This is a genomic window from Zhongshania guokunii (assembly GCF_040892635.1).
GTDB classification, from domain to species: Bacteria; Pseudomonadota; Gammaproteobacteria; order Pseudomonadales; family Spongiibacteraceae; genus Spongiibacter; species Spongiibacter guokunii.
Genome location: NZ_JBFRYA010000005.1, coordinates 114,647 through 229,989, shown reverse-complemented (window position 1 = coordinate 229,989; position 115,343 = coordinate 114,647). Strand labels below are relative to the sequence as shown.

108 protein-coding genes, 1 other RNA gene, 1 pseudogene and 1 riboswitch (2 of these 111 running past the window's edge) are annotated in these 115,343 nt (G+C 52.1%); of the genes and pseudogenes, 31 read left to right on the top strand and 79 right to left on the bottom strand.

The window, feature by feature from the left end; genetic code table 11:
* Both fmdA and AB4876_RS07850 read right to left on the bottom strand, forming a co-directional pair.
* Positions 1-799, bottom strand: partial view of a formamidase gene (gene fmdA, locus AB4876_RS07855; protein ID WP_368381095.1) — the 5' portion only. It extends 434 nt beyond the left edge of the window; only the first 799 of its 1,233 coding nucleotides appear in the window; the start codon lies at positions 797-799; the stop codon falls past the left edge of the window.
* Between the two features lie 316 nt (positions 800-1,115).
* Complete coding sequence (locus AB4876_RS07850) at positions 1,116-2,144, bottom strand: zinc-binding alcohol dehydrogenase family protein (protein WP_368381094.1); 1,029 nt, start codon at positions 2,142-2,144, stop codon at positions 1,116-1,118.
* A gap of 103 nt (positions 2,145-2,247) precedes the next feature.
* Here AB4876_RS07850 and AB4876_RS07845 point away from each other — a divergent pair, with 103 nt between their 5' ends.
* Positions 2,248-3,183, top strand: coding sequence for a LysR family transcriptional regulator (locus AB4876_RS07845; protein WP_368381093.1), 936 nt, complete (start codon positions 2,248-2,250; stop codon positions 3,181-3,183).
* Between the two features lie 88 nt (positions 3,184-3,271).
* Here the strand turns inward: AB4876_RS07845 and AB4876_RS07840 are convergent, their stop codons facing one another.
* From AB4876_RS07840 to urtA, 9 genes are all read right to left on the bottom strand, one after another.
* Complete coding sequence (locus AB4876_RS07840) at positions 3,272-3,715, bottom strand: FAD synthase family protein (RefSeq protein WP_368381092.1); 444 nt, start codon at positions 3,713-3,715, stop codon at positions 3,272-3,274.
* Between the two features lie 70 nt (positions 3,716-3,785).
* Complete coding sequence (locus tag AB4876_RS07835) at positions 3,786-4,439, bottom strand: CDP-alcohol phosphatidyltransferase family protein (protein WP_368381091.1); 654 nt, start codon at positions 4,437-4,439, stop codon at positions 3,786-3,788.
* A 384-nt stretch (positions 4,440-4,823) separates the two neighbouring features.
* Positions 4,824-5,882 carry an AAA family ATPase gene (locus AB4876_RS07830; protein WP_368381090.1) on the bottom strand — a complete coding sequence of 353 codons (1,059 nt, stop codon included), beginning with the start codon at positions 5,880-5,882 and terminating at the stop codon, positions 4,824-4,826.
* Between the two features lie 62 nt (positions 5,883-5,944).
* Positions 5,945-6,991: an aliphatic amidase gene (locus AB4876_RS07825; protein ID WP_368381089.1), complete on the bottom strand. Its 1,047-nt coding sequence runs from the start codon at positions 6,989-6,991 to the stop codon at positions 5,945-5,947.
* A gap of 59 nt (positions 6,992-7,050) precedes the next feature.
* On the bottom strand, positions 7,051-7,740 hold the full coding sequence (gene urtE / locus AB4876_RS07820) for an urea ABC transporter ATP-binding subunit UrtE (RefSeq protein WP_301028280.1): 690 nt from the start codon (positions 7,738-7,740) through the stop codon (positions 7,051-7,053).
* 63 nt (positions 7,741-7,803) lie between these two features.
* Positions 7,804-8,550 (bottom strand): urea ABC transporter ATP-binding protein UrtD, encoded by a 747-nt coding sequence (gene urtD / locus AB4876_RS07815; protein WP_368381125.1) that lies wholly within the window; start codon positions 8,548-8,550, stop codon positions 7,804-7,806.
* A 2-nt stretch (positions 8,551-8,552) separates the two neighbouring features.
* Complete coding sequence (gene urtC, locus AB4876_RS07810; RefSeq protein ID WP_368381088.1) at positions 8,553-9,707, bottom strand: urea ABC transporter permease subunit UrtC; 1,155 nt, start codon at positions 9,705-9,707, stop codon at positions 8,553-8,555.
* A gap of 49 nt (positions 9,708-9,756) precedes the next feature.
* Positions 9,757-10,680 carry an urea ABC transporter permease subunit UrtB gene (gene urtB, locus AB4876_RS07805; protein ID WP_368381087.1) on the bottom strand — a complete coding sequence of 308 codons (924 nt, stop codon included), beginning with the start codon at positions 10,678-10,680 and terminating at the stop codon, positions 9,757-9,759.
* Between the two features lie 132 nt (positions 10,681-10,812).
* Complete coding sequence (gene urtA / locus AB4876_RS07800; protein ID WP_301028275.1) at positions 10,813-12,060, bottom strand: urea ABC transporter substrate-binding protein; 1,248 nt, start codon at positions 12,058-12,060, stop codon at positions 10,813-10,815.
* 309 nt (positions 12,061-12,369) lie between these two features.
* On the opposite strand from urtA, the gene AB4876_RS07795 reads away from it, so the two are divergent.
* Together AB4876_RS07795 and AB4876_RS07790 are read left to right on the top strand one after the other, a co-directional pair.
* On the top strand, positions 12,370-15,741 hold the full coding sequence (locus AB4876_RS07795; RefSeq protein ID WP_368381086.1) for a hybrid sensor histidine kinase/response regulator: 3,372 nt from the start codon (positions 12,370-12,372) through the stop codon (positions 15,739-15,741).
* Positions 15,738-16,646, top strand: a complete 909-nt coding sequence (locus AB4876_RS07790) for a response regulator transcription factor (protein ID WP_301028271.1) — start codon at positions 15,738-15,740, stop codon at positions 16,644-16,646. Before AB4876_RS07795 ends, AB4876_RS07790 begins: the two co-directional genes overlap by 4 nt.
* 31 nt (positions 16,647-16,677) lie before the next feature.
* Here the strand turns inward: AB4876_RS07790 and AB4876_RS07785 are convergent, their stop codons facing one another.
* The gene (locus AB4876_RS07785; RefSeq protein ID WP_368381085.1) at positions 16,678-17,766 is read right to left on the bottom strand and encodes an NADH:flavin oxidoreductase; all 1,089 of its coding nucleotides are present in this window, start codon (positions 17,764-17,766) and stop codon (positions 16,678-16,680) included.
* Between the two features lie 98 nt (positions 17,767-17,864).
* On the bottom strand, positions 17,865-18,710 hold the full coding sequence (locus AB4876_RS07780) for a LysR family transcriptional regulator (RefSeq protein WP_301028269.1): 846 nt from the start codon (positions 18,708-18,710) through the stop codon (positions 17,865-17,867).
* Positions 18,711-18,890: 180 nt separating this feature from the next.
* Between AB4876_RS07780 and AB4876_RS07775 the strand changes: the two genes are divergently transcribed.
* Positions 18,891-19,640: an HPP family protein gene (locus AB4876_RS07775; RefSeq protein ID WP_368381084.1), complete on the top strand. Its 750-nt coding sequence runs from the start codon at positions 18,891-18,893 to the stop codon at positions 19,638-19,640.
* 68 nt (positions 19,641-19,708) lie between these two features.
* Here AB4876_RS07775 and trmB read toward each other — a convergent pair whose 3' ends face one another.
* From trmB to ftsY, 7 genes are all read right to left on the bottom strand, one after another.
* Positions 19,709-20,404 carry a tRNA (guanosine(46)-N7)-methyltransferase TrmB gene (gene trmB, locus AB4876_RS07770; protein ID WP_368381083.1) on the bottom strand — a complete coding sequence of 232 codons (696 nt, stop codon included), beginning with the start codon at positions 20,402-20,404 and terminating at the stop codon, positions 19,709-19,711.
* The gene (locus AB4876_RS07765; protein ID WP_368381082.1) at positions 20,404-20,778 is read right to left on the bottom strand and encodes a DUF423 domain-containing protein; all 375 of its coding nucleotides are present in this window, start codon (positions 20,776-20,778) and stop codon (positions 20,404-20,406) included. Before AB4876_RS07765 ends, trmB begins: the two co-directional genes overlap by 1 nt.
* A 159-nt stretch (positions 20,779-20,937) precedes the next feature.
* Positions 20,938-21,786 (bottom strand): RNA polymerase sigma factor RpoH, encoded by an 849-nt coding sequence (gene rpoH, locus AB4876_RS07760; RefSeq protein ID WP_301028261.1) that lies wholly within the window; start codon positions 21,784-21,786, stop codon positions 20,938-20,940.
* 133 nt (positions 21,787-21,919) lie between these two features.
* Positions 21,920-22,534: a DcrB/PsbP domain-containing protein gene (locus tag AB4876_RS07755; protein ID WP_368381081.1), complete on the bottom strand. Its 615-nt coding sequence runs from the start codon at positions 22,532-22,534 to the stop codon at positions 21,920-21,922.
* A gap of 54 nt (positions 22,535-22,588) precedes the next feature.
* The gene (ftsX, locus tag AB4876_RS07750; RefSeq protein ID WP_368381080.1) at positions 22,589-23,611 is read right to left on the bottom strand and encodes a permease-like cell division protein FtsX; all 1,023 of its coding nucleotides are present in this window, start codon (positions 23,609-23,611) and stop codon (positions 22,589-22,591) included.
* Entirely contained in the window at positions 23,598-24,278 is a 681-nt protein-coding gene (gene ftsE / locus AB4876_RS07745) for a cell division ATP-binding protein FtsE (RefSeq protein ID WP_368381079.1), read from the bottom strand. Before ftsE ends, ftsX begins: the two co-directional genes overlap by 14 nt.
* Positions 24,275-25,393 (bottom strand): signal recognition particle-docking protein FtsY, encoded by a 1,119-nt coding sequence (gene ftsY, locus AB4876_RS07740; RefSeq protein ID WP_368381078.1) that lies wholly within the window; start codon positions 25,391-25,393, stop codon positions 24,275-24,277. Before ftsY ends, ftsE begins: the two co-directional genes overlap by 4 nt.
* Positions 25,394-25,479: 86 nt before the next feature.
* Here ftsY and rsmD point away from each other — a divergent pair, with 86 nt between their 5' ends.
* From rsmD to AB4876_RS07710, 6 genes are all read left to right on the top strand, one after another.
* Positions 25,480-26,109: a 16S rRNA (guanine(966)-N(2))-methyltransferase RsmD gene (gene rsmD, locus AB4876_RS07735; protein ID WP_368381077.1), complete on the top strand. Its 630-nt coding sequence runs from the start codon at positions 25,480-25,482 to the stop codon at positions 26,107-26,109.
* 77 nt (positions 26,110-26,186) lie between these two features.
* A complete protein-coding gene (locus AB4876_RS07730; protein ID WP_368381076.1) occupies positions 26,187-26,567 on the top strand; it encodes a hypothetical protein in 381 nt (126 codons plus the stop codon).
* A 117-nt stretch (positions 26,568-26,684) separates the two neighbouring features.
* On the top strand, positions 26,685-27,188 hold the full coding sequence (locus AB4876_RS07725) for a DUF411 domain-containing protein (RefSeq protein WP_368381075.1): 504 nt from the start codon (positions 26,685-26,687) through the stop codon (positions 27,186-27,188).
* Complete coding sequence (locus AB4876_RS07720; RefSeq protein WP_368381074.1) at positions 27,188-28,468, top strand: TolC family protein; 1,281 nt, start codon at positions 27,188-27,190, stop codon at positions 28,466-28,468. The genes AB4876_RS07725 and AB4876_RS07720 overlap by 1 nt, the downstream gene beginning before the upstream one ends.
* Positions 28,461-29,714 carry an efflux RND transporter periplasmic adaptor subunit gene (locus AB4876_RS07715; RefSeq protein WP_368381073.1) on the top strand — a complete coding sequence of 418 codons (1,254 nt, stop codon included), beginning with the start codon at positions 28,461-28,463 and terminating at the stop codon, positions 29,712-29,714. Before AB4876_RS07720 ends, AB4876_RS07715 begins: the two co-directional genes overlap by 8 nt.
* Positions 29,711-32,815, top strand: coding sequence for an efflux RND transporter permease subunit (locus AB4876_RS07710; protein ID WP_368381072.1), 3,105 nt, complete (start codon positions 29,711-29,713; stop codon positions 32,813-32,815). Before AB4876_RS07715 ends, AB4876_RS07710 begins: the two co-directional genes overlap by 4 nt.
* An 18-nt stretch (positions 32,816-32,833) precedes the next feature.
* On the opposite strand, the gene AB4876_RS07705 is transcribed toward AB4876_RS07710, so the two are convergent.
* The 13 genes from AB4876_RS07705 to AB4876_RS07645 all read right to left on the bottom strand — a co-directional run bounded on the left by AB4876_RS07705 (position 32,834) and on the right by AB4876_RS07645 (position 48,023).
* The gene (locus AB4876_RS07705; protein WP_368381071.1) at positions 32,834-34,423 is read right to left on the bottom strand and encodes a cellulase family glycosylhydrolase; all 1,590 of its coding nucleotides are present in this window, start codon (positions 34,421-34,423) and stop codon (positions 32,834-32,836) included.
* A 203-nt stretch (positions 34,424-34,626) separates the two neighbouring features.
* Positions 34,627-37,989, bottom strand: coding sequence for a transglutaminase family protein (locus tag AB4876_RS07700; RefSeq protein WP_368381070.1), 3,363 nt, complete (start codon positions 37,987-37,989; stop codon positions 34,627-34,629).
* A 368-nt stretch (positions 37,990-38,357) separates the two neighbouring features.
* On the bottom strand, positions 38,358-39,356 hold the full coding sequence (locus tag AB4876_RS07695) for a hypothetical protein (RefSeq protein WP_368381069.1): 999 nt from the start codon (positions 39,354-39,356) through the stop codon (positions 38,358-38,360).
* A gap of 228 nt (positions 39,357-39,584) precedes the next feature.
* The gene (locus tag AB4876_RS07690; protein WP_368381068.1) at positions 39,585-40,964 is read right to left on the bottom strand and encodes a tetratricopeptide repeat protein; all 1,380 of its coding nucleotides are present in this window, start codon (positions 40,962-40,964) and stop codon (positions 39,585-39,587) included.
* The gene (locus AB4876_RS07685) at positions 40,964-41,563 is read right to left on the bottom strand and encodes an energy transducer TonB (RefSeq protein WP_368381067.1); all 600 of its coding nucleotides are present in this window, start codon (positions 41,561-41,563) and stop codon (positions 40,964-40,966) included. Before AB4876_RS07685 ends, AB4876_RS07690 begins: the two co-directional genes overlap by 1 nt.
* Before the next feature lie 5 nt (positions 41,564-41,568).
* Positions 41,569-41,976, bottom strand: a complete 408-nt coding sequence (locus AB4876_RS07680) for an ExbD/TolR family protein (RefSeq protein WP_008252309.1) — start codon at positions 41,974-41,976, stop codon at positions 41,569-41,571.
* Positions 41,977-41,986: 10 nt separating this feature from the next.
* Positions 41,987-42,514, bottom strand: a complete 528-nt coding sequence (locus tag AB4876_RS07675; protein ID WP_368381066.1) for a MotA/TolQ/ExbB proton channel family protein — start codon at positions 42,512-42,514, stop codon at positions 41,987-41,989.
* A 3-nt stretch (positions 42,515-42,517) separates the two neighbouring features.
* Positions 42,518-43,903, bottom strand: coding sequence for a MotA/TolQ/ExbB proton channel family protein (locus tag AB4876_RS07670; RefSeq protein ID WP_368381065.1), 1,386 nt, complete (start codon positions 43,901-43,903; stop codon positions 42,518-42,520).
* Positions 43,903-44,745 carry a DUF3450 domain-containing protein gene (locus tag AB4876_RS07665; RefSeq protein WP_368381064.1) on the bottom strand — a complete coding sequence of 281 codons (843 nt, stop codon included), beginning with the start codon at positions 44,743-44,745 and terminating at the stop codon, positions 43,903-43,905. Before AB4876_RS07665 ends, AB4876_RS07670 begins: the two co-directional genes overlap by 1 nt.
* A gap of 303 nt (positions 44,746-45,048) precedes the next feature.
* A complete protein-coding gene (locus AB4876_RS07660) occupies positions 45,049-45,567 on the bottom strand; it encodes a dihydrofolate reductase (RefSeq protein ID WP_368381063.1) in 519 nt (172 codons plus the stop codon).
* A 13-nt stretch (positions 45,568-45,580) separates the two neighbouring features.
* A complete protein-coding gene (locus AB4876_RS07655; RefSeq protein WP_368381062.1) occupies positions 45,581-46,420 on the bottom strand; it encodes a thymidylate synthase in 840 nt (279 codons plus the stop codon).
* 1 nt (position 46,421) lies between these two features.
* On the bottom strand, positions 46,422-47,228 hold the full coding sequence (gene lgt, locus AB4876_RS07650) for a prolipoprotein diacylglyceryl transferase (RefSeq protein ID WP_368381061.1): 807 nt from the start codon (positions 47,226-47,228) through the stop codon (positions 46,422-46,424).
* A gap of 3 nt (positions 47,229-47,231) precedes the next feature.
* Positions 47,232-48,023 (bottom strand): sulfite exporter TauE/SafE family protein, encoded by a 792-nt coding sequence (locus AB4876_RS07645; RefSeq protein WP_368381060.1) that lies wholly within the window; start codon positions 48,021-48,023, stop codon positions 47,232-47,234.
* Between the two features lie 69 nt (positions 48,024-48,092).
* Here AB4876_RS07645 and AB4876_RS07640 point away from each other — a divergent pair, with 69 nt between their 5' ends.
* Positions 48,093-48,854 (top strand): NRDE family protein, encoded by a 762-nt coding sequence (locus tag AB4876_RS07640; RefSeq protein ID WP_368381059.1) that lies wholly within the window; start codon positions 48,093-48,095, stop codon positions 48,852-48,854.
* An 11-nt stretch (positions 48,855-48,865) separates the two neighbouring features.
* Here the strand turns inward: AB4876_RS07640 and ptsP are convergent, their stop codons facing one another.
* On the bottom strand, positions 48,866-51,136 hold the full coding sequence (gene ptsP / locus AB4876_RS07635) for a phosphoenolpyruvate--protein phosphotransferase (RefSeq protein ID WP_368381124.1): 2,271 nt from the start codon (positions 51,134-51,136) through the stop codon (positions 48,866-48,868).
* A complete protein-coding gene (gene rppH, locus AB4876_RS07630) occupies positions 51,136-51,648 on the bottom strand; it encodes an RNA pyrophosphohydrolase (protein WP_368381057.1) in 513 nt (170 codons plus the stop codon). Before rppH ends, ptsP begins: the two co-directional genes overlap by 1 nt.
* Positions 51,649-51,815: 167 nt before the next feature.
* Here rppH and AB4876_RS07625 point away from each other — a divergent pair, with 167 nt between their 5' ends.
* Entirely contained in the window at positions 51,816-52,469 is a 654-nt protein-coding gene (locus AB4876_RS07625; protein WP_368381056.1) for a histidinol-phosphatase, read from the top strand.
* An 85-nt stretch (positions 52,470-52,554) separates the two neighbouring features.
* On the opposite strand, the gene gcvH is transcribed toward AB4876_RS07625, so the two are convergent.
* The 7 genes from gcvH to AB4876_RS07590 form a co-directional block, all read right to left on the bottom strand.
* Positions 52,555-52,941 (bottom strand): glycine cleavage system protein GcvH, encoded by a 387-nt coding sequence (gene gcvH / locus AB4876_RS07620; protein ID WP_368381054.1) that lies wholly within the window; start codon positions 52,939-52,941, stop codon positions 52,555-52,557.
* Positions 52,942-53,013: 72 nt separating this feature from the next.
* A complete protein-coding gene (locus AB4876_RS07615) occupies positions 53,014-54,639 on the bottom strand; it encodes an ABC transporter permease (RefSeq protein ID WP_368381052.1) in 1,626 nt (541 codons plus the stop codon).
* Between the two features lie 21 nt (positions 54,640-54,660).
* The gene (locus AB4876_RS07610) at positions 54,661-55,707 is read right to left on the bottom strand and encodes an extracellular solute-binding protein (protein WP_368381051.1); all 1,047 of its coding nucleotides are present in this window, start codon (positions 55,705-55,707) and stop codon (positions 54,661-54,663) included.
* A gap of 177 nt (positions 55,708-55,884) precedes the next feature.
* Complete coding sequence (locus tag AB4876_RS07605) at positions 55,885-57,114, bottom strand: FAD-dependent monooxygenase (protein ID WP_368381050.1); 1,230 nt, start codon at positions 57,112-57,114, stop codon at positions 55,885-55,887.
* Positions 57,114-58,370 carry a 2-octaprenyl-6-methoxyphenyl hydroxylase gene (gene ubiH, locus AB4876_RS07600; protein ID WP_368381049.1) on the bottom strand — a complete coding sequence of 419 codons (1,257 nt, stop codon included), beginning with the start codon at positions 58,368-58,370 and terminating at the stop codon, positions 57,114-57,116. Before ubiH ends, AB4876_RS07605 begins: the two co-directional genes overlap by 1 nt.
* On the bottom strand, positions 58,357-59,688 hold the full coding sequence (gene pepP, locus AB4876_RS07595) for a Xaa-Pro aminopeptidase (RefSeq protein ID WP_368381048.1): 1,332 nt from the start codon (positions 59,686-59,688) through the stop codon (positions 58,357-58,359). The genes ubiH and pepP overlap by 14 nt, the downstream gene beginning before the upstream one ends.
* A gap of 92 nt (positions 59,689-59,780) precedes the next feature.
* Positions 59,781-60,362: a UPF0149 family protein gene (locus AB4876_RS07590; RefSeq protein WP_368381047.1), complete on the bottom strand. Its 582-nt coding sequence runs from the start codon at positions 60,360-60,362 to the stop codon at positions 59,781-59,783.
* Between the two features lie 233 nt (positions 60,363-60,595).
* Between AB4876_RS07590 and AB4876_RS07585 the strand changes: the two genes are divergently transcribed.
* From AB4876_RS07585 to AB4876_RS07570, 4 genes are all read left to right on the top strand, one after another.
* Positions 60,596-60,769 (top strand): TIGR02449 family protein, encoded by a 174-nt coding sequence (locus AB4876_RS07585; RefSeq protein WP_231856169.1) that lies wholly within the window; start codon positions 60,596-60,598, stop codon positions 60,767-60,769.
* Entirely contained in the window at positions 60,766-61,074 is a 309-nt protein-coding gene (locus AB4876_RS07580; protein ID WP_368381046.1) for a cell division protein ZapA, read from the top strand. Before AB4876_RS07585 ends, AB4876_RS07580 begins: the two co-directional genes overlap by 4 nt.
* Positions 61,075-61,126: 52 nt before the next feature.
* Positions 61,127-61,307, top strand: a non-coding RNA gene (gene ssrS / locus AB4876_RS07575) — 6S RNA.
* Positions 61,308-61,377: 70 nt separating this feature from the next.
* Entirely contained in the window at positions 61,378-61,995 is a 618-nt protein-coding gene (locus AB4876_RS07570; RefSeq protein ID WP_368381045.1) for a 5-formyltetrahydrofolate cyclo-ligase, read from the top strand.
* 9 nt (positions 61,996-62,004) lie between these two features.
* Here AB4876_RS07570 and ilvA read toward each other — a convergent pair whose 3' ends face one another.
* Complete coding sequence (gene ilvA, locus AB4876_RS07565; protein ID WP_368381044.1) at positions 62,005-63,522, bottom strand: threonine ammonia-lyase, biosynthetic; 1,518 nt, start codon at positions 63,520-63,522, stop codon at positions 62,005-62,007.
* Between the two features lie 93 nt (positions 63,523-63,615).
* A complete protein-coding gene (locus AB4876_RS07560; RefSeq protein WP_368381043.1) occupies positions 63,616-63,822 on the bottom strand; it encodes a hypothetical protein in 207 nt (68 codons plus the stop codon).
* 124 nt (positions 63,823-63,946) lie between these two features.
* Between AB4876_RS07560 and rpiA the strand changes: the two genes are divergently transcribed.
* Positions 63,947-64,618: a ribose-5-phosphate isomerase RpiA gene (gene rpiA / locus AB4876_RS07555; protein ID WP_368381042.1), complete on the top strand. Its 672-nt coding sequence runs from the start codon at positions 63,947-63,949 to the stop codon at positions 64,616-64,618.
* 80 nt (positions 64,619-64,698) lie between these two features.
* Here rpiA and AB4876_RS07550 read toward each other — a convergent pair whose 3' ends face one another.
* Both AB4876_RS07550 and AB4876_RS07545 read right to left on the bottom strand, forming a co-directional pair.
* Positions 64,699-65,364, bottom strand: a complete 666-nt coding sequence (locus tag AB4876_RS07550; RefSeq protein ID WP_368381041.1) for a fumarylacetoacetate hydrolase family protein — start codon at positions 65,362-65,364, stop codon at positions 64,699-64,701.
* A 15-nt stretch (positions 65,365-65,379) separates the two neighbouring features.
* A complete protein-coding gene (locus tag AB4876_RS07545; RefSeq protein WP_368381040.1) occupies positions 65,380-66,789 on the bottom strand; it encodes a D-2-hydroxyglutarate dehydrogenase in 1,410 nt (469 codons plus the stop codon).
* Between the two features lie 92 nt (positions 66,790-66,881).
* Here AB4876_RS07545 and serA point away from each other — a divergent pair, with 92 nt between their 5' ends.
* The gene (gene serA / locus AB4876_RS07540) at positions 66,882-68,108 is read left to right on the top strand and encodes a phosphoglycerate dehydrogenase (protein WP_301028209.1); all 1,227 of its coding nucleotides are present in this window, start codon (positions 66,882-66,884) and stop codon (positions 68,106-68,108) included.
* A 47-nt stretch (positions 68,109-68,155) separates the two neighbouring features.
* A complete protein-coding gene (locus tag AB4876_RS07535; protein ID WP_368381039.1) occupies positions 68,156-68,527 on the top strand; it encodes a hypothetical protein in 372 nt (123 codons plus the stop codon).
* A 148-nt stretch (positions 68,528-68,675) separates the two neighbouring features.
* On the opposite strand, the gene AB4876_RS07530 is transcribed toward AB4876_RS07535, so the two are convergent.
* The 3 genes from AB4876_RS07530 to AB4876_RS07520 all read right to left on the bottom strand — a co-directional run bounded on the left by AB4876_RS07530 (position 68,676) and on the right by AB4876_RS07520 (position 71,386).
* Positions 68,676-69,620: an alpha/beta hydrolase gene (locus tag AB4876_RS07530; RefSeq protein WP_368381038.1), complete on the bottom strand. Its 945-nt coding sequence runs from the start codon at positions 69,618-69,620 to the stop codon at positions 68,676-68,678.
* Positions 69,621-69,749: 129 nt separating this feature from the next.
* Positions 69,750-70,478, bottom strand: coding sequence for a hypothetical protein (locus AB4876_RS07525; protein WP_368381037.1), 729 nt, complete (start codon positions 70,476-70,478; stop codon positions 69,750-69,752).
* 137 nt (positions 70,479-70,615) lie between these two features.
* The gene (locus AB4876_RS07520; RefSeq protein WP_368381036.1) at positions 70,616-71,386 is read right to left on the bottom strand and encodes an SDR family NAD(P)-dependent oxidoreductase; all 771 of its coding nucleotides are present in this window, start codon (positions 71,384-71,386) and stop codon (positions 70,616-70,618) included.
* 246 nt (positions 71,387-71,632) lie between these two features.
* Between AB4876_RS07520 and AB4876_RS07515 the strand changes: the two genes are divergently transcribed.
* Complete coding sequence (locus AB4876_RS07515; RefSeq protein WP_368381035.1) at positions 71,633-72,022, top strand: hypothetical protein; 390 nt, start codon at positions 71,633-71,635, stop codon at positions 72,020-72,022.
* 49 nt (positions 72,023-72,071) lie between these two features.
* Here the strand turns inward: AB4876_RS07515 and AB4876_RS07510 are convergent, their stop codons facing one another.
* The gene (locus AB4876_RS07510; RefSeq protein WP_368381034.1) at positions 72,072-72,878 is read right to left on the bottom strand and encodes a hypothetical protein; all 807 of its coding nucleotides are present in this window, start codon (positions 72,876-72,878) and stop codon (positions 72,072-72,074) included.
* Positions 72,879-73,215: 337 nt separating this feature from the next.
* Between AB4876_RS07510 and mscL the strand changes: the two genes are divergently transcribed.
* Positions 73,216-73,668 carry a large-conductance mechanosensitive channel protein MscL gene (gene mscL / locus AB4876_RS07505; RefSeq protein WP_368381033.1) on the top strand — a complete coding sequence of 151 codons (453 nt, stop codon included), beginning with the start codon at positions 73,216-73,218 and terminating at the stop codon, positions 73,666-73,668.
* 133 nt (positions 73,669-73,801) lie between these two features.
* On the opposite strand, the gene AB4876_RS07500 is transcribed toward mscL, so the two are convergent.
* Together AB4876_RS07500 and AB4876_RS07495 are read right to left on the bottom strand one after the other, a co-directional pair.
* Positions 73,802-74,350, bottom strand: a complete 549-nt coding sequence (locus AB4876_RS07500) for a hypothetical protein (protein ID WP_368381032.1) — start codon at positions 74,348-74,350, stop codon at positions 73,802-73,804.
* Between the two features lie 42 nt (positions 74,351-74,392).
* The gene (locus tag AB4876_RS07495; RefSeq protein WP_368381031.1) at positions 74,393-74,932 is read right to left on the bottom strand and encodes a DUF924 family protein; all 540 of its coding nucleotides are present in this window, start codon (positions 74,930-74,932) and stop codon (positions 74,393-74,395) included.
* Between the two features lie 149 nt (positions 74,933-75,081).
* Here AB4876_RS07495 and AB4876_RS07490 point away from each other — a divergent pair, with 149 nt between their 5' ends.
* The 3 genes from AB4876_RS07490 (at position 75,082) to dxs (ending at position 78,238) form a co-directional block, all read left to right on the top strand.
* Positions 75,082-75,315: an exodeoxyribonuclease VII small subunit gene (locus AB4876_RS07490; protein WP_301028197.1), complete on the top strand. Its 234-nt coding sequence runs from the start codon at positions 75,082-75,084 to the stop codon at positions 75,313-75,315.
* A gap of 3 nt (positions 75,316-75,318) precedes the next feature.
* On the top strand, positions 75,319-76,236 hold the full coding sequence (locus tag AB4876_RS07485) for a polyprenyl synthetase family protein (RefSeq protein WP_368381030.1): 918 nt from the start codon (positions 75,319-75,321) through the stop codon (positions 76,234-76,236).
* 82 nt (positions 76,237-76,318) lie between these two features.
* Complete coding sequence (gene dxs, locus AB4876_RS07480; protein ID WP_368381029.1) at positions 76,319-78,238, top strand: 1-deoxy-D-xylulose-5-phosphate synthase; 1,920 nt, start codon at positions 76,319-76,321, stop codon at positions 78,236-78,238.
* Positions 78,239-78,271: 33 nt separating this feature from the next.
* Here the strand turns inward: dxs and AB4876_RS07475 are convergent, their stop codons facing one another.
* The 4 genes from AB4876_RS07475 to thiD form a co-directional block, all read right to left on the bottom strand.
* Positions 78,272-79,357, bottom strand: coding sequence for an ELM1/GtrOC1 family putative glycosyltransferase (locus AB4876_RS07475; RefSeq protein ID WP_368381028.1), 1,086 nt, complete (start codon positions 79,355-79,357; stop codon positions 78,272-78,274).
* Between the two features lie 147 nt (positions 79,358-79,504).
* Complete coding sequence (ribA, locus tag AB4876_RS07470) at positions 79,505-80,089, bottom strand: GTP cyclohydrolase II (RefSeq protein ID WP_368381027.1); 585 nt, start codon at positions 80,087-80,089, stop codon at positions 79,505-79,507.
* A gap of 73 nt (positions 80,090-80,162) precedes the next feature.
* Positions 80,163-80,810, bottom strand: coding sequence for a retropepsin-like aspartic protease family protein (locus tag AB4876_RS07465; RefSeq protein WP_368381025.1), 648 nt, complete (start codon positions 80,808-80,810; stop codon positions 80,163-80,165).
* Positions 80,807-82,291: a bifunctional hydroxymethylpyrimidine kinase/phosphomethylpyrimidine kinase gene (thiD, locus tag AB4876_RS07460; protein WP_368381023.1), complete on the bottom strand. Its 1,485-nt coding sequence runs from the start codon at positions 82,289-82,291 to the stop codon at positions 80,807-80,809. Before thiD ends, AB4876_RS07465 begins: the two co-directional genes overlap by 4 nt.
* Positions 82,292-82,490: 199 nt before the next feature.
* Here thiD and AB4876_RS07455 point away from each other — a divergent pair, with 199 nt between their 5' ends.
* Positions 82,491-82,901 carry a PaaI family thioesterase gene (locus AB4876_RS07455; RefSeq protein WP_368381022.1) on the top strand — a complete coding sequence of 137 codons (411 nt, stop codon included), beginning with the start codon at positions 82,491-82,493 and terminating at the stop codon, positions 82,899-82,901.
* Between the two features lie 11 nt (positions 82,902-82,912).
* Here AB4876_RS07455 and AB4876_RS07450 read toward each other — a convergent pair whose 3' ends face one another.
* From AB4876_RS07450 to AB4876_RS07440, 4 genes and pseudogenes are all read right to left on the bottom strand, one after another.
* The gene (locus AB4876_RS07450) at positions 82,913-83,668 is read right to left on the bottom strand and encodes a sulfite exporter TauE/SafE family protein (RefSeq protein WP_368381021.1); all 756 of its coding nucleotides are present in this window, start codon (positions 83,666-83,668) and stop codon (positions 82,913-82,915) included.
* Positions 83,665-84,348, bottom strand: coding sequence for an NAD-binding protein (locus tag AB4876_RS19075; protein WP_438273404.1), 684 nt, complete (start codon positions 84,346-84,348; stop codon positions 83,665-83,667). The genes AB4876_RS07450 and AB4876_RS19075 overlap by 4 nt, the downstream gene beginning before the upstream one ends.
* A pseudogene (locus AB4876_RS19070) lies at positions 84,349-85,464 on the bottom strand (monovalent cation:proton antiporter-2 (CPA2) family protein); the annotation flags it as partial. It lies immediately after the preceding gene.
* A gap of 92 nt (positions 85,465-85,556) precedes the next feature.
* The gene (locus AB4876_RS07440; protein WP_368381019.1) at positions 85,557-86,492 is read right to left on the bottom strand and encodes a pirin family protein; all 936 of its coding nucleotides are present in this window, start codon (positions 86,490-86,492) and stop codon (positions 85,557-85,559) included.
* A 300-nt stretch (positions 86,493-86,792) separates the two neighbouring features.
* Here AB4876_RS07440 and AB4876_RS07435 point away from each other — a divergent pair, with 300 nt between their 5' ends.
* The 4 genes from AB4876_RS07435 (at position 86,793) to AB4876_RS07420 (ending at position 92,526) form a co-directional block, all read left to right on the top strand.
* Positions 86,793-87,659, top strand: a complete 867-nt coding sequence (locus AB4876_RS07435) for a substrate-binding domain-containing protein (protein ID WP_368381018.1) — start codon at positions 86,793-86,795, stop codon at positions 87,657-87,659.
* On the top strand, positions 87,656-88,885 hold the full coding sequence (locus AB4876_RS07430) for a hypothetical protein (RefSeq protein WP_368381017.1): 1,230 nt from the start codon (positions 87,656-87,658) through the stop codon (positions 88,883-88,885). Before AB4876_RS07435 ends, AB4876_RS07430 begins: the two co-directional genes overlap by 4 nt.
* Before the next feature lie 197 nt (positions 88,886-89,082).
* Positions 89,083-91,548 carry a TonB-dependent receptor gene (locus AB4876_RS07425; protein WP_368381016.1) on the top strand — a complete coding sequence of 822 codons (2,466 nt, stop codon included), beginning with the start codon at positions 89,083-89,085 and terminating at the stop codon, positions 91,546-91,548.
* Positions 91,549-91,629: 81 nt separating this feature from the next.
* Entirely contained in the window at positions 91,630-92,526 is an 897-nt protein-coding gene (locus AB4876_RS07420; RefSeq protein WP_368381015.1) for a tyrosine-protein phosphatase, read from the top strand.
* A gap of 21 nt (positions 92,527-92,547) precedes the next feature.
* Here the strand turns inward: AB4876_RS07420 and AB4876_RS07415 are convergent, their stop codons facing one another.
* The 4 genes from AB4876_RS07415 to thiC form a co-directional block, all read right to left on the bottom strand.
* Positions 92,548-93,345 (bottom strand): thiazole synthase, encoded by a 798-nt coding sequence (locus AB4876_RS07415; protein WP_368381014.1) that lies wholly within the window; start codon positions 93,343-93,345, stop codon positions 92,548-92,550.
* A 111-nt stretch (positions 93,346-93,456) separates the two neighbouring features.
* Positions 93,457-93,660, bottom strand: coding sequence for a sulfur carrier protein ThiS (gene thiS / locus AB4876_RS07410; protein ID WP_008252401.1), 204 nt, complete (start codon positions 93,658-93,660; stop codon positions 93,457-93,459).
* A gap of 29 nt (positions 93,661-93,689) precedes the next feature.
* On the bottom strand, positions 93,690-94,754 hold the full coding sequence (gene thiO, locus AB4876_RS07405; RefSeq protein ID WP_368381013.1) for a glycine oxidase ThiO: 1,065 nt from the start codon (positions 94,752-94,754) through the stop codon (positions 93,690-93,692).
* Between the two features lie 241 nt (positions 94,755-94,995).
* The gene (gene thiC / locus AB4876_RS07400; RefSeq protein WP_368381012.1) at positions 94,996-96,891 is read right to left on the bottom strand and encodes a phosphomethylpyrimidine synthase ThiC; all 1,896 of its coding nucleotides are present in this window, start codon (positions 96,889-96,891) and stop codon (positions 94,996-94,998) included.
* A 113-nt stretch (positions 96,892-97,004) separates the two neighbouring features.
* A riboswitch (TPP riboswitch) is annotated at positions 97,005-97,115 on the bottom strand.
* A gap of 245 nt (positions 97,116-97,360) precedes the next feature.
* On the opposite strand from thiC, the gene AB4876_RS07395 reads away from it, so the two are divergent.
* A complete protein-coding gene (locus tag AB4876_RS07395; protein ID WP_368381011.1) occupies positions 97,361-100,753 on the top strand; it encodes a beta strand repeat-containing protein in 3,393 nt (1,130 codons plus the stop codon).
* 85 nt (positions 100,754-100,838) lie between these two features.
* Here AB4876_RS07395 and purT read toward each other — a convergent pair whose 3' ends face one another.
* From purT to glyA, 10 genes are all read right to left on the bottom strand, one after another.
* Positions 100,839-102,038, bottom strand: coding sequence for a formate-dependent phosphoribosylglycinamide formyltransferase (gene purT, locus AB4876_RS07390; RefSeq protein ID WP_368381010.1), 1,200 nt, complete (start codon positions 102,036-102,038; stop codon positions 100,839-100,841).
* A gap of 37 nt (positions 102,039-102,075) precedes the next feature.
* Positions 102,076-102,546: a phosphatidylglycerophosphatase A family protein gene (locus tag AB4876_RS07385; RefSeq protein WP_368381009.1), complete on the bottom strand. Its 471-nt coding sequence runs from the start codon at positions 102,544-102,546 to the stop codon at positions 102,076-102,078.
* A 12-nt stretch (positions 102,547-102,558) separates the two neighbouring features.
* Complete coding sequence (gene thiL / locus AB4876_RS07380) at positions 102,559-103,533, bottom strand: thiamine-phosphate kinase (protein WP_368381008.1); 975 nt, start codon at positions 103,531-103,533, stop codon at positions 102,559-102,561.
* A 20-nt stretch (positions 103,534-103,553) separates the two neighbouring features.
* A complete protein-coding gene (nusB, locus tag AB4876_RS07375) occupies positions 103,554-104,051 on the bottom strand; it encodes a transcription antitermination factor NusB (protein WP_368381007.1) in 498 nt (165 codons plus the stop codon).
* Between the two features lie 113 nt (positions 104,052-104,164).
* Entirely contained in the window at positions 104,165-104,626 is a 462-nt protein-coding gene (gene ribH, locus AB4876_RS07370) for a 6,7-dimethyl-8-ribityllumazine synthase (RefSeq protein ID WP_301028165.1), read from the bottom strand.
* A 25-nt stretch (positions 104,627-104,651) separates the two neighbouring features.
* A complete protein-coding gene (gene ribBA, locus AB4876_RS07365) occupies positions 104,652-105,782 on the bottom strand; it encodes a bifunctional 3,4-dihydroxy-2-butanone-4-phosphate synthase/GTP cyclohydrolase II (RefSeq protein WP_368381006.1) in 1,131 nt (376 codons plus the stop codon).
* 24 nt (positions 105,783-105,806) lie between these two features.
* A complete protein-coding gene (locus AB4876_RS07360; RefSeq protein WP_368381005.1) occupies positions 105,807-106,481 on the bottom strand; it encodes a riboflavin synthase in 675 nt (224 codons plus the stop codon).
* Positions 106,482-107,612 (bottom strand): bifunctional diaminohydroxyphosphoribosylaminopyrimidine deaminase/5-amino-6-(5-phosphoribosylamino)uracil reductase RibD, encoded by a 1,131-nt coding sequence (ribD, locus tag AB4876_RS07355; protein ID WP_368381004.1) that lies wholly within the window; start codon positions 107,610-107,612, stop codon positions 106,482-106,484.
* Positions 107,609-108,088, bottom strand: coding sequence for a transcriptional regulator NrdR (gene nrdR, locus AB4876_RS07350; protein WP_301028160.1), 480 nt, complete (start codon positions 108,086-108,088; stop codon positions 107,609-107,611). The genes ribD and nrdR overlap by 4 nt, the downstream gene beginning before the upstream one ends.
* A gap of 137 nt (positions 108,089-108,225) precedes the next feature.
* Positions 108,226-109,488, bottom strand: a complete 1,263-nt coding sequence (glyA, locus tag AB4876_RS07345; RefSeq protein ID WP_368381003.1) for a serine hydroxymethyltransferase — start codon at positions 109,486-109,488, stop codon at positions 108,226-108,228.
* 281 nt (positions 109,489-109,769) lie between these two features.
* Between glyA and ettA the strand changes: the two genes are divergently transcribed.
* Positions 109,770-111,431 carry an energy-dependent translational throttle protein EttA gene (gene ettA, locus AB4876_RS07340; protein WP_368381002.1) on the top strand — a complete coding sequence of 554 codons (1,662 nt, stop codon included), beginning with the start codon at positions 109,770-109,772 and terminating at the stop codon, positions 111,429-111,431.
* 157 nt (positions 111,432-111,588) lie between these two features.
* Here the strand turns inward: ettA and AB4876_RS07335 are convergent, their stop codons facing one another.
* The 5 genes in view from AB4876_RS07335 to AB4876_RS07315 are tightly spaced (at most 60 nt apart) and all read right to left on the bottom strand, a layout consistent with a single transcriptional unit that may run on beyond the window.
* Positions 111,589-112,335: an SDR family oxidoreductase gene (locus AB4876_RS07335; protein WP_368381001.1), complete on the bottom strand. Its 747-nt coding sequence runs from the start codon at positions 112,333-112,335 to the stop codon at positions 111,589-111,591.
* 14 nt (positions 112,336-112,349) lie between these two features.
* A complete protein-coding gene (locus AB4876_RS07330; protein WP_368381000.1) occupies positions 112,350-113,048 on the bottom strand; it encodes a histidine phosphatase family protein in 699 nt (232 codons plus the stop codon).
* The gene (locus AB4876_RS07325; RefSeq protein ID WP_368380999.1) at positions 113,048-114,121 is read right to left on the bottom strand and encodes a phosphotransferase family protein; all 1,074 of its coding nucleotides are present in this window, start codon (positions 114,119-114,121) and stop codon (positions 113,048-113,050) included. Before AB4876_RS07325 ends, AB4876_RS07330 begins: the two co-directional genes overlap by 1 nt.
* On the bottom strand, positions 114,108-114,926 hold the full coding sequence (locus tag AB4876_RS07320; RefSeq protein ID WP_301028823.1) for an SDR family oxidoreductase: 819 nt from the start codon (positions 114,924-114,926) through the stop codon (positions 114,108-114,110). Before AB4876_RS07320 ends, AB4876_RS07325 begins: the two co-directional genes overlap by 14 nt.
* Positions 114,927-114,986: 60 nt before the next feature.
* On the bottom strand, positions 114,987-115,343 hold the 3' end of the coding sequence (locus tag AB4876_RS07315) for an acyl-CoA dehydrogenase family protein (RefSeq protein WP_368380998.1). Its footprint extends 864 nt past the window's final position; only the last 357 of its 1,221 coding nucleotides appear in the window; its start codon lies beyond the right edge, outside the window — the gene reads right to left on this strand; its stop codon occupies positions 114,987-114,989.

Genomic DNA, 115,343 nt, shown 5'->3' with positions numbered 1-115,343 from the left:
CTATTGCGCCGCAAAAAGTAATTTCGCCATCGCCCTGACTAAAGTGCAAATCGCCCACACTCAGGCCAGCGTCTTTTACATACACGGGAAAATATACCTTCGCGCCCCGCGACAAATCTTTAATATCGCAGTTGCCGCCGTGCTCGCGCGGTGGCACCGTGCGCGCCCCTTCAGCGGCAGCTGCCTTGGCCGCCTCGCCAGTCATACGCCCCATATGGGCGGTTTCGGCATAGGGCAGGGTCGCTAATTCAGGAACCCGATGGGGATCGGTGTCGACCAGGGCTTTTTCACGGGTATTCCACTCGTTTAACATTTCCCGCGATGGCAGGCAGCCAATCAAACCTGGATGAATCAAACCCGCAAACTCCACCCGCGGCACATGGCGCGATTTGGTGAACATGCCGTTAAAATCCCAAATCGATTTCTGCGCTTCGGGAAAATGCTCGGTTAAAAAGCCACCGCCGTTCTGCTTAGAAAAGAAGCCATTAAAACCCCACTGACTTTCTTCGAAGGTGCCAATATCTAAAATATCGACCACCAATAAATCACCTGGCTCGGCACCCTCTACACCAACGGGGCCAGAGAGAAAATGCACCTTACTCAAATCGACATCGCGAACATCATCTGCGGAATCATTATTGCTAATCTGCCCGCCGGTCCAGTCTACGCACTCAATTTTAAAATCGTCGCCGGGCTTGACCATCGACACCATCGGAATATCAGGGTGCCAGCGGTTGTGGATCATATCGTTCTCATAAGCCGACTTGCTAAGGTCAACCTTGATGATTGTTTCAGCCATCGTTTCTCTCCGGATCAGTCTTAGAAAATTCTGGACGACACCACCACCGACTTATCGACACCAATCACCCGAGGCAAAATAGTAATAAGCGGCCTTCGCCATGCAGCTACTATCCGCAATCGCGGTTTGATCCGGTATTAGTCAATATGCCCTGAGGGCTACGTTAAATGACGTAGGGGCGATAAAAAGCGCCAACTGAAGCTAAGAAATGAGCTGAGAAAAAGCGTTTGGAGAGTGGCCAAATACGAAAAAGCCGCCGAGAGACTTGATCTAACTCGGCGGCAATACTGCAAGCAAAAACTAAATTGCTGCTATATCAGAAACCTTCTAAAACGATTTTGCCAATCGCCGTACCCGACTCCAATTCGGCGTGGGCCGCTTTGAGATTGTTGGCATTGATAGTGCCAAGGTTTTTGCCACTAGTGGTTTTAATATACGCTTGGTCAACTAGGTCGGCCACTCGGCTTAGCAGCTTGCCCTGCTCGTCCATATCGGCCGCTTGGTACATTGAGCGGGCAAACATAAACTCGATATGCAGCGACTGACTCTTTGTTTTTAATTTCATTACATCTAGCGGCGTAGCCGGATCGTCAATCATCGCGATTTTGCCAAAGGTCGCCAGCATTTCTGGATAGCTGTCAAAGTAGCTGCCGGTGCCGTTCAGGCTGGCAATATGAGTGACCTGTTTAATTCCTAATGCCTCGAGTTGCGGCAGGAGTGGCTTGCTGTGATCTATAACATGATCTGCGCCCTGCGACTTCACCCACGTTTGAGTTCCCGCCCGTGACGCGGTGGCGATCACCGTGGCACCCGTAATGGCCTTAGCGAGCTGAATCAAAATAGAACCGACGCCACCTGCTGCGCCCACCACCAAAATTACCTCGTCGGATTTGTCCGTTGAATTCGCTCCTTGCTGCCTTATTGCAAGATGCTCAAACAACAACTCCCAAGCGGTGATGGTTGTCAGCGGTAGCGCAGCGGCTTCAGCAAATGACAAACTCTTGGGTTTACCACCCACAATACGCTCGTCGACCAGCTGATACTCGGCATTGCTGCCTTGACGGGTGAGATCACCAGCGTAGTACACCACATCGCCAGGCTTAAATTTTGTAACTGCTTCACCCACCGCAATCACTTCGCCGGCGGCATCCCAGCCTATCACCTTGTAGCTGCCGTCTTCGTTTACGGCCTTCTGGCGAATTTTGGAATCTACGGGGTTAACGGCAATTGCCTTGATCTTCACGAGCAAATCGCGCCCTTTGGCAATGGGCTGCGGGAGTTCGATGTCGATTAACGATGCGGCGTCATTAATGGGGAGTGATTCTTTATAGCCAATTGCTTTCATAGGGTTTATCCAGGTGATGAGTGATCGCCAAGCAGTGTAGGGCTTGCGTTATTCAATTTAAACAGCATAATCAAGGATTCATTATCAAATATGATTAGATAATATGTTATTAGAAGACCTTCAAGTAATACTCAAAGTCGCTGAATTCCGCAGTATCACGGCAGCCGCGGCGAGCTTGGATATGCGCACCGCAACGGCAAGCGCAGCATTGAAACGCGCTGAGGCCGCGCTGGGCGCCGAGCTTTTTATTCGCACCACCCGCCAACTTCGGCTCTCCACTGCCGGTGAACGCTATATACCCCAGTGCGAGCAGGCCCTCATCATGTTGGAGCAAGCCAAACTCAATATGAAAGATGGTTTGGATAACGTTGATGGTGAGCTGCGCATTGCATTGTCGTCAGATTTAGGGAGAAACTTCGCTATTCCCTGGCTCGACGAGTTTATGGACGCCCACCCAAAAGTAAGCTTAAAAACCAATATAAGTGATAGCAACATCGACTTTTATCGCGACTCGGTAGACATAGCCCTACGTTACGGCTCGCCTTCTGACGCAAACCTTTATGGCTTTAAAATCTGCAATGTGCCAAGCCTATTATGCGCAACTCCCGCGTATCTTGCGGAAAAGGGCAGCCCCAGCCATCCCCATGATCTAGCGTCACATAACGGGCTTTTTTACCAGCTTCACGACATTACGCACGACACATGGGCATTCTCGCAGGATGGGCGCGAATACAAAATCAAAATGAGTGGTAAGCACGCCTCCAATGACGGCGACTTGGTAAGACGTTGGTGTGTTGCCGGTAAAGGCGTAGCTGTTAAATCTTGCTTAGATATGTCGGCAGATTTACTGTCGGGCCAAGTCATTAATATTATGCCCAAGTTTAAACCGCGGCCTACCGAGCTGTGGCTTATTTGCCCCAGCAGGCAATCTATCACCCCCGCCGTGCGACTGCTGAGGGATATGTTTAAACAGAAATGTAGTCTTATTCTAAAGCAGCTGCATGAGCGAGGATTTATCGATGACAGTGTTTTTATCTAGGAAGATTAATTCGGAAAGGCAGTAGCCGCCCTAGACCTACAGATTAAGGTCTCGGCAACTTCAGGTTTTGTTTTTAGTTTTGGTATTTCTAAGCAACAATCTGTTCAAGATAATTATTTTTATCCGTTTGCGCGATGGTGTGCTTTTTAATTCTGCTAGATGAGGTGCGCGGATTATAAAGCACCTGAATAATTTGTTTGCCCTGGCTTTTTAAGTAGGCTTCCACTTCAAGATTGTGGCGCTTCTTGCCCCAGTCTTCACCCACCACAAAAATATCGGCATCTACTGCTTTGCAACCAGAAACATATTCTAACTCGTGGTAGGGCTGAACAATATCAACGCAGCGCAAGGCCTTTAACATTTCCAATCTTTGATCTAAGGGAATAACCGGTGTATTAGGCTTATAGGAGTTCACCACTTTATCCGAGGCAACACCCACCGCCACCACATCGCCCAACGTTTTACAGTACTCTAACAAGGCAAGATGCCCTACGTGCAATAAATCAAATGTACCTACAGTGTATACAACCATTATCCTTTTTTACTCCTCGATTAAAAATAGTGTTTTTGCTTCTGCGCTAAATCTCAGTTTGTCTTTTCGACTACAAAAGTTTCCAGCCATAAATACCGGTAATCGCCAGTGTATAAATTGCCAAGCGATAAACATTGGCCGGATTACCAGAGAGCTTTGGGGTTTTAATCTGCGACACATTCAGCGCCGCAAGCCCCACACCGCTGATATAAAGCACAATTGTGAACACGCCCTGACTTAGAAAGCTTTCAAACAAGAATATAAATACCAGAATAATATTATTGTTATCCAGCGCCAGCCCCGTGTATTTCGCCTCGCCAGAAAGACCGAAGGTGCTGAAATAGCTCAGCCTTATTGCGCTCGCGGCGAGCATAATAAAAGCACCTATCAGAAAGATTGGCGCAAAGCCGCCAAAACTCAACAACAGCACCGCGGGTGTGACGCCATAACTCACAATGTCGATTAGCAAATCGAGCTGGCCACCAAAAATGCGGTCGCTGCCGGTGCGCCCTTTCATTCTTCGCGCAACCAAGCCGTCGGCCCAGTCAAAGGCAACAGCCCAGATCATGCCGATCATTGCCGCGTAAAAAACACCTAAAATGCTAAAGTAAATGGCCAGAATGGTGCAGGCCAGTCCCGCCAGTGAACAGATATTCGGCAGGTCTTTTACAAAAGAAAGTATACTGGGTTGCTGCTCTTTAAATTCAGTATTGCCCGTAGTCATAACACTCCAATAAGTGGCGCTTGATGATCATTTCTGATATCAAGAAAATAGAAAAAATTCGCCAGCATAGCGCTAGAATGTGCGGGCAATATAGGATGTAGCTTTACAGGGTAGAGATGGAAAATCTAAATTTTGAGAACCGCAGAGCCCAATATTGAGGTGACGGTGATGGAAATCGCGCGATTGATGCCACGCTAATAAAACGCAGAAAGAACAACAAGAGAGGCAACATACCACACATAGCATGATTTATCGCGGTATATCAACAAATGACGTGCTATGGGTATGGGTATGGGTATGGGGCTGGCGCTGAACCCGATTCCATTGAGAACCTGCTAGCGAAGCACCTCCTATCAAGCTTGAACTAGCACTATTATAAAAGCCCTACACCGCCTCAACCACCAAGCTACTATTCTGAATAAAGCCAATGAAACGATTGCTCTCTGGCGCTGCCAATATGGCTCTAGCCACTACCGGTTCTAAGCTGGTTCGCAAACGGCGAGCAATATCGCGCGCGCCATAGCGGGCGTCGTAGTGTTTCAAAAGATAATCAAAACAGGGCTGATCCAAATCAAGTTCGACGCCCTGCTTACGCAAACGTCGCCCAAGATTCCCTAGTTCAATATTGAGCAAGGCACTCAGATCGCTGCGCAACAAATGTTTAAAAACAAGAATGGCATCGATCCTATTAATAAATTCAGGATCAAACTTCTGCCTAAGTGCGCGATCAATCAGTTGTTGTTCGCCAGCCTTCCGTTCAGCAAATACGTATTTTTTATTTCGATGGCGCTCAAGCTCAGACGCGGCAATATTGCTGCTCATAAAGATTAAGCTATTACAAAAATCCAGCGCCTTGACCCCAGACGAAAGACGTAGTTTTCCGCTATCCAATACATTCAGTAGCGAGCGGATGACTTCGTCACTGGCTTTTTCTATTTCATCAAACAAGATAACGGACGGCACACTATAGCTCCCCGCTATCTCATCTACAGGAAAGAGCGTATGCCCCTCCTTGCTACCAACATAGCCCGGCGGCGCACCGGTTAATGCAGCGGCATAGTGGTCTTGCGCTAGGGTATTCATATCGATGCGAACCAAGGCCTCGGCGCTACCGCAAATTGCCTCGGCAATAAGCCGAGCAGTCTGGGTTTTGCCAACCCCTGTTGGCCCCAGCAACAGCATCACGCACAGTGGCCGCTGCTTACTGCCAATATCGGCCTTTACCACATGCAACATATCTTCTATTGCCGCCAGAGCAGCGTCCTGCCCAATAATTCGGCTGCGCAGCAAGGCCATTACCGCGCCAGGGTCAAAGCGAAAGCGAGATTGACGTTTGGCGGTCACGGTTTTATCCGGCATGCAGGCCGCTGAAAACAAGCCGGTATTCGCTTGACTGGCTAAACGCGCCTGATTGTCTGCCAATTGGTCGTTTATAAATGGCATGATAAGCCCTCACGTCTACACGTGCGTAACAGTACTGAGGCGCGGCTACGTACTGCATTGCGCTATTGGCCCGCCTGTTCTTCCTTGCCAACAAAAGGTAGCTCGCCCACAGGGCAGTCTGCCACGCCTATCGTTGGTCGGGTCATACGCTCTACATCGGCCTGGGCCTTCTCAGCATCTAAGACCCAGGTTCGGTAAAAATCGAAGGGACAATCCGCTACACCTTTGTCGCCATCACCGGAGTTATAGACGCCGGTGTAGCCACGGTGGAGTAATTTGAATAGATGATTTTGCGATTGATCATTGGCCCTCGCATCGCGAATTTGACTCACCGACAACTGGGCATATTGCACGCCCATGTCTTCTTCACCACACTCACCCAAGGTGCGGCCATCAAAGCCAATAATGGCAGAGTGACCAAAATAGGAATACACGCCGTCGAAACCACTGGCATTGGCAACGGCCACATAGCAGTTATTTGCCCACGCCATGCTTTTTGCCATCATCACTTGTTGTTCTTTAGCGGGATACATATAGCCTTGGCAGCGCACAATTAGCTCCGCGCCCTTCATGGCGCAGTCTCGCCAAATTTCAGGGTAGTTGCCATCGTCACAAATAATCAGGCTGATTTTCATGCCCTTGGGGCCATCGCTGACATAGGTTTTATCGCCAGGATACCAACCCTCTATTGGGCACCAAGGAATACACTTGCGGTATTTTTGAACGATTTCGCCTTGATCATTAATGAGCACAAGCGTGTTGTATGGCGCTTTGTGCGGGTGTTCTTCATGGCGTTCGCCAGTAAGCGAGAATATTCCCCAAGTTTTGGCCTCGCGGCACGCAGCGCTAAAAATAGCGGTTTCATCGCCGGGAATAGTGGCAGCGGTGGCCATCATCTCATCGTTGTCATACATAATGCCCATGGTGCTGTATTCGGGAAACACCACTAAGTCCATGCCCGGCAGGCCGATCTTCATGCCCTTAATCATCTCGGCAATATTGCGGGCATTGTCCAATACTTGCTCGCGGCTGTGTAAGCGCGGCATTTTGTAGTTAACAACCGCCACGCCAACCGTGTCTGGGCTGCTAGAAATATCACCGTGTCGCATTGTAATCTCCGCCGTAATTCAATCGTTGTTCATTTGTCGCACTGAAATCAATCACCGTATTACACTGATAGATAGGCTTTGATTTTATCGGTGTCGACATCTTCGCGTAGGTCTTCGTGAATAAAGCTGCCCTTGTCTATCACGATAATTCGGTCGGCTATCGCCATGGTAAAGCTCAGCACTTGTTCAGAAACAATAATGGTGATGTCGCGCAGTTTTTTAATCTCATTAAGCACATTGGCAATGTCTTTGATAATAGAGGGCTGAATACCTTCCGTTGGCTCGTCAAGCAGTAGCACTTTGGGATTTGTCACCAATGCCCGCGCAATGGCTAACTGCTGCTGCTGCCCCCCCGAGAGATTGCCGCCTTTACGCTTGCGCATTTCTGCCAGCACTGGGAAGAGCGCATAGATATCGTCGGGAATTTTTTTAAGTTTGGAGACTTCCATTCCCGTTTCAATATTCTCTTGCACGGTTAACGAGGGAAATATCATTCGCCCCTGGGGAACATAGGCAATGCCATTTTCCACCCGTTGAAAACTTTCTTTACTACTAACATCAATTCCGTCAATTAAAATTTTGCCATCTGCGCTGGGCAAGATACCGATAAGTGATTTAAACAGCGTGGTTTTGCCCATGCCATTGCGGCCCATAATCGCAAGGGTCTCATTTTTGGGCACCACAAAATCGAGGCCGTGAATAACTTCACTTTGCCCGTAACACACTTTTAAATTAGAGACTTCTAACATAATTTTCTTTCACCTCGCGTGAGTCACTCATACTTTTCGCCGCTAAAAAATACGCATACGGCGTTAATGACCGAGATAAACCTCAATCACCTTGGGGTCTTTTTGCACATCTTTCATTTCGCCAGCGGCCAGAATCTTGCCTTGGTGCAAAACGGTGACCTTGTGGGCTATACGTGCGACAAATTCCATATCGTGTTCTATTACCAGCACCGATCTACCAGCGCTGATTTTGTTAAGTAACTCGGCGGTTTGCTCACGCTCTTTCACGCTCATACCGGCAACCGGCTCGTCTAGCATGAGCAACTGGGGATCTTGGATCAGTAACATGCCAATTTCTAACCACTGCTTTTGCCCATGGCTTAGCAGGCCGGCCTCGGTGTGCAAGAATTTTTCCAGCATGATCTGCTTGGCCACTTCCATAATTTTATCGCGTACCACGGCGTCGTGTTTAAACATTAGCGAGCCAAATACGCCACGTCCTTTGGGATAGGAAATTTCCAGATTTTCCATCACGCTCAAGTTTTCATAAATCGACGGGGTTTGAAATTTACGGCCCACCCCCGCCCGCACAATTTCGTGCTCAGAAAGATTGGTTAATTCCTTGTTCAAAAATTTTATGCTGCCAGAGGTTGATTTGGTTTTACCGCATATTAAATCCAGCACGGTGGTTTTACCGGCGCCATTTGGGCCAATAACCACATGCAGCTCATTTCTGTCTAAGTAAAAGTTCAGGCTATCGACGGCTTTAAAGCCATCAAATGACACCGTGAGATCTTCTATCGCTAAGGTAAAGTCAGTATTGGTGGACATATTCATGAGTTTGCCCCCTCCAGCTCAACGCTATCTGCGGTGTTTTTAGATTTATCAAAAAATTTATTGATAAAGCCAAAGCGTTTGGTGATGTGGTGGCCATAGTCTTCCCACAAGCCAGCTAGGCCGTTTGGAAAAAACATAACAACGGCGATGAACAAGCCGCCCATGAGGAATAGCCATAGCTCAGGAAAGGATTCAGAGAACGCCGTTTTACCAAAGTTAATCAGCAAGGTGCCGTATACCGCACCGATCAGTGACATGCGGCCGCCAATCGCGGCAAAGATCACCATTTCAATGGAGGGCACAATACCGACGAAGGACGGTGACATAAAGCCGACCTGCAAGGTAAACATGGCGCCGCCTATCGCGGAGATCATCGCCGCAAAGCTGAAGATAAATATTTTAAAATTGGCCACATCATAGCCCGAGAAACGCACCCTATCTTCTTTGTCGCGCATGGCCAGCAATAAGCGCCCAAACTTGCTGGTTAAGATAAAGCGCGAGGCAATAATTACCGCGAGGAGCAGAAAACAGTTAATAAAGTAAAACAGATTCTTGGCACTGTCTGAGGTGATGTCCCAGCCATTTAGGGTGCGTAAATCAGTTATGCCATTGATCCCGCCCGTTAGCCCCTGCTGACCTACAATCAGTACCGTTAAGATAACGGAAACAACCTGGGTAATGATCGCAAAGTACACACCCCCGACCCGGCGTTTAAACATGGCAGCACCAATGATGTACGCAAATATCGTGGGTACAACCAAAACGGCGAACAAGGTAAAAGTGAAACTATGAAATGGCATCCAAAACAGCGGTAACTCCGTTATTTGGTTCCAGTCCATAAAGTCGGGAATGCCCGGTGTTGACTGGATAGCGGTATTTTCCGGCGACGAGGCCTCTAGTTTTAAAAACATCGCCATGGCGTAGCCGCCAATACCAAAGAAAATGCCCTGCCCCAAACTCAAGGTGCCGCCATAACCCCACAGCAACACCAAGCTAACCGCCGCGAAGGCATAAGTCAGGTACTTGCCCACCAGATTCAAACGAAAGGAATCGAGCATCACAGGAAACACAACCAGAATCAGCGCCGCTAAGATGCAAAATCCTATTAGCCCCTTTTTATCGCCAAATAATTTTTCGTATACAAAGCTCATCATTAACTCCCAATAATTTATAACCAGATCGCTTAGAGCGAGGCTCGTCTTAGCGACGAACCTTGCTGGCAAATAGGCCTTCTGGTTTGAACATCAAAATTATTACCAAGGTGAGCAAGGTAAAGACTTTGGCCATTGATCCGCTGATAAAGAATTCGAGAATGGATTGGGCTTGTGCGATTGAGAATGCTGAGGCGATTGTGCCAAACAAGCTCGCAGCACCACCAAAGACCACCACCATAAAGGTATCAACAATATAAAGCGTTCCCGTGGTTGGCCCAGTAGACGCAATCGTGGTAAACGCCGCACCGGCCATACCGGCTATGCCGCAACCCAGTGCAAAGGTGTAGCGGTCAATCTTTTTGGTGTTAATACCCACCGCGCCAGCCATAACCCGATTCTGAGTGGTGGCGCGCACCCGCAAACCCCAGCTGGATTTAAACATGAGGTAAAATACCGCCAAGGTCGTGAATATCGTTAAACCGAGCACGAACATGCCGTTAATGGGGATGTCGATCATCTCGGTCGGCTTAACAGAACCCATCAACCATTCTGGCAGTGTGGGACTCACTTCCCGCGCGCCAAAGATCGAGCGGTAGGATTGCTGCATGATTAAGCTCAAGCCCCAAGTCGCTAACAAGGTGTCTAATGGGCGCTTGTAGAGATGCCTTATCAATATAAATTCTGCGAGATACCCGAGTGTGCCGGCAACGAGAAATGCCGCAGCAATCGAGAACACAAAATAGTACGGCATGAATGCCGGAATATAGGTTTCTGTGAGAGAAGAGATCAGATAGGTGGTATACGCCCCTGCGGCCATAAATTCGCCGTGAGCCATATTAATGACCCCCATCTGCCCAAATATAATTGCGAGCCCCAAGGCCATCAGCAACAGTACGCTGAACAAGCTGATGCCGGCGAAGCCCTGCATTGCGAATATCGCGCCTAACTCGTCGTAGCTATAACCGCCCATTACTTAGCCTCCGCTAAAAAGTACTTCAACATTCTGGTCACTGCTGCTTTCCACTACATCATTTCGCTAAAGAGTTTGGCGAGCATTGCTGCTCGCCGGTCTTGCTAGAATATTTCTGAGACGCCCTAGAGCTTATTGATAACCTTCTGGGAATGGATCTGGCTCAAGCAGTTCAGAGGTATACACCACCTCAGCCTGGCCATCTTTCTTCCACATACCTACCCGTGCCTTACTCCAAAGGTGGTGATTGGGGTGAAGTTTCACATAGCCTTCTGGTGCGGTAGTCAGCTCGATATCGCCCTCTTCAGAGGCCTTAACAACCGCGTCTACGTCAAAGGTGCCGGCTTTCTCAACAGCCGCTTTCCACAACCAAGGCCCGAGGTAAGCAGCTTGGGTTACGTCACCAATCACACTGTCGTCGCCCCACATTTCTTTAAAGGCTTTAACAAAGGCCACGTTGTTGGCGTTATCTTGGCTCTGGAAGTACTTCATGATGGAGTAGAAGCCTTCGAGGTTTTCACCACCGATGCCCAATACTTCATCTTCGGTTACCGAGATCGTCAGCAGCGTCTGCTTCTTGGAGTTGATACCCGCCGCTTTAAGCTGCTTAAACCACGCTACGTTACTGCCACCCACTACCGCGGCGTAAATCACATCAGGCTTTTTAAGGCGGATTTTGTTGATGACCGAACCAAACTGGGTATCGCCCAGTGGCTTGTACTCTTCACCCACCACTTTGCCGCCCAGCACGTTTTCTATGTGTTTACGGGCAATTTTCATGGAAGTACGTGGCCAGATGTAATCGGAGCCAATCAGGTAGAAGGTCTTCGCGCCCTTCTCTTTTGCCACCCAGTTCAAACCATCTAGAATCTGCTGGGTCGCTTCCTGACCGGTGTAAATTACGTTCTTAGACTGCTCTAGCCCTTCGTAAAATGTGGGGTAATAAAGCAGGCCATTTTCTTTTTCAAACACCGGCAGCGCTGCTTTACGCGAGGCCGAGGTCCAGCAGCCAAATACGGCGGCTACCTTGTCGTTCACTAATAATTTACGGCTTTTTTCTGCAAAGGTTGGCCAGTCGCTGGCGCCATCTTCTTGAATGATTTTGATTTGCCGGCCGAGAATACCGCCAGATTCGTTAATTTGTTTAATGGCCAGCTTTTCGGCCTCTTGGGCGCCGGTTTCACTAATCGCCATGGTGCCGGTGAGCGAGTGCAAAATGCCCACCGTTACAGTATCTTCGGTAACCGCCTGCCCAGTGGTGGTGGCGGGTGCCGCCCAACTCAACTGCGATGCCAGAATAATACCCAGCGGCAGTGCGCCAAGGGCGCGAACTACCTTGCGGCGCCCCCACGAACGCTGATTATCGGATTTATCACTCATCGTTACTTCTCCTACCCTTGGGTTGCTTGATTCGACAGTGGACAGTCTCCTTAGAAGTTCCCCATCGCACCATGAGGCGAATGCTCCCCCCCAGTAAGTTAAATGACGTATACCGGCCTCGCCGCCAGCGCGGTACCTTCTGCAGGTAAACACCACTCGGGTGCCTTTCTATAAGCAGATATACTAGAGACGGGACAAAACCTTTATGACTGCTATGCTGCGGGCTTCAAACAAGCTTAAGGCCTATAATGGCAAGTCCTAGCTAGTTCGTTCAGCCAATGAGCTGTTATCGGAGCGTCATTTGGCCATATGAGTGCGCAACAAAAAGTATTCCGGGTACGCCGGAAGTACAATCGTTGGGTAGCCAACGAAACCTTAGAAGATTACGCACTGCGATTCACCGCCAAGGCTGCGCGTAAGTGGTCAGTTAATCGGGTTTCGAACACCGCGCTGGGCGCTATTTCCTTCCTTGCCCTCGAGGCTATTGGCGGGGCGATTACCCTCAGCTACGGTTTTAACAATACCGTGGCTGCAGTTATGGCCGTGGGCATTATTATTTTTTTAACCGGCCTGCCGATTTGCTATCACGCCGCCCGCCAGGGCATTGATATTGACCTGCTCACCCGTGGTGCCGGTTTTGGTTATATTGGCTCGACCATCACCTCACTGATTTACGCCTCATTCACCTTTATTTTCTTTGCGCTTGAGTCGTCGATCATGGCGCTGGCGCTGGAGCTCAGCCTCGACATTCCACTCAAGTACGGCTATTTAATCAGCGCCGTTGTGGTGATTCCGCTGGTGACCCACGGCATTACCTGGATAAGCCGCTTTCAAGTGTGGACTCAACCGCTGTGGATTGTATTGCAGCTCGCGCCGCTGGCCTGTATTGCTTGGCAGTCGGACGAGGCCTTTAATAACTGGGTGGCCTTCACACCGCCAGACAGCGACCCAAATCTCAACATTTTGGCCTTTGGCGCCGCCTCGGCGGTGATCTTTTCACTGATTGCGCAAATAGGCGAACAGGTCGATTTTCTGCGCTTTTTGCCCCACCAAGATCGGCCTAATAAGCGCTGGTGGCTGGCGTTAATCGCGGCGGGGCCGGGCTGGATTATTAGCGGCTCGATTAAGATCTTGGTGGGTTCCTTTCTGGCGGTATTGGCGCTGAGCCACGGCATTCCGTTTAGTGATGCCGCCGATCCTAATCACATGTACCTCACTGCCTTCAGTTATTTAAGTTCGTCGCCCCAGCTAACATTGATTTTATGCAGCGTTTTTGTGATTTTGTCGCAGCTCAAAATCAATGTTACCAACGCCTACGCTGGCTCCATTGCTTGGTCTAATTTCTTTTCGCGGCTCACTCACAACCACCCTGGGCGGGTAGTGTGGCTGGTGTTTAATGTGGCCATTGCGCTGATGTTGATGGAACTGGGCATTTATCGAATTCTGGAAGAAATCCTCACCGCCTATGCGATTATTGCGCTGGCCTGGGTCGGCTCATTGGTCGCCGATTTGGTCATCAATCGGCCCCTTGGCTTGCGCCCCCAAGCAATAGAGTTTAAACGTGCCCACCTCTACGACATCAACCCCGTTGGGGTTGGCTCGATGATCATTGCGTCAACCGTCGGACTGTTTGCCCATATTGGCCAATTTGGCCCCACCGCCCAAGCATTGGCCTCGTTTATAGCGCTGGGTAGCACCTTTATTCTCGCACCGCTCATTTGCTGGCTAACCAAGGGCCGCTACTACTTAGCCCGCGAACCCGCCATCGCCAGCAGCAAAGTCTCTCTGCGCTGCTGTATTTGCTACCACCATTTTGAAGGCGAGGACATGAGTCACTGCCCCGCCTACGCCGGGCCAATTTGCTCGCTGTGCTGCTCACTCGACAGCCGCTGTCACGATATGTGTAAAACCAATTCGCGCATGGCCGAGCAGCTCACCAATGCCCTCAGCTTTCTGCTGCCGACCAGTTGGATACGCTCACTGAATACCCGCATTGGGCATTTTTTAGGCTTGTTCACGCTTATCAGCTTTATCATTGCCAGTGTGTTAGCGCTGGTCTATGTGCAAATCACCATCGACGAGGGCATGGAGCGCAGTCTCGCCGCCAGCGCTTTAACAAACGTATTTTGTATTTTGCTTATTGTCTGCGGCATATTGGCGTGGATGTTCGCCTTAGTTCACGACAGTCGCCGAGTTGCCCAAGAAGAATCCCAACGGCAGACCGAATTGCTCATGGCTGAAATTGCGGCCCACAAACAAACCGACCTGCAATTACAGCGCGCCAAAGAGGTTGCCGAAGCCGCCAACCAAGCCAAAACTCGCTATTTAACCGGCATCAGCCACGAACTGCGCTCACCCCTAAATGCCATTCTCGGCTATGCCCAGCTACTGGAAAAAGACACGTCCATCCCTGCCAGTCGCCTCGATGCCCTGCGGGTAATACGCCGGAGCAGCGAGCATCTGGCCGACCTAATTGAAGGCTTACTGGATATATCCCGTATTGAAGCGGGCCGCTTAGAGCTCTCACCAAGCGACGTAAACTTGGGTAATTTATTAGACCAGATTGTGAGTATGTTTCAGGTTCAAGCCCAGGCCAAGGGCATTGGCTTTAGTTTTGACCGCCTCACACCGCTGCCAGAAACAGTAAAAACCGATGAAAAGCGCCTGCGCCAGATTCTCATTAATTTAATTTCCAACGCCATAAAATACACGCCAGAGGGACGGGTCAATTTCACCATTAGTTATCGCAACCAGGTCGCTGAGTTTATTATTAACGACACCGGCTTTGGCATTGCCGCCGAGGATATCGAACGTATTTTCAGGCCCTTTGAGCGCGTGCGCAAACCTGGCGCGCCGCATATTGCCGGCACCGGATTAGGTCTCACCATCACTCGCCTGCTCACCGATATTATGGGCGGCGACATTAGTATTCACAGCCAAGTTGGGGTTGGCAGTGAAGTGAAGCTAAACCTAATGCTGAGCAGCACCGACAGACTGGCCAGTGTGAGCCCCAGCGAGAAAAAGATCATTAGCTACGGGGGCGCCGAGCAAACCCTGTTTGTGGTCGATGACGAACCCACCCACCGCAGCCTGCTCAGCGACATGCTAAAACCGCTGGGTTTCAATGTGATCTCGGCTCCGGACGGCGGCACCTGTTTAGACATGCTCCGCTACTGCGCCTCAGAACCGCGGGTATTTCTCTTAGATATTGCCATGCCCGGCATGAGCGGCTGGGACTTAGCCAAAGCCATTCGCGCGCGCATCCACAGCGCCACCATTATTATGATTTCAGCCAATGCGACCGAGGTGACGCCAGAAAGCAGTGGCGTACCACCTCACGATGCCTATCTCTTTAAACCCATCCGCGTTGCGCAAGTGCTCGACTACTTAGCAAAATATGCGGGAATCGATTGGGTATATGAGTCAAAACAACAAAGTGAAGATCGGGTAGTGGCGAACGCCGCCAGCGCGGATACCATTTCGCTCACGCTGAGCATTGAGGCGCGTCGCGAGCTAATTCAACTCGCGAAGATTGGCTACGCCAAGGGTATTCGCCACTGCCTAGACAAACTGGCGCAAGACCAAAGCATCGACCCCAAAAGTCTTGCCAGCCTGCAGGAGCAGGCGGCAGGATTTCAATTCGCCGCACTCATCGCCGCCTTAGAAGACAAGCCAATATGAAGCCAACCAGCGCCAAGAAAGACGTCGTGCTAATCGTCGACGACTCACCCGATACCTTGAGCATGTTAAACGACACCTTAGATCAGGCGGGCATTACAGTACTGGTCGCACTGGAAGGCGCCCAAGCCCTAACCATTGCCGCCACAATTACCCCCGACGTTATTTTAATGGACGCCTTAATGCCAAATATGGACGGTTTTGAAGCCTGCCGACGCTTAAAGGAAAACCGCGAGCTAGCCCATATTCCCGTAATATTTATGACCGGTCTTAGCGACACCGAAAGTATTGTAAAAGGCTTTGCCGCCGGCGGTGTCGACTACATTACCAAACCGGTCAAAGGCGATGAGCTTATCGCGCGAATACGCGCCCATTTAAGCAATGCACGCTTAACCCTCAGCGCGCGCGTTGCACTAGACAATACCGGCAAATTTTTATTTTCTGCCACCACCGACGGCAACGTACTTTGGGCAACCCCTCAGGCTTACCACTTACTAGAAGACGCCGGCTTAAACAGTACGTGGCTAGACGAAAACCTACCCAGCCAGCTCAGCCAATTACTGGCGCCGCACTACAACAAGGAAAAAGGCCTGCTGGTAAAAGCCGCCAAGAAACCGCTAGAAATTCGCTATATAAGCCAAACTGGGGACGATGAATATTTACTGCAACTCATCGACATGGAGCGGCCCTCTGATCTAGAGCGCCTACGTGCCGCTCTGCCAATTACCGAGCGTGAGTCTGAGGTATTGCTGTGGATTGCCCACGGCAAAACCAATCGTGAAATTGGTACTATTCTCGACATGAGCCCGCGCACAGCCAACAAACACTTAGAGCAAATATTTCGCAAACTCAATGTTGAAAACCGCACGGCAGCGGCGGTGATCGCCTTAAAGCACTTACCAAGCTAAAGGTGCGCGGTGTTTTAAAGCGTTTCTTTAATTAAAGTTCGGGCTCTTTTATAAAGTCTGGCCACATGCCGTTGATGTAATCCAAGAACTTCTCGCTCAGGCCTTCGGCCAATAAATACTCACGGCTCACCGGTGTTCTGTTGGGCACAAAATTAGCGTTGTCGCGCAGTAATTGCGGGTAGTTGTGATGCAATATTCCTGCGCGGCCCAGCAGCGCAAAATCTAAACCTTGCTCAAAACAGTATTGAATATCTTCCGGCATATACACCTTACCCGCCGCGCCCAAACGCACATCACCGCGATCCAACGTAGTAAAATACGACAGCAAACTGCGACCTTGCAAGGCCGGCTCCACGGGTTCTTTAAACACATCCCAGGCAGAAATATCGAGAAAATCGATTTCTTGGGCCGCAAATAGGGCCTTTGCGGTATCGACCGCCTCCTCTAATAATATGCCATGCCGCTCTGGCGATAGGCGCACCCCCAACAAAAAGCCCACGCCACAGCGTTTGCGGATACCGCTAATAATATCGAATAGTACCTTGCTGCGATTTTTCAGTGAACCGCCGTACTCGTCGGTGCGACGATTAAACTCCGCACTTAAAAACTGACAGATAATATAACTGTGGGCGCCGTGAATTTCGACGCCGTCAAAGCCAGCTTGCTTAGCGCGCTCGGCACCGCGAATAAAATCCTCAATCAAGCTTTGCACTTCACCGTGACTTAAACCGCGGGCACCAAATTTTTCGGAGGGCGATGGTGCTACCGGAATATCGCCCGTTACCTCACGCGGGGCACGAAAGCCAGCGTGATGAAGCTGCACCACGGCAAGGCTGCCTTGCGACTTAATCTTATCTGCCAGTTTGCTCAAGCCCGGAAGATGCTTATCGCTAAAAATGCCCAACTGGCCAGCAAAGCCCTGACCCAGCGGATTCACATGCGCCGCTGCCGTCATAGTCAAACCAAAGCCACCCTTGGCACGCATACTCAGCCAATGGATTTCTTCTCCGCTCAAACGCCCATCAACCTCGCTCTGGGTGTTGGTTAGCGGCGCCAGCATCAGCCGGTTGGTCATCGTTTTGCCGCAGGGGAAACTCAGTGCTTCAAAAACCTTTGTCATACCTTACATTCCTATCACAATCTTCATTTCTGGCACTTAACAATTACCAGCGAATACAAATACTTTAAAAAAATAGCGCCGCTAATTCGAGGCCCACCTTACACTTGCCAATCTCCTCCTCCCGCAACACCGGCTCTTAAACCGGCCAATGCTTGGCTCAAATCATCGGCCAGCATACCGGCGCGAAACACCAAATAAATTGGATAGGTAAACTCTGGTGAGTCTATTACCCGCCGTAATTCGCCACTGCGAATATAGGGCTCAACAACACGCGTTCGAAAATAGCCATTGCCGCCACTACGCAATAAAATGTGCAGCGCCAGCGGGCCCAAGTTAAACGAGAATGCAGCCTGTCTCGGCTGGGGTAAAGCCGCATCGTACTGCGCTTTAAATTCAGCGCCCCAATCAACAAATAAATTGGGGCTAGGCTTAGCCACGGCCTCAACGTGCACCAATTTTTCTTCCAGCAATTGCTCTACGACAAAACCCGAAAAATAATTAGGCCGATGCACAATAATGGCATCCAGCAGGCCCTTCTCAAGTTTGTTCAGCAGGCTCTTGGGGTCAGACACATCTGTATGTAGCGCAACACTGGGCAGGTCTTGCTGTATCCACAACACCCAATTAGTGAGTACCGGATTCCACAAGCTGTTTTCTGCGCCAATCCGCAGCCGCGAAGCGCGCCCTCGGGGCAGCTTCATCTCTGCTCTGGCGCAGGCCCAGGTTTGCACCAAGGTGGTGGCATAGGCAACAAATCGCTCCCCTTCTAAGGTGAGGCGCGCACCCGCCCTGTTGCGCACAAACAATTGGCAGCCTAGGGTTTCTTCCAGTGATTGTACCCGTGCAGTTACTGCGGTCTGACTGACATGTAAACGCTCTGCAGCGCCAATAAAACTGCCCTCACCCATTACCTCGAGAAAGGTACGAGCTAATTCAATGTCCACCACCGCACTCCATTGGTATTTGGCCTTATCGATACTGGTCTTTATATCAATAAAACGGAATTAAAGCTGCACATATATTCATTATACGGAGTTCAACTCTAGCACTATGCTTTGCGCCTCATTTTAGGGCGGAGCGTGACTTCCCCTGATAACACAGTGATTTAAGGACTAGCTAAGCGGATGTTAAGAGTAGTTTTAAAGGAGTGCGGGCTTTTCCTCGGCATAGAACACAATACCACCACCCACCTTGAAAAATGGGTTTCGGCCTTCGGCGGCTTTTGCGGGATTGCTATGTGCTATTTCATCGCTAATGTGTATTTTGCTAGCGATCAGCTTATTTTCCTGACCACGTCGATCGGCGCCTCGGCAGTACTCATTTTTGCGGCACCCCACAGCGCCCTGTCGCAGCCTTGGCCAGTAATGGGCGGCCATCTAATTTCTGCACTTATTGGCGTGAGCTGTCAGCAATGGCTACCCATCCCGTTCTTAACTGCCCCCGCCGCTGTCGGCCTAGCAATTATTGCCATGTACTATTTGCGCTGCCTGCATCCCCCCGGCGGCGCCACCGCCTTATTTGCCGTTATTGGCGGCCCAAACACCCATGCGATGGGCTTCGCCTATGTTTATGAAGGGGTACTTTTGAATTGCGTCGCGCTGCTAAGCTTGGGCGTACTCTTTAACGCGTGCTTTTGTTGGCGCCGCTACCCAGCCCACGCATTTTACGGCTCAGCCAATCACCAAGCCAAACCAAAACCCCAGCAAGCACTACCGGACGAAATCCACCTTAGCCAAGAAGACCTCAACGCAGCACTGAGCACAATGAACTCATTTATCGACGTTAGTCCCGAGGATTTAAGTACCTTGTTTGAACTCGCCACGATAAACGCCAAGAACCGAACGCGAGATCGAGGTTTACGACACACATTGTAGTTCGGCAGCTACCAACACACGCGGCAACCGTCCACCACTTAGCAATCCCATACCTCGTTTTCTAGGCATTAACTCACCTTAGAAAACAACAAATCCCACACCCCGTGGCCGAGCCGCTCACCGCGTTTTTCAAACTTGGTATTAGGCCGGTAGTCGGGTTTTGGCGAATACTGCTGAGGACCAGCATTATTTTGATAGCCTTCGGCGGCGCTCATGACCTCCATCATGTGTTCGGCGTAGTTTTCCCAGTCGGTTGCTAGGTGGAGTACGCCACCTATTTCTAATTTACTGCGCAGCACTTGCACAAATTCCGGCTGAATTAAGCGCCGTTTTTGATGGCGGGCTTTGTGCCACGGGTCTGGAAAATATACTTGGACACGGCTCAGGCTATTGTCGGGGATACAGTGGGCGAGAACTTCTACCGCGTCGTCGCTGTAGGCGCGCAGGTTACTCAACCCCGCTTGCTCTGTTAAGTACAGCAGGCGACCAACGCCTGGGGTGTGCACTTCAATGCCAACAAAATTCAGTTCTGGCGCTTGAATGGCCATTTCGGCAAGGGAGTCGCCCATGCCAAAGCCAATTTCAAGGACGGTTGGCGCTTGGCGGCCAAATACCTCGGCAAAATCCACTGGGCCATTGGCGCGCTTTAAGCCCCAATTATTAAAATTAATCTCATATGCACGTTTTTGGCCGTCGGTCATCCGCCCAGTACGTATTACAAAGCTTTTAATCCGCCGGCGCAACGGAGCCGCATGTTCAGTCATTACATCGCTTTCCAAGCAGAATAAGCCAAGCAGGCCCAGGCCACTAAAAACATCAGGCCACCAATGGGGGTGATGGCGCCAAGAATTCGAATTTCGGTAAGCGCCAGCGCATACAAACTGCCGCTAAACACGAGTACCCCAAGAAAAAATAGTACCGCAGCAATCCGCAGGGGCAGCAGTTGAACACCGCTGTGCATCAGCAGACCTACCACTAAGAGCGCAAAACAGTGGTAAAAGTGATACTGCACGGCGGTTTGATAGACTGCCATCATCTCTGCCGATAAGCTCGCCTTTAGACCATGAGCGCCAAAGGCGCCCAGCGCGACGGCCAAAAACCCGAGTACTGCTGCCAGAAAAAGCGTTAACGAAGCCATTGCACGGTCCTGCCTGCATTTAAAGGCGCTATTGTACGGATGTCGGCGGGTTTGCAAAAGTACAGGGCCAGCGATACGGGCAAAAACCCCGGCTAGATACAAAAAAACCCCGCGAGGCGGGGTTTTTAACAGTATTTAAGCTAATTGGTCGCTAAGCGCTTAGGCTTCCATCGCCGCGCGCAATTTTTTCATTGCGGCTTGTTCAAGCTGGCGAATACGCTCAGCAGATACCCCGTAGCGATCAGCCAAATCGTGCAGGGTAGCTTTGGTGTCGCTCAACCAGCGACTTTGCAGAATGTCGCGACTGCGATCATCGAGGTCGCCCAGCGCTAAACTCAGGTGCTGGTGGTTACTCTCTTCCAAGTTGTCAGATTCTAATAACTTGGCTGGATCGGTGCTGTGGTCTTCTAAATAGTGTACTGGAGCAACGGGGCCGCGCTCGTCGTCGGCATCGGCGTCAAAACCGATATCAACCGAACTTAAGCGACCTTCCATGCGGCGCACTTCGGCAACATCAACGCCTAAATCGGCGGCAACATCGTTCACTTCGTCGTTACTCAACCAAGACAGTTCTTTTTTTGCACTGCGCAAATTAAAGAACAATTTACGCTGGGCCTTGGTGGTGGCGATTTTAACAATACGCCAGTTGCGCAACACGTATTCGTGAATTTCGGCCTTGATCCAATGCACGGCAAAAGACACCAGACGCACACCCTTTTCGGGATCAAAGCGCTTAACCGCCTTCATCAGGCCAACATTGCCTTCTTGAATTAGGTCAGCTTGGGGCAAACCATAGCCTTTATAGCTTTTGGCGATATGCACCACAAAGCGCAGATGAGACATAACCAACTGGCGGGCGGCCTCTACACTCTCGTGGTAGAAGAGATCTTCGGCTAATTCGCGCTCGCGCTCTGCGCTAAGCACCGGAATACGACCAACCGACTGAATATATGCAGAGAGGTCGCCACCCGGTACAAGCTGCTGTATCGGCTGCAGATGGGTACTCATTGCACTCCTCCTAGATATTGATAAAAAAACACTGGTGCTTATTAGAGTCCCAAACCAATGAAAGTTCAAGCCCCCCGCGCAAAAGCTGATGATACGCGAGATTGCGCGCTAATAAGTCGCTATATGTACGTATTTAATACTGAACTGCCTGCCACTGAAAAACACCGTCATATTCTTGGCAGTTCATAACCGCCTCTGCGGCATTATCGATATAAATTTGCTTGGCGGCAGATGCTGGGTAGCTCAAATATTCCGAACATTTAGCGCTCTGGCCGGTACCAACCACCACTTTCACACCCGCACTCAGTTTGCAATGCACCAACTTATCTAAGGGTGACCACTGATAACAAATTTCGTAGTCACTGCGATACTGTGCGGTTTTGCCTGCGGGGCTGCTAAAAGCCCACCACTTGCCGAGGCGGCTATTCGGGTTACTGCTATTCCATGCCCGATAGACCGTAAACTCGGTTCCCGCTTTAAGCTGATACACCTTGCCCTGACACAACATTCCCGCCATCGGCGCCCCTAGCACAGAGGCCAATAGCTCGGGATCATCTACCGCCTCAAATTGGTCTGCCACCTCGGCCGGAAGCCCATTATTGCCGAGGCAGCTAACAGCGTCTGCTGCCGCTTCCACACTGCCATCAGCATTTGTCGCAGGCGCTGTATCAGCAGTAGATTTACCACCTGGCACAGCACACGCCGACAACAAAACCACAGCTAGGGCACCACCAAAATACTTTTTCATCACCACACTCCCTTGCATGACCGATTAAATGTAAGACAGATCAAATAAAAGCACTTATTGCGGCTCGATGGCCCGCAATTCTCGCCCAACCACCAACCAAGCTCCCAGCAGGCCTAAGCCGCCGGCAAACAACCACAGCAGCAGACTGTCGACCACGCCTAAGCCTAGCAGGTGAAAATCACTTTGATAGGACACCGACAATTCTGCAATTGGCTCACGCAGCCACCAAAGACCGCCCTGCACCAATAGCCATGCCGCCAGCCCACCACACAGGCCATACCAAAAACCGGTATAAAGGAAGGGCCGGCGCACAAATGCGTTGGTGCCCCCCACCAGCTTTACGACCAAAATTTCACTGCGTCGGCTTTCGATGGCCAATTTGATGGTATTGCCAATAATCAGCAATACGCCCACCGCCAACATCCCACCCAAGGCTAAGGTAAGTCGCCGCCCCAATTCCGTAATTTGATTCAGGCGCTGCAACCACGCCATATCCAATTTGGCCAAGTCGACCTCGGGCAGCTTCGCCAAAAGCTGTTGCAAGGCCGTGACCGCCTCCGCCGAACTATTGGCCTCTCGGGGAGTAACCACAATCAGGCCGGGTAGCGGGTTGCTGTCTAGTTGATCGAGTACATCACCAAACCCAGAGCTGGCACGAAACTCCACCAAGGCGGCATCTGGCGAAATATATTCGGCGCTTTGCACACCATCGCGGCCGGCAATATTACGGCGCAGACTCTCGGCCTGAGCAGTAGAAACATTAGGCTTTAAAAACAAAGAGATACGCGCAGCGCCTTCCCAGCCACTGCTCACCGCCTCAATATTATTCAAGCCAATATACAGACTCACCGGCAACGCGAGGGCAATGGCGATAACCAGACTGGTCAGCAATGTGGCCGCTGGCCGCTGCAATAGACGGCGCAGACTATCGAGGGCAACTTGGCGATGATGGCTGCGATAACTGGCAAGGCGATCGCGTAAACCGGTTTTATGGCGACGCGCGCCTTGCACATCTTTACGCGCAGCAGGTGCCTGAAGCTGACCTAAACGGCGTTTATTGAGTTTATTCTGGGCCATTATCAGCCCCTCCCGCCGTAATAAGGCGGCCTTTGCGTAAAGTAAGCAAACGGTAGGGCATACGGGCGATCAACGCTAAATCGTGACTGGCAATAAGCACTGTGACACCGACCTGCTTAAACTGCTCAAACAGATGCATGATCTCGGCAGAGAGCTGAGGGTCAAGGTTACCGGTTGGCTCATCGGCCAGTAATAACGCGGGCTTATTTACCACAGCGCGGGCAATGCCCACTCGCTGCTGCTCACCACCAGACAGGGTAATGGGGTTTTTACGCTCTTTGTCGAGTAAGCCGACTTTATCTAGCGCGGCTCGAACCCGACGACCCACATCCCGATGGCCATAACCGGCAATAATCAGTGGCAGCGCAACATTGTCGTAAACGCTGCGATCAAACAGGAGCTGGTGGTTTTGAAACACCACACCCACTTCGCGGCGCACTTCAGGAATATGGCGCACCGCTAATTTAGACAAATTGCGGCCACCAACAATCACTTGGCCGCTACTCGCCCGCTCCATCACCATGATCAGTTTCAGCAGGGTGCTTTTACCGGCGCCGCTGTGGCCGGTTAAAAAGCGCATTTCGCCGCGTGGGATATGGAAGCTCACATCAGTGAGAGCCTCGTGGCCGCCTTCGTAGCGCTTGCTGACCTGATCAAATTGAATCATTTTTGTTTCTGCGTCCAACCAAATAGCGCGCCCACAAACTCAGTAGCGCGGAAGGGGCGCAGATCTAAAATACCCTCCCCCACGCCAATAAAGCGAATAGGAATACCCAGCTGCTTGCTAATGGCAAACACAATGCCGCCCTTGGCGGTGCCGTCGAGCTTAGTCAGGGTTAGGCCGGTAACGCCTACAGCCGCTTGGAAATGCTTGGCCTGCGACAGGGCGTTTTGGCCAGTGCCTGCATCCAGCACCAACATCACTTCGTGGGGCGCCTCAGGGTCGAGCTTTTTGAGCACCCGGACCACTTTTTTCAGTTCTTCCATTAAATTGTCTTTATTGTGCAAGCGACCGGCGGTATCTGCGATAAGAATATCAACCTTGCGCGCCTTGGCAGCTTGCAGCGCGTCGAATAATACCGAGGCGCTGTCAGCTCCGGTGTGCTGGGCAATTACCGGCACTTCATTGCGCTCGCCCCACACTTGTAACTGTTCTACCGCTGCGGCGCGAAAAGTGTCACCCGCCGCTAGCATTACCGAGCGGCCACCGGCCTGAAACTGCTTGGCCAGTTTACCAATGGTGGTGGTTTTACCCACGCCGTTAACTCCAACCATAAGGATTACATAGGGGCCTGGCCCCTCGGGAATCACCAGCTCTTCTTCGGCGGCGGCTAATAACGTACTCAATTCTTCCTGTAGGGCCACGTACAGGGTTTCAGGGTTGTCTAGCTCTTTACGCGACACCCGACGAGTGAGATTACCGATAATTTCTTGGGTGGCATCCACCCCAACATCGGCCATGAGCAGATGGGTTTCGATCTCTTCGAGGAGCTCGTCGTCAATTTCTTTGCGGCCAAGAAAGAGGTTGGCCATGCCCTCGCCCAATTGGGCGCCGGTCTTACTCAGGCCTTCACGAAAGCGGACCAGTAGGGAGGCCTGCTCTTCTGGGGTTAATTCCAGATGCTGCCAAGGGGCTATTTCTTTGTCGTCGATAAAGCCTTCGGCCGCAGCCAATGCCGCCAAATCTTCTTCCGAACCGACAAAAGACTCTTTAAAACGGGCGAATAAACCTTTTTTTTTGGTTCCAGGCTCGATCTCAGGCGGATTTGAATTCTCTGTCATGCGGGTATTTATATTCCGTTAAGGTTTACAGCATAAATAAAAGCCGTATCCTACCATTTCTCTGAGTAACTGGCACCGGAAACACCATGCCCAAAGCCCCTCGCAATTCAAGCAGTTCAGCGCCCAAAGCAAGCACGAGTACCCGCCAACAGGGTAGCCTGCGGATTATTGGCGGCCAGTGGCGCAGCCGCAAGCTGGATTTTGAGGGCGCTGCTGGCCTGCGCCCAACCAGCGACCGCATTCGCGAAACCCTGTTCAACTGGCTAAACCCAACGATTCACGGCGCGCGCTGCCTCGATTTATTTGCTGGTTCTGGAGCCTTGGGACTAGAGGCACTGTCGCGCTATGCCGCGCACTGTGATTTTGTCGACACCGATCGCAATAGCTGCCAGCAAATCCGCCAGCAACTGGAAAACCTGCGCTGCCCACACGCCACTGTACACAGCAAAGAAGCCTTGGCTTTTTTGGGGAAAAGCGCACAAAGCTACAATATTATTTTTCTCGACCCACCATTTCACTTGGACTTGCTAGCCCCCGTTATCGCCAACTTAGCCAAGCAGGCGCTAAAGCCCCACACCCAAATCTATATAGAAACCGCCAGCGACGAGGCCCTGCCCGCCCTACCCGCCAATTGGCAGATTGATAAAGAAAAGAAAGCCGGACAGGTGGTATACCGGCTAATCTCAGTAACAGAAGACCTCGAACAGCCAGCTTGACCTATTGGGCAAGCCGGTCGAGAATAGCAAACCATCTGCGCACTAAGTGCTACACCACTATTTATGACACCCGTTTAATGGCAAGTAAGCAAACCAAGCATATCCATATTGTTTTGCTGTTACTGAGCTTACTTGCTCAGTCGTTTGCCTATGCCTACGCCCCCTGCCCAGAGCAAATGGATATGGGCGGCTCAGCCATGGGGGCAATGCCTGTTGATCACAGCGCCATGAACATGGCCGAGTCGGCGGCAAAGGGTTTAATGCAAGACAGCAGCGACAACTGCTGCAACACCCAGCAAGACGAATGCCCTAAAAGCAGTTGCGCGACCGCCGCACTGCTGAGCAGCAGCACTATCATCAAGCTACACCCAGCACCGCAAATGCGCGCTACACCTATTATCAAGCACCCCAAACCCGCCCCGCTCATCAGCCTTTACCGCCCTCCCATCCATAGCTAACGCAGGATAATTGCGCCTAAATTTTGGGCCAATTGCTGTAAACAAACTCAATACACGGCTACTTGCCTGCCGACCTTGTTTTATTGACTTAAAAGCTATGTTTATCGTGGAGCGATCATGTCTATTTCTAAACTAAAGACCAGTCTATTTCTTTTGGTAATGGCTGCAGTAGTAAGTGCCAATAGCTACGGCGAAAATGCCGCTGCACCATTCCAACGTGCAGCAAGCACAGAGCTGTTAGTACACAAAAACCCTAACTGCGGATGCTGCGGCGCATGGATTGAACACGCCCAGCAGCAAGGCTTTACGACCACTGTGCAAAACCACGTCAACCTAAATGCGCTAAAAGCTGAGCTAGGCATTCCCGCCAACCTTCAAGCCTGCCACACCTCGGTATCTAGCGATGGCTTTGTATTTGAAGGCCATATACCCGCACGCTATATCACCCAATTTTTAGCGGAGAAACCCAGTGGCGCCCGCGGCTTAATCGTCGCGAACATGCCAATGGGTAGCCCCGGCATGGATATGGGCAGTGGTTTTCAAGCCTACGATATTTTGCTGCTATTAAACGACGGCAGCACCGAGATTTACGCGACCATTAATAGCAAAGCACAACAGTAATGGCCTGCATAAATAGACGCCGCCACCGAGCGGTATTGGGCGGCCTGTGCCTACTCATGTCCGGCGTGGCATTTAGCCTCAGCCTCGACCGTGCTATTAGCCTTGCCCAAGCCAATGACCCTTGGCTACACGGCAGTCAGCTCCGCGAACAGGCCTTGGCCGCCGAAGCGATCTCGGCGGCGGCCCTGCCCGACCCGACGCTAAGCTTTGGCGCCGCAAACCTACCCACCGACACTTTTGATTTTCGTCAGGAGGGTATGACCCAAGCCAGCGTAGGTATTAGCCAGCGATTGCCACGTGGCAACAGCCTCAAGCTAATGGCCGAACAAAAGCGCCAGCTTAGCCAACAGCAACCGATGCTCCGAGCTGATCGCCAAGCCAAGATCGCGGCGACCGTAAGCCAACTGTGGCTAGAGGGCTATCGCGCCGAGCAGAGCATTGCCTTAATCGACGCAGACCGTCCACTTTTTGAGCAATTACTGGCGCTAAGTCGCGGTAATTATAGCGCTGGCCTCAAGCAGGCTAGCCAGCAAGATATTATCCGCGCCGAACTGGCTCTCAGCCGCGTCGAAGAGCGAATTCTCAAGCTCAAGCAGCAACGAGATCTCGCGCGCGATCAACTCGGCGAATGGCTTAACAATGAGACAATTAGTGAGTTCGGCCCGAGCACCAATTACGGCAGCGATTTAAACGCCAAAACGATTAGTAAGCGCGGCGCGACCGCAGCACTGCAAGCGCACCCGGCCATCCGCGCTATTGAGCAGTATATCGCCACCGCCCAAACAACAGTTGCCATTAGCCAAGAACAATACAAGGCCGAATGGTCAGTTAACGCCAAGTACGCTCACCGAGCGGATGATCCGTTGGGCAACGATCGTGCAGATTTCTTTTCGCTAGGAGTCAGTGTCGACCTGCCGTTATTCACCGCCAAGCGCCAAGACCAAAACCTTAATGCAGCCCAAGCCCGCGCCGAGGCCAGCCGCACCGACAAAGCCTTATTACTGCGCAGGATGATGGCTAACTTAAAAGCCCAAGCCAGCCAACTACATGCCATTGATGAGCGCCTAACACTGTATAAAAGCCGCCTAGTGCACGAGTCCAACAAGCTGATAGATGCCAGCATAACGGCCTACCAAAATGACAAAGGTGATTTCACCGAGGTGATCCAAGCGCACATCGACGCCTTAAACCTGAAAATTGAAGTCTTAGACCTCCATGTCGACCGCCAAAAAATCGTAGCCACTATTGATTATCTGCTCGCCGGAGAACGCTATGAATAGCAGCAAAAATTTCTTAATCATTTCCGCTTGTGGTGGCATTTTATTTGGCGCCTTTTTTGGTGTGTATATTATTGCGCCAAACACCACATCAACAATTACAGGCAGCCCCAAAAGTGACGCGCCGGCAGAACCACTCTATTGGGTTGCGCCCATGGATCCCGACTTCCGACGCCCCAGCCCTGGCAAGTCGCCAATGGGCATGGACTTATTGCCGGTCTACGCCGATGACAGCGCCAGTAAAACCAGCCCCGGTACAGTTACTATTTCTGCCGACGTCATCAATAATTTGGGTGTAAAAACCGTAAAAGCTCGCCATGAAAAATTCACTCGCACCATTTTCGCGCCAGCAACTATTCAATTTAACGAAGACCAATTACTGCGTGTACAGCCACGAATTGAAGGCTGGGTTGAAAAGCTTTACGCCCACGCCGAAGGTGACAAAGTCACTGCGGATCAGCCGCTATACAAGCTGTACTCACCAGCCTTAGTCACAGCCCAAGAAGAATTACTCGTTGCGCTCCGGCGCAACAATCACGCGCTAATCAAAGGCGCAGAACAGCGCTTACTCAGTTTGAACATTGATCCACTCACTATTAATGAGATCAAGAAATCCGGTGTAGCTCAACATAGTGTCACGATATTTTCACCGCGCAGCGGGGTACTCAGCGAACTCAATATTCACGAAGGCGATTATGTTGTACCAAACAAAGCCATCGCAACCATCGCGACACTAGATTCAATGTGGGCAATCGCCGAGATTATTGGCAACCAAGGTAGTGACATCACCATTGGTGATCACGCCCGCGTGAGCATTGATGGCATTTCTAATCGCAGTTGGCCAGCCACTGTCGATTATATTTACCCCACCCTGGACAAACTAAATCGCAACCTGCGAATCAGGCTAAAACTCGACAATACCGAGCTGAATTTTAAGCCGAATATGCTTGCCAATATTGTTTTGCAGCAAACAGCTAGCACCCAGAGTGTAATCATTCCGAGCACGGCCCTTATTCGTAGTCGTGACCAAAATCGAGTTGTTATTGCCCTTGGCGAAGGTCGCTTTAAAGCCATTGCCGTTAAAGTAGGTAGCCTTAGCAGTAGCGATGTCGAAATTATTAGTGGCCTTGAGGCTGGCGACGAAGTAGTAATTTCTGCACAATTTTTACTGGACTCTGAATCCAGCAAAGACTCTGACTTTATGCGTATGAATCACGACAGCATGACATCAGCAGGAGTTTCGCCATGATCAGCCGTATTATTTACTGGTCTGTCGCGAATCGTTTTTTTATTTTACTGGCCACCGCACTGATCATTGGCGCTGGGCTTTACGCCGTTAAAACCACGGCCGTAGACGCCATTCCCGATTTGTCTGATGTTCAGGTCATAATTAAAACCAGCTACCCAGGCCAAGCCCCGCAAGTTGTAGAGGATCAAGTCACTTACCCACTTACCAGCGCCATGCTCGCGGTGCCTGGCGCGGTCACGGTGCGCGGCTTTTCTTTTTTTGGTGATTCCTATGTGTATATTATTTTTAATGAAGATACTGACCCCTATTGGGCGCGCAGCCGAGTCTTAGAATACCTGAGCCAAGTTAGCCCCAACTTACCTGTTACCGCCAGGCCGCAACTCGGCCCCGACGCGACAGGCGTGGGCTGGGTCTACCTTTACGCACTCACCGACCCCACTGGCCAACACGATATTAGCCAGCTGCGCAGCTTGCAGGATTGGTTTTTAAAATACGAATTGCAAACTGTTGCTGGCGTGTCTGAGGTCGCCACCATCGGCGGCATGGTTAAGCAGTATCAAATCGAAGTTGATCCGCATAAATTGCGGGCACACAACATTCCCCTCGCCCACATTCAAATGGCGGTGCAACGCGGCAATCAAGAAATCGGTGCCTCGGTAATTGAAATGAGTGAGGCCGAATATATTATTCGCGCTAGCGGTTATATACAGAGCGTCGAGGATCTGGGCAATATTCCTTTGGGAAAATCCGTGAATGGCTCACCACTGCTACTTAAACATATTGCCGACATTCGCCTTGGCCCACAAATGCGCAGAGGCATTGCCGAGCTAAATGGCGAGGGCGAAACCGTGGGCGGCGTGATCGTGATGCGCTTTGGCGAAAATGCCCAGCAAACCATCTCCGGAGTTAAAGCCAAGCTCGAGACTTTAAAAAGCGGGCTGCCAGCAGGAGTAGAAATCGTCACCGTACACGACCGCTCCGCGCTTATTGAAAGGTCGGTAAACAACCTCTGGCACAAATTAATTGAAGAGTTATTCATGGTCGCGGTGATCTGCATAATATTTTTAATGCATGTTCGCTCAGCCCTTGTGGCAATCATCAGTTTACCCGTGGCAATTTTAGCGGCTTTTATTGTAATGAAGCTGCAGGGCATCAACGCCAATATCATGTCGCTCGGCGGTATTGCTATTGCCATTGGCGCGATGATTGATGGCGCGATTGTGATGATCGAAAACATGCACAAGCATATTCAAGACACGCCACTCACCTCGCAAAATCGCTGGCAAATTGTTGGCCAGTCAGCCGCTGAAGTTGGCCCCGCACTATTTTTCAGCCTGCTGATTATTACCGTGAGCTTTGTGCCGGTATTTACTCTAGAGGCTCAAGAAGGACGCATGTTCTCGCCGCTGGCTTATACCAAAAGCTATGCCATGGCGGCATCTGCAATTTTAGCGATTACCTTGGTACCGGTATTAATGGGTTATTTTATTCGTGGTAAAATTTTATCCGAACGTAAGAACCCGATTAATCGCGCCTTAATCGCCAGCTATACTCCCGTGCTTCGCCAAGTATTGCGGCATCCCAAGAAGACCCTAGGTTTTGCAGTTCTTGCCTGCGCAATGAGTCTGTGGCCAATTAGCCAAATTGGCAGTGAGTTTATGCCGTCTCTCGACGAAGGCGATTTGATGTATATGCCAACCACCTATCCGGGCATTTCCATTGGTAAGGCACGGCAACTACTGCAGCAAACCGACAAGCTCATTCTCAGCGTGCCGGAAGTTAAAACGGTATTTGGCAAAATTGGCCGCGCTGACACCGCAACTGACCCAGCGCCACTCACTATGATTGAAACCTATATTCAGTTTCACCCGCAAAGTGAATGGCGGCCCGGTTTAACAAAAGCCGACTTGCGCGCCGAACTCGATAGCGTGGTAAAACTCCCAGGCGTTACTAATAATTGGGTTATGCCAATAAAAACCCGTATCGACATGCTGGCTACCGGCATTAAAACGCCGGTCGGAGTAAAGGTTTCTGGGCCAAATTTACAAACAATTCAAGATATCGGTCTACGCCTAGAGGAAATTTTAAAGGACTTACCGGGCACCAGCTCGGTGTATTCTGAACGAGTCGCCGGTGGTCGCTATCTAAGTATTGATATTCAACGCGAACTGGCCGCCCGCTATAATTTAAATATTGCCGATGTGCAGCAAGTCATCGCCACTGCCATTGGCGGCATGAATATTGGCCAAACCGTAGAAGGCCGCGAGCGCTACCCAATTAATTTACGCTATCCACAAGAATACCGAGACTCCCCTGAGCAGATTTCCCTGCTGCCACTTATTACGCCCAGCGGCCAGTATATCGCCCTTGGCGATGTGGCCACTATTGCGATTACCGACGGCCCGCCCGGTATTAAAAGTGAAAACGCACGCATCAATGGCTGGACCTATATTGATATTAAGGATGTTGATGTTGGCAGCTACGTTGCAAGTGCACAGCAAAAAGTTAAAGAGGAGCTTGCTCTGCCCGCCGGCTATGCATTGAATTGGGCTGGTCAATATGAATATATGGCCCGCGCCAAAGCTAAGCTCAGCTACGTGGTGCCGCTTACTCTGGCAATTATTGTGGTGTTGCTCTATCTCAATTTTAGGCAAGTGACAGAGGTAGCGATAATATTGGCTAGCCTGCCCTTGGCGATGGTTGGCAGTGTGTGGTTAATGTATCTATTGGGCTATAATTTTTCGGTCGCCAGCGGCGTCGGCTTTATTGCCCTTGCGGGAGTCGCCGTAGAAATTGGCGTACTGATGTTGGTGTACTTAAATCAGGCTTGGCAAGGCTCCGCCACTGGGAATACAACTATCAATAACGAAGACTTAAAAAATCTTATTATTCGTGGTGCGGGGCTGCGGGTAAGACCTATTGTGATGACCGCTGCCGCCACCATCGCTGGCCTTCTGCCGATTTTATCTAGCAGCGGCACCGGTGCTGAGGTAATGAGCCGACTGGCGGCGCCGATGGTCGGCGGTATGATTAGCGCAGTGGTACTCACCCTATTGGTAATTCCTGCTATTTATTATTTGTGGCGAAAATCACCGCAATAAACGTTGAGCTGCCATTAGTTACTGCAGCCGGCGAACAACAACTTCGACCTCACCGTCGCAGCGACTATTGTGCAGCATCAACAAATTGGCGCCGGCGGCAGAGACCACGCTCGCGCCACTGACCTCTACCTCGTAACCATTGGGGTAGTGTATTTGCGGCAGGTAAATTTGAGTGTCGGCGCCTGCGGGACGAATTTGATAGCGATAGTGGAAGTCGCCACTAATACTGTCGAAGGACAATTCCTGAGGAATACCCGCGGTGGCCTGAGGGTAACCGCGTTCTAGTTCTTTGAGTTTATCTAGCTTAACACTACTCAAGTTACCGTCATCGCTGAACAAACCCTGCGCGCCAGTCGCTTGAGATTGAGTAGTGGGATCACTCCAATTTTTATAAGCCCAATACTGCCAGCCTGTTAAGTGGCTATCGGCCAAGCTCGCCACCCTATTTAGGAGCACTGGATCATCGCTTGCACCAAACTCGCTCACAAGCTCCACCGCGCCAATGCGTTCACTGGTAATTCGCGCCTGCTCAAAAACTTTGCCCTCGAATCCTTGGCAGGTATCCGGTAGTACATCGGGAATCGGCAAGCCGAGTTCGGCAGCTTGTAACAGGGCCGTTAAGGGGCAGTAGTTATGTACCGAGTAGCCGAGCTGCGATTCGCCGGCTATGGGGGTAAATCCGGTAGGCGTACCTGTGCCACCGGCCAGTAGTTGCGGTTCGATCCAAACCATATTATTGGCGTCAACGCCACGGATAGCGTTGATTGCCTGCTCGAAGAAGGGCTGTATTTCGCGATCAGATGCAGGACAACCTAGCTCAGGTACAATACATGTTGCCCACTCGAGACCGGCCCAAGGTTCGTTGAGTAAATCGTAGCCCATGCTATAAGGTTGATCAGCCCAGCGGCTCGCGAGCGCTTGCCACGCATTGCTATACCCCTGCCAGATTTCACCTTGCTCAGCCCATAGCTTATCGAAGGTTTCGGAGACCTGAGGAGTAAAATAATTGAAGGGAAAACCCAGCGACGGTGAACCCAATAATTGGCTCGTTAGGCCTTGTGGAATGCCCCATTCTGGCACCCCCTCGCCCTGATATATCTCACCGAGCATATCTTGATGAAAATCGAAGAGTATCCAGATACCTCGCTCAGCTAATAACTGCACAACCCGATCCCACTGCTCGAGGTAATTCTGATCGATTTCCCCCGGCGCGGTCGGCGAGACACCTATCCATAAGGTGCCAATACGCGCGGTATTAAAGCCGTGTTCAAGCAACCAATCGGCATCTGCTGCGGTAAACCCTTCGGGGCTGTTTGGCGGAAAATATGGCGCCAATTTCCACACCAAGTTAACCCCGTGACTGATAACCACACGCTGATACTGATCTACCAGCCAGCGGCCATCGCGCTGCAAACGCGGTATGGCCGAAACTGAATATTCGGCGCCGCAGGTATTCCCACTGATTGCAGTATCGCTAGCTGAAAAAGACGGTTCAGCAATTTTGGCGGCTGACGCAGACGACTTGCTCTGATTGCAGCCAATTAATATAGCGCCAAGCAGCAAAATAATCATAAGCCCGCGTCCCCGGGCATTCAGTAAAACAATCATGGTGTTAATCCACTTAACAAAAATCCCGCCAGCTTGGCCGATATAATTCAAAAAAATAATATTACAATACATCTCTCCGGTATCGAGATGACATTGCCTAAACTGTGAACTTAAACCCGCGCCAAAACAAAAAAGGCCATGCACTTAGTACATAGCCTGTTGATTTACGAGACACACCCACTACAGAAGCGTTTAGTTAAGATTTAACCTATCCAATTAGGCTGGCGACGCAGGTCGAGAGTATGGGGATACTCACCAGGCGACTCCTCCGGTGGTGGCGCTAAAGGCCGCGGCGGCTCGGGAAAGAACTCCCTTACCGCGTCGAGATCTGGCCTTGGGGTGTAGGGCCCAGGCGTGTGCTCAAGAGTGCCAAAACGATTGCCGCGCCGGGCCTCAGCTTCCATTGCATTAACCGGGAAGGTTTCGTAACTACGACCTCCTGGGTGAGATACGTGGTAGCTGCACCCGCCCATCGAGCGTCCCGTCCAAGTATCGATTAGATCGAATATAAGTGGGGTGTGAACCCCAATAGTTGGATGCAGGGCCGATGGCGGCGCCCATGCGCGATATCGCACACCAGCGACATATTCGCCGTGAGTAGCGGTATTGCGCAGCGGTACACGCCTACCGTTACAGGCCAGAATATAACGGCCATCCGTTAGTCCGCTGACCTTAACCTGCAAGCGTTCGACGGATGAATCCACGTAGCGCGCAGTGCCAAAACTACCCACTTCTTCACCCAGTACATTCCACGGTTCAACCGCCCAGCGCAGTTCAATTTCAATCTCGTCGAGCTTAACTCGACCGTAATGAGGGAAACGGAACTCCTCAAATGGTAGCAACCATTCCGTCTTGAAGGGGTAGCCGTGAGCCTGTAAATCGGCGACCACCTCGTTCATGTCCTGCCACAGATAGTGCGGCATCATGTATTTGTCGTGCAGGGCAGTACCCCATCTCACAAGGGGCTTTTTGTACGGTTCCGCCCAGAATCGCGCGACCAAGGTTCTAATAAGCAACGCCTGAACGAGAGCCATACGACTGTGGGGTGGCATTTCAAAACCGCGAAATTCCAGCAAGCCCAAGCGTCCCGTAGCACTGTTTGGCGCATAAAGCTTATCAATACAGAATTCGGCGCGATGGGTATTTCCGGTAATATCTATGAGCAAGTTGCGCATAAGCCTGTCAACCAACCAAGGTTGGTCGGCCAAACCTTCTGGCATTTGCTGGAAGGCAATTTCCATCTCGTACAGCATTTCATCGCGCCCCTCGTCGGCACGCGGAGCCTGACTGGTGGGGCCAACAAAAGCGCCAGAAAAAATATACGACAAGCTAGGATGGTGCTGCCAAAAAGTCACTAAGCTGCGCAGCAGATCAGGCCTACGTAGCACTGGGCTGTCGGCCGGAGTAGCACCACCAAGGGTTATGTGATTGCCACCGCCGGTGCCAGTATGGCGGCCATCGAGCATAAACTTCTCAGCACCTAACCGACACTCCCGCGCCGCTGCATATAGCTCGGTAGTGTTTTCGACCAACTCCTTCCAGTTAGAGGTGGGGTGAACATTCACCTCTATAACACCTGGATCTGGCGTTACCAGTAATTTTTGAATACGTGGATCCCGCGGCGGCTCGTAACCTTCGATGATGACTGGGACGGCCAATTCATCAGCGGTTTCTTCTATAGCGGCTACCAGCTCAATATAGTGTTCCAGACTGTGTAACGGCGGCATGAAGATATGAACCTTGCCGCCTCGAACCTCAATACACATTGCCGTGCGAACCAATGGCAAAGCATCATCAAGGGCGTCGGCAATCGCCTTGCTCGCACCCTGCAGCTTCTGTGGTGTGGGCGGATTAGACTCGAGTGGAAAGTGGATGTCCTCACGCGCTTGTAAGTCACCGCGCGGATCAAATGGGTCGCGATCTGCTGGTGTCTCGGGCGTCATCGATTCAGGTAAGTCTCCCAGCGGCAGGCGTAAGCCCATCGGCGAATCACCCGGCGTGAGAATAAGGCGCTCACGTTTCACATTCCAAATACTGCTGCTCCACTCCCCGCTGGCGGGGTCGCAGGCCAGCGGTACGATATAACCACTGGGGTCCTTAAAACCGCGTTCCAACAAACGCGCCAAGCGGCGGCGACCTAAGTCGTCACTAATCTTAGCGGCGAGTATATCTATATTCTGCGGTATCTTTTGCTCTTGCAGCAAATAGTGCAAAGCGTCTTCATAGGCCGGCTGTACGTAGTCTTTCGCGAGGTTTAATAGGCCAGCCAGCTTCACCGCAAACTTCTCGGCATTTTTAACTGTGTGACCATAGTCCTGATCAATTCGGGCCAACAGCTCTGGTTTTGTCCACAGCGGTTCGCCGTCTTTGCGCCAGAATAAACCCAGTGCCCAGCGGGGCACTTCCTCACCGGGATACCACTTTCCCTGGCCGTAATGCAGCAAGCCAGTATTGGCAAAATGGTTGCGTAACTTCAGTAGCAATGTCTTAGCGAGACGTAGTTTATCGGCACCCAGCGCCTCGATATTCCACTGCGCAGACTCCATATCGTCTACCGACACAAAGGTAGGCTCACCGCCCATAGTTAGGCGAACATCTTTGGCGACTAGGTCGCGATCAACCGCTTCGCCTAGCAACAAAATATCTGCCCACTGGTCATCACTATAGGGCTTGGTAACACGCGGATCTTCATGAGCGCGTTCAACTTCATTGGTGTAGTCGAACTCAACTTCACATTCGTCGGTATAGCCTTCTATTGGCGCTGCAGAGACAGGGTCAGGCGTGCAGGCAAGGGGAATGTGACCTTCACTGGCAAATAAGCCTGAAGTCGGGTCTAGACCTATCCAGCCAGCGCCGGGAATATACACCTCGCACCAAGCGTGGAGGTCGGTGAAATCTTTCTCTGGCCCGCTGGGCCCATCGAGGGATTTCTCGTCTGAACTGAGCTGCACCAAATAGCCAGAGGCAAAGCGTGCGGCCAAGCCCAAGTGACGGAAAAGCTGAACCAATAACCACGCGGAATCACGGCAGGAGCCTTTGGCAAGAGTAAGCGTTTCTTCCGGCGTTTGAACGCCGGGCTCAAAGCGTATGCAATACTCAATTTCCTTTTCAAGAATCTGGTTCACTTCCACCAAAAAGTCATTCATTGCCCTTGGGGCTTTAGAGATCGACTTTAAGAGCTTATTGAAATTCTTGCCCTGCTTTTCCTTTTCTAAATACGGAGCAAGCTCTTTCTTAAGCTGCTTTTTGTAGTAAAACGGGAATTTTTCAGCGTATTCTTCTAGAAAAAAATCGAAGGGATTTATCACCGTCATATCGGCAATAACTTCTACTTCAATCGAAAACTTATCGGTTTTCTCAGGAAATACCAAGCGACCAAGATAGTTGCCAAAAGCATCCTGCTGCCAATTTAAAAAATGGGCTTCCGGCACTACTTTCATACTATAACTATGAATAGGCGTGCGGCTGTGCGGTGCAGGCCGTAAACGAATGATGTGGGGTGACAAATTGACCTGACGATCAAACTTATAATAGGTTTTGTGGTGAATAGCCACGCGAATTGTCATTACATCTCCTGCGGAAGCCGCATTTTAATCAAGCTCGATCGACGCTTCATTGGCCTGGCAAGCAAATTTGCCAATGATTCCTTATTCAAAAAAATGCCCTTCATTCACAAATTTAGCGCATCGCGCTCGACGCACTCTATGCCCGCTAATGGCAGTATGGTGAATTATTTCGCTGCATATATCGCGCCAAATTGATTCACTGGACCCTGAACCTAGTAAATCAATTGAGCTCTTCTAGGCTCAATGTCTAGCGTACTCTACGCTTGCTTGAGAAAGTAAAGCCAATGAAACAGCTAAAATAACAGCCCGTACTGATAAGGCAGCTATGTTAAAAATAGTCGGCTAGCTGAGCTTAATGCTATATTGAGCTATCGCGAAAAATAAACATCTAATTTAATTGTGAAGCTTGCCTCGGCATTCCAACCTTGATCCCGAGGAAAAAACACTTCAGGACTCGCGGTCACGAAGACCCACTCCTCATAGAGCTTGTAGGTGTAGCTCGTACCCACAAAATAGGCAGTCAGCTCGGCTTGGAATTCAGTTGAAAATACCAAGCCCGCGCGATAATCAATGGCAGTGCGCTCCGACAAACCTTGGCTCAGAGACATAACATGTACGTTTTGAAAATAGTCGTACTGATCCTCAAACTCCAGAACAGTCCAGTAGCGCAGCCCCATTCGGTCACCGAGCGGGCGCGTCAACTCAAACTCTGAGGACTCGCCCCAGCCGCGATCGCTGAAATACCACACTTCCTGCAAAAACTCGGGCGTCCAAGCGCCCCAATTTTCAAATGGCCGACGCAAGCGATAACGACCGAAACCCACTAACGGCGCCCGTAACTTTACCCCTAATCGAGCTGAGCGCTTCCATTTATGCCATTCACTGTCCGGTGATATTTCAATACCAGACACCGACTCCTTGCGACTAAATCGCTCGCCTGTTGAGTTACTGCGCACCCGCTCCTCTAATGAGTTTTCACTAGCCTCATCACTACTGAAGAACAACTTCATCTTACGCTGGGTATTTGGGAGGTCGAACTTGGCCTTAACCCGCATATCGGTTTGAATCTCGCCCCGTTCTTCCCATGTCTGCTTAAATTGGATCTTAACATAGCTCTCATTCTTATAATCTGGCGGTGTATCTTCTTTACTAAAATAGCGATCAACGCCCTCGGCAAAATCAACCCAAGACTCAGACCAATCGTCCCTGGTTTCCTCAGCGCTTAGCATCGATCGACGAAGGAAGCTATCACGCGGCTGATCCGAGTCTAAAGAGTTTGCTGTTACTGCAAGTGGGGAGATCAAGCCGATAATAATACTCGGCAGCCAAGCTAAATTATCGCAGTTGCACCAAGTATTAAGTTTCATAACGACGACCGACATCTATGACTAGTACAAACTATAGGAAGCTCTAGCGACAACGTCCACTATCAAACCTTAAGTAATTATCGCTAGGCGTTTAATTCTTATTTTACAGCCACAATGAAGGCGTGCCCGTCGCCCTTAAAGGTCAATTATTATTTAATGCTGTGGTATATCACGCTCCCACAAAAAAAGGCACCCGAAGGTGCCTTTAATTATGATACTTGAAGCGACTTAATCAGCCAGTGCAGCCTGACGCTCTAGCTCTTTAGCCATAAACGCCATCCACTGAGTGGCATAGTCTTTAGACTTTTCGCTTTTCGCTGCTTCTTTAAAGGCTTTTTTAGCACCTTCATACTCTTGCAGGTTAAAACGTGCCATGCCGAGTACCAAATAGGCCGTATCTGGACGCTTGAGATCACCCTTTTTAAACGCGTTTTCAATCGCCTTTTCGGCTTTATCGAACTCGTCGTTATCGAGGTAGATATTACCCAAACGTGACCACAGCTCGCCTTTATCAGACTTCGCTGCCGCTTTCTCCATCTCTGGAATGGCGCGCTTTAACTCTTGAGCCTGACGCCAAGCATTACCCAGCAATTCGAGGTTCTTAGAGGTAGCAGGTATATCGCCCTTTTTAATACCTTTATCAAGTACCTTAGCTGCTTTGTATGGCACTTCCTGAGACAGGAAGAGATACGCCATATTAATCAGCTCTTTGTCATTATCCAAAACACCTTCGGTGTAGGCCGTCTCCATTGCTGCAGTCGACTTACTCTCCATTTTCAGCTCGTTATACATAGCTGAAAGCTGAAGCCAGTAGGCTTTTTTCTGGTAATGCTTCAAGGTTTCTTCAAGAATCGCAGTTACGCGCTTGATATCATTCTTTTCATAGTACAAAAAGCGCTGCAAGCCCCACCACTGCTCTTTAGGTACTTTGCCACGGCTGGTGTAGTCATCAATTGCAACTTCGATGTACTTCAACGCCCGATCTAAATCCTTGAGCTGGTAGTAACCCTGCGACAGCAGTGCATAAGCGCCTGCGCCAGGGTCTTCTTGCATCTCTTTCTTCGCTTTAAACCATTCCAGAAGAGTATTTACACCGTTCTTGTAATCCTCTTTAACGAAGTAGAGCTGAGCGATGGTGTATTTAGTGTTCAACTCCATCGCCTCCGGAATATCCGGCTGCTTAACTACGTTACGGTATGCATCTAAAGCCAAATCATACTTTTCTTGCGTAAAGTAGATAAAAGCGTACATGTTGTAGAGGTTAGCTAGCTCGTAGCTATTGAGTGAATTCCGACCTTCTTTATCACGGAGTTCATTCAACAAGCTTATCGCTTGGCTGTACTTTTTCTCGTCCGCAGCAATCTGTGCTTCATTTAGTTTTTCATAAATTTTAGCGCGGATTGCTGGCGTTCTACGTGTGCTCCGCTTGGGCTTCTCTTTTTTATCGGCGGCATGGGCAACGCCTATGCTCTGCTCGCCAAGCAGTGGTTGCAATGCGGTGCTTACCACCGGCATTGCAAGAACTGTGGCGACACCTAAGACTAGAGAACAACCCAGCTTGACCAACACCGGACGCATCGCTTTAGTGCTCGAGTGATAATCAGACATTATTTCTCCAACTCATAAGTGAACCGGTTTTGTATGCCCGGCACCTCGATAGGCTCGCCGTCGGACACCCGCGGTTTGTACTTAAACTTCTCTGCGGCTTTTATAGAAGCTCGCTCAAAATAGCCGGACGGCTCGCAATCTACGGCCACGATATCTCGGGTAGTACCCGATTTTGTTACCGTGTATTCAACCGTACAATAACCCGTAACACCCCGACTCTGCGCACGACGCGGATAAATTGGCGCAACCTTCACGATTGGCAAATACTCACCGTCGGAAGCAGAAAGCCCCCCAGCTGTATTCGTCAAATCAACGCTCTGAGCTGGAGTCATGTTGACAACTTCCATATTTGGATTGATGTCTTCCATCTCAGGTTGTTCCATATCCGGCGGTGGCTCGTCTGGCTCCTTCGGTTTATCGGGCTTGCTGTCCTTCATTGTTTCAATTTTGGTGTCCGGCATTTGAATATCGGCCAGCTTTGTACGCGGCTTTTCATCCAGCGTTTTATCAGCCATCTCGATAAGCGAAGGCATTATGATGAACAGCGCTGCTGTCACCATGAATGCCAATGCGGCACCATATAAATGTCGAATATTCATATTGATCAGCTGTCTTCAGTGGCCAATGAAACATCGTATACACCAGCCGATCGGCTAGCGTCGATAACCGCAGTAACCGTCTCGGTATTCGAGGCTTTATCAGCCTGAATAACCACGGCACCTTTTGGATTTTCAGCGTGCATCCGCTCAACAACAGAGCGAACAGCGCGCTTATCAACCCGGCGTTTATCAATCCAGATTTCATTAGTTGCTGTGACTGCAATCAGAATATTAACATTCTCTTTTTTGCTTGATGTTGACGCGTCTGGGCGATTCACCTCAACGCCAGCTTCCTTAATAAAGGACGCTGTTACAATAAAGAAGATCAACATGATAAACACAACGTCGAGCATCGGCGTCAAGTCTATTTCAGAGGGATTATCCTCTTGTCCGCCTCTTTTATTCCTTCTCATGTTAGCTCTCTTAGTGATCTGTTGTCAGATGGTCTTCCAAAAGCTCGCTCTCACGTTCTGCAATACTTTTAACATAAGTATTGATGAAAACGCCTGACAAAGCTGCAACCATACCCGCCATTGTCGGGATTGTTGCTTTTGAAACACCGCCGGCCATCGATTTAGCATCGCCGCCACCCGTTACCGCCATGATGTTAAACACTTCAATCATACCGGTAACAGTACCCAACAACCCTAATAGTGGACACAGTGCCACCATTGTTTGGATCATTGGCAAACTCGCATTAATTTTAAGTGATACTTGGGATATCAGCTTTTCGCGAATTCGCTTGGCATTCCAAGATTTACGCTCTGTGCGCTTTTCCCAGCTACCAATGGCACCGTTGACGTCTTTCGACAGCTCAAATTTGTAATACCAAAGTCTTTCAAGAGCGAGAGTCCACATCAGGAAAGTCAGGCCGGCGATGGCCCAAAGAACGTCGCCGCCTGCATCCATGAATCGTCGAATTATCTCCGCCCATTCATTCAGTAGGTACATCGCTTAATTCCCCGCGTGACCTTCCGTGTGTTCGGCAATGATGCCCGTAGTTTGCTGGTCAAGAACATGGATAATCTTCTTGGCCCGACCGCTCACAAATGTGTGCAGCAGAACTGTTGGGATCGCTACCACCAGACCGAGTACAGTAGTTACCAGTGCACCAGAGATACCGCCAGCCATTGCTTTTGGATCACCAGCACCAAAGATGGTGATGGCCTGGAAGGTGATAATCATACCGGTTACGGTACCCAGCAGACCCAGTAGCGGGGCAACTGCGGCAATAATTTTCAGCAAGTTGAGCGAGTTCTCTAAGCGCGGAGTTTCTTTCAGAATTGCTTCTGACAGTTTCAGCTCCAGAGTCTCTGGATCCATGCTTGGATTATCTTCATGGACTTTCAACACACGACCAAGGCTGTTATTGCTATTGGCTTTCTTAGTTTTCAGCTGGCTGTTAACTTTCATGTCTTCGATTGAAAGAACAATCAAGCGCCAAATAGCGATCAGCATAGCCAGAGCACCAACGGCACTGATAACGTAACCAACCACACCACCTTGGTGCCAACGCTCGGTTAAAGTCGGGCTATCAATCAAAGCGGCCAAGTATGAACCACCGGTAGGACCTGTAGGGTCGATACCAAAGGGATGCATGCCTGACGAAGCGCCAGCCAAATCTTCTGCCCAGCTCATGTAGCGAGTAGGTTGACGAGACAGTACAGCCAAGGTGCCATTCTCTGCGATGTACTGCAGGTATTCACCTTCGCTATTAACAGCGTTGAAGGTACCAACACGGACAACGTCCTGCTCGCTCTTCTCGCCGCCAGCACTGGTTACAGTAGTGCGGAATTTAACAACGCGACCAGACTCAGTCATTTCACGCTGAAGTTCGAACCAAACGCGTTCAATTTCTTCAATGCTAGGCAGCTCTTCAGCACCAGACATTTTAGCGATCAAATCATCGATAAACTGTTCACGCTGTGGGAACTGAATACTAATGAGTGATGACTGGAAGTTAGAGCGCAAATCACCAGCTGTAGATGTCAGGTGACCAAACAATTCAGTCAGGGTACCCAGACGTTCTTTAAGCGTACGCTGACGCTCAGTGATCACGGTCTCGTTTTCTTCGAAGGTTTTCTCAAGATCCGAAGAACGCTTTTCTTCTGCTGCCAAAGTGCGCTTAGCTTCGTCCAGTGTTTTTTGCTGGTCGTAACGAGCAGCGGCAAAACGCTGTTCGCGCTCTCTGTGTTCGCGAATTTCTGAAACACGGCCTTGTTCAACCATTTTCAGAAGTTCATCTAGGGACTTGGCATCTTCTGCCATAGCCGGCATAGCTGCAACGGCAATCATACCGCTAAACGCAAGCACTGCGGCGTTAAATAGATTACGTTTCATTATTTAGCAGCCTCCGGAGCAGGAATCGGGAGTTTCATAATATCGATAGATGCCTGCTTATTCGAAATACGCAGACCCTTTTGGATCGCGCCGCGGTAGTCGCCAGCATCCAATTCAACCCAGCTACGCTTGTCTTGATCCCAAGCGCCAGACTGCTCGCCATCGGTAGTTTGATACATCAAACCAATGCGACCAATACGCAAGAAATTAACATCACGCTCAGAACCAGCAACAAGCGCTACGCCTTTGTAGCTATCAATTTTACGACCGTATTCGTTCTCGATTTTGTATGCTTCAAGAACCTGACGGAATTTCTCAGCGATGGTGATATCTGAGCGATCCATATTGCTGCGCAGGAACTCAACACGCTCTTTACGCTCATCGATGTGGAAAGGCACGTCCAGACTAACGAACTGTTCAAGACCATCGATCATACGCATCAACAAAGGTGTAATTTGACGCTGAATGATCGTTGCTTCGTCAACTGACTTTTCCAGACTAGCAATACGGCGTAACTGACCTGCAATTTGTTTTTCAAGACGACCGTTGTAGATGCGCAAACCATCTACTTGCTTCATTACGATCTTGTAGTCTTGTAGCAAATCACCAGTATCTGCTGCCAGACGGTCGATTTTAATTTGTGACTTTTTCGCTGCTGCAGTTCTTTTTTGACCTACTTCAAGAACCTTGCTTACAGGAATCAGTGGTTTAGGGGGTGGCAGTTGTGCTGCCGCAGGATCTTGCCCAGCAGTAGTATCAGCTGAGTAGGCCGGCGACACAGCCAGCATACCAACAGCCATACCGACCGCTAGCGCGATTGTCTTCAATCGTTGCGTTTTCATGGGAATTGCTTTTCCTATTTGGGACGTTTAGTGAAAGCAGAGCTTATTATCTTGTTCAGCCGTACGGCCAGTCGTAAGACCGTGCTTTCATACAGCGGAGCTTATTTTAATCATGAGCAAACGTAAGAATCAACGAGAAAACTAAATGTTTCGTAATATAAAAGATATTGCCTTCTTGCTGGGTTGATGCGTTACAAATTCGAGAACTAAGGTAACAATATTTATTTTTTGAGTAACGTTCAATAAGGAGCTCTATGCCACTGCGGCACCTAAGCTCTGTTTGTTATTTGTACAAATTACTTGCTACTCAACGGAAATTCGCTGCAAAGTGACAAAGCTATAGGCCAAGCTCTCAGAATTTGTTACGGGGTAACACTCTCTAGCGGTCTCTTTCCACTCATTTTCTGACAATTCGGGAAACCAAGCGTCGCCATCTAGACTGACATCGACCTCGGTTAAATAGATTTTTTGGGCTTGCGCCAGTGCACTGCGGTATATCGTCTCGCCGCCAATTATCACAATTTCCGACAAATCCGCCGCCATTGCGTGCGCTGTCGCCAAAGTAATCCCCGCGTCCACACTGGCGACCACCTCAGCGCCTTCTGCAACATAATCGGCTTGCCGACTCACCACAATATTGCGCCGCCCCGGCAATGGCCTGCCGATGGACTCCCACGTCTTGCGCCCCATCACAATTGGCTTGGCCATGGTTGTCGCCTTAAAATGCTTGAGATCTGCCGGCAAGTGCCAAGGCAACTCATTGTTCACACCTATCACGCGGTTATTCGCCATCGCGACAATCATCGAAATACTTACAGACATGAATTCCCCAACATCAAACAGCGATAGGCGCTTTTATACCCGGATAAGGCTCGTAACCCGCAAACTCAAAATCTTCAAAGTCGTAGTCGAACACTGATTCAGGCCGCCGTTTTATCACAAGCTTTGGCAGAGGCCTTGGCCTGCGCCGGAGCTGCTCTTCAACGATTTCGTCGGTTAGATGATTTTGATAGAGGTGGCAATCACCAAAGGTATGCACGAAATCGCCAACATCCAAATCACACTGCTGGGCGATCATGTGCGTTAGTAAAGCATAGCTGGCGATATTGAAAGGCACCCCCAGAAATAGATCCGCACTGCGCTGATAGAGCTGACAAGACAGCCGACCATTGGCGACATAAAACTGAAATAAAGTGTGGCAGGGCGGCAGCGCCGCGCGACCACGACGCGCATTCTCTTGCGGGCTTAGCGACTCATCGGGAAGATCTGCTGGGTTCCAAGCATTCACCAACAAGCGCCGCGAATCGGGCTTGCGACGAATCATGTCGATAACTTCGCTAATTTGATCGATAGTGCTACCGTCAGGACAGGCCCAACTGCGCCACTGCTTGCCGTAAATAGGTCCTAAATCGCCATTTTCTAGGGCCCATTCATTCCAAATAGATACGCCCCGCTCGCGCAGCCAGTTATTGTCGCAACTGCCCTGCAAAAACCAAATTAACTCGCAAATAATACTGCGCAAATGCACTTTTTTGGTGGTCATCAGCGGGAAGCCCTGCTGCAGATCAAAGCGCAGCTGGCGACCAAACACCGAACGCGTACCCACCCCAGTGCGATCACCTTTGTCGGTGCCGTTGTCACGAACATCTCGCAACAAATCGAGATACTGCTGCATATTATTTCCCCGCCTTACCATTGGCTGCGCTGCGCTTATACGCCAACGCCAGTAAAAATCCGCCAATTATAATCATAGGCAGCGATAATTCCTGCCCCCGCGTAAGCCAACCCAGTGCATCGAAGCCAATATGGCGGTCGGGCTCACGAACAAACTCCACCACAAAGCGGAAACTTCCGTAACACAGCAAAAACAGTGCACCCGCCGCCAGGGGCGGCCGCTGTTTACGGGTAAAGAAAAATAAAATCACAAATAACAACACGCCCTCTAGAGCAAACTGATAAAGCTGCGAAGGGTGCCGAGGCAATTGCGATGGGTCGCGCGGGAACAGCATTCCCCACGAGCCATCGGTCGGCCGCCCCCACAATTCCTGGCCGATGAAATTACCGATGCGACCCAGCCCCAAGCCAATTGGCGCCAACGGCGCAATAAAATCCCAGAGCGACACCACCGGCACTTTAATTTTTCGGGCGTATAGCGCCACCGCAATTATCACGCCTAGTAAGCCACCATGGAAGGCCATCCCTCCCTCCCAGACCCGAAACAGCCACAGCGGATCCTGTAAAAATTGAGGGAAATTATAAAACATCACATAGCCAAACCGACCACCCAAGATTACCCCAACTGCACCGTAGAAAATTAAATCCTCTACTTGGGCTTCATTGAGAGGACTCCATGGCTGGTGACTGCGACGCTTAGCCAGAAACCACGCGGCGGCAAAACCTGCCAAATACATAAGCCCGTACCAATGTATCGAAAGTGGTCCAAGCTGCAACGCAACCGGATCGATATCAGGATGTCTCAACATGCCCTACAGTGCTCCCCAAATAAACTGACTTCCAACCACCAATAAAAACCCCGCGAATGCGCGACGCAAATGCACCGCCGATAACCGCTGAGCGAGTTGCGCGCCCCATTTGGCGCAGGGCGCGCTCAGTAAAACCAAACCCATTAACGCAGGCCAATACACAAAACCGGTGCTGTAGGCAGGCAAACTTTCATGACCATAACCCGCCACCATATTGCTCATTGCACCCACAATAGCAATCGGCACCCCGCAGGCCGCTGACGTCGCTACTGCTGCCTGCATTCGCATATTGCACCAAGTCAAGTAGGGTACGCTCAAGGAACCGCCGCCCACGCCAAATAGCGCGGAAAAAAAACCAATTCCCACGCCCACCGGCAACAGCCCCGCCACACCTGGCAGCTGCCTTGTTGCTCGCGGCTGCACTGCCAACCCCATATACGCAGCAATAAGCAGGGAAAAAACCCCAAAAGCGAGTTTTAATGACTCTGCTGACAGGGCGCTCGCGATGGTAACCCCCAGCATCACGCCAAGCGCAATACCCGGCGCCAAACCGCGCCAGCTCAACCAGTCGATATTGCCCATTTTGTGATGTGCCCGCACCGAGCTAAGCGAAGTAACCACGATGGCGGCCAAGGATGTCCCCACCGCCAGCTGCATCGAAATATTTTCCGGAACAGCCAAAACTGCAAAACAAACCACCAGCGCTGGCACAATCACCAAGCCACCACCCACGCCAAATAATCCTGCAGCAAAACCAGCAATAGCGCCGACCCCAAGATATATCAGCACTACCATAGACCACCTCGACTTCGCGCAAAGCTGCTATTATGACCAGCTCCACTTACAAACAACAGCGTAGTGTCCATGTGCCTGATTTTATTGTCTTGGCAAAAGCTGCCAGACCAGCCACTCATTATTGCCGCTAATCGTGACGAATTTTATTCACGCCCCACCCTCGCCGCCGACTTCTGGCCAGATTACCCACAAATTTTAGCTGGCCGCGATCTCGAATATGGCGGTAGCTGGCTGGGCGTTAGCCGCAACGGTCGCTTCGCCGCCGTTACAAATCTTCGCGAAGTTGAAGCTCGTGGCGATCGCAGTCGTGGCGATCTCGTCAAAAACTTTCTACTCAGCAATGACGATACCCGCAGCCACCTTGCACGATTAGAACTCGAAAAAGCCAAGTATCGGCCCTTTAACTTTATCGCCTTTGATGGCCTAGAGCTGGGCTACAGCAACAATATGGAGCCAAGTTGGCAGTTACTACCGCCCGGCACTCACGCCATTGGCAATATCCCGCAGAGTAGTCGCAATGAAAAAACGATGAAGGGGGAACGCGATATGAATGCTGCATTAACGCAAGGCGCAGAACACCAGAGGCTTCTAAGCATGCTGCAAGACCCTAGCAGCAGCGGCCATCATGAGGAGGCAATACACCGTACTTTATCTAGCCGCTTTGTAATTGCCAAAGACCTCGGCTACGGGACCCGCTCCAGCAGCATCGTTAGCCTCGGCCTAGACGGCCACTGGGACTTTTGGGAGCAAATTTATAATACCGCCCCCCAGCAAGCCGATTTTTTACAGCCGCAATCCCTAAAGCACTTTGCCACCAAACCCACAGCTTAGCGCCAACGGTACTAAACGCCACCTGACGTCTGCTGTAGCAAACGCTCCATGCCAATATTAATCATGGCTTTGCGCAGCTGAGCCTTAACCTCGTCGGCAGTATCTACCAGCATCACCCCATCGAGCAGACCCTGTAAATCCTCAAAACGACAGCTGCGAATAACCGCCTTAACCCGCAACAAGCTATTGTCGTTCATCGACAGCATATCGTAACCCATCGCCATCAAGATCAAGGCTGCCGCAGGATCTCCGGCCAACTCTCCGCAAATTCCTACTGGTTTACCCTCGGCATGCGCGGCGTCGACAACCTGCTGCAAACTATTTAAAACTGCCGGATGATAGGCGTGATAAAGATCGGCAACTCGGGTGTTATTGCGATCAACTGCCAGCAAATACTGGGTTAAATCATTTGAGCCCACCGACAAAAAATCGACCCGCCGCGCCAATTGCCGCGCCTGATAAACCGCTGCAGGCACTTCAACCATGACCCCAATCGGTGGCAGATTAATATCCCACCCGTCTTCCAACAACTCTTCGTAAGCCCTGCGCACCAACTCTAGGGCCTCATCCACTTCCTGCACATTGCTGATCATTGGCAACATAATGCGCAAATTATTTAAGCCTTCACTGGCCTTAAGCATCGCGCGGACCTGAACGAGAAATATTTCTGGATGATCCAAGGTCACCCTGATTCCTCGCCACCCCAAAAAGGGGTTTTCTTCGTCAATCGGGAAATACGGTAAGGCTTTGTCGCCGCCGATATCCAAAGTCCGCATAGTGACCGGCAGTGGCGCAAACGCCAGCAGCTGCTCGCGGTAAATTACGCGCTGCTCCTCTTCGCTGGGAAAGCGCTCGCGCAGCAAAAAAGGAATCTCGGTGCGGTATAGACCCACCCCTTCGGCGCCTCGATCCAGAGAGCGGGCAACATCCGCCATCAAACCGGTATTAACCCACAGCGGCATGCGGTGACCGTCTAAGGTTTCGCTGGGCAAATCGCGCAAGGCTTCCAAGCCCTGATTCAGGGCGTGATCTTCCTCAGAGACTGAGCGAAAATGCTCATACACTTCGGGAGTCGGATTATAGTGAACGTAACCCGAATAGCCGTCGACAATCAGATTGGCGTTTTCGATTTGGGTATAGGGCAAGTCGCTCGCCCCCATCACCGTAGGAATACCCATGGCCCTAGCCAATATCGCCACATGGGAATTACTCGAACCCCGCACCGACACCATGCCAACCAGCTTTTCGCGGGGAACTTCACCAAGCATCGACGCAGTGAGCTCTTCACCGACCAAGATTGTTCTTTCAGGATAATCTGGCGGCTCGATATCGTTAGCCTGCAGATAGGACAAAACCCGCCGACCCAAATCCTTTATATCCGTGGCGCGCTCTTTAAAATAGGTGTCTTCCATCATTTCAAAGGCGCGAATATGACTGGACATAACCTGACTCAATGCACCCTGAGCCCACTCCCCGCCCTCAATTTTTTCAACGACTTCGGCCACCCAGGCACCATCGTCCATAATCCGCAAATAAACATCAAACAGTGCGTGTTCGTCGGCGGGCAGCTGGGTGAGTAATTTATCACTAAGTGCACGAATATCACTGCGCACCGCATCCAGTGCAGCGGTAAAGGCCTTTAACTCCGCCGCCACATCGTCGCATTGACGGCGCGGCACTGAATGTAACTCGGCCATTGGCACCACTACCGCCGCTTGACCAATCGCCACGCCAGTGGCACCGGCAATACCCTTGAACGATGCAGTGGCACCCACGGTGTTCTGAGCAGTATTGATCGAACCGGTCGCGCGGGCGTGAGCAATTACCCCAGCCAACTGCGCCGACATGGTCACTAGAAAGGCTTCTTCATCTTCATCAAAGCGGCGGCTATCTTTTTGCTGAACAACCAACACCCCCATCACCGAGCGCTGATGAATAATTGGCGCCCCGAGAAAGGAGTGATAATGCTCTTCACCTATACCGGGTAGAAACAAGAAGTTGGGGTGTTTCTCGGCGTGATCGAGGTTTACCGGCTCCTCCCTACGTGCCACTAAACCCACCAAACCCTCGTCGGGCCCAAGACTCACCTTGCCAATCAGCTCGGGATTAAGACCTTGGTTAGCCATAAAAATTAAACGCTTGGTATCTGGGTCTCGCAAATAAACCGTGCACACTTCAGTATTCATTACCTCGGCAATACGGGTAACGATAATATCTAGCGCCGATTGCAGATCGTCAGCCGCGTTTACCGCCTGGACTATACTGCGTAGCGCTTCAAGCATCATCGCAAGTCACCAAGACCATGGCCGCTGTCTTTAACTAAACGGGCATGACGCGGCGCCAACTCTTTCATAGCGCGACGGTAAACTTCGCGTTTAAATGCTACCACCTGGCCCAGCGGATACCAGTAGCTCACCCACTGCCAGTGATCAAATTCGGCTTTATCACCGCAATCGAAGCTCACTTTGGCATCGTCGGTTTTCATTTGCAGTAGAAACCACTTTTGCTTTTGGCCAATACACAGAGGCTTGTTTTCACGGCGAATCAAGCGTTGCGGCAAACGATAACGCAACCAGCCGCGCGTGCAGGCCAGCATATCGACATCTTCTTCGCGCAGGCCGACCTCCTCGTATAACTCGCGATACAGGGCCGCTTCTGGCGACTCACCCTCATGGATGCCACCTTGGGGAAATTGCCAAGCGCTCTGACCAACTCGGCGCGCCCACAAAACTTGGCCGCACTCATTCGCAAGCACGATGCCAACATTTGGGCGGAATCCATCCGAATCTATCACGAGCTCACCTACAGGTTTGATTTTATGTCTGTTTTCTATTGTTCCACAAATTGACCACACTGGGAATTCACCAAGCTAAGTCTCTCGAGGAAAGGTGAAATAGCCGCCCGCAGACGCTATGCTAGCGGACTGTATAACGACCTTGACCCCTTGGAAAACAATCTACTATGGCACTGGCAATTTTTGACCTCGACAACACCCTACTCGGCGGCGATAGCGACCACGCTTGGGGGGAGTTCTTAACCAGCGAGGGCATTGTCGACAGCGCTGAGTTTCAACAACAGAACGACGAGTTTTACCGCCAATACCAACAGGGCGGCTTAGATATACACGCCTACCTAAGTTTTGCGCTAGCTCCCTTGAGCCGCTTTTCCAGCGCCGAGCTAAATAAGCTACACCAAACCTTCATGGCCAAATACATTGCGCCGTTGCGCCTGCCCAAAGCCGACGCACTGATCAAGCAACATCGCGATGCCGGCGACTTTCTTATGATTATTACCGCGACCAATAGTTTCGTCACGGCGCCCATTGCCGCCGCGCTCGGGATTGACACCCTGCTCGCCAGCGAAGCCGAAATCATCGACGGTCGCTATACCGGCAAGCCCACGGGCACTCCCTGTTTTCAAAGCGGTAAAGTTCAGCGTTTAGAAGAATGGCTAGCAGCCAACAATAAAAACTTGGACGGCAGTTACTTTTACAGCGACTCTCACAATGATTTACCGCTGCTCAAGGTAGTGGACAAACCCGTTGCTGTCGACCCCGACGACAAACTGCGCGATTACGCCGTTGAGGCCGGCTGGCCAGTGATTAGCTTGCGGTAAAAACGCGGCGATCCTAACAAATTATTATTTTTATAACTAAGCGGCCAATGGCCGCTTAGTCACTGCAACACAAACGCGGGCGAGATTACTCGTCGCACTGCTCGTCGTAGGCTTCGGCGTCGAGCAAATTATCCAGCTCGCTAAGATCCGAAGGCTGAATGCGGAAAAACCAACCATCGCTATACGGGTATTCGTTTACCGTCTCGGGGCTTTCATCAAGGGCTTCGTTCACTTCGATTATTTCGCCAGACACCGGCGCGTATATATCCGACGCCGCCTTCACCGACTCAACTACCGCGGCTTCATCACCGGCAGAGTATTCAGCGCCCACTTCCGGCAGGTCGATAAACACGACATCACCTAGTGCGTTCTGAGCGTGGTGACTAATGCCCACGGTAACCGTGCCGTCTGACTCAAGACGGGCCCACTCGTGGGTGCTAGCGTATTTCAATTCGCTGGGGGTATTGCTCATTTAAGGCCGTCCTCTAAAACGTAGGCGTAAGATGGGCGCATTTTAACGCCGCTGCCGATAAATACAAAGTGCTCAGTGACGACTTTGACGGATACTGATTATCACAGGTATTAATCCCGCCGCTACCAGCGCCAATGCGGGCAGTGCCGCAAGCTGCCACTGGCCCTCAGACGTCATTTCATATATTCGTACCGCCAAGGTATCCCAACCATAGGGTCGCAATAACAGGGTAGCAGGCATTTCTTTCATTACATCGACAAATACCAGTACTGCTGCAGTTAACAAACCTGGTCGCAGCATCGGCAAATAAATCCGCCACACTAGCGCGCCACCACTAGCGCCCAAGGTGCGCGCCGCCTCAGGCAAGCTCGGCCGAATGCGCTCCAAACCCGACTCCAGCGGGCCACTCGCGACTGCCAAAAAGCGAATCCAATACGCGGCCAACAGGGTCAGCAAAGAGCCCACGAGCACCGGCGCTGGCGTCATCCCAAACAGCCGCTGCAGTGGTATTAAAAACTGATTATCAATATAGGTGAAGGACAGCATAATACCGACCGCCAACACCGAGCCGGGCAGAGCATAGCCCAATTGCGCCGAGCCAAAGATTGAACTAAGCCGGCTCTTTTGCCGGCGATTAAAGGCCAGTACGAGGGCCAGCGCCACCGTAATTAGGGCCGCCAGACCAGCTAGCGACAGCGAGTGTTGTAATAATTCAAAAAAACGGCGATCCAACTGCGCCGATCCCGCGGCGACGGCCCACGACACTAATTGCACTACTGGCAATAGAAACGCTAGGAGTAAAACTAGACTGCACACCAAGGTCATTAACCACGCGGTGAATGGCGCGACGGCAAAACGAAAACGATGTTGCAGCCGAGCGCCCTGCACAAAGCGGCGGCCGCCCCGCGAGCGGCGCTCAGCAAACAGGGTCAGCGCCACAAACAGCAACAAAATAGAGGCCAACTGGGCCGCAGCCTGCAAATTAAAAAAACCAAACCAGGATTTATAAATAGCGGTAGTAAAGGTGTCGTAATTAAAAATGGCCACCGTGCCAAAATCGGCAAGAGTTTCCATCAAGGCCAAACTCACCCCCGCAATAATGGCAGGCCGCGCCATTGGCAGAGCAACACGAAAAAATGCCTGCCAGCCGTTACAGCCTAAAACCCGCGCGGCTTCGATGGTATCACTGCTCTGGGACAAAAATGCGCTGCGCGCCAACATATACACATAGGGGTAGAGCACCAGCGAAAACACCACAATCACCGTGAGCTCGCTGCGCACATCCACACTGCCATAGGCTTGGCCAACATTAGCCCGCAAAAAACTCTGCAGGGGGCCACCAAAGTCAAAGAAACCGAGAGTAACAAAGGCCATAACATAAGCCGGCACCGCCATGGGCAGCATCAACAGCCACTCAAACCAGGCTCGCCCAGGAAAGTCACACATCACCGTAAACCACGCCAATGCGATGCCCAGCACGCTTACCGAGATGCCCACCCCCACCAACAAAGTCAGCGTATTGGCCAGCAGACCGCCCAATTGGGTGGCAATTAAATGCTGCCAAATATCGGTTTGCTCAGACGACCAGCTCAGCACTATCACCAAAATCGGCGCTAGCACGCCCAGCACAGCCAGCAGACCAACGCCGCGCAATAGCCACACCGCCGCACTCACACCCCGCTGCGGTGTGGCCGTCATCACCAACCCTGAGCTCTGCACTTAGCGATAACCCACGCGGTCCATCATTTTGATAGCCTCGCCTTGCAAGCGACCGGCCTCGCCAATTGGCATGGTGTCAGCACTAAAACTACCCCACTGCTGAATCAGGGCCGATGGCTCGGTCGCATCATTAACAGGGTACTCTTGATTTAAACTCGCAAAATCAAATTGCGCCGCCGGCCCAGACATCCACTCCAGCAGACGCTGTGCTTCGGCCTTATGCTTGCTAGCCTTGGTTACACCCGCGCCCGAAATATTGACGTGCACACCTCGTCCAGCAGCACCTTCACCCTGTTGATTCGCCCAAAACAAACCAATGGCTAAACTGGGGTCATCGCCCAGCATTCTGGCCAAATAATAGGTATTCACTAAACCGACATCACACTGACCGGCATCAATCGCCTCAATAACTTTATTGTCACTCGAAAACGGCGCCACCGCTAAATTATCCACCCAGCCGCTAACAACCTCTTCGGCCTTTTCCTTACCTAGGGCGACGATCAAACTAGCTACTAAGGATTGGTTGTAGACCTTTTTTGCGGTGCGCAAACACAGGCGACCAGACCACTGCTCGCTGGCAAGATCTTCATAGGTCGACAGCTCTTCCGGCTTAACCCTATCAGAGGCGTAAACAATGGTGCGCGCCCGAATGGAAACGCCATACCAACGCCCCCGCTCATCGCGCAGCGCTGGGGGCACATTGGCCTTGAGGCTTGCCGACTCAATTGGCGCTAACACACCTAACTCCGCCGCCTGCCATAAGTTGCCGGCGTCGACGGTAATCAGCATATCAGCGGGGGAGTTTTCGCCCTCAGCGCGCATCCGCGCCAACAGCGGGCCGGCTTCATCGGTGACATAGCGAATGCGAATGCCAGTTTCTTTGGTAAAGTCGTCAAAAATAGGTTTGATGAGCTGTTCAATGCGCGAGCTGTACACGACGAGTTCGGGACCTGTCGCACTGTCGGCGGGAGGCGTATTGCGACCGCAGGCGGCTAAACCCACTACTACCAAAATTGTTACTAGCCGTGCCGCGATTCTAAACATCATCAACGCCTCTCATATCAAACTCGGGCGTAGATGATAATTATTATCATTAAAATTCTCAATGACTTCCGTTGATAATTCAAAATTAACAAGGTATAGCGATACAAGCTTAGGCGTAACACCCACGCCCGTCTTCCGGCACCTCTTTGCGTCTACCGCCCCGTCAAGCCTACTGCAACATCACAGCGGCCCAGAAATGCCCATCGCTTTTGCGATAATCTGTCGCTTTAAAGGCAGCGCCTTATTCAGCCAAGTCATGCCGGTGTTACGCAGCAAACGCAGGGGCATAACTGGGGTCTCAAATAAATGCTGAAAGCCTTCCATCATGGCCATCATCGCCAAATTACCGCCTTTGCGACGGCGCTGATAACGCGATAAAGCGCCGGAGTCGGTGAGGCTTAGGCCCCGCTCACAGGCACGACGACACTCCTCAGCCAATACCATGGCATCTTGAAAACCGAGGTTTATTCCTTGGCCGGCAAGGGGGTGAATGGTATGCGCGGCATCGCCAAGCAACACGATCCCTCCGCTCACATAATCGGCGGCATGGCGCTGGCGCAGCGGAAAACTTACTCGCCGACTACAGGCCACAATATTCCCCAAGCGATGCTCAAACTTGGCGCCCAGCTCCCGACAAAAGGCGTCGTCATCCATGGCCATTAATTGCTCGGCCTGCTCGGGCAGCGCCGACCACACAATGGAGCAATAACGCTGCTCGCCCGCCGTATCAGGCAAGGGCAGGAATGCCAGCGGCCCCTCAGGCTGAAAACGCTGCCACGCGGTATTCTTATGGCCCTCTGCGGTTTCAATGGTCGCCACAATCGCGTGATGATGATAATCCCACTCGCGGGTTACAAAGCCGGCCCAGTCGCGAATTCGCGAATTGGCGCCATCGGCGGCAACCACCACGGGGCTGCGCAGCACGCGGCCATCGGCCAAGCTTAGCGCCACGCCGCCGCTTTGCTGCTCCATCGCCGCCACTGGGCAGGCAAAATAGCATTTCACCCCCGCCAATTCTCGCAGATGATTAATCAGCGCAGCATTGAGCAGGCGATTTTCAACAATATGCCCCAGCGCAGCGCGCTTCACTTCGCTGGCGGCAAAGTGAATACGCCCTGTGCCCTCGCCGTCCCACACCTCCATATCGGTGTAGGCACAGACTCGGCGACCACTAATCTCAGACCACACCCCAAGCTGCTCGAGAAACTCCCGCGAACCTTCGGTGAGCGCGCTCACCCGGGCGTCGTAATCGACTACGCTCTCTTCCAACGGCGGCCAGCCGTCGCGCACAGCCTGCCCCTCAACCAGCGCAATTTTGAGTGGCAAATCCGCCAGCGCCACGGCCAGTGCAGCCCCCGCCAAGCCAGCGCCAACAATGATTAGATCAAATTCAGCTATGCTTGCCGACATTACCAAGACTCCGCTGACGAACCGGGCATAATGCCCGCAGCTCGGGCCACAAACCGCGACTTAGCCGCTGGCGTGACATCTAATAACAATAAACCCAAATTGCGCACCACACTCAGCACCGGCTGCCGGTTGCTGAAAATACCGGTAAGCTGATCGGAAAACGCCGTGGTCACGCGCTGGTCCACTTCCTGACTCGCGACATAGCCCTGCAATAAACCCAAGCTGCCCAAGTCGCGGCCCTCGCGCTGCGCCATTGCCAGCATGCGGCTCAGGCAATCCACATCGCGCAGCGCTAAGTTAAAGCCCTGCCCTGCCACGGGGTGCAATGAATGCGCAGCGTTACCCAACACCACTACTTGCCGCCGCACCTGCTCGTCGGCCTGCATTAATTGCAGCGGGAAGGAGGCCCGCTGCCCGACTTTTTGCAATCGCCCCAAACGGTAGCCAAAATTGCGCTGTAATTCGGCCAAAAATTCCGACTCCGACCAAGCCATGACCTCCTCTGCCATATTCTCGGGGAAGGTCCACACCAAGGCCGAGCGCGATTCGCCGCTGCCATCATTAACCAACGGTAGCAATGCCAGCGGGCCACGCTCGGTAAAGCGCTCAAAGGCGCAGCCATTGTGGGGCCGCTCAGTGGCCACATTGGCAATGACCGCGACCTGATGATAGTCAGCAACCGTTGCCGAAATACCCAACTGAGCGCGCAAACCTGACTCTGCGCCATCGGCCACCGCCACCAACTGGCTCGTAATATCGCGAGACGCTTCACCGTCGAGTATCGTCAAATTTGCATAGCCGTCGGCGATCTGAATACCACTAACCTTGGCTGGCGATAAAAATTCAATATTAGTATGTTGCCGTAAATGATTGAGCAAGACATTGCCCAACCACATGTTTTCAACCACATAACCCAAGGCTTGCCAGCCCTGACTTTCGGCGGTCATCAGCACACTGCCAAAGTGACCCCGGTCTGACACATGTACTTGAGAGATAGTACTCAGATGCTCATTCAACAGAGACCAAACACCAAGCTCCTGATAAATTTGCTGACTACCAAAGGACAATGCCGTGGCGCGGGCATCAAAACTCGGCCGATAAGCTGGCACACCAGACTCCGCCAAGGGTGGCAAAGCAAAACTCTCAACTACCAACACACGGAGTTTTCCGCCACTATGGACATAGAGACTCAAGGCCAGACTGGCGCCAACCATGCCGCCGCCAGCAATAACCACATCGTAATCAGTGTGCGGCAAGTCGGGCCTCCGCCATCAGCGCTTCAATTTCATCAGCGTCCTTAGGCACCGCCGAAGTTAATATCTCGCAGCCGGTTTTGGTAACGACAACATCGTCTTCAATGCGAATGCCAATGCCTCGCCACTTGGCGTCGACATTGAGATTATCTGGCGCCACATAAATACCTGGTTCGACGGTCATCACCATACCCTCTTCCAGCACCCGCCACTCACCGCCAACTTTATAATCGCCCACATCGTGCACATCCATACCCAGCCAGTGGCCGGCGCGATGCATATAAAAGGGGCGGTAAGCTTCACTGGCAATTAAGACGTCAACTTCACCACTGAGCAGACCTAGCTTAACCAAGCCCGCAGTAATCACGCGCACGGTGGCATCATGAGCCTGATTCCAGTGATTGCCGGCTTTAATCGTGGCAATCGCGGCTTTTTGAGAATCCAACACCACCTCGTAGAGGGCGCGCTGCTCTGGCGAAAAACGGCCATTGGCTGGGAAGGTGCGGGTAATATCCGCCGCGTAGTAATGCAGCTCGCAACCGGCATCAATCAAAACCAAATCGCCGTCGCGAATCTCGCAGCTATTTTCCACATAATGCAGAATACAGCCATTTTTACCGGCGCCAACAATCGTACTGTAGGCGGGATAACGGGCACCATTGCGGCCAAATTCGTGGAGTATTTCGGCCTCCAACTGATATTCAAAGACACCGGGACGACACAGGCGCATTGCCCGGCAATGGGCCTCTGCCGAAATTTCTCCGGCGCGGCGCATCACTTTTAGCTCCGCGGCAGATTTATACAAACGCAGATCATGCAGGTGGTGATCCAGATCCAAAAACTCCCCCGGAGGCTGGGCGCCGGTGCGCACCTTAGAGCGAATCACATTCACCCACTGCATCACTTGCTGGTCAAATTCGGTGTGGCGGCCCATGGCGTAATAGACCCGCTGACGCCCTTCTAATAGCCCCGGCAGAATATCGTCAATATCCGCTACAGGGAAGGCGTCATCGGCACCATACTTGGCACAAGCACCTTCTGGACCAGCGCGGTAACCCGTCCACAACTCCATGGCCGGATCGCGGTCGCGGCAAAACAACACCACTTCGCCATTGGCGCGACCAGGCAGCAACACCAATACCGCATCCGGTTCATCAAACCCGCTGAGATAATAAAAATCACTGTCTTGACGAAAGGGGTATTCGGTGTCGCTATTACGGCTCACCATTTTGGCCGCAGGGACAATAGCGATACTGCCCGGCTCCATCGAAGCCATTAAATTTTTCCGGCGGCGGGCAAATTCCTGCATGCTTATCGTCATGGGGCTCTCATCATTAGTTAAAACACTGCAGCTATATTGTACCGCTGAGCTTATCACAGCCACTGGCAACGCCATGGCTGGGGCCAAAGAATTTAGTGCAAACGGCCGTCGGTATTACCCACAGCATGGCCAACTGACGACGCATTACACTCAACAAAAATCGTCATTGCGGCAATGCGCACGTATTCGCTCACCGCAAAATAATCCTGTTCGCCCTCTTCGTCATCGCCTTCATCGGCGGAAACCTGGGCAATGGCGGCAATATCGCTAATCGCCTCGGTAAGCTCCCCAGAATAGCTTTTATCATCGCTCGCTTGCTGCTTTCCGGCCATGGCAAAACCAGTCAAAAAGCCCTGGCACCACTGACCAAGACTGGCAATGCGCTGGTCTAGATCAAACTCGTCGTCGGGCAGCAGTAATTCCAAATCCATTTCACCGGACTCTAGACTCAATAAAGCCGTGCAATACACTGTATAGAGCGCGTCACTCTGTTCGGGGTTTGGCGCTTCACAATCCAGCAAATCCACGCAGTGTTGCAGCCAGCCGTCCTGTTCTAAACGACCACCTACCGAAATAAAACCCGCGGCATAGCCGTGTAGTTCAGCGGGCGGCTGCAAGGCACCGAGGCTGAGAAAAAGATTAGCGAGATCGTCGTGCTCTAAACTGGCGGCCATGAGAATAAATCCATCAATACATATAAGTTCGCAATGGTAGCGCTGCGCCACCATAAAATCGAATTTCTAATGAGATGAGCAATAAAGACTTTTGGCTCGCCACCGTCAATTACGCCTCAGATTAATTGCATTGACCCGCATACGAGCCACACTCTACTATAATCTGATCTTTTTCTGGGTACGGACGCGGTCTAAGTATGGATGAGCGACAGTTGCAACTTGTGGAACGAAAAGTGGACGAGCTTGTCCAGTTGTGTGAACAATTAGACAAAGAAAACCGCGCACTAAAAGCCGATGCCAGACACTGGCGTACTGAGCGCGAACAACTGATCGAAAAAACCGATATTGCCCGCGCCAAAATTGAATCCATGATTCAGCGGCTGCGTGCGCTGGAGAAAGAATCGTGAGCACACCTACCCTCGTCATCAAAATTCTCGACAAAGAATACCAAGTTGCCTGCCCCCTAGAAGAACAGGGCGCGCTAATGCAAGCAGGGCAATTCCTCGACCAAAAAATGCGCGGTATTCGCACCTCTGGCAAGGTTGTTGGCCTAGAGCGCATCGCCGTTATGGCCGCGCTGAACATCAGCTATGAAATGCTACAAGCTAAGAAAAATGCCACCCCCAGCGAAGCCGAAACTAGCGCGGTAAATCGTATCAGCAACAAAGTAGACGAAACCCTGCACCGCTGCCGGCAATTGGATATTAGTTAATTCCCTTACGTCCCCGCCCTATTATTGGGCCAAAGCTGGCGTTATACTGACCGCCACCCTGGGATATTTGCTAGGCCGTCTAGACCCCTGAGCCGATGCTTTTATACCCGGAGTGTTCCAGCCGAGATCCGTGTGCATGTCCGCTTGTCGGAAAGCCTAAAGATCTCGCGGAGTACTCCACCTTGAACCGCTGGGTTCAAGGGCCACGCGGCCAGCGGTATCTTGGGGCTTTTCCACATTCCTTTCTAAAACCTAGTTCTAAACGCTTATCCAGACCATGTATTCAGGCGCTATAATGCGACTATGAACTCAGCGCTTAAAAACCAACTTCGCCAAAGCCTTAGAGCGCGCCGCCGGCAGATTTCACCCAGCCAGCAGCAACTGGCCGCCCAGCAATTAATGCAGCGCATCATCAAACTCCGCGCCTATCGCCGCGCCCGTCATGTCGCCGCGTATCAGGCCAGTGACGGCGAAATCTCTCCCGCTCTGCTGCTGCATCACGCCGCTTTACAAGGCAAAAACTGTTACCTTCCCCGCATCCGCTTTGGTTGCGCAGATCAAAAACACATGAGCTTTCAGCGCTACCACCCCCGCCAAGCGCTGCGCGTAAATCGCTACGGTATTGGCGAACCAGCGGGCTTGCGCTATGACGCGAGGTCACCGACCAAACTGGATATTGTGTTAGTACCCTTGGCGGGCTTTGACAAGAATGGCGGGCGATTGGGCATGGGCGGCGGTTTTTACGATCGCTGCTTTGCGTTTAAAAATCGCAAACCACAGCAAAAACCACTGCTGATCGGCATCGCCCATCACAGCCAAGAGGTCTCTGCGCTGCCGATCGATGATTGGGATATTAGCTTAGATGTGATTATCACCGACCGCACCATGATCGTCCCTCGGCGCGGTCGGAGTATGCACTAACCGCCATACTTAGCTCAAAAACAGCTTGTAGGCGGGGTTATTACTTTCTTCATGATAGGGATAGGCCAGCTGATCAAGGAAGGCTTCAATTTCCTTGCGCTCACCATTAACCGCCTGCAATCCTACCAACACTCGGCCATATGCCGCGCCGTGATTGCGGTAGTGGAACAGGGAGATATTCCAGCGATTGCCCAGCTTGGTCAGGAAATTCATCAGCGCGCCGGGCCGCTCGGGAAACTCAAAGCGATACAGCAACTCATTTTCTACCGCTGCTGGACGATGACCGCCAACCATGTGCCTAATATGGAGCTTGGCCATTTCATTATCGGTAAAATCCGCCACCGGATAATCTAATTGCTGTAGCGCTGCAACCAATTCATTGCGATCGCCGCCGCCCGCCGCCACCGACACCCCAACAAAAATCTGAGCATCGCGATCATCGCTATAGCGGTAGTTAAACTCGGTAATATTGCGCCGCCCCAGCGCCGCACAGAATTTTTTAAAGCTACCCGCCCGCTCAGGAATGGTGACGCTGAGAATAGCCTCGCGCTGCTCGCCAATCTCGGTGCGCTCGGCGATATAACGCAGGCGATCAAAATTGGTATTGGCGCCACTGTCTATTGCCAACAAGGTCTGGCCGGAGCAATCGTTTTGCTCAACGTATTTTTTCAAACCTGCCAGCGCCAGCGCACCAGCGGGCTCGGCAATTGAGCGGGTGTCATCAAAAATATCTTTAATTGCCGCACACATCTCATCGGTAGTTGCCGTCATAACACCATCGATAGTCTTGCGGAGCACCCGAAAGGTTTCCTTGCCGATCTGTGCCACCGCAACGCCATCGGCAAATATACCCACCTCGGGCAATATCGCTCGCCGACCTTTTTCCATCGCCAACTTTAAGCAGGCAGCATCTTCTGGCTCAACAGCAATCACTTTCACTTCGGGACGCACATATTTGATATACGCCGCTACGCCAGCCGCGAGACCGCCGCCCCCAACGGGCACAAAGACGGCATCTAAAGGGCCAGTTACTTGGCGCAGAATTTCCATACCCACGGTACCCTGGCCAGCAATAACTTCTGGGTCGTCGTAGGGGTGGACGTAAACCATGCCTTTTTCTTCGACAAGCTTCTTGGCAAATACCGAGGCTTCGTCGTAAGTGTCGCCATGCAAAACGACTTTGCCGCCGCGGGAGCGCACCGCGTCAACTTTAATTTGCGGCGTGGTTTTGGGCATAACAATTGTCGCCTTCACGCCGAGCTTTAATGCGGCCAAGGCCAAACCTTGCGCATGATTACCCGCCGAGGCCGCCACCACGCCCTTGCGCCGCTCCTCCTCAGTGAGGCTAATCATCTTGTTATAAGCACCGCGCAGCTTAAAGGAGAATACCGGCTGTAAATCTTCGCGCTTAAGCAATACGTTATTAGCCAAGCGCTTGCTCAGTATTGGCATTTCATCCACGGGGGATTCAATCGCCACATCGTAGACACGGGCTTTGAGGATTTTCTTTATATAGCTTTGGGGCATCGCTTTACGCAGTCTCCATTAACACGCCAGCCGTGGCTGCAACGCTAAAATTCCAGCGGGCAAGTCTACCGCGTCTCAAGCCAAAGCGCAGCATTAGCCGCCACCGCCGCCACATCCACAACCCCGCCACTCTGCCATATCAGCCAACACCTGCAACTCCTCGGCGGGACTCACCCCTGCACGATAGGCGTCGAGGTGAGCACCTTTTGCCGAGGAAACCAGCCACACCAAATCATCATCCTCGGCCAAATACCTAAATTCGGCCAACCAAGCCTCGTAGCTTGAGCACTCAAGGTCCATACTCACTCCGAATATAGCTGCACTCGCGACGCTCAATCCGAAATCCACCTCGCAATTGAACGCTGCAAATTTTATAATCACAGGCTCAGCACCTCTCGCCACAAAGCCAAAACAAGGGCCACCCATGACACAAGATGAGCTAAAACTCGCGGTAGCTCAAGCCGCGATCGACAACATCAAGCCCGCTATTCTCAACGGTGAAATCATCGGTGTTGGCACTGGCTCTACCGCCAATTTCTTTATCGATCTATTGGCCGAATTTAAAGATGACATTAAAGGCACCGTCGCCAGCTCCGAAGCCTCGGCCCAGCGCCTGCGTAAACACGGCATTGAAGTACTGGAGTTAAACAGCTGCGGCACAATCGCGGTGTATGTCGACGGCGCCGACGAGACGAATGAACGCCTCGAGCTAATCAAAGGTGGCGGCGCCGCCCTGACCCGCGAAAAAATCGTCGCTGCTGCCAGCAAGCAATTCATTTGCATTGCCGATGGCAGCAAGCTGGTTGACCGCCTCGGCGCCTTTCCGCTGCCTGTAGAAGTCATCCCCATGGCGCGCAGCTATGTAGCACGGGAACTGGTTAAACTCGGCGGCAATCCGGTTTATCGCGAAGGCGTCGTCACCGACAACGGCAATATCATTTTAGACGTTTACGACTTTATGATTGCCACCCCGCAAAAAACCGAAGAGCAGATCAATAATATTACCGGCGTGGTGACTAATGGTTTGTTTGCCTGCCGGCCTGCGGATGTGTTGTTGCTGGGAACGGCAGAAGGCGTGAAAACCCTTACCGCTTAATGCTGGACGGGAGACGGAGAACGCAAAGGCAGCGCACTGCTTTATCTTAGCGTTTACCATCTCCCGTCACGCGCCTCCCGCTAAAGAACGACCGTTTCTACCTTCAGCAATCCTTCCAACTCACACAGCAAATGATCACCGCTACACAGCGGCCCTACTCCCGCTGGGGTGCCGGTTAGCACGACATCGCCTGGCATTAGGCTAAAGTTGTGACTGATTTCGCTGAGCAGGGTTTCGACTGAAAACAGCATATCGGCGCAGCTGCCCTGTTGTTGCACGCCGCCATTGCGCATTAAGCGCAACTTTAACGAAGCAAAATCCAAGTCTTGCTCAAAGGGAATGAACGCCGACAGCGGGCTAGCGCCATCGAAGGCTTTGGCGCGCTCCCAGGGTTGGCCTTTCTTTTTTAACTCGCTCTGCAAATCCCGCAGAGTGAGATCCAGTGCTAAACCAATTCCCGCAATCGCAGCGCGGCACTCACTAGGCGCGGCCTTGCTCAAAGGCTGAGCAATGAGCAAAGCTAATTCCAGCTCGTGATGACAGCTGCCATCGCCAGCGGGTAATTCCAAGGGTTCAGCCATAGCCACCATGGCGGTGGCGGGTTTAATGAATAGCAGCGGCGTGTCAGGGATCTCGTTACCCAGCTCTTTAGCGTGCTCGGCGTAGTTGCGACCAACACAGACCTGCTTGCCCGGCGCGGCGGCAAATTCACTGCCGTCGATAAAGTGGTGACGATACAAATTCATTACAGCCGCTCCGCCTTAATCGAATATTTTGCCAGGGTTCATCAAGCCTTTCGGGTCGAATATCTGCTTCACTTGGCGCATCAAGGCAATTTCTGTCTCTGAGCGCGAATAAGTCAAATAATCTTTCTTCAACAAGCCCACTCCGTGCTCTGCCGACACGCTGCCGCCAAATTTCTCAACAATTTCAAACACCCCAACACTGACCTTCGCGCACTGAGCAAAGAAGGTTTCTTTATCCAAATCATCGGGCTTAAGAATATTCAGGTGCAGATTACCGTCGCCGATATGGCCGAACCAAATAATTTCAAAATCGGGGTACTGCGCAGTTACCAGCTTCTCGACGGCCTCAAGGAAATCTGGCACCTTTGAAATCACGGTGGAAATATCGTTTTTATAGGGCGTCCACTTAGAAATGGTCTCGGAAATATCCTCGCGCAGGCGCCACAAATTTTTAAGCTGCTCTATGCTTTGGCTCATCACGCCGTCGCTAACCCAACCTTCTTCCACGCAAGCTTCAAACAAGGCCATGGCCTGTGCCTCTACCTCATCGTTAAGGCACTCGAATTCCAGCAGCGCGTAATACGGGCAGACCGACTCAAAGGGCCGCGGCACTTTGCTGTGGGCCACCACTTTTTGCAGCGCCTGCTCAGAGAAGAATTCAAAAGCGGTCAGGTCCATCTCGGCCTGAAAGCGATTAAACAAATTCATAATGCCGTTAAAATCTTCCACGCCCAAGACAAAGGCAGTGAGATTTTTGGGCTGGCGGGTCAGCTGCATGGTAGCCTCAACAATCAGCCCCAATGTGCCCTCTGCGCCAATAAAGAGTTGGCGCAGATCGTAGCCAGCGTTGTTTTTCAGCAGACCGCGATTCAATTCCAACAAATCGCCATTGCCGGTAACCACTTTTAAACCCGCTACCCAGTCGCGGGTCATGCCGTAGCGAATAACCTTAATGCCGCCGGCATTGGTGGCGATGTTGCCGCCAATCTGCGAAGAACCCGCCGAGGCGAAGTCTACTGGGTAAAACAGGCCGCGATCTTCCGCGAAGTCCTGCAACTGCTCGGTGATCACGCCAGCTTGGCAAACCACGGTGCGATCGATGGGATCGAAGTCGCTGATATGGCTCATATAATCGAATGACACCACCACTTCGCCGTTAGCGGCAACGGCGCCACCACTCAAACCGGTGCGGCCGCCCGAGGGCACAATGGCAAATTCTAGGGTATTTGCCAGTTTAACAATGGCCTGCACCTCGGCCACCGTGCGAGGAAAAACCACCGCCAAAGGGGCTGGAGTGTGGACTTTGGTCCAGTCGCGACCGTGGCTGAGCAGGATTTCAGCATCGCTGCGGACCTTGTCCTCGCCCACAATGGCTTGTAAGTCTTTAATTACGCTAGCAGAGGACGGTATTTGGCTCGCCGACATGGTAAAAATGCCTCTCAGAATCGCACTTGGGAAAGTGTAATATGATAACATACTGCGCTTTCACTTTACCTCAGAGTGGGGCTAGCAAATTCATGGCAAAAACATCCCTCGACAAAGCCAAAATCAAATTCCTGCTATTGGAAGGGCTTCACCAGTCCGCTGTCGATGCCCTACACGCGGCCGGCTATACCAATATCGACTACTACCAAAAGGCCCTGCCCGACGAAGAGTTGAAGCAAAAAATTGCTGACGCCCATTTTGTTGGCATTCGCTCGCGCACCCAGCTCACCGCTGAAGTGCTAGATGAAGCCAAAAAGCTGATTGCGGTAGGTTGTTTTTGCATAGGCACCAACCAAGTTGACCTGCAGGCCGCCACCGAGCGCGGTATTGCGGTATTCAATGCCCCCTTCTCCAACACCCGCTCAGTTGCCGAGCTGGTTATTGCCGAAGCGATTCTGCTAATGCGTGGCCTAGCCGAGAAAAACGCCGCCGCCCACCGCGGCGAGTGGATGAAAACCGCGGTTGGCTCCTACGAAATCCGCGGCAAGCGCCTTGGTATTATCGGCTACGGCTCAATTGGCATGCAGCTTTCGGTTATCGCTGAAAGCCTAGGCATGGAAGTGTGCTTTACCGACGTGGTCAATAAACTGCCACTAGGCAATGCCAGCCAAGTCAGCATGGGTGAACTGCTGGCAACTTCTGACATCGTCACCCTGCACGTGCCAGAAACCGTATCTACCCAGATGATGATGGGCGCAGATCAGTTTGCCCAAATGAAAACTGGCGCGATTCTAATTAACGCCGCTCGCGGCACCGTGGTCGACATCGACGCGCTCGTTAACGCCCTGCGTGACAACAAGCTCGCTGGCGCCGCCATTGACGTATTCCCCGAAGAGCCACGCAGCAATAATGACGAGTTCATCTCGCCACTGCGCGAGTTCGACAATGTGTTTTTAACACCCCATGTTGGCGGTTCTACGGTTGAAGCCCAGCTGAATATAGGCATGGAAGTCGCCGATAAACTGGTGAAATACTCAGACAACGGCACCAGCACCTCGTCAGTTAATTTCCCTGAAGTGGCGCTACCGGCACACCCTGGCAAGCACCGTATTCTGCACATTCACCACAATGTGCCTGGCATACTCAGCGCGATTAACCTGATCTTTTCGGAGAACAACATCAATATCTCCAGCCAATACCTGCAAACCAGCGAGAAGGTTGGCTATGTGGTTATTGATATTGACGAAGCCTCTAGCGAATTTGCGGTAGAAAAACTGCTAGACGTGAAAGGCACTATTCGCTGCCGCGTATTGTTCTAAACCACCTGTCGCGCTAAGCGACAGAAACTGCAAGGGCAACGCCATTTATGTCTGATATTTTAAACGCCGAACTCGCCGCGCTGCTCGATAAACACGCGCTGGTAGGCATCAGCTATTACGATATCAATGGCGACACCCTTCAGCAGCGCATGCTCGCTGGCACCGTGGTGCGGGTAACCGCCAAAGACGGCATTACCCTGCGCCAAAGTGACGAACAAGAATTCACCATTCCCTCCTCAACTGCGCCTTGGTTTATTGCCCCCGCGGGTAATTACAAAACTGGCGACGGCGAAGCAGTTAACAACCCAGATTACCTAGTAACTTGGGATGTGCATCGCTGCCAAGACATGGACAAACCAGAAGGCGAGCACCAGTGGTGGGAGTGGGTGGCGAATACCACGCCGCCGTCGGTGGGTTGAGTTGCGGGAGGCGCTTGACGGGAGATGGGAGACGCTTAATAGCATTCGCTGCGCTCACATGGATACCTGCCTTCGCAGGTATGACTCCGAATTTTCGTAACGCGTCGCTATTTTTTGCGTTTACCGTCTCCCGTCAAGCATTCAGCGCCTAAAAGAAATCATCACAGGCCTGCCACAGCTGCTCCCGATAGGCTTCGCTCTCTTTTGCCAAATGGTGATGGGCGCCAGGCACAAACACCACTTTGGCATTAGGAAATTTCTGCTTAATCCTCGGCAGGTTATAACGCCACTCTACCGTTTCATCGGCGTCGCCCTGCAATATTAAGACCGAGCTATTCACCGGCGCTTGCTTAAGAAACCAGGGCTGCCATTTTTTCAGCGCACCCACCCAACTTACCGGCAGGGTTCTGGCTTGCAATGGGTCGCGCTCCCGCAAAAATTCTAAAAATGCCTGATCATCAGAGTTGTCTGCAAATTTACGGGGCAAGCTATGAATAAAATACTTTAATACGGCGTGAGCGGGTTTGCCCCACCACCAATCACAGGGCTTTAATAAAGGCGCCAATAACACCACCCGCTCAAACTCAGTTTCGCCGCCGCTGAGCAGATACGACATCAGTACCGCGCAGCCGGTACTTTGCGCTAAACCAACCCGCCGGCTCGGCAGTCCAAAATCGGCCACAACCGCAAAGGCATCGCTCATAACTTGCTGATAACGCCTAAAATCATCAATAGCCGCAGGTTCACCAGTCGACAGACCGTGACCGGGCAAATCGTAAGCTACCACCGAGTAGCCGTGCTTTAAAAAATAATTAACCACATTGTTAAACAAGCCGACATGATCGTAATAACCATGATAAACAAAGGCCGTACTGTGAGCGCTCGGCAGACAAAAGACCTGCATGGCGATCCGCTCGCCAGCACTGTCAAAACCGCCAAAAAGATGCTTTAAACCAGGGTAATCCAGCTCATAGTTAATATCATAATAGGCACTATAAGACGCGGCCCAGGGCAACTGAGCAATTTCAGCGGTGACACTAATATCAGGAAGCGGGGGAATCGTCTTGGGGTCCAGCTCGGGCGACCAAATCATGGTAAGCAACACTCTAATTATTAACAGCGCAGCCAATATAAGCCAAGTGGCCAAAAATGTATCGCCCAAAAGCAAAGACCCAGCAAACGCTGGGTCTCATCACTCACGCTTAATTTTAAGCGGTAAGACTTACTTTTTAAGCCAAAATTTATTTGGCTGGGGCATTACACCCAACTGAATCGCGCAATCGCGGAAGTTCCAGTAAGTGTACTCGCGCACCACTTTGCGATCTTTATAGCAGTGGAAGGTGATACCACGCGTGTGAGTGGTTTTGCCTTTAGCGGGCAGACCTAGGAAATCGACATTGTGCTGTGCTTTCCACACCCAGTTCATTACGCACCACTCGTCATAGGAGTGATCTGAACCCATTAAGGTATCTTTAGACCACATTGCCCACTCGTCAGGCGTATAGCCCTCTGGGGTATCTAGGCGAATTTGCGCGGCGCGATCACCCGCCATACCGCCGTCGTAACGAATCACGTCAAACTGGTGAATGCCAACTGGCGAATCTTTACCAAAGGGCAAAAATGCTTGATAAAGCTCTTCTTTGTCCTGAATTGCTTGGAACAGAGTGATATCTTCAAAAACGAAATCATCGGCGTAATAATCGACAATCGCCTCTGCGCCGCCAGTAAAGAATGTATCAATCCAATCTTCGCCGCTAGACATACCCATACGGCCAGTGCCTTTAAAACCTTTCTCTGCGGCCTTGGCAGAGCTCATGCCAAATGCAGCAGAAGGTGCAACACCACCTACTAACAATGCGGCACCCGCTTTTTTCAGGAATGAACGACGCGCTTTATTGTCGTTCTCTTGTGATGCTAATTCACGGCCTTCTTCTAAATACCCCAGATGCATATTGCTTCTCCACCAGTCATTATATTGTTGGCTACCTGTCTTTACATTTATTGATTAACAGATCAATAGATATTCGACTATAATGGTTTGCTTGTCAATACAACCTAGCTGCAGCTGAGGACTCTTCCTGCGGAAGCTTATTTAAAACTATCAGCCTGCGCTCGGAGACGGTCGCGCAGCATCTGCCGGCTAGCCTGATCCGGCACGCAAATCACCTCGTCGCTGTCACTGTCGAGCTGCGCTAGGCTAGCGGCAACGACATCAGCGGGAGTCCACCACGCGGTGTCAGGCACCACACTGAGATTAAATCCGGACGCCGCCGCTCGTTGATGGAAATCACTGCGGGTATAACTGGGGCATAAGCACTGTATTTTAACCCCGTCGCCAGCCACCTCTAACTGCAAGGCTTCGGAGTAGGCATTGAGAAAAGCCTTACTCGCGCCGTACACCGCGGCATTTTTTAAGGGCAAATAGCTGCCCACTGATGAAACATTAACAATGCGGCCGCCACCCTGCGTTTTCATATACGGCAACGCCGCGCGACACAGCGCCAAAGTGGCGTTGCAATGTAAATTCACCATAGCCTGCTGCTCGTCTAAATCTGCTTCGGCAAACCGGCCATGTACGCCAAAGCCCGCATTATTTATCAAAATGGTAACGGGACCCTGCTGACGAATCGCCTCCATCACCCTTGCCACGCCGATGCTGGTCGCTAAATCAACGCCGAGGGTATAAATCGTCAGACCCGCTTGGCTTAAGCTCTCCCGCAGCGTCATCAATTTAGCCACGTCGCGCCCCACCAACACCATCACCTTACAGCGCGCCGCCAATTGCTCGGCAAAAGCCTTACCTATACCCGCCGATGCCCCAGTAATTAAGGCAATTTCTGTTCGCATTTCAGTTTTCATTTATCCGTCATTCTCGTTTTGCCACCACAACAGGGCCAGTGGACATCAATACCCACACTGTTAGCACATTACAATAAAGCCCGTCATTCTGCCCCTTATTCAACGGGGCCGATACCGGCCTGCCATTACCAAATGGTAAGACAGGAGATTATTAGGAATATGCACCCAATCCGGCTTCAAAGCTTAAAATGTCGGTTACTATACCCACAACATGCAATATCACGTCACCAGCAATTGAGAGCCACCATGAAAAAATTACTCGTCTTTTTTGCTGCCGGCTGCGTGGGCGCCCTCATCAATAGTCTCGCCATCTGGCTGCTGGGTGAACAGGGAATAACCGCGCGCTTTGGCATTGCGATTGCGCCGAATCTAAGCCCAAACTGGCTTTATCCACGCATTGTGTGGGGAGGAATTTGGGGATTACTGTTTGTATTACCAATGCTCACTTCACGTCCGCTAAGCAAAGGCTTGCTGCTGAGCCTATTCCCAACAGCTGTGCAGCTATTGCTGGTTTTTCCGCAAGCACACAAGGGGCTCGGCGGCGTAGAACTCGGCTTATACACTCCTATTCTAGTTTTAGTCGTTAACGGCCTGTGGGGCGCAACTACCGCATTGACTATTCGCTACGCTCGCTAAGCGCAACGCGCCATCAAGTAATTTGTCGCCGCCCCAAAGTGACACGCGTTTATTTGGCCGATTTTTTGGTGGCGCCGCTGATACCGTCTGGCTCCGAGCCATCCAAACCCTGCATGATTGCCTCGGTGCGCAGCACGCTAAGCTCGCTGATTGACAGTAATAATTCAATTTCATCAAGTATCGCAGCTTGGTAGCTGGCCATGAGCGAGCGCCCTTGTACCGTGGTCGCCGCCGCCCCCTCTGCGGCTGCCGCTATTCGGGTGTCCGCTGTCATCACAGCGCCAAAGCGTTTTTTCTTCCAGTCATCATACATCGCGTTCCAACCGCGAATTTCAGTTTTTAACTCTTGGTCCCGAGCCCGAATCAGGGGCTGGTTGGCAATAACAATAGACTCATCCAAACAGGGCAGCTCACAGGGCATCATTTTCTGACTAATATCCATTTGGGTTCGACCAAAGGCCGCTTGCACCCAGCGTTTGCGCTTACCTAACACCGCCTGCGGCGCTTTATCGTCCTTATTCATCGCCAAATAATCGGCATAACTCGCTGCCGCCGCCTGCACCTCGACGCTATCGGCAATACTAGCGGGCACAGCAACCCTCGCCTCAGGCATTTTCCCGCCGTTAAGCGCGGTTATGTTTGTCCGCGCCGCCGCCAAGGCCTTATTAATAGCCACAAAATCTGACTGGACTATTTTCCCATCCTTTACCCAAGTCAATGCTTTAGCAGCATCAGCGGGCGGTCGCGGCACACTGTCGTACAAATCGGATAGTGTGCCGCTGTGTGCGGACACTGCACTTAAGCTGAGGGCTAAAACTAAGATTCGACGCAGACCAAAAGAAAATTTAAACATCATTAGCGGCTATTCCATTATTGACGGGGTGTCTTATCCCCAGACAAGCAAAAATGACGCCGAGATCACTTCAAGCCCTAACTCCGGCTGTAACAGCCGCCCTTAGCAAGAACTGAAACAACACCATCGCTCACATCAGCGGCTCCATGCGCACCAAAATAGCCGTTTTAACATTCACAGCCCAGCGCAATACGCCCCAAAAGACATCACCCTTTGCCACAAACAGCGAAGCTTAGGCAGTAGCTGGCAAAAATTAATTACCACAACTATACCTATGCTAGCCCCATGTGGTGGCCACATTTGACTCAATAGCTCCTCCACTCTAAGAGAGACCTAAACTATGCTGACTGAATTTAAGAAATTTGCCATGCGTGGCAATGTTGTTGATATGGCTGTAGGTATTATTATCGGCGGCGCCTTTGGCACCATCGTTAAAAGCCTCGTATCTGACGTTATTATGCCGCCAATCGGCTTGCTACTAGGCGGCGTCGATTTCGCGGATTTATTCTTCACGCTAAAAGAGGGTGCGCTAGCGGGCCCATATGCGAATTTAGCAGCAGCCCAAGCGGCCGGCGCAGTCACCGTCAATTACGGCGTATTCTTCAATGCTGTCGTCAGCTTTATTATTGTCGCTTTTGCAGTGTTTATGCTGATTAAAGGCATTAACAATATGCAAAAGGCTGAAGAAGCCGCACCTGCAGCCCCGACCACCAAAGACTGTCCCATGTGCTTTTCAAAAATTGCGCTAAAGGCCAGCCGCTGCCCACACTGTACTTCGGAGATAAGCAGCTAAAGTGATGCAGCACCAAAGGCAAATCGCCACCTACTTGTTGCAACTGACATGATAAAGTAGAAATAGCTTTGGTGTCCGCCCTAAGCTATTTCTAACTCAAATAGAAAAGCTAATCCGCACACCCGTCAATTTCCTAATTAAGCTTATTCACCATTGGCTTGTCGATAGGCGCCGCTAATTTACGCCAACCATCCTTCCCAACCGCCTCAACTATAATCGCTTTATTTGCCTTTAAAATCTCATGCCTAGCAATGTGGATCATATCCGCCTGCAGCTCTGGCGCCACCCCCGCCAGCACATAGAGATGACGCCGGGGGCTACTCACTTTATCCAACACCTTAATGCGCTTAAACCGCGCCACTTGCGACCAGTTAACACTCTCAGCGACGCTTAGACTTACATCCTCTGGTAACTCAGCCTGTAATTCAGCGACAGCATAGGCCATCACCTTAGTCACTACAGCAGTCATCGCCGCCTTGCCGGCCATGCGATTTTGCAAAGAAATTGACGGCAGCCGACTTTTATCGCCCACCGCCAAAAAGCCTGCGCCTTCAAACTCGTCTACGCCACACAGCCAGTCGGGGGCATTGCCGCGCTCACTATCGGGGTAGGCGCACTCGGCGTGTGCTGATGCACTTATAAAAAAACAAAATACAAAACTAAGCGGCAATAAAGCGCGCATTGAAATCTCCACGTATTAGCGCAAATCTAAATTGGCTAAGACCTAAAAAGAGGAACCCGCTGTTGCTAAAAATTCAAGTTCGGCGGCGGTCGATTCGCGCCCCAAAATAGCATTGCGATGGGGGTAGCGACCAAACTCTTTTATAATTTGCTGATGCCTTAGCGCAAAGCGGTAGTTATCGGCAAGCCCCAGCGCCTCGTATAAGCGTAGCGAAGCATTCTGGATCGCCTCTGACTCGCTATGCATATAGGGCATATACATAAATACTCGCTGCTCGGGGCTCAGCTCGTCGTCGGCACGCACGCGAATTGCTTCTTGCGCTAAAACAATAGCCTGCCCATCTGCAGCAAAGGCGCGCGCTTGATCGCGGTAAATATTGCGGGAGAACTGATCCAGCACAATAATTTCTGCCAGCCGCCCCAAGCCTCGGTGCCGCCAAGAATACAGTTCACCGGCAAGCGCTGCCTGATGAACCGCGCCAAATTGATTGGCAATGTAACGATCAAGCTCAGGATCTTTCTTAAACTGCGCCGCCGAGGGCAGCTCACTAAACCAGAAATCGATTATTTTTTGAAAATGCATTCAAACCTGCGTCCATCTCAACAGCGAAGTAGCATACCTTATCGCTGTTTGAGCAACCACGGTAAGTTCGCAATTACCCTCATTAGGCCAGACACTGCTAGAATAGCCGGTCGCAAACCCCATCATCGCAACACCTAGGGAGCAAGCCCATGGCCAAGGCAAAAGCAGTGAATTTTGAAACCGCGCTCACAGAGCTCGAAAAACTCGTGCAAAACATGGAATCGGGCGAACTTAGCCTCGAAAGCTCCCTTAAAGCCTTTGAAGACGGCATGCAATTAAGCCGCGACTGCCAGCAAGCACTGGCCGATGCCGAGCAAAAAGTGCAATTACTCATGGCCAAAGACGGCGAGATTGTCAGTAAAACTCTGGTAGCGGAAGACTAATCAATGACTCGGGACTTCGCTGACTTCCTCGCCCACTGCCAGCAACGCGTTCAAAATGCGCTACCCGCACTACTTGGTAATACCGGCAGCGAATACGCCGAAGCTGAGGCCGGCCCCGCACTGCAAAGGCTCAGCGACGCCAGCAGCTACAGCGTATTAAACGGCGGCAAGCGGGTGCGCGCCAGCCTCGTCTACGCCACTGCGCAAGCCCTTGGTCAACTCGACAAGGCCGGTTTAGACGAAATTGCCGGCGCCATCGAAATGATTCACGCCTACTCCCTTGTCCACGACGATCTGCCGGCCATGGACGACGATGATTTGCGCCGCGGCAAAGCCACCTGTCATATTGCCTATGATGAGGCCACCGCAATTTTAGTCGGCGATGCCCTGCAAGCCCGCGCCTTTGAAATACTCGCCACCCTACCCAGCGACAATAGCGACGCCAAGCTGGCCTTAATTCAACAATTAAGCGCCGCGGCTGGCCCACGCGGCATGGTCGGCGGGCAGGCCATCGACCTCGCCGGCGTAAACCAGCAACTCGACCTCAGCGCCCTGCAAACCATGCATCAACTCAAAACCGGCGCCTTAATTCGGGTCGCGATAAGCATGGCCGCCACATGGTGCGGCGCCGACTGCCACCAACTTAGCCAGCTCGACAATTACGGCAAAGCCATTGGCCTGTCGTTTCAAGTTCAAGACGATATTATCGACATTGAAAGCAATACCGAGACTTTGGGCAAAACCCAGGGTGCAGATCAGGCTTTAAACAAACCAACCTTCCCCGCCCTGCTGGGTATGGCGGGCGCCAAGCAACTGGCCGTCGAGCTCCACGCCAAAGCCCTAGAGGCGCTGAGCGCCTTTGACCACCGCGCCACTCCCTTGCGAGACTTATCCCACTACATCATTGACCGGCAGCACTGACACAAGGGCTGCTTTAAATAGGTAAAACGACTGAAATTCGTTTACAATCTCGACCTTTCATAGGTTCAGGGTTCCGTGTTTAATGTTTCAAGAAATTCCCCGCACACGACCAGCCACACCACTGCTGGATAGCATCGACAGCCCAGCAGACCTGCGCCGCCTAGATGAAGCTGAGCTGCCAGCACTGGCACTGCAACTTAGGGAATTTCTGCTCTACACGGTAGGCCAAACTGGCGGCCACTTTGGTGCCGGCCTCGGCGTGGTCGAATTAACCGTCGCCCTCCACTATGTATACAACACTCCTGACGATCGACTAGTGTGGGACGTGGGCCATCAGTGCTACCCCCACAAAATATTAACCGAGCGCCGCGAGCGCATGAGCGGTATGCGCAAGGCCAAGGGCCTGGCGGGCTTTCCCAAGCGCGAAGAAAGCCCCTACGACACCTTTGGCGTGGGCCACTCCAGTACCAGTATCAGCGCGGCACTGGGCATGGCGATTGCCGCTCGCCAGCAAAATATCGACCGCCACACAGTGGCGGTGATTGGCGACGGCGCAATGACCGCTGGCATGGCCTTTGAAGCCATCACTCACGCCACCCACACCGGCGCCAACATGCTGGTGATACTCAACGACAATCAAATGTCGATCTCCAAAAGCACCGGCGGCTTAAACACCTATTTTTCTAAAATGTGGGCATCAAAAACCTATAACCAGCTGCGTAGCGGCGGCAAAACTGTACTCAAAAAATTTCCGCGCTCGGCCACCGACCTCGCTGCTCGCCTCGAAGAATACATGAAGGGCATGGTCTCACCAGCGACCTTATTTGAAGAGCTCGGCTTTAATTATATTGGCCCCATCGACGGCCACGACCTCGATATGCTAGTGCCAACTCTGCGCAATTTACGCGAGCTACCCGGCCCGCAAATGCTGCATATTCGCACCCAAAAAGGTAAGGGTTTTGGCCCCGCAGAAAAAGACCCCGTGGGCTTTCACGCCATTTCCAAAATTGAACCCAAACCCTGCAATGGCCAAGCTCCAGCGACCAAAGCTTCGCTGCCAAAATATCAGGATATTTTCGGTAGCTGGCTCTGCGATCAGGCCGAGCTGAACCCTGAGCTCGTGGCGATTACCCCAGCGATGTGCGAAGGCTCGGGCATGCTGGACTTCTCCGAACAATACGCCGACCGTTTTTACGATGTTGCCATTGCCGAACAACACGCCCTGACCTTGGCGGCAGGTATGGCCTGCGACGGCCTAAAACCGGTAGTGGCAATTTACTCAACATTCTTGCAGCGCGCCTATGACCAGCTCATTCACGATATTGCCCTGCAAAACCTTGATGTAACCTTTGGCATTGATCGCGCCGGACTGGTTGGCGAAGACGGCCCCACTCACGCCGGCGCATTCGACTTAAGTTATTTGCGCTGCATCCCCAATATGGTGGTTATGGCCCCCGCCGACGAAAATGAAACTCGGCAGATGCTGCACACCGCCTACCACTACCCAGGCCCAGCAGCTGTGCGCTATCCCCGCGGCACGGGCCCGGGCGTGACGATTGAAAAAGACATGCAGCTGATGGCGATTGGCAAGGGCCGAATTCAACGCGAGGGCCAAAAAATAGCCATACTAAGTTTTGGCACCTTGCTCGCTCCAGCCCTAGTTGCGGCCGAAGCTCTCAACGCCACCGTTGCCGATATGCGTTTTGTAAAACCCCTAGACACTGAATTAATAGACGCGCTAGCCGACGACCACGACCTGCTTGTCACCCTAGAGGAAAATGCTATTGCCGGTGGCGCCGGCAGTGCCGTCACCGAATACCTCAACCAGCAAAATCGCTGGCTGCCAGTACTGCAACTAGGCCTGCCCGATGTGTTTATGGATCACGGCAAACACCCCCAGCTACTCAGCGAAATCGGTCTGGATGCCGACGGGATTGCCGCCAGTATTCGTCAGCGTATTACGCAGCTTGAGCAATACCAAAAACCCAATTCGTCCGTCTAAGGCTAAGGCCTAAACCTTACTGAACCAACGCACTCACAGCTGCGGCACTTGGATTGCCGTATTCAAATTTAAGTAGTGGGTGCGCTGAGCCTGCACGGTGGCGGCCACCGCCCCCAAAGCAATAAAACGCTGAAATATCTCGTCGAGATGCGCCGTATAGGACTTAACTGGATCATAGTGGTGAGGGCGATACTGAGCCAGCGCGCTGAAGTCCAGCTGCAGCAGCAAGCCCATATTGACCATATACGCCAAGGCGTCGCGGTGTGTTTTACTCGGTGACGAATCGGTTGGCCGCAGGCTAATCACCGGCTTAGCCATTGCCAGCGACTCGGCTAGCATACTCAGGCTGTCTTCAGTGCAAAACAGGCGCGAGGCCGCGCCAATAAAAGCATCCAGCGGCTCACTCGACTCATCTTCGTACCAAATGCTCGCCGCGCAAACAGAAGCATCTAAATAACTGCGCAAAATAGCATTGCCCTGCCGACCAGTACGCCGCGAAGTGCTCACCAACCAGCGAACACCGTACTGAGCACTCATGGCCTGCAACGCCGCGCCCAAGCGATGCCAGTCGGCGTCGTGATAGCGGTAACCACTGCCATCGCCGCCAACAAAGATCGCCCATAAGCGCTGGCCATTGGCCCGCAGTGCGCGGCCCGCCCGATGACAGCGCCGCGGCTCAGTGCGACACACCACCAGTCGCGACGCCACCGCGTTGCTGTCGCCCATATCGCCCTTCAAACTCACATGAGCGCTAATCATCGACTCCGGAATGGTATAACTACTCCCCACCAACACATTGGGAATACGCCAGTACTGACTCAAGGCAATATTCAAGGCCACCACATTGCCGCCGAAGGAAATGACCAAATCGATTGCTTCGCTAGGTAGGGGAGTATGGCGGTAAAAGAGTAGGATTAACTTCTGTAAAAACGCGTTTTGAGAGGCCGCCGCATAGCGCAACAGGCGATTTAATAATTTAAGCCTAGGTTTAGCGCGCAAGCTGCTAATTTCACAATCGCAACGGGTACAGCGAGAGGCAATTAGTCGTGCCAAGCCGTAGGACTGACTAAAATGCCCGGGCTTACCGTCGTGAATTACCAAAATTCGAAATTTTTTCACCTAGCCACTCCCGCTGCGACAATCGATAACAGCGGACGAGCTTAGCGAGAAGAAATGACAAGCGAGTAACAGCTAGGTGAAGATCTTGAGTCAATATACTCTGCGGTAGGCTCTAGCGATTTTGCACTAGTGAGTTGTTATAAAACCCTAAAACAAATGCCCGAGTTTACCCGACTTAGTCGCTAGATATTTGGCATTGTGGGGGTTCTGACCAGTTTGTAAAGGCAACCGCTCAACGACATCAACACCTTGATCTGTAAAAGCTTTCACCTTGCGGGGATTGTTAGTCATCAGGCGCACTTTGTTAATTTTTAAATGTTCACACATCACCGTCAGCAGACTGTAGTCACGCATATCCGCGCCAAAGCCCAGCTGTTCATTCGCTTCAACGGTATCCGCACCGGCATCCTGCAGTTTATAGGCGCGAATTTTATTCATCAGCCCTATACCACGGCCCTCTTGGCGCAGGTAAAACAAGGCTCCCCGCCCTTCGGTGGCGATCGCCTCTAGCGCCGCCCGCAATTGTGATCCGCAATCGCAGCGCATACTGAACAAAGCATCGCCGGTTAAGCACTCGGAATGCACCCGCGCCAGCACAGGCTCGCTGTCGCCAATATCACCTAAGGTGAGTACGACATGCTCTTTGCTGTTTTCTGTGTCCTCAAAGCCATGTATATCAAACACCCCCCATGGGGTGGGGAGCTTAGAGGATTCTATGAAACTAACCGCCACGGGTATCTCCACGAGCAAAACCGGTCGCGCATTTTACCAGCAGGATGGCCGTGAGGCGACCATTGTCGCGCATTCAGTGATGCCGAGGACTCAACGTCAGAATATTATTGTGTTCTTGCAGGTTAACATGCTCTAAAAAGCTCATGCCCAGCAGTACCACATTGGGGTAATCGCCCTGAATCACAATTGCGTTAACGTGGGGTACAGCAATACCGCCAACTTCGACTTTATTCAAAGAAATGATGTAACCACTACTCATCCCCCCCGCCGTGGCAATAGCGGTGGGTTCGCCAAGCCCATAGGCAATACCAAGACGCTCAGCTTCTTGAGAGCTCATCGCCATACTGCTCGCACCGGTATCGACAACCGCATCAACCGAGCGGCCATTAATACTTATTTTCATGCGGTACTCATTGCGGTGATTTTTCCGCAACACCACCGTAGTTAGTGGCGCTTCGTCATAAACCGCGCCAACCTGTTTGTTTAAGGTCAGTACTTGCCGCTTACCGTTTATATTTACCAGCGCTTGCATGGGTGTAGCCGAAATCAACTCGATACCCGAGCTATCGCGCTGGCCATTGCGCAATAGTTTCTGGCGGCCATCGATCTCAAGTAAAACCGCTTTATCAAACAGGCCCCGCACGACTATTTTGGCAGGTTCCGACCAGCCCAGACTCGTCATCAGCAGCAGACCGACGCCCGCAACTATAAGCTTGTTCACGTCGCAGCCGCCTCATGTAGAGCCATCAATTCAGCTACTACCGCCTCAGGGTCCTCAGCTTGGGTAATGGCGCTGATCATTGCCACACTCCGCACCCCGGTGCGCAATACTTCCTTGGCGCGTTTAATGTCGATGCCACCAATGGCGGTCAAGGTATAATCGCCGCCCAAAATACCCACCCAGCGGCGCAGCTGCGGAACACCTTGGGGGCTAAACGGCATTTGCTTGCTGGTAGTGGAATATACTGGGCCAATCGCAATATAACTGGGCCGCAGACCGTGGGCTCTAGCCACTTCATAGTAGGTGTGGGTGCTCACCCCAAGCCGTAAACCGGCCTTGGCAATCATGGCGATATCCGCCACATCAAGGTCTTCTTGGCCGAGATGCACTCCATATGCTTGTTCTTCAATCGCAATTTTCCAAAAATCGTTTATAAACACGCGGGCATTATATTCACGCCCCAAGGCCACTGCGCGCTGTATTTCCTTGCGCAAGGCCTCACCCTGTAAGTTCTTCACTCGCAGCTGAATAGTTTTTACCCCACAGACCAATAAGCGAGCAATCCAGTCTGCGCTGTCGACTACCGGGTACAAACCAAGCTCGCCATCACAGGACGGGAAAACGGGTCGCGGCCCCAAGGCTGGCAGGCGCCGACTAAAACTAGGGAAGTCAGCCAACCGCTGGGGCCAGCCCACATGGGCAACCGGCCCCGGCCCGCCACCCAATTGCACTGCCATTCGCAAGCCCTGGCTCACATAGGCCTTGGCGATGACCAGCGCATCGCGCAAGTCGTAACCACGGGCAATAGCCGCTGCAATTGCAGAAGAAAATGTACAACCGGTGCCGTGGGTGTTCAGAGTGTCGATGTTGGCGCCACTGAGCCAGAAGCCTTCTATGCCATCGGTCCAGTAGTCGTGCCGCTCGTTATTGCGCGCAGTCAGATGGCCACCGGTGATTATTACCGAGCGCGCGCCCAAGGCCACAATGTCTGCGGCAGCGCGTTCAATTTCGTCCAATCCTTTAATCTTGCGGTTCAGTATGGCTTCCGCCTCGCTTAGATTTGGGGTGAGTAAATCGCAGCGCGGCAACAGCTTCTCGATCAAACACTCGCAGACCCCCGTCGCCATTAGCTCGCCACCGCTGGTCGACACCATCACTGGGTCACAGACCACAAAGCCGATATAGCCCTCGAGGTATTTCGCCACCATTGACACCACACCTTCGTCGGCAAGCATCCCGAGCTTGATGACATCAGCGGGCAAATCACTATCGAGGGCGTTGATTTGCGCAGCGAGAGTCCGGCGCGGCGTAACCGACACATGCCCTACGGCAAAACTATTTTGCGCGGTAATCGCCGTGATAACAGTACAACCGTGAACAGCAAAATTATGGAAGGTCGCAAGATCGGCTTGGATCCCAGCGCCACCGCCGGAATCTGAACCAGCAATACTCCAAACTATCGGTTTTTTACGGCTGGCCATAGTTCCTCAATATCCGTGAGCTAATTAGCGACTAAGTATAGCTGCCACAGGAATAAGGCAACACCAGAAACACCTAATTTACATTGCGAACACAGCCACTTTGAAAGCAGCTAGCACATCAGCCATACTCAGCAGCTATTTAAGCTCGAAACTATTAAACAAAAACAATTAAATAATGGCGCAGCTCGGCGAGGAAAACATGTCTATTAAGCAGCAAATTAGTGAATTTCTAGCCACAGAGTTTCCCCAGAGCCCGTGCTTAATAGACGATATAGGCCCGCAATCTGCGGTAGTGCGCTACCAAGTAGACCAGCGCGCACTGCGCCCTGGCGGCACGGTTTCTGGGCCGGTGCTCATGACCACCGCCGACCTTGGTTTGTACGCTGCTATTCTCGGCGAAATTGGTATTGTGCCGCTGGCGGTCACCACCAACCTCAACATTAACTTTCTGCGCAAGCCCTCGGCGAGCAGCGATATTATTGGGGTATGCAAATTAATTAAAATCGGGCGCTTACTGATTATTGGCGAAGTATCACTCTACTCCGAGGGCGACGATCGCCCAGTCGCCCATGCCGTAGGCACTTACGCTATTCCCCCACAACAGAACTGACCACAACCTCATTAGCCCAGCGCACCCAAGCCACCATCAACTAATAGCTTGACGCCAACTACAAACAAAAAGAAATAGCAGATCTGGTAGATCAGTTGTTCACTGACCTTATGCAGCAGATAGAAGCCCAAACGCACACCCACAGGCGCGACCGGCATCAATACTGCAGCGGTGAGTAAATTGGTGTGATCAAAACTGCCTTGCAGGCTGTAGGGTATGAGCTTGACTACATTTACCACGGCGAAAAAAATCGCCATAGTGCCCATTAACAGCGATTTTTCCAAACGCTGGGGCAGCAAATAAATATTGATCGGCGGACCTCCAGCATGAATACCAAAACTGGTAAACCCAGCGACAGCGCCCCAAAAACTACCGCGCAATTTGTTGGGTCCACGCTGGGGTGAGGACTTGGGTTTAAACCAATAATTTAGGCAAAACGCCACCGCGATAAAACCAATTAGAATGCGGATCATGTCCTCAGACAAATAGCGAAAGCCGATACTGCCAAGGGCAATACCAATCATTGCTCCTGGCAAAATAATCCGTAAATTTGGCTTACTCCACTGCCCGCGAAAACTCCACAGCGCCACGGCATCCATCACCAGCAAAATCGGCAGCAAGATCGCCGCCGCCTGCACCGGCGAAATTGCCAAACTCATTAACGGTACTGACACCACCGCGATACCGCCGCCAAAACCACCCTTGGCCATACCAAAAATTAAAATCGCCGGAATCGCGCACAGATAAAAGAATGGATCTTCTATCACAGGCCGCGTTCCTCAATCACATCGGCATCGAACAGTGCCTGCAATTCATCGTGAGCCTCTCGCGCACTTTGCATCAACGCTTCTCGGTCGTTAAAGACCTGATGCTGCGCCGTCAATAGTTGTTCATCATGCTGCTGGAAACGGCTAATGCGCGCCTGCGCCCGCTCCTCGCTCAGGCCCAAACCCATCAAGGTCATGCGACTCATTTCTAGGCTGGAGTAAAAGGTTTCTCGAATTGGCGTTGCACCCAGTTCCAATAACCGGTGCACATGAAATCGACTTCGGGCGCGGGCAATAAATTTAATATGCGGATATAGGCGACTAACCAGCTCGGTAATTTTAATATTGGTTTCAGGGTCATCCGCCGCCAACACAAAATACTCGGCCTTATCGGCATCCACCGCCCGCAATATTTCCGGCCGCAGCGGATCGCCGTAAAACACCGGCATGCTGTCGATACTGCGCGACAACTCAATGGTGTCTACCGATAAATCCAGCGCCACAAAGGGCACTCTTTGCGCGCGCAAAATACGCGCGACGATTTGTCCCATACGCCCCATACCAATAATCACCACCCGCGGCGCATCGCTGTCGATTTCCTCGTACTCAGGTGGCACCGGCTTGGCCTGTACCTTGGGTTTTAGTAATTTGGCAATCACAATAATCAACGGCGGCGTCATCGCCATCGACAAGGTAATCGCCAAAATTAATAAGCTGTGTAGCTCTGGGCTAAATAGCTTTTGCTCGCGGGCGATTTGAAAAATAACAAAGGCAAATTCGCCACCGGCGGCCAGCACCACACCTAATTTTAAGGCGCTGCTGCGATTTAATCCGCCCAATAACTTGCCCACCACCATTAGTACCGGCAGCTTTAAGGCCATTAACAACACACTTAAACCCAGCACCGTTAACGGTTCTGCTATTAATAAGCCAACATCGGCGCTCATGCCCACGCTAATAAAGAACAAACCTAAGAGCAGGCCTTTAAAGGGCTCCAGCTGAGACTCCAACTCATGGCGATATTCCGAATCGGCCAGCAGCAAGCCCGCCAAGAATGCCCCTAGCGCCATCGACACCCCCGCCAACTCCATTAGCCATGCGGTGCCAATAACCACCAGCAGGGCGGTTGCCGTGGAAACATCCTGCAAGCCCGTTCGCGCCACCATGCGAAAAATTGGCCGCAACAAATAGCGCCCGCCAACCACAACTGCCGCAATACTCAATAAGATTTTTACGACCGAGGTACTGGTCTCGCCGCCATCGCTGCCCACATTGCCCGCGAGCAAAGGTATTAAGGCAATTAAGGGTATTGCCGCAATATCCTGAAACAATAATATGGCAAATGCCAAGCGGCCATGGGGGCTACCCAGCTGTTTGCGCTCGGCGAGAATCTGCAAACCAAAGGCCGTCGAAGACAAGGCCAAACCTAGGCCTAAAACCGTTGCGGTGCGAATTGGCTGACCGAAGCCATAGTAAGCGACCCCACCAATTAGCAAACCGCTGAGCACCACCTGCGCCAAACCCACGCCAAATACCGCCCGCCGCATTAACCACAGGCGCTTGGGCGACAATTCCAAACCAATAATAAACAATAGCAACACCACCCCAAACTCCGAGAAGTGGGCGACGTTTTCGGGGTTGTGAATCATCTGCAGCGCAGCGGGGCCAATCACCACCCCCGCAATTAAATAGCCCAGCACCGCGCCAAGTTGTAAGCGTTTGGCCAGCGGCACCACCAGCACGGCGGCCAGTAATAACACAACGGTGGCCTGTAATAGGCTGCTTTCATGGGGCATTCAAAACTCCAGAGAATAGTGCGCCCGCTCTAGATTTCAGGCGCAAGGACCCGCTATATAAGCGGTATTGAGCAATAAACTTGGCGAGCGAATCAACTTGTCCACGGCAGCGGCGGCGCGGTTAAGGGGCCACCGTCAAAACCACTTATTCGGCCAAACCGCGGCGCAGCTTCCTCCCAATCGAGCTGCGCTTGAATAATTTCGGCGCGGCTGTGGCCAACATAATTCCACCACAAGATTATCTCATCGGCAAAAGGCTCGCCGCCAAGGAAAATAACCTGGCTGCTCGGGCTTAAACTAATCCTTAACTGCGACTCCCCCGGCCTAAAATACGCCAATTCATTCTCTACAAAGCGTTCACCACAGACCTCGACCTCGCCCTGCAAGACCAGAATACCGTATTCAAAATCCGGTTTGAGAACCAGCTCCAACTCACCACCATCAGCGCTGAGCACATCGATGGCCACCAGCGGCGTGTATATTTTTGCTGGCGACGTCCACTCATTGTAGGCGCCAGCCAACAGTGTGAGCTGGCAATTGCCATCCGCCCACCCAGGTAAATTCGGGTAGTGATCAAACGCGGGGCTACACTCGCGCTCGGCGTGGGGCAGCGCTATCCACAATTGTGCTGCGTGCAATTGCTCGCTGCTGGCTAGCGATTCCTCGGTGTGACTAATGCCCCGCCCCGCGGTCATCAAATTCACTTCGCCAGGCCGCACCTCGGCCACATTGCCAAGGCTATCGCGGTGCAATACTTCGCCGGCCACCATCCATGTAAAAGTTTGCAAACCTATATGGGGGTGGGGACCCACTTTCATGCCGCCGCCGCGCCGAAAAACCGCGGGGCCAGCATGATCTAGAAAACACCACGCCCCAATCATCCGCCGCTGCCGCGAGGGCAACACCCGATTGACCGTGATTCCCCCGCCAATCTCTGCGCTCCGCGCACTCACTTTTTGAATTGCGTTTGCATGGACTGGGCAATCTGATGAAAGCGACTCATCTGAATCCTGCTGCTGATTAGTCATTTCAACGACCTCCGTGTACAAGAAAATTTCTACGAGAATAGCAGCACCGAACAAAGCCTGCCTAGCGACAATTGTCCTCGCCAGAATGAAAACCGCCACTGTCACGATACTGTCAACAAAGTGTCTTATTGTTGATTAGATCTTAGTAGCAGCCGCCCAATTATTCTCTGCGCCAGCAAAACCACACGGAATGCGCGTGTTACCCCTTACCGCTAAACGATGTCCAACATTGTCAATTGGCCTGCGAGCAAAAGGAATCATCATGCAAGTACCCACAGACTTTTACCACGTTGCGGCGCCATGCTGTCATATCGTGTTGTAAGTGCTAATCGCGCCGTTTACCTTATCTGCTTGGGCCTTGCCCTAAGTTTGCCCATCGCCCTTAGTGTGTGGATGGCAAGCCGCCCCCTACAAGCGCTTAGTTTGAGTGACTACCGCAGCTACCAGTGCAGCAGCCACGGCGCGGGCACAAAACCAACATTTAAAATTCTCACCTTGTTTTACAATTACGCCACCGACTTTGCCGACTATTTATGCGCCAGCACACTGTTTGCCACGTCCTATTCTGGCGTTGAGATACGCTGGCGACCGCGGGCCTACCTAAGCCCGCAACATATTCTGGACGAAGAGTTCGATATCTTTTGGAATCGCCACCACATCGTGGCGGGCTTGGTGCCGGAATTCAGCAATTACTACCGTGTTTTACAGCAAACGCCTAACTATGCTCTGTACTGGATTAGCCAAGACAGCACACCTCAGCTAAGCAGCGACTACCTCCAAGGCAAGGTTATCGGTTTCTCCCGCGACAGCCAAAGCCAAACCCATTTTCTGCAACCCATGGCGGCCTTAAAGCAGGCGGGTATTAATCTTAACGCCGACCAAAAAAAGTTTTATACCGACCCCAGCGCCCTTTACGCCGCGTTTAAACATCGCGAAGTCGACATGATCAGCACGGCTATTTCGCAGGCAGACAACTTAAATTTAAGCACTTATTACACCTTACTTATTAATCCCGAGGTGCCGTCGGGGGCGTGGTTTATCAAAAACCAACTCCACCACAGCCACCCTTGCGCATTAGAATGCGAAATCATTCGCGGCCTTCAGGTTTACGCGCCCTTGCTCGCCCCCCTGCAGCAACTAAGCGCCCAAACTGAGGATTGCCCATGACATCACTGGGGCGATCTAAGCCGAAATGGCTTATCAAGTTAGCGGTCGTGGCTGCTGCCAGCGTCTTGCTTATCGCCTTTAATCACTGGCTTAGCCTTAATTACCTCAGCCGCTCACTGGCACAGCAACTGCGAGAAACCCTGCCAAATAAGATCATTGAAGCGGGTATTAACGAGTCTTTTCACGACAGCCTTAACGACTATTTAGTCAAACGCCTCAATCATGATTTTGCTCAGCTTCACGTTAACAGCGCATTGAGTGTGGTACAGCAATGCCAAGCCCAAGTGCTGCGCATTCATAACAAAACATACGCCAACTCTGCCAATACAGCGCGAATAATTAGCCTGCACTGGCCCGTTAACGACCACATTCAAGAGTTGAAACTGGGCCTCGCCTGCCAGTCGCAGTGGCCAAAACTGATTGCCAGCCAATTATTCCTGAGCCTACTGGGCTTGCTGATGTGGACCGCTGTCGCCCCGCCACTATCGCCCCGCAGAAAGCAGCTGCTTCGCGCCCTGACCGAACACGGTGTAAATCGACGCCAAGCCGAACAGCTCAGCAGCAAAGCAGACGACTACTCGCCGAGGCAGGAGCAGGCCTTAACACTGTTTTTGCGCAGCAATTATCCCTACCCCAGCCACTACCTTGCGCATTTAAACACCGGCGGCTTTAAACACTCCTCTCCCAGCGCGCTGGCGTGGTTGGAATTTGCACTACGACAGCGCCCCAAGGACATCGCCGATGCCATCGCCATCGCCGAATCCCCAGCAGAACTAGTCCTCTGCCCCGCCACCAGCACCGTCATCGTTCATGGCTATGCGCTTAAGATGTCGTCTACGCCATTTATGTACTATCTCTGGTATGCCTACCGCCGACGCCAAAACCCAGTCGATGGCTGGTTTACCAACCCCCCCTCCAATCGCCCCGATCGCAGTGCCGACCAAGAAATCATTGCCTTAATGCAGCGCTACGGTGGGCACGCCAAAGCCATTAAAGATTTAAGTGAAAAAGGCCTGCGCGCCAAAACCTTGGATCAGAATCGCAGCAAAATTAAAGATGAACTCTGCCAATTATTCGGCGAAGAACTGGCCGCGCCTTTTTTATTTGAATCTGCGCGGGACTCGCAAACCGCACGTTCACAATACCGTTTAGCATTGCCCGCTACGGCGATAAGCATTCATGCCCCCAAGAGCACATCGACGCGTATAGCAACGCCAAGCAACTAAATAATTACCACGCAAAGCGCCCGTAAATAGCGGGCTGCGAGCGAGCACGCGCGTTTAGAGACATCTCTAAACCCCTGTAGATGTCTTTGTCACAAAGCCGACACACACAGCCTCGACAATCCCCCTGACTTATTTCCGTGGCCATTTTGACGCGCCGTTCACCAACACCGTAATTACATCATCAACAGGAGACTCCAATGAATTCCCTCGGCAGCAAACGCCTATCGTATTACCTCATGACAGGACTAGCGGCAGGCATGCCCAGCCTCGGTTTGGCGCAAAACAAACTTGAGATGATTACCGTCACCGCTGCGCCTATCCGCGACAGCCAGCAAGCGGCTTTTGACGCTAAGAAATTTGCCGACAATTATGTAGAGATTATCTCTGCCGATACCATCGGTCGCTTCCCCGACCAAAACCTCGCCGACTCCCTTGGCCGCCTACCCGGCTTGGCAATAGAGCGCGACCAAGGCCAAGCCCGCTACATTAATTTACGCGGCGCACCCTTTCGCTATACCAGCATCGCCTTTGACGGCATTGATGTGCCCGGTGCTGAAAATGGCCGCATTCCGCGCTTCGATAGCATCCCTTCGGTTATTACCCGCACCGTAGAAGTGAATAAAGCCATTCTGCCAAGTATGCCAGGGGAGGCGGTGGCGGGTTTTATTAATATTAAAACCTTTAGCCCCTTTGCGAATGAGGGCTGGTCTTTCGCCGCTGATGTCGGCTTGGGTGAACAAAAGCTCGGCGGCGGTGATATAGAGAAATACGGCTTGCGCACCTCGTGGTCGAATGAAAATTTTGGTTTTGTCGCCTTTGTCTCTGAGAACAGCCGCGAACAAATTACCGACAACCGCGAATACGATTTAGAACGCGATGCCACCACCGGTGAGCTGATTGTGAATGAGCTTGATTTTCGCAGTTATAAAGTGACCCGCGAAGATTCGGCCTACGGCGGCACCTTGGAATATCGCGGCGACGACACCGTGCAACGCCTGTTTATTTCCACGCTCTACAGCGAGTTCATCGACAAGGAGCAGCGCAATCAATTTGTGTTTGCGTTTAACACCCCCGCAACCGGCGTCAGCGGCAGCAATCAAGACGTGAGCGTACAGCGCTTGCTGGAATACGGCCAATACGAAAACTCAACCGAGTCGAATACCCTTGGCGCAGATTTCCAATTGGGCGAATGGCTGCTTGAAACGCGGGTAAATGGCACCGACACCGAATTTAAAATGAACCTGCCGATTCCCCGCAGCGTTGGTGGTAGCGCGGTGGCAAGCTATGACTTGAGCGATATCGAAGATCCAAAACTCTATCTCGACCGCGACCTTGCCACAATTAACTACGCCAGCACCATTGGCATTCACTACGGCCAATTGCTCGAAATTAATGGCTTAAAAATAAAAGCCGACGCCGAGCGCGAACTGAGCTGGCTTGGTAAGAACATGGTGCTAAGAACTGGCGTGCAGCGCGATACCCGCGATGCCGATGGCTTTGTTGCTACCCCCGCTATTAAATCCTTCCCAGCCTCGGTAAACATCGACGATTACAATACCGGCAATCCCTGGGACAGTAATACCAGTAACACTATTGGCGCCACCTATTACAATAATATCGGCCTGCGCGGCGCTTGGGCCAGCACCGGCGGGCTCGGCCCAGTCACCCCTAGCGAAGACGGCCAGATTGCCATTAATGAGGAAATACTCGCCGCCTATGTCATGACCACCACGGAGCTTAACTGGGGCAATATTGTGGTTGGCGCTCGCATAGAACAAACCGACTACCGCAGCAAAGGCAGTGTTAATGACGACCCCATCTCGGTCAGCGACGACTTCATTAATGTGCTACCCAGTGTTCACTTCAATATTAATTTGCAAGAAGACCTCAAGCTGCGCGTCTCGGCCACAACCGGCTTAAACCGCCCCACCTACGATGAATGGCGCGCCGCCGCTAAAGTGGATCTAATCAACAAAGAAGTCACCGGTGGCAACCCAAGCCTCGAGGCCGAAGAAGCCACTGGCATCGACACCTCCTTAGAGTGGTATTTTGCACCGGCCAGCATCCTCTCTGCTGGCGCCTTTTATCGCACTGTCGACAACGTGATTTACGCCGACACGAGTACCATTGATGGCGGCGTTTACCTGCCTAGCGCGGCAGGCGAAAGCTGGACATACAAAGGTTCGGTAAATGGCGACAATGGCAAAATGCACGGTGTGGAATTGAACTTTGTCGGGCACGCCAGCGACTTGCTCAACGCCGCTCACGGCTTTGGTATTAGCGCCAACCTAACCGTGCTCAACAGCGAGTTCCAAACTCTAAATGGCGACCGCCACGACCTGCCGGGCACCTCGGACCTACTCTACAATTTCTCGGTATTTTACGAGGACTACGGGCTATCGACCCGAATCAACTACCAGTATCGCGACGAGTGGATTTCACCCATCGAAGATCCAAATGAAAAATGGGGCGAGCAACAGCGGGTAGATTTATCGCTGAGCTATGAACTGCCCTTCGACTTTGACGGCGCCACCATGTCGGTCTACGCCAACGCCAATAACGTAAGCAATGAAACCGATGTGCGCTACGCCAGCAACGGCACCATCAACCAGTCAGAAAGCTATGGCCGCCGCTATTTGCTAGGTGTGCGCCTGCATTTTTAAGTGCGGTTCAAACGGTGGTGCAGAACCGCACCACCGTAAAATTGATTTTCCAAGCCATTAATTAATTCAGGAGTTCAACCCATGAAAATCCAATCTCGCGGTATTGCTCTCGCCATTAGTGCACTACTCACATTCAGCGCAGCGCCATTTTTACAGGCTGAAACCCAAACGGCGCCACAAACCAAAATAGACGATTCCTCGCGCCTACTCCCCCTCGAAGGCGGTTCCAATTTTAGAGACCTCGGCGGCTATACCACCGCCGACAATAAAACCGTGCGCAGCGGCGTATTATTTCGCTCCGGCACCATGAGCAGCCTTACGTCCGCCGACGAAAAAACCTTAAACAAACGCCATTTTAAAACCGTGGTTGATCTGCGTTCACAAGAAGAGCTAGCGCTTTACCCCAACCGCTGGGTGAGTCACAACCCGTCAATTAGCTATATTAACCACCCTTATAGCGTCGCCGAGATGAAGTTAAATGCACCCGAAGGCAAAAACAAACCTATCGGAATAGAAGGCTTTTACGGCAATATTTCTGAGCTATACCAGCCGCAAATGAAAATGTATTTCCAAGAATTGCTAAACAACAACACGCCATTGGTGGTGAATTGTTCGGCAGGGCAAGACCGCACTGGCTTTGCCTCTGCCCTCTTGCTTAGCGCGCTGGGCGTGCCACGAGAGACAATTGTTCAGGACTATTTACTGTCTACCCAATACCGCCGGCCAGCCGTAGAGCGGGGCGATGTCGATTTAGAAGCCGCCGCCAAAACCAATGCCTTCGCTAAAATGATGCTGCATTACAATAAAAAAGAGAGCAAAGGCCCGATGCCACTCATCACCGCCGACGGCACACCGTTTATCAACATTGCCTTTGCGCATATTGAGCAGAAATATGGCTCAGTCGAAAATTATTTAGACCAAGCGCTTGACGTAGGTCCCACAGAAATCAACAAACTCAAGACACTGTATTTACAATAATCCCGCTCTAGCGCAGCGGTATTATTGCTGATGCCAGAAAGGCATACCCAAGGTTGGGGTGGATGGCGAAGCGGTTTGTCGCTCTGGCATTGCCCCCGCCAAGGTGGCTTGGCGGCCCGCCGCAACGGCGTCGCGAAAGGCTCGCGCCATCAATACCGGATCCCCTGCCTGGGCAATGGCGGTATTCAGCAGAATACCGTCGTAGCCCAATTCCAAGGCCTGCACCGCGTGGGAGGGTTTACCAATACCGGCGTCGACAATCAGCGGCAGCTCAGGTATCCGCTCGCGAATGGTTTGTAAATTATAGGGATTCATCAAACCCCGCCCAGTGCCAATTGGCGAACCCCAGGGCATCAAAACCTGACAACCGGCATCGCGCAGCCGTTGGCAAACGACCAAATCATCAGTGCAATAGGGAAACACCTTAAAGCCGAGTTTTATTAACTGCTCGGCGGCCTCCACCGTGCCCAGTGGGTCGGGCTGTAAATTATAATCATCGCCCACCACTTCCAATTTTAACCAATCAGTTTCAAACAACTCCCGCGACATCTGCGCCAAGGTCACCGCTTCTTTCACACTGTGGCAGCCTGCCGTATTCGGCAATAAGGTTTTATTCAAACTTTTTAACTGCTGCCAAAAACCCTCGCCACCGGCTTCGCTCGGCGACTGCCTGCGCAGCGACACGGTAATAATCTCCGAACCCGAGGCAGTAATCGCTTCGCGCATTACTGCTGGCGAAGGATACAGCGCGCTGCCAATTAAGAGGCGGCTGTGGAAGGTCTGTCCGTAGAGGGTCAAGTTGTCTTGATTTTGCTTCATTGCTAATTCCTGCTTTACGCTCGATGGGAGACGGGAGAGGCTAAAAAATTAAAACCCGCACTAATCTTTTTCCTTTGCGTCTCCCATCTCCCGTCACGCTTCTCCCGTCATTCAGCCGCCTTGCACTGGCGCTAATACATCCACTTGATCACCGGCATTTAAACGTAAATCCCCATACTGTGATCGCGGAACAAAGTCGCCATTTATCGCTATCGCAATTTTCTCGCACTCAAAGCCCCATAGCGGAAGCAGCTCAGCTAGCGCTAAATTCGCATCGCATTCACGGCGTTTGTTATTCACACTAATTGAAATCATTTGGGCACTCTATCCATCAATTTTTCCACTTATACCGTAACGCTATTTTCGGTTTGTTCCGCCAGCATCGCCAAAGCATTCTCCGCTAACTGGGGGCTAAGCAAGTAGCCGTGGCGGTATAAGCCATTCACCGTTAACAAGCCCGCCTCGCAGTTCAGCACTGGCAAATTATCGGGCATCGCCGGGCGGCAGTGGGCAAAGGCGTGAAGCAAGTTCGCCTCGGCAAAACCGCTGTGCACACTGTAAAGCGCAGACATTAATTCTAGGGTCGAGCGCACGGTAACGGGCTGCATAGCTTCACTTTCAATTTCCGTCGCGCCAATCACATAGCGATTGTTTGGGCGCGGCGAAATATACAATTTATAACGCGGGTGCATCAGCCGCACCGGCCGCTGTAAATTCACTTCCGGCGCGTGTACCCACAACACTTCGCCGCGCACACCGCGCAAGCCTGGCAACTGAGCTTTAGCACCAAGACCACGGCTGTCCACCACCCAATCAAACGCCAAGGTTTCATTGCTCAAAATAATACGCTTGGGGGCAAGACTGACGACCTCACTATATTCAAACCACTTGCCACCCAGCTTAGTGATCGCCGCCTCTAAAGCCGCCAACAAGGCCCCATTATCAAGATAGCCTTCGTCGGCAAGAAACAGACCCGAGCTATAACGTTCGGCCAATTCCGGCTCCAAATCTCGCAAACGCATGCGATCGATGCGCTCAACTCTGTCGCAATGATCAGGGACTTTCGCCTGTAACTGTTGTTCAAAATGTCGCAAGCTGGATTTATCCAAATCGTGGGCCACCACCACACTGCCATCCATGCCGTAACTAATACTTTGCCCAGTTTGCTGTTCTAATAATGTAATCTGCTCCGGCCACCAGCGCAGCGCCATCAAACCCCAGTCAAACACCTGACGCTCGGCACTGGCCACTTCGCTATAAGGCGCCAACATCGACGCTGCCACTCGCGCAGCACTTAACTCGCCAGCGCGACTACCGCGATCAAATAAACTAACGCGGTGGCCAAGCTGAAGTAATTTCCACGCGAGGAGGCGACCGAGGAGGCCTGCACCGGCTACCGCGATATTCATCGCTGAATGCTGGACGGAAGACGGAAGACGCTAGTACCGCGTAATGCTGGACGGGAGACGTTAACTCCGCGTAACGCTGGACGGGAGACGGGAGACGCTAAAGCAAAATCGTTGACTAACTCCCGCCCTGACTTATAACTCACTTGCGTCTCCCGCATTGCATCAAACGTCTTTTGCATCTCCCGTCTCCCGTCTAGCATCTTGCGTCTTGCATCTCCCGTCTCCCGTCACGCGTCTAGCGTCAAACCTTCTGATATATCTCACTACCCAGCTCTTTAAACTCAGCGGATTTTTTCTGCATCTCTGCTTCCAGTTCATCCTCTTCTAGTTTGGCGGCGTAGTCGCGAACGTCTTGGGTGATTTTCATGGAACAGAATTTGGGGCCGCACATGGAGCAAAAATGCGCGACCTTGGCCGATTCTTTGGGCAGGGTTTCGTCGTGGTAAGACCGTGCGGTGTCGGGGTCTAAACCGAGGTTAAACTGATCTTCCCAGCGGAATTCAAAGCGCGCCTTGCTCAGAGCATTGTCGCGTAATTGGGAGCCGGGATGGCCTTTGGCCAAGTCTGCGGCGTGGGCAGCAATTTTATAGGTGATGATGCCGGTTTTTACGTCATCTTTATTGGGCAGCCCCAAGTGTTCTTTGGGGGTGACGTAGCACAGCATCGCACAGCCATACCAGCCGATTTGGGCGGCGCCAATGCCCGAAGTGATGTGATCATAGCCAGGGGCAATATCGGTGGTCAGCGGCCCCAAGGTGTAAAAAGGCGCTTCGTCACAGTGCTTGAGCTGCTCGGTCATATTCTCGTGAATCATTTGCATGGGCACGTGACCGGGACCTTCGATCATCACTTGCACATCATGTTTCCACGCGCGTTTAGTTAATTCACCTAAAGTGCGTAGCTCGCCAAACTGCGCTTCGTCATTGGCGTCTGCCACCGAGCCAGGACGCAGGCCATCCCCCAAAGAGAAGGACACATCATAGGCCTTCATGATCTCGCAGATGTCGTCAAAATGGGTGTAGAGAAAATTCTCTTTGTGGTGGGACAAACACCACTTCGCCATGATCGAGCCACCACGGGACACAATGCCGGTAACGCGCTTGGCGGTCAGCGGCACATAGCGCAGCAACACCCCCGCGTGAATTGTAAAATAATCCACGCCCTGCTCTGCTTGTTCAATTAAGGTGTCGCGGAAAATTTCCCAGGTCAAATCTTCGGCCACGCCGTCGACTTTTTCCAGCGCCTGATAAATCGGCACTGTGCCCACCGGCACCGGCGAATTGCGCACAATCCACTCACGGGTTTCGTGAATATTTTTGCCGGTGGACAAGTCCATCATGGTATCTGCGCCCCAGCGAATACCCCAAGTGAGCTTGGCCACTTCCTCTTCAATAGAGGAACCCAGCGCCGAGTTACCGATATTGCCATTCACCTTCACCAAGAAGTTACGACCAATAATCATCGGCTCTAATTCAGGGTGATTGATATTGGCGGGAATAATCGCACGGCCACGCGCCACTTCCTCGCGGACAAATTCCGGCGTAATTTCCTTTGGAATACTGGCGCCAAAGGCATTGCCGGGATGCTGAAAACCCAGTTCCCCTGGCAGCTCGCCCGCCTCTTTGGCGGCGGCTAAGGCCATGTTTTCGCGGATGGCAATATATTCCATTTCCGGGGTAATAATGCCCCGCCGCGCATAGTGCATTTGGCTGACATTTTTACCGGGCAAAGCCCGACGGGGATTGCGTTTTAAATCAAAGCGCAATTGCTGCAAGCTCAAATCTGCTGCGCGTTTACGGCTGTACTCGGAACTATCGCCGGCAAGTAATTCGGTGTCATTGCGATCGAGAATCCATTGATCGCGAATCGGCGCCAAGCCTTTGCGAATATCAATATTGGCTTTGGGGTCGGTATACGCGCCCGAGGTATCGTAAACCCGCACCGGTGGATTTGGCTCTAAACGCGTGCTGCCATCTCTGGCCTGCACTGGGGTCGCTGTTAACTTGATCTCGCGCATAGGCACTTGAATATCGGCGCGACTACCCTGCACATAAATCTTTGACGAACCCGGTAATGGCTCAACTGAGGCGGCATCTACTTGGGCGGTATCGCGGAGCAGTGGATAATCAGAACTCATGGTTTCCCCTTTTGCGCGCAGCACAGCGCACGTCTTTGATTCGACTATTTTAAAAATAAAACCAAAGAAGGAGATTCAGATCGGCTCAGTTTGCCACAACGCAGAGGGACCTCTGCTGAGAAGATCTTGTTTCCTACGCTGGCATTATCCAGATCAGGTCTACGGGATTCGAAAACGATCTCAGCCATTGCGTATTTCATACGCGGGCACCCCGACAAGAGTTGCTAGTGTAGGACGCATACAGGGGGGATAGCAAGACTATAAAAACTAATTACAGGATTAAAACCCGCGCCTATTTATATTTCCATGCAATATGCCTATCATGCTTATTGCAAAAAAAGCTTGCACCCATTGATGGGGCTCGCCTTCCGATTCAAAATCTGTAAGTAACAGATTTAAAATTTATTATTATAATGCGCTGCAAAGGATTGCTGGGCTTACTCCTCTGCGTGCACAAAAGGAACTTGCCATGCTCGGTATACTTAATCGTTACAAAAGAACGATCTTCAGCTCTTTTTTGTTCAGTTTAATCGCGCTACTCGGCGCTTGCGGTGGCGGCAGCAGCTCTTCTGGTGGCCCCTCCGTCACGCTAAGTTCACTCACAATTACTCCCCAAACGAAGCAGTTTGCCGTGGGCACCACCGAGCAATTCACTGCCACCGCGCGATACTCCAACGGCGCCACCGAAGATGTTAGCAGTCGCGTAAACTGGCTTAGCGCCGACGCGACTGTTGCAAGTATTAGTCCCGCGGGCTTGGCTAGTGGCCTAAGCAAAGGCAAAACCACTCTAACCGCAAGCTTCCAAGGAAAAACAGCCTCTACCGCTAACGACGGCATAACAATAAGTGATGCCTCAATGACCGCACTGCAAATCAGCCCCCAAGACACAAACATCGCAAAGGGCTTAAGCAAGCAATACAGTGCAACAGGCATATTCTCCGATGGCAGCCATCAAGATGTCAGCGCCACCGTCCAGTGGCTATCCAGCAAGCCCAGCATTGCGACGATTTCAGCGAGCGGCCTAGCCACGAGCAAAGCCGTAGGCACCTCGCTTATCTCCGCCAGTCTTGGTAATTTCACCGACAGCGCAAACTTGGTCGTTGGCGCCGCAACTTTACAGCAAATCGAACTTTCACCGGCTAGTGCCATCATCGCCAAAGGGTTATCAAAAAAGTTTACCGCTACCGGCGCATACTCTGACGGCAGCCGCACCGATATTAGCAACAATGTAACTTGGCTATCTGCAGACACCACGCTCTTAGCCGTTGACAGCAGTGGCTTAGCAACAGCAAAAGCGATCGGCGACCCGATCGCGCTCACCGCCACACTGGATGGCGTAACGGCGTCGGCAGCCGTCGAGGTTTCCGACGCCGTATTAACGGGTCTTGCCGTAAGCCCGGCTACCGCGAGTATTCCTAAAGGCCGCAACCAACAGTTTGTCGCCACCGGTAGCTATTCTGACGGCAGCACAGCAACCATTACCAACGCCGTTAACTGGACAAGCGCCGACACCAGCGTAATTGCAATTGATAGCCAAGGTCTGGCTAGTGCGCTCAAACTAGCGAGTGACACAGTGATTACGGCCAGCACAGAAGGGCTGAACGCAACCGCAACAATGAGCGTGACGCCAGCCGTTTTAGACAGCGTTGAGGTTTCACCAAGCAATACCATTACCCCTAAAGGTACCTCGCAACAATACACGGCAACAGCAATTTACAGTGACAATAGCAATTTGGATGTCACGACCACAGCCACTTGGCTGTCGTCAGACCGAAGTGTTGCCGACATCAGTAACGTTTCTGGCAACCAAGGCTTTGCCATCGCCCGAACCCCTGGGACGGTAGAAATTAGCGCGAGCCTCGACGGCAAAAAAGGGCAAACCGAACTCACCGTATCGGAAGCCGAATTGCGTGCAATACAAGTCACACCCAACAACAAAAACTTAGCCAGTGGCTTTCAACGCCAATTCACGGCCACAGGTTTCTATACCGATGGCAGTAATAAGCAGATTAATGAATTAGTCAGCTGGGAATCCAGCAATAGCAGCATCGCATCTATCGACAATAGCGAAGGCAAAAAAGGCCTCGTGCAGGCCGCCGACACCGGCACCGGTACAGTCAGCATTCGTGCCTTTTCCGGGGAAATTTCTGGCTTTGCCTCGCTCAATATTAATGCCGCGAGCCTGCAATCCATTACACTGAGCCCAACAAATGAGTCGGTAGCAATGGACCCCGACACCCGCCTAGCTTTCTCGGCAAGCGGTAGCTTTTCCGATAGCACTCAATTAGATATTACTCAGCAAGTAACGTGGTCTTCTAGTGATGATTTAATTGCATCCATTAGCAATGTAGACGGCGATAATGGCCAAGCAACGCCTGTAGCAGTCGGTAGCACCGAAATATCTGCCACACGTAACACGATCAGCAATAAGACTACGCTGACAATTACCGCAGCAGTCCTTGAAGAAATCACCGTGACACCAGCTAGCGCTACCGTCCCCGCCGGACAACAACAGCAGTACACCGCCACCGGTAGCTACTCCGATAACAGCACGCAAGATATCACCCAAACCGTAAGTTGGAAGACCGACGACCCATCTGTTTCAATCAGCAATGCAGCAGGATCAAAGGGACTCGCCACAACGACGGCAAGTGCTGCTAGCAAGCAGATTAAAATCAGTTCAGCATTAGATGAGCTCAGCTCCAACAAAGCCAATTTAATCGTGACCTCGGCAATCCTAGATAGCATCGCCATCACCACCCAGCCCGCAGGAATAAACGAAACTCCGGCTGGCAACGAAGTGCAATTTATTGCCACAGGAACATTATCTGACGGATCGACCAGCGACTTGACCCAATCAAGCAGCTGGACTGTGCTTGAAGAACTGCCGAGTGAAACTGATGCCAATGTTGGCGATATTAGCAACACCGACGGCAGTAGAGGTCTACTTAGTACCTATAGCAAAGGAACAATTAAAATTGGCGCAACATCTGGTGAAATCAGCGCTGAACGCGACTTAACGGTGACAGACGCAGTATTAACAGGACTGAGCGTTTCACCACAAACCGTTGCGATTCCCCTGAACACCCAACAACAGTTTAAGGCGACTGCGCTCTATTCTGACGGCTCGACTAGCGACGTCACTACGGCTGCAGACACCGCGTGGCTAAGCAGCAAAACCGACATTGCCACCGTGAATAATACAAACATGAAAGGCCTCGCTATATCGCAGGGCAAATCAGGCTCAAGCGACATTAGCGCCAGCTATTTAGGCGAAACCGCTACCGGTGTATTAACCGTTAATCCCGCGACACTGGTTTCAATCAGCCTGGAGGATTTATCCAATCTTCCGGTTGGCGCGACTCGGCAATTAACTGCCACCGGCCATTACAGTGACGAGAGTAGCAAAGAAATCACCAGTCAAGTGACATGGTCGAGCTTTAGCGGTAATGCGATTATAAGTAATGCCAACGACTCACGCGGCTTGGTTACTGGCGTTAGCGTTGGCACCGACGTAATTAGCGCCCATCTCAACGGAATAACCGCAAGCGGCGAACTCGATGTCACCGAAGCCGTCTTGGCAAGTATTGAGGTAAGCCCTAAAGATACTAGCGCCGGAGGCAATAGCACGGTGCAATATAAAGCCACGGGCATATACACAGATAACTCCAGCGTAGACCTGACTAAGCAAGTAACCTGGGGATCGAGCAATACCAATGTGGCCACAATTAGTAATGCCGCAGAACAAAAGGGATTGGCGCAAACGAAATTCCAATTTACAACGGCCAAAACAGATATTAGTGCCGTGCATACGCCAAGTAATATTGTTGGCAAAACCAGCTTGACGGTTACCGCCTTCTAAGCGCTGCTCAAAAATCAAAAAGGCCCCGCATGGTTAACCATGCGGGGCCTTTTTGATTGAAACGCAAACAAGCTCAAATCGATATCTATAAACTTACCGTCAAGGCTTCAACCACTGCCAAGGCCTTGGCTCGGGCCTCGTCAATATCGCCGCCGCGAGCAAGGGCTACACCCATGCGACGTTTGCCGTCCACCTCGGGTTTACCAAATAAACGCAGCTGGGTGTCAGGTGCATCTAAGGCGTGGTCGAGATTGCCAAAGCGCACACGACTGGATTTGCCGTCGACTAAAATAACCGCCGACGCCGAGGCGCCGTGCTGCTGAATATTGGGGATGGGCAGGCCCAGTATGGCTCTAACATGCAGGGCAAACTCTGAGAGGTCTTGAGAGATTAATGTTACTAAGCCGGTATCGTGGGGCCGAGGCGAAACTTCGCTGAAGATCACCTCGTCGCCTTTGACAAAAAGTTCTACGCCAAACAAACCCCAGCCACCTAGTGCGGTGGTGACTTGCTCAGCCATGTGCTGGGCGCGCTGCAAGGCGGTCTCAGACATGGGCTGCGGCTGCCAAGACTCTTGATAGTCACCGTCTTTTTGGAGGTGACCAATTGGCGCGCAATAACTGGTTGCGGTGTCTACGCCGTCGCTGCCGCGATGGCGAATGGTGAGTAAGGTAATTTCGTAATCGAAATCGACAAAGCCTTCCACAATCACTCGGCCTGCACCGGCACGGCCGCCCTCTTGGGCATAGGTCCACGCCGCGTCGATTTCAGCGGCGCGACGCACCAAGCTCTGCCCCTTGCCCGAGGAGCTCATGATGGGCTTGATCACACAGGGCAGGCCAATTTCCGCCACGGCGGCATCGAACTCGTCTTTGCTGTCGGCAAAGCGGTAGGCTGAGGTGGGCAGTTCGAGCTTTTCGGCTACTAAGCGCCGAATGCCTTCGCGGTTCATGGTGAGCTGGGCGGCGCGCGCGGTGGGCACTACGTTATAGCCTTCGCGTTCTAAGTCGATCAAGGTGTCGGTGGCGATGGCTTCAATTTCCGGCACGATATAGTCTGGCTTTTCCAGCTCGATCACACGGCGCAATTCCGCGCCATCGAGCATCGAGAAGGTGTAACTGCGGTCAGCCACTTGCATCGCCGGCGCATTCGCGTAACGGTCGCAGGCAATGACTTCCACGCCCAAACGCTGTAATTCTATGGCAACTTCTTTACCGAGCTCACCGGCACCACAGAGTAAAACTTTACAGCTGCTATCACTAAACGGCGTGCCTAAAGAAACCATGATTATCCTCGTAAATGCTTAAAATTTAATTTTTGTACTAACTCAACACAAACAATAATTGCAGCGTTAGATAGGCGTAAACACCCGCCAGCACATCGTCGATCATAATACCGAAGCCGCCGTGCACCTTGGCATCGAGCACCCGTATTGGCCAGGGTTTCCAAATATCAAATAGGCGGAATAATGCAAAGCCGAGTGCGATCCACCAAATATTCATGGGCACCATAAACAACGCAATCCACAAGCCGACAAACTCGTCCCAGACTATGCCGCCGTGATCGTGCACGCCCAGAGCTTCGGCGGTAGCGCCGCACAGATATACGCCTAGAACAAAAGCTAAGATCAATACCACCACATAATAGACGGGTGGCAAAAATTGCAGAGCATACCAAAATGGCAGCGCCGCGATTGTGCCGAAGGTGCCTGGCGCTTTTGCTGCTAGCCCGCTGCCAAAACCAACAGACAGCAAATGCACCGGATTTTTAAGCAGTGATACAGGTATTTTCATTATAGTTACGACTCAAAAATGTTGGTAGCCGGCCGCAGGAGCAAACACGCCCCCGTCAGCCCTGTAACAAGTGAGACCCTCACCCGCTTCAATGTATCCAATCTCGCTGATGTTCAAATTTAACTCAGCACTGAGCCTTGCCACTACCTCGCGATGCTCGGCCGGCACGGTAAAGCACAGCTCGTAATCGTCGCCACCGCTGAGCGCAAATTCAATAGCTCGCTCGGCGCAGGTTTCAGTAAGCGCTGGCGATAGCGGTAAATTGTCGGTATGCAGTACTGCCGCCACGCCGCTAACACTAAGAATATGACCGAGATCTGCCGCCAAGCCGTCGGACACATCAACGGCTGCCGTTGCAAGGCCTCGCAATTTTTGACCAAGTGCCAAACGTGGTGTCGGCGCGTGATAGCGGTCTAACAACGCTTGTTCTGCCGCACTTAATTCGTGTGCAGCTTTATTAAGGTAATCCAGCGCCGCGCGCGCATCACCGAGCTGACCCGAGACATAAATAATATCGCCAGCGCGAGCGCCACTGCGTAATATCGCCGCGCCGGCTGGCGCCGAACCCATCACCTGCAAGCTGAGACACAGCGGCCCGCGAGTGGTATCGCCGCCCACCAGCGCAATATCATATTCGCCTGCGGCGACGATCAAGGCATTGGCAAAACTGGCCAACCAGGGCTCGTCGACATTCGGCATGGTTAAGGCCAATGTAAAACCAAGGGGCGTCGCGCCACATGCCGCCAAATCGCTAACACAGACCGCTAATGCGCGGCGGGCGAGCATGTCTGATGGGTAATTTTGAGGGAAGTGTATCGACTCAACTAAAGTGTCTACCGACACCAGCAGCTCATCACCAACCGGCAGTGCTAGCACCGCGCAGTCGTCACCGATGCCACAGCGCACCGGCGAGTTAGGCTGGGCAAGCGCTGCGGCCGCGCCTGCCTTAAAGTAATGCTGGATTAATTGGAACTCAGACGTCGGCATAGTCTTGGATGAGCGCCGATTTACTCAGCGTCGCTTGGGGGGCGAGGAGATTTACCTTTTTCTGCGGCAACTTCTACTGCCCGACATTCCGTTGCCACTTTATCTAAAATACCGTTTAAATAACGGTAGCCATCGGTAGCGCCAAAGCGCTTACCTAGGTTTATGGTTTCGTTAATGGCCACTTTATAAGGCACATCAATGCGGCGCAGCAATTCAAAACTGCCCATGCGCAACAGGCACAACTCGATGGGATCGAGATCGCTGAGTTTGCGGTCCAGGTGTTTTTCAAACAGGCCGTGCAAATCGGTAAGCTGAGCGGGAATGCTATGCACCAAGTCGTGGAAGAACTCGGTATCGACATTGGTCATGTCGTAGTCAGCTTGAAATTCAGCTTCAATAACACTCAAGGCTTGGCCAGCCATATGCCATTGATACAGTGCTTGCATCGCGTAGTGGCGAGCCTTGCGGCGGCCTGCGGCAAGCTGGTTGTGGGACGGACTCTGCTGACGATTAGCCACAAAAAATTACTCATTCACAGTGGATAAAACCACATTTAAAAAACCGCGCCACCGCTTACCAGAAACTGAATGGGCGACGCGAAAATCACTTACCAAAACAAAACATTTAAAACTTAAAGCTGCTTAAGCAGGCTAACCATTTCAATGGCAGACATCGCCGCTTCTTCGCCTTTATTGCCCGCCTTGGTGCCGGCACGCTCAATAGCTTGCTCAATGCTGTCTACCGTCAACACGCCAAAAGACACTGGCACGCTGTATTGCATAGAAACCTGCGCCAAGCCTTTAACACACTCGCCGGCAACGTATTCAAAGTGCGGAGTGCCGCCGCGAATAACTGCGCCAAGGGCGATAATGGCGTCGTAGTTTTTGCTGTCGGCCACTTTTTGGCAAACCAGCGGAATTTCGAATGCACCGGGGGCGCGCACAATGGTGATATTGTCTTCAGACACACCGTGGCGGCGCAGTGAGTCGATGGCGCCTTCCAGCAAGCTCTCAACCACAAAGCTGTTCCAGCGGCCCACAACAATCGCGTAATTACCGCCAACCGCGGTGAAAGTACCTTCAATCGTTTTCATAGTCGTTCCTTAAGGTCTTAATTAATTAGGCTTGGCCAACGTCTTCGGGGCCGACAAATTCAACTACTTCCAGGTCGAAACCAGAGATAGCATTGTATTTAACCGGCGCGCCCATTAGGCGGATTTTACCCACGCCCACATCGCGTAATATTTGTGAGCCCAGGCCGATATTAAAATACGTCGTTTGGTATTGAATACTATCGCCCTGCAGTGGTGGCTTATCACCTTGCGCTATACCTAGATCAGCCAATATCGACTCTGGCGTTTCGCGGTGGGCAAGCAACACCACTACACCACCATTGGCCGCAACGGTAGCCAAACTGCGGTGCATATTCCAACCGGTGGTAGATCCAGGGGGCTGCGTCTGCAGCAAGTCCCGTACCGAGGAACCTAAGTGCACCCGCGCAAGGGTTGGCACCGAGGCGTCAATAGCCCCTTTTATAATCGCAAAATGAATTTCACCGGCGACCGAATCTTTATAGGCGTGCAGTTCAAAATCGCCAAAATCGGTAGCAATAGTGCCACTGCTGATTTTTTCAATAGTTTGCTCATTCAGCACCTGGTAGTGAATGAGGTCGGCGATGGTACCCATTTTTAAATCGTGCTCGGCGGCGAATATTTCTAAATCTTCCCGGCGCGCCATGGTGCCGTCTTCGTTCATGATTTCGCAAATCACGCCTGTTGGCTCAAACCCAGCCAAGCGCGACAAATCACAAGCGGCTTCGGTGTGACCGGCGCGGCTTAAGACCCCACCAGGCTCAGACATCAGCGGAAAAATATGACCCGGCTGAACAATATCGCCGGCAACCGCATTGCGGGCTGCGGCAGTGCGTACCGTATGTGCGCGGTCAGCCGCCGAAATACCAGTGGTCACGCCCTTGGTAGCTTCAATCGACAGGGTAAACTTGGTGCCAAAACCCGAGGCATTGCGATCGACCATCAGGGGCAGATTCAGCTGTTTGCAGCGCTCTTTAGTCATCGGCATGCAGATCAAGCCGCGACCGTATTTGGCCATAAAATTAATATCCTGGGGACGCACACACTCCGCCGCCATCACCAGGTCGCCTTCGTTTTCGCGGTCTTCGTCGTCTAACAGAATAACCATCTTACCCAGACGGATGTCCTGAACCAGTTCTTCTACTTTGCTAAACGCCATAGTCATTGCCTTTATGTGCGCGCTTTATTTGCGCGCTGTCAAAAACCCATTTTCTGCCAAGGTGGCCATCGACACGCCTTTTGCGGCCGAGCCCTGTGCCTCACCACTCTGCGCTTGCAATAAGCGCTCTAAATAGCGGGCTATAACATCCACTTCTAAATTCACTGCGGCGCCGGGCCGATAATTCTGAATAATCGTTTGCGCCGCCGTGTGCGGTACGATATTGAGATCAAACACCCGATCTTCAACGCGGTTTACCGTTAAACTTACGCCATCAACGCAAATAGAGCCCTTAGTCGCGATATAGCGCGCCAATTCTGGCGGCGCTTCAATTCGCAGCCGCACCGAGCGCGCATCTTTTTCGCAGCTCACTATACGGCCCACCCCATCAACGTGGCCACTCACAATATGGCCGTCAAAACGGCTACTCGCTAGCATGGCCCGCTCTAAATTCACCGCCTGCCCTACTTTGGCGTGCACAAAGCTACTGTGAGCGAGGGTTTCTCTAGACACATCCGCCCAGTAACCATCAGCCAGTAATTCTACCACCGTCAGGCACACGCCGTTGGTGGCAATACTGTCGCCAAGTTTGACCTCGCGCATCGGCAAATCGACACTCTGCACACGCAGACGCAAATCGCCACCACGCAGCTCGGTGGCAGCAATTTTACCGCAGGCTTCAATAATGCCGGTAAACACTTATGCGCTCTCCGCTGATGTAGGTAGTCGGCAATGGATACGCCAGTCTTTGCCCACCGCGCGAATATCAACGATTTCCAGCGCCTGCTGGCCAGCCATCTTGGTCATCGGCCAATCCACTAGGGGTCTGGCTGAGCTGCCCATTAAACTCGGCGCCATATATACGAACCACTCGTCTACTAGGCCCGCGCGCAGCGCCGAACCCGTCAATGTTGGCCCCGCTTCGAGCAAGACCTCATTACAGCCTCGGTCCGCCAAGTAGCGCATCAGCGCAGGCAGCGACACGCGGCCATTACCGTCATCGTCAAGACTGAGGATAATTGCGCCAGCCGCTGCCAAGGGTTTATACCGCTCAGGATCCGTCACTACGGTCGCGATAATAACCTCTCCACCCTCGCCAAACAGCTTGGCCTCAACGGGAGTGCGCAGTGCGGAATCAACGATGACTCGCAGGGGCTGCCGCCAATACTCATTTACTTGCTCGGAGGCAAAGCTCTCTGGCCGTACAGTGAACAGGGCATTGTCGTGCAAAATAGTCTCGACGCCGCTGACAATAGCGCAGCTCTGCGCGCGCAGGTGCTGAACATCTTGGCGCGCTGCCGCGCCAGTAATCCACTGGCTCTCACCCGACGCCATCGCAGTGCGGCCATCTAAGCTACTCGCTGATTTCAAGCGCAGCCACGGCAGGCCGCCATTGATTCGGCGCATAAAACCTTTATTTAAATCGACGGCTTGCGCCGCCATCAGGCCAACGTCAGCCTGAATACCCGCTTCGCGCAGGCGCGCTATGCCCTGCCCCGCCACCAGCGGATTGGGATCTTCAACGGCAACCACAACCCGCGCCACATTGGCGTCAATCAGCTTGTCGGCACAGGGGGGCGTGCGCCCCAAATGACTACAGGGTTCCAGTGTTACATATATCGTACAATCTTCAGCGCTCGCTATTTGCGCGAGTGCATTTACTTCCGCGTGACCATCACCAGCGCGAATATGCCAGCCCTCGGCAACAACCTTATCTTTGCGGGTAATTACGCAACCCACCCGTGGATTTGGGCTGGTGCTGTAAAGCCCTCGCGCCGCCAAGCGCAGGGCGAGGGCCATCATTTCATGGTCAACGGCAGAAAAGCTCATAGCGAATCGTTTTTCTCTGCGCGGGGCTCGGCCGACAAGCGGTCGATCTCGGCACGAAACTCGTCCAAATCTTGAAAACTGCGGTATACCGAAGCAAAGCGTACATAGGCGACATGATCCAAGGCTTTTAAAGCCTCCATCACCTGCTCGCCCACATCGCGACTGCCAATTTCACGCTCGCCAGTTGCCTGGATGCGCCGCTTTATACCACTGATTTCCGCTTCAATATGCTCAACACTTACCGGCCGTTTTTCCAAAGCCTTCAACACCCCAGAGCGCATTTTGGCTTCGTCAAAAGGCTCGCGAGAACCATCGCTCTTGATGATTTTGGGCATCAATAGCTCAGCGCTTTCGTAGGTGGTGAAACGTTCAGAACAAGACAAACACTCCCGCCGCCGACGAACCTGTCCACCCTCGGCAACGAGCCGAGAATCGATTACCTTGGTGTCGTCAAAATTGCAGAACGGGCAGCGCATGGTTTTGCCTCAGGGGCGATAAATATTGCCGAAGTTTAGCACAGTGTGGGAGACGCTTGATGGGAGACGGAAGACGCAAAAACTTTCACGGCGCGTATCGCGCCGAGGTTTTAGCATCTCCCGTCTCCCGTCCAGCATTAAGCGTATACGGGATAGCGCTTACAGATTTCCAAGACCTTCACTTTCACTTCTTCGATCTTGGCCGTGGCATCGCCGGCTTCGAGTGCTTCAAGTACGTCGCACATCCAGTTGGCCAGCTCTACACACTCGGCTTCTTTGAAACCGCGAGTAGTGACCGCAGGCGTACCAACGCGCAAACCACTGGTGATGAAGGGCGAGCGAGGATCGTTTGGTACCGCGTTTTTATTTACGGTGATATTGGCGGCGCCCAGTGCGGCATCGGCATCTTTACCGGTGTAGGGCTTACCGATGAGATCGACTAGCATCAGGTGGTTTTCAGTACCGCCAGACACGATATTAATACCGCGACCAATAAAGGTTTTGGCCATCGCCTTGGCGTTGGCTACTACCTGCTTTTGGTAGGTAACATACTCAGGGGTCATCGCCTCTTTAAAGCTAACCGCTTTAGCAGCAATAACGTGCATTAAGGGGCCACCCTGACCACCGGGGAATACCGCCGAGTTGAGCTTTTTCTCGATTTCTTCATTGGCCTTGGCCAAAATCAGACCGCCACGTGGACCGCGCAGGGTTTTGTGAGTAGTGGTGGTCACCACGTCCGCATACTGAATTGGATTGGGGTAAATACCGGCGGCAACCAAACCAGCAACGTGTGCCATGTCGACCATTAGGTAGGCGCCAACCATATCGGCGATTTCACGGAACTTCGCCCAGTCAACAATACCGGAATAAGCAGAGAAGCCAGCGACGATCATTTTAGGCTTGTGCTCTAAGGCCAATGCTTCAACCTGGGCGTAGTCGATTTCGCCGGTTTCATTGTTCAGCCCGTACTGAACCGCATTATAGGTTTTGCCTGAGAAGTTAGGCTTGGCACCGTGCGTTAAGTGACCGCCCGCGTCCAAGCTCATGCCCAATACGGTTTCACCTGGCAATACTAAAGCTTGGTATACCGCGCCATTGGCCTGTGAACCGGAGTGTGGCTGAACGTTGGCGTAATCGGCGCCGAACAGGGCTTTAGCGCGATCAATCGCCAATGTCTCGGCCTTGTCTACGTACTCGCAACCGCCGTAATAACGCTTACCGGGATAGCCTTCGGCGTATTTATTGGTCAGAACTGTACCCTGCGCCTGCATAACAGCTGGGCTGGTGTAGTTTTCCGACGCGATCAGCTCGATATGCTCTTCCTGACGCACTTCTTCCTCTTGGATCGAAGACCAAATTTCAGCGTCAAATCCAGCTATTGTCATCTCTTTACTAAACATCACTACCCCCGAGGTATACACAGGCTCTGAAAAGCCGCGCATTGTACAATAAATGCGCGTTATCGGCACCGTTTAAAGTACTTAGCCGCGCAAGCCAGCGAATTTATTTACCGTGAAAACCAGATATGCGCGCCCAAGCACTATGCGCATGCACCGCACACCCCGACTAGAAGCCACCACAAGCCTTAAAACCATTGCGCAAAACCCGCGTTTTCGCTACCGTTTCGCACAACTCAGCTGGGGCTTAATCGCCCACCCCGCTTTAGAACTCAGGAGTCAGCATGGCGCAATTCGTCTATACAATGAACCGTGTCAGCAAGGTCGTGCCCCCCAAGCGCGAAATTCTGCACGATATCTCTTTATCCTTTTTCCCCGGCGCTAAAATTGGTGTACTCGGCCTAAACGGCTCGGGTAAATCCACTCTACTGCGGATTATGGCTGGAGTTGATACCGAATTTAACGGTGAAGCCCGCCCTCAGCCAGGCACCAAGATAGGCTATTTATCTCAAGAGCCCGCCTTAGACCCCGCAAAAGATGTGCGTGGCAATGTCGAAGACGGCGTGGCTGAAGCCAAAAATGCACTTACCGAGCTAGATCAAGTTTACGCCGCTTACGCAGAACCCGATGCCGACTTTGATGCCTTGGCTAAACACCAAGCCCAGCTCGAAGATATTATTCAAGCCACCGACGCCCACAACCTTGACCACAAATTGGAAGTGGCCGCGGATGCCCTGCGCCTACCACCGTGGGACGCCGATGTAACGACGCTGTCGGGCGGTGAACGCCGCCGTGTTGCCCTGTGTCGCCTGCTGCTATCCAACCCCGACATGCTCCTGCTGGACGAACCCACCAACCACTTGGACGCAGAATCGGTTGGCTGGCTAGAACGCTTTCTATGCGATTTTCCTGGCACCGTAGTGGCCATTACCCACGATCGCTATTTCCTCGACAACGCCGCGGGCTGGATTTTGGAATTGGATCGCGGTCGCGGTATTCCCTACGAGGGCAATTACTCCGACTGGCTAGAAGCCAAAGATGCCCGCCTTGCCCAAGAAGCCAAGTCTGACGCCTCGCGCAAAAAGACCATTGCCGCCGAATTAGAGTGGGTGCGCAGCAACGCCAAGGGTCGCCAGAGTAAGAGCAAGGCGCGTCTCGCTCGCTTTGAAGAATTAAACTCACAGGAATTCCAAAACCGCAGCGAAACCAACGAAATTTATATTCCACCAGGACCGCGCCTTGGCGACAAGGTGATCGAGGTTAACGGCGTAAGTAAAAGCTATGGCGACCGCCTGTTGATTAACGATCTGAGCTTTGCCATTCCCAAGGGCGCGATTGTCGGCATTATCGGCGGTAACGGCGCCGGCAAATCAACCTTGCTGCGCATGATGACCGGCAAAGAACAGCCCGACAGCGGCGAAATTGTCATTGGCGAGACCGTAAAACTGGTCTCGGTTGAGCAGATGCGCGACGATCTCGACGACAAGAAAACTGTCTGGGAAGCCGTTTCTGAAGGCCAAGATATCTTGCGCATTGGCAGCTATGAAGTGCCGTCGCGAGCTTACATTGGCCGCTTCAACTTTAAAGGCAGCGACCAGCAAAAGCGGGTTGGTGAATTGTCTGGTGGTGAACGCGGCCGCCTGCATTTGGCATGCACTCTGAAAGAAGGCGGCAACGTCTTGCTGCTCGACGAACCCTCCAACGACTTGGACGTAGAAACCCTGCGTGCACTGGAAGACGCCCTACTCGACTTCCCAGGCTGCGCACTGGTGATCTCGCATGATCGCTGGTTCCTCGACCGCATTGCCACTCACATCCTCGCCTACGAAGGCGATAGTGATATTGTGTTCTTTGAAGGCAATTACGCTGAATACCACGAGGATTTTGTGCAGCGTAAAGGGAAAAATGCGGGGCCAAAGCGGGTGAAGTACAAAAAACTGAAGTGATGCAGAATGCTTGACGGGAGACGGTGAACGCTAAGGCATTCGCTTTGCACACATGGATACCTGCCTTCGCAGGTATGACTCACAGCGCGCGAACCTGCTTTTGCGTTCACCGTCTCCCGGTCACCCCTGCGAAGGCAGGGGCAAGCATCTTGCCGCGCTAGGTCATCTTCGACACAACACTCAAAGGCAATACCTTCATTGCAAACCCCACGGCAACCCAGGGCCAGCCTGGCACTTTGGCTTCGGCGGGTTCTTTTTCTATGGCCTTAACCATTGCTTTACAGCCAGTTTTTAAATCCACCCGCAGCGGCGCTTTTTTAAGGCCAGAGTTGATAGGCGTAAGAATAAAGCCCGGCAGTATGCAGCTAACTTTAATCGGCGTGCCGATCATATCTGCGCGAATACCTTCGGTCATATTGCGCAGGCCCGCTTTGCTAGCGGCGTAAACATTTAATGCGCGTGCGCCGCCGCGCACTGCACTCATAGATGACACCGTGACTAAATGACCACTGTTTTGGGCTCGAAATATTTCCAGCGCCGCTTCGCACTGCGCCAGCGCGCCAATAAAATTAGTTTCTGCGGTTTGCCGATTGGCCTCAAAATAACCTGTGCCCAAGGACGCGCCCTTGCCCATACCGGCGTTCACAATCACCCGGTCTAGGCTGCCAAGATCATCGCGAAAGGCGCGAAAAACCTCAAAAACCTTGGCGTAATCGCACACATCCAACTCGCGAATAAACACCTTAACATTAGGATGCGCAGCTTCTATATCCGCCTTAAGTGCCTGCATAGGCTCAATGCGACGAGCGCACAATGCGAGATTACAACCCTTGGCGGCAAACTCACGGGCCATACCTTCACCCAAGCCCGAGCTGGCGCCAGTAATAAGAATATTTTTACGCATAATAAATTTCCGTATTAACGATAACTAAGAAGTTCGCGATGACGGCCATCGAAGTGGCTATGCTCATTGATACTGGCCAACTTCAAACCCGACTGGCCACTTAGAACTTTGCTATACCCAGCATTCACCAGCTGCCAGCTCAATTCAGCGGCATTGGCGTCAGCCAAGCCCAGCAAATGACGACACACTACCGCAATAACGCCACCCGAGGTGGAAACAAAGATATTACCCCTGCTGCTCCGACTAGCCGCGTCTAAAGCGCGACTGATCCGCCCGCAAAATTGCGTCCAGCTCTCAGTGTAATCGCCATCGTAGTCACCGCTTTGCCAGCGCTGCATGGCTCGCGCAAAGTGAGCTTGAAAGCCGGCGCGGGGATTGTCTCCAGCCATATCGGCCAGCATTTGCTCGCTCACTTGGAGCTCCGCGGTATAGGCTTGCAGCAAATCAAGATGATCGTACTCATTCCAGCTTGGGTCTGTTTGCCAAGTCAGGGCGCCAGCATCCACCGTACTCCCCAAACCCAACAAACACTGTTCGGCGGTTTGCCGATGACGCCTCATATCACCACAAATAATATGCTGTGGAACTACACCCGCTGCGGCGAAAGCCGCACCCAAGTGCTCTGCTTGGCGCTCTCCGAGCGGCGACAACTGATCGTAATCATCGGCGCCAAAGGAGGCCTGCCCATGACGAATTAAATACAGTGCCGGCATTAACCCTGCTTCCGAATAATGCGCTGGCAGCGGCGGTCGAGATAGCCAACGATCAACCAAAAGTGTTTGAACGCTGGGTTATCGGTTTGCTTGTGGTAATAGCGGTAGTAAATTTGCTGGATAATTCCGGCCAGACGAAATAGGCCAAACACTTCGTAAAATGCCCAGTTGTCGACTTTTAAGCCCATTCTCTCACTGTAGTAAGTGAGCACCTCGTCGCGGCTTAGCATGCCAGGCAAATGGGTGGGCTGCCGCCGCGTGGCGCGCAAAAAGCGGTCGTCGTCGGCTTGCACCCAATAGGCCAAGGCGCTGCCCAAATCCATCAGCGGGTCGCCGAGGGTTGCCATTTCCCAATCGAGAATGCCCAGCACTGAGCTGGGGTCGGCGGGGTCGAGCACCACATTGTCAAAACGAAAATCATTGTGAATCACGCAGCTGCGCACATCCGCCGGGGTGTTCTCCGCCAGCCAGCGCATGACTTTCTTGAACGAGGGCACATTCCAAGTTTTGGCTTTGCTATACCGTCCGCTCCAGCCCTTAACCTGCCGCTCGCAATAGCCCTCGCCCTTGCCCAGCGATTCCAAACCCGCCGCGCGATAATCCACTTGATGCAAGGCAACCAGCTTGTCGACAACAGACAGACACAAATCCCGCGTCTGTTCGGCGCTCAGCACTAAACCCTTGGGCATATTGGCACGGGGAATTAGCCCTGAAATGCGGCGCATCACATAAAAATCACAATCGATGATCGAGGGATCATCACAAAAGGCCAGCATCTCTGGCACATAGGGAAACACCGGCGCCAAGGCGGCCTGTACTTTGTATTCGCGCCCCATGTCGTGGGCCGATTTGGCTTTGGTGCCCTTGGGTGGCCGCCGCAAAATGAGATCGTGACTGGGGTATTCTAGGCGATAGGTCCAGTTCGACGCACCACCACTGTATTGGGTCACCACGGGCTCACCACTTAAACCGGCGATCCGCGGTTTTAGCCAAGCATCCACCGCGGCGATATCCAGCTCCTCACCGCTGCGCACACCACCCGCCACATCAATTAGGGCCTTATTTTCGAGCATCACGCTTACTCATCATGCGATTGGTTTGCTTTAACATCATGGCGCGGAATTGAGCAAACGGTAACCAGCGTTTTAGGCGCCAAATTTTGCGTCCCTCGGGATGTGGCAGAATATAAAATTCGCGTTTTTCTATCGATTTAAATACCCGCGCCGCAATTTCATCGGCACTAAGTTTGGCCTTGTTCACCAAGCGCTGAGTGGCGGCTTGGGAGTCGGCATCTGAAGCCCGCACTGACTCTGCCAAATTGGTGCGAAAAAAGCTCGGGCAAACCACCGACACCGCAATATTGTCTGGGTCTAACTCCAAAGTCAGCACCTCAGAGATCGCCACTACCGCGGCCTTCGTCGCGCAGTAGGACGCCATTTTTGGCGGCGAGATCAACCCGGCCAGTGACGCCACATTTACCAAGTGACCACTACCCTGTGCCTGCATTAGTTTTGCAAACACCTTGCAGCCGCGGACTACCCCCAGCACATTAATATCAACAATCCATTCCCAGTCGCTAAGCGGGAATTCGGTAATCCCACCTGCCGATGCCACGCCAGCGTTATTCACAACCACGTCTACGCCACCCCACTCACTGAGCAGCCAATCTGCCGTGGCTTGCAGCGCGCTCTCCTGGGTAACATCGCAGTGGCAGTAATGCGCCGTGGTCTTGGCCTGCAATTCCGCCAAGGCCTCTGCACCTCGACCATCGTCCACATCGCCAATACACACCCAGTAACCGGCGTCGGCAAAACAATTGGCCAGCGCTCTGCCCAAGCCCGAGGCGCCACCGGTGATAAATACTCGTTTTGATGACATCTTATTTCTGCTCCTGCTTAGCGCATTGTTTATTCGTTATTGCCCATGTAACTCACTAGGCTACTTGTATTTGGCTAATTCCATTCTGGCGATCAAGCCGCGATGGACTTCATCAGGACCGTCGGCCAAGCGCAGCACCCGCGCCATCGCGAACATGCCGGCAAGGGGCGTGTCGTTTGAGACCCCAGCACCACCATGAATTTGAATGGCGGCGTCGACCACTTCCTGCAGTACATTGGGCGCCACAACTTTAATTGCCGATATCTCAGTTAAAGCCGACAGCGCGCCAACATTGTCTATTTTCCATGCCGCGTACAACGTCAGCAGCCGCGCCTGATCAATGGCAATACGTAAATTGGCAATCCGCTCTTGGTTGCCGCCGAGGTTAATGAGGGGCTTGCCGAAGGCAATACGCGA

What these genes read in the sequence shown, in the direction of transcription:
- AB4876_RS07850 (WP_368381094.1), bottom strand. Translation starts at nt 2,144, where the DNA reads ATGAAAGCAATTGGCTATAAAGAATCACTCCCCATTAATGACGCCGCA.
- AB4876_RS07845 (WP_368381093.1), top strand. Translation starts at nt 2,248, where the DNA reads ATGTTATTAGAAGACCTTCAAGTAATACTCAAAGTCGCTGAATTCCGC.
- AB4876_RS07840 (WP_368381092.1), bottom strand. Translation starts at nt 3,715, where the DNA reads ATGGTTGTATACACTGTAGGTACATTTGATTTATTGCACGTAGGGCAT.
- AB4876_RS07835 (WP_368381091.1), bottom strand. Translation starts at nt 4,439, where the DNA reads ATGACTACGGGCAATACTGAATTTAAAGAGCAGCAACCCAGTATACTT.
- AB4876_RS07830 (WP_368381090.1), bottom strand. Translation starts at nt 5,882, where the DNA reads ATGCCATTTATAAACGACCAATTGGCAGACAATCAGGCGCGTTTAGCC.
- AB4876_RS07825 (WP_368381089.1), bottom strand. Translation starts at nt 6,991, where the DNA reads ATGCGACACGGTGATATTTCTAGCAGCCCAGACACGGTTGGCGTGGCG.
- urtE (WP_301028280.1), bottom strand. Translation starts at nt 7,740, where the DNA reads ATGTTAGAAGTCTCTAATTTAAAAGTGTGTTACGGGCAAAGTGAAGTT.
- urtD (WP_368381125.1), bottom strand. Translation starts at nt 8,550, where the DNA reads ATGTCCACCAATACTGACTTTACCTTAGCGATAGAAGATCTCACGGTG.
- urtC (WP_368381088.1), bottom strand. Translation starts at nt 9,707, where the DNA reads ATGAGCTTTGTATACGAAAAATTATTTGGCGATAAAAAGGGGCTAATA.
- urtB (WP_368381087.1), bottom strand. Translation starts at nt 10,680, where the DNA reads ATGGGCGGTTATAGCTACGACGAGTTAGGCGCGATATTCGCAATGCAG.
- urtA (WP_301028275.1), bottom strand. Translation starts at nt 12,060, where the DNA reads ATGAGTGATAAATCCGATAATCAGCGTTCGTGGGGGCGCCGCAAGGTA.
- AB4876_RS07795 (WP_368381086.1), top strand. Translation starts at nt 12,370, where the DNA reads ATGAGTGCGCAACAAAAAGTATTCCGGGTACGCCGGAAGTACAATCGT.
- AB4876_RS07790 (WP_301028271.1), top strand. Translation starts at nt 15,738, where the DNA reads ATGAAGCCAACCAGCGCCAAGAAAGACGTCGTGCTAATCGTCGACGAC.
- AB4876_RS07785 (WP_368381085.1), bottom strand. Translation starts at nt 17,766, where the DNA reads ATGACAAAGGTTTTTGAAGCACTGAGTTTCCCCTGCGGCAAAACGATG.
- AB4876_RS07775 (WP_368381084.1), top strand. Translation starts at nt 18,891, where the DNA reads ATGTTAAGAGTAGTTTTAAAGGAGTGCGGGCTTTTCCTCGGCATAGAA.
- trmB (WP_368381083.1), bottom strand. Translation starts at nt 20,404, where the DNA reads ATGACTGAACATGCGGCTCCGTTGCGCCGGCGGATTAAAAGCTTTGTA.
- AB4876_RS07765 (WP_368381082.1), bottom strand. Translation starts at nt 20,778, where the DNA reads ATGGCTTCGTTAACGCTTTTTCTGGCAGCAGTACTCGGGTTTTTGGCC.
- rpoH (WP_301028261.1), bottom strand. Translation starts at nt 21,786, where the DNA reads ATGAGTACCCATCTGCAGCCGATACAGCAGCTTGTACCGGGTGGCGAC.
- AB4876_RS07755 (WP_368381081.1), bottom strand. Translation starts at nt 22,534, where the DNA reads ATGAAAAAGTATTTTGGTGGTGCCCTAGCTGTGGTTTTGTTGTCGGCG.
- ftsX (WP_368381080.1), bottom strand. Translation starts at nt 23,611, where the DNA reads ATGGCCCAGAATAAACTCAATAAACGCCGTTTAGGTCAGCTTCAGGCA.
- ftsE (WP_368381079.1), bottom strand. Translation starts at nt 24,278, where the DNA reads ATGATTCAATTTGATCAGGTCAGCAAGCGCTACGAAGGCGGCCACGAG.
- ftsY (WP_368381078.1), bottom strand. Translation starts at nt 25,393, where the DNA reads ATGACAGAGAATTCAAATCCGCCTGAGATCGAGCCTGGAACCAAAAAA.
- rsmD (WP_368381077.1), top strand. Translation starts at nt 25,480, where the DNA reads ATGCCCAAAGCCCCTCGCAATTCAAGCAGTTCAGCGCCCAAAGCAAGC.
- AB4876_RS07730 (WP_368381076.1), top strand. Translation starts at nt 26,187, where the DNA reads ATGGCAAGTAAGCAAACCAAGCATATCCATATTGTTTTGCTGTTACTG.
- AB4876_RS07725 (WP_368381075.1), top strand. Translation starts at nt 26,685, where the DNA reads ATGTCTATTTCTAAACTAAAGACCAGTCTATTTCTTTTGGTAATGGCT.
- AB4876_RS07720 (WP_368381074.1), top strand. Translation starts at nt 27,188, where the DNA reads ATGGCCTGCATAAATAGACGCCGCCACCGAGCGGTATTGGGCGGCCTG.
- AB4876_RS07715 (WP_368381073.1), top strand. Translation starts at nt 28,461, where the DNA reads ATGAATAGCAGCAAAAATTTCTTAATCATTTCCGCTTGTGGTGGCATT.
- AB4876_RS07710 (WP_368381072.1), top strand. Translation starts at nt 29,711, where the DNA reads ATGATCAGCCGTATTATTTACTGGTCTGTCGCGAATCGTTTTTTTATT.
- AB4876_RS07705 (WP_368381071.1), bottom strand. Translation starts at nt 34,423, where the DNA reads ATGATTGTTTTACTGAATGCCCGGGGACGCGGGCTTATGATTATTTTG.
- AB4876_RS07700 (WP_368381070.1), bottom strand. Translation starts at nt 37,989, where the DNA reads ATGACAATTCGCGTGGCTATTCACCACAAAACCTATTATAAGTTTGAT.
- AB4876_RS07695 (WP_368381069.1), bottom strand. Translation starts at nt 39,356, where the DNA reads ATGAAACTTAATACTTGGTGCAACTGCGATAATTTAGCTTGGCTGCCG.
- AB4876_RS07690 (WP_368381068.1), bottom strand. Translation starts at nt 40,964, where the DNA reads ATGTCTGATTATCACTCGAGCACTAAAGCGATGCGTCCGGTGTTGGTC.
- AB4876_RS07685 (WP_368381067.1), bottom strand. Translation starts at nt 41,563, where the DNA reads ATGAATATTCGACATTTATATGGTGCCGCATTGGCATTCATGGTGACA.
- AB4876_RS07680 (WP_008252309.1), bottom strand. Translation starts at nt 41,976, where the DNA reads ATGAGAAGGAATAAAAGAGGCGGACAAGAGGATAATCCCTCTGAAATA.
- AB4876_RS07675 (WP_368381066.1), bottom strand. Translation starts at nt 42,514, where the DNA reads ATGTACCTACTGAATGAATGGGCGGAGATAATTCGACGATTCATGGAT.
- AB4876_RS07670 (WP_368381065.1), bottom strand. Translation starts at nt 43,903, where the DNA reads ATGAAACGTAATCTATTTAACGCCGCAGTGCTTGCGTTTAGCGGTATG.
- AB4876_RS07665 (WP_368381064.1), bottom strand. Translation starts at nt 44,745, where the DNA reads ATGAAAACGCAACGATTGAAGACAATCGCGCTAGCGGTCGGTATGGCT.
- AB4876_RS07660 (WP_368381063.1), bottom strand. Translation starts at nt 45,567, where the DNA reads ATGTCTGTAAGTATTTCGATGATTGTCGCGATGGCGAATAACCGCGTG.
- AB4876_RS07655 (WP_368381062.1), bottom strand. Translation starts at nt 46,420, where the DNA reads ATGCAGCAGTATCTCGATTTGTTGCGAGATGTTCGTGACAACGGCACC.
- lgt (WP_368381061.1), bottom strand. Translation starts at nt 47,228, where the DNA reads ATGTTGAGACATCCTGATATCGATCCGGTTGCGTTGCAGCTTGGACCA.
- AB4876_RS07645 (WP_368381060.1), bottom strand. Translation starts at nt 48,023, where the DNA reads ATGGTAGTGCTGATATATCTTGGGGTCGGCGCTATTGCTGGTTTTGCT.
- AB4876_RS07640 (WP_368381059.1), top strand. Translation starts at nt 48,093, where the DNA reads ATGTGCCTGATTTTATTGTCTTGGCAAAAGCTGCCAGACCAGCCACTC.
- ptsP (WP_368381124.1), bottom strand. Translation starts at nt 51,136, where the DNA reads ATGCTTGAAGCGCTACGCAGTATAGTCCAGGCGGTAAACGCGGCTGAC.
- AB4876_RS07625 (WP_368381056.1), top strand. Translation starts at nt 51,816, where the DNA reads ATGGCACTGGCAATTTTTGACCTCGACAACACCCTACTCGGCGGCGAT.
- gcvH (WP_368381054.1), bottom strand. Translation starts at nt 52,941, where the DNA reads ATGAGCAATACCCCCAGCGAATTGAAATACGCTAGCACCCACGAGTGG.
- AB4876_RS07615 (WP_368381052.1), bottom strand. Translation starts at nt 54,639, where the DNA reads ATGACGGCCACACCGCAGCGGGGTGTGAGTGCGGCGGTGTGGCTATTG.
- AB4876_RS07610 (WP_368381051.1), bottom strand. Translation starts at nt 55,707, where the DNA reads ATGATGTTTAGAATCGCGGCACGGCTAGTAACAATTTTGGTAGTAGTG.
- AB4876_RS07605 (WP_368381050.1), bottom strand. Translation starts at nt 57,114, where the DNA reads ATGTCGGCAAGCATAGCTGAATTTGATCTAATCATTGTTGGCGCTGGC.
- pepP (WP_368381048.1), bottom strand. Translation starts at nt 59,688, where the DNA reads ATGACGATAAGCATGCAGGAATTTGCCCGCCGCCGGAAAAATTTAATG.
- AB4876_RS07590 (WP_368381047.1), bottom strand. Translation starts at nt 60,362, where the DNA reads ATGGCCGCCAGTTTAGAGCACGACGATCTCGCTAATCTTTTTCTCAGC.
- AB4876_RS07570 (WP_368381045.1), top strand. Translation starts at nt 61,378, where the DNA reads ATGAACTCAGCGCTTAAAAACCAACTTCGCCAAAGCCTTAGAGCGCGC.
- ilvA (WP_368381044.1), bottom strand. Translation starts at nt 63,522, where the DNA reads ATGCCCCAAAGCTATATAAAGAAAATCCTCAAAGCCCGTGTCTACGAT.
- AB4876_RS07560 (WP_368381043.1), bottom strand. Translation starts at nt 63,822, where the DNA reads ATGGACCTTGAGTGCTCAAGCTACGAGGCTTGGTTGGCCGAATTTAGG.
- rpiA (WP_368381042.1), top strand. Translation starts at nt 63,947, where the DNA reads ATGACACAAGATGAGCTAAAACTCGCGGTAGCTCAAGCCGCGATCGAC.
- AB4876_RS07550 (WP_368381041.1), bottom strand. Translation starts at nt 65,364, where the DNA reads ATGAATTTGTATCGTCACCACTTTATCGACGGCAGTGAATTTGCCGCC.
- AB4876_RS07545 (WP_368381040.1), bottom strand. Translation starts at nt 66,789, where the DNA reads ATGTCGGCGAGCCAAATACCGTCCTCTGCTAGCGTAATTAAAGACTTA.
- serA (WP_301028209.1), top strand. Translation starts at nt 66,882, where the DNA reads ATGGCAAAAACATCCCTCGACAAAGCCAAAATCAAATTCCTGCTATTG.
- AB4876_RS07535 (WP_368381039.1), top strand. Translation starts at nt 68,156, where the DNA reads ATGTCTGATATTTTAAACGCCGAACTCGCCGCGCTGCTCGATAAACAC.
- AB4876_RS07530 (WP_368381038.1), bottom strand. Translation starts at nt 69,620, where the DNA reads ATGATTTGGTCGCCCGAGCTGGACCCCAAGACGATTCCCCCGCTTCCT.
- AB4876_RS07525 (WP_368381037.1), bottom strand. Translation starts at nt 70,478, where the DNA reads ATGCATCTGGGGTATTTAGAAGAAGGCCGTGAATTAGCATCACAAGAG.
- AB4876_RS07520 (WP_368381036.1), bottom strand. Translation starts at nt 71,386, where the DNA reads ATGAAAACTGAAATGCGAACAGAAATTGCCTTAATTACTGGGGCATCG.
- AB4876_RS07515 (WP_368381035.1), top strand. Translation starts at nt 71,633, where the DNA reads ATGAAAAAATTACTCGTCTTTTTTGCTGCCGGCTGCGTGGGCGCCCTC.
- AB4876_RS07510 (WP_368381034.1), bottom strand. Translation starts at nt 72,878, where the DNA reads ATGATGTTTAAATTTTCTTTTGGTCTGCGTCGAATCTTAGTTTTAGCC.
- mscL (WP_368381033.1), top strand. Translation starts at nt 73,216, where the DNA reads ATGCTGACTGAATTTAAGAAATTTGCCATGCGTGGCAATGTTGTTGAT.
- AB4876_RS07500 (WP_368381032.1), bottom strand. Translation starts at nt 74,350, where the DNA reads ATGCGCGCTTTATTGCCGCTTAGTTTTGTATTTTGTTTTTTTATAAGT.
- AB4876_RS07495 (WP_368381031.1), bottom strand. Translation starts at nt 74,932, where the DNA reads ATGCATTTTCAAAAAATAATCGATTTCTGGTTTAGTGAGCTGCCCTCG.
- AB4876_RS07490 (WP_301028197.1), top strand. Translation starts at nt 75,082, where the DNA reads ATGGCCAAGGCAAAAGCAGTGAATTTTGAAACCGCGCTCACAGAGCTC.
- AB4876_RS07485 (WP_368381030.1), top strand. Translation starts at nt 75,319, where the DNA reads ATGACTCGGGACTTCGCTGACTTCCTCGCCCACTGCCAGCAACGCGTT.
- dxs (WP_368381029.1), top strand. Translation starts at nt 76,319, where the DNA reads ATGTTTCAAGAAATTCCCCGCACACGACCAGCCACACCACTGCTGGAT.
- thiD (WP_368381023.1), bottom strand. Translation starts at nt 82,291, where the DNA reads ATGGCCAGCCGTAAAAAACCGATAGTTTGGAGTATTGCTGGTTCAGAT.
- AB4876_RS07455 (WP_368381022.1), top strand. Translation starts at nt 82,491, where the DNA reads ATGTCTATTAAGCAGCAAATTAGTGAATTTCTAGCCACAGAGTTTCCC.
- AB4876_RS19075 (WP_438273404.1), bottom strand. Translation starts at nt 84,348, where the DNA reads ATGACGCCGCCGTTGATTATTGTGATTGCCAAATTACTAAAACCCAAG.
- AB4876_RS07440 (WP_368381019.1), bottom strand. Translation starts at nt 86,492, where the DNA reads ATGACTAATCAGCAGCAGGATTCAGATGAGTCGCTTTCATCAGATTGC.
- AB4876_RS07435 (WP_368381018.1), top strand. Translation starts at nt 86,793, where the DNA reads ATGCTGTCATATCGTGTTGTAAGTGCTAATCGCGCCGTTTACCTTATC.
- AB4876_RS07430 (WP_368381017.1), top strand. Translation starts at nt 87,656, where the DNA reads ATGACATCACTGGGGCGATCTAAGCCGAAATGGCTTATCAAGTTAGCG.
- AB4876_RS07425 (WP_368381016.1), top strand. Translation starts at nt 89,083, where the DNA reads ATGAATTCCCTCGGCAGCAAACGCCTATCGTATTACCTCATGACAGGA.
- AB4876_RS07420 (WP_368381015.1), top strand. Translation starts at nt 91,630, where the DNA reads ATGAAAATCCAATCTCGCGGTATTGCTCTCGCCATTAGTGCACTACTC.
- AB4876_RS07415 (WP_368381014.1), bottom strand. Translation starts at nt 93,345, where the DNA reads ATGAAGCAAAATCAAGACAACTTGACCCTCTACGGACAGACCTTCCAC.
- thiS (WP_008252401.1), bottom strand. Translation starts at nt 93,660, where the DNA reads ATGATTTCAATTAGTGTGAATAACAAACGCCGTGAATGCGATGCGAAT.
- thiO (WP_368381013.1), bottom strand. Translation starts at nt 94,754, where the DNA reads ATGAATATCGCGGTAGCCGGTGCAGGCCTCCTCGGTCGCCTCCTCGCG.
- thiC (WP_368381012.1), bottom strand. Translation starts at nt 96,891, where the DNA reads ATGAGTTCTGATTATCCACTGCTCCGCGATACCGCCCAAGTAGATGCC.
- AB4876_RS07395 (WP_368381011.1), top strand. Translation starts at nt 97,361, where the DNA reads ATGCTCGGTATACTTAATCGTTACAAAAGAACGATCTTCAGCTCTTTT.
- purT (WP_368381010.1), bottom strand. Translation starts at nt 102,038, where the DNA reads ATGGTTTCTTTAGGCACGCCGTTTAGTGATAGCAGCTGTAAAGTTTTA.
- AB4876_RS07385 (WP_368381009.1), bottom strand. Translation starts at nt 102,546, where the DNA reads ATGAAAATACCTGTATCACTGCTTAAAAATCCGGTGCATTTGCTGTCT.
- thiL (WP_368381008.1), bottom strand. Translation starts at nt 103,533, where the DNA reads ATGCCGACGTCTGAGTTCCAATTAATCCAGCATTACTTTAAGGCAGGC.
- ribH (WP_301028165.1), bottom strand. Translation starts at nt 104,626, where the DNA reads ATGAAAACGATTGAAGGTACTTTCACCGCGGTTGGCGGTAATTACGCG.
- ribBA (WP_368381006.1), bottom strand. Translation starts at nt 105,782, where the DNA reads ATGGCGTTTAGCAAAGTAGAAGAACTGGTTCAGGACATCCGTCTGGGT.
- ribD (WP_368381004.1), bottom strand. Translation starts at nt 107,612, where the DNA reads ATGAGCTTTTCTGCCGTTGACCATGAAATGATGGCCCTCGCCCTGCGC.
- nrdR (WP_301028160.1), bottom strand. Translation starts at nt 108,088, where the DNA reads ATGCGCTGCCCGTTCTGCAATTTTGACGACACCAAGGTAATCGATTCT.
- glyA (WP_368381003.1), bottom strand. Translation starts at nt 109,488, where the DNA reads ATGTTTAGTAAAGAGATGACAATAGCTGGATTTGACGCTGAAATTTGG.
- ettA (WP_368381002.1), top strand. Translation starts at nt 109,770, where the DNA reads ATGGCGCAATTCGTCTATACAATGAACCGTGTCAGCAAGGTCGTGCCC.
- AB4876_RS07335 (WP_368381001.1), bottom strand. Translation starts at nt 112,335, where the DNA reads ATGCGTAAAAATATTCTTATTACTGGCGCCAGCTCGGGCTTGGGTGAA.
- AB4876_RS07330 (WP_368381000.1), bottom strand. Translation starts at nt 113,048, where the DNA reads ATGCCGGCACTGTATTTAATTCGTCATGGGCAGGCCTCCTTTGGCGCC.
- AB4876_RS07325 (WP_368380999.1), bottom strand. Translation starts at nt 114,121, where the DNA reads ATGCTCGAAAATAAGGCCCTAATTGATGTGGCGGGTGGTGTGCGCAGC.
- AB4876_RS07320 (WP_301028823.1), bottom strand. Translation starts at nt 114,926, where the DNA reads ATGTCATCAAAACGAGTATTTATCACCGGTGGCGCCTCGGGCTTGGGC.